Genomic DNA, 115,343 nt, shown 5'->3' with positions numbered 1-115,343 from the left:
TAATCTCTTTTAAAATTTCCTTTGCAATAATATTCTGACGATCGCTAAGGCGCTCATCTACTTTTTCGAACCAGGTGTTCAGGTTGAAAATATCCATTGACGACAGTTCGAAAATATTTTTGCCATCAACTTTAAAGTGTAGACTTTCTTTTTTCAAACGGGCACCATGACACTCAGGACAGGTTTTCAGTTTCCTGAATTCGTCCATATCATCTGATGCAGACTCACTTCTCTTTTCATTCTGCTCTTCGAGCATTTTAATAATACCATCAAAAGTGATATTATAATTTTGAACGTTCCATTTATTGTATTCTACCTCAACCTTGATCAGATCGTGCGTACCGTTTAAGATAATGTTTATTACTTCATCGCTTAACTTTTCGATCGGGGTTGAAAGTGAAAAACTATATTTTTTGGCTAATGCTTTTAACACCTGGAACATCCAGATATCACGGTATTCGCCCAATGGAGCCAAACCACCGTTTAAAATACTCAGCTTTGGGTTCGGAATCACCGATTCTTTATCCACCACGAAGATATAACCTAAACCATCGCAACGTTCGCAGGCACCGTAGGGCGAGTTGAACGAAAAACTGTTCGGTTGAGGTTCGTCGTAAGAAATACCAGTGGTTGGGCACATCAAAAACTTACTGAAATGCGCAACGTTATTATCTTTATCACTGATTTTGATCACGCCTTTACCCATTTTCATGGCAACCTGCAACGAATCTAGCAGGCGTTTTTTATCCTTCACATCAATGATCAACCGGTCGATCACCACTTCGATATCGTGAATTTTGTAACGGTCTACCTGCATTTTAGCAGAAATATCCTTTATTTCTCCATCCACACGAACCTTTACATAGCCTTGTTTACGGATCTGCTCGAAAAGCTCGCGGTAATGCCCCTTTCTACCTTTAACAACAGGTGCTAGAATATTTACTGCAACACCATCAAATTTATTGAAGATATTCTGTAGGATCTGGTCTTCACTCATGCGCTCCATCTTCTCGCCAGTATTGTACGAATAGGCATCAGCAACACGAGCATAAAGCAAACGCATAAAATCGTAAATCTCTGTAATGGTACCTACAGTAGAACGAGGGTTTTTGCTGGTGGTTTTTTGTTCAATGGCAATAACCGGGCTCAATCCCGAAACCTTATCTACATCAGGGCGTTCCATCCCCCCCATAAACTGGCGGCTATAGGCACTAAATGTTTCCATATAGCGCCGCTGTCCTTCCGCGTAAATGGTATCAAAAGCCAATGAAGATTTACCGCTCCCACTTAGCCCTGTTATTACAACAAGTTGGTTACGTGGAAAACTGACATCTATATTCTTTAAATTATGTACCCTCGCACCATATACTTCTACATCTTTTTGCTCGCCGAGGTCGATAGATTTATTGCTCATATTTTATTAAAAGTTGGAGGCAAAATTGAGCCTTTAAAAAGACAAAATTTCAATCCGCAAAAATGCTAAAAATTTTATCAAAATGAAAGTCTAATACAATCTTGATTAAGGATTAATTGTCATAATGTCGACTTCTATTTCGTAGGAAACCAGAGGCAAACAGAAGAGACCGATTAAAAGGTTAAAAAAAGTTTTCGCCATACTCCACAAACGCTGTAAATGATACAATGGTTTTGTATTTTTAGAAAAAATAGCCACTCATCTCATGGTACAAAAACTCAAAAAACTTGGAAGACTAAAGATTACCATTCTTTTAATTGCAATGACATCCTTCTGCGTCGCAATATCGGTAACAAGATCTTTAATTACAGACACAAAAGTATTCCTCTTTTTGAATTGGAATTTGTTTCTGGCTCTTATTCCATTTACAATAAGCACTTTAATGCTGGTTTATAATTTAAACAGAAAACTGCCAGTAATATTACTGACCATTACCTGGATATTATTTTTCCCCAACTCACCATACATCCTTACAGATTTGTTCCATTTACGACTGAATGGCTCGGCACCAATATGGTTCGACCTCGTGCTCATTCTATCATTCGCATGGACAGGATTGGTTTATGGATTAATCAGCTTAATGGATATTGAAAAGCACCTTATAACTTATTTAAATAAAAAGCTGGTGAATAGCTTAATTATCTCATTTCTATTCTTGGCGAGTTTTGGTATCTACCTGGGTCGTTATTTGCGATGGAATAGTTGGGATATCATCAGTAACCCCCTCGGACTAGCTAGCGACATTTTAGGTAGATTTTTAAATCCCTTAAGCCATCCTAGAACATGGGGAATGACTTTATTGATGGGTCTACTATTGAACATGATTTATTTTTCGATAAAATTTATAAAAGCTAAACCAGAATTGGCAAAGATTTAAACAAAACCCATATACACTTATGGAAATTTTGCTACAAAAAACTTACACCTTTTGATTAAGCAAATTTAAAAGATCTCTCGACTCCGTTGCTCTCCGCTCGAGATGACGACTCAACTACGCGCACCAATAAACCAATGACTAATGGCTAATGAACTAAACTACCACTCTATCGTTGTTCCATTCTCTGTCGGGTGCCCCGTACAAACCAAAACCCTGCCTCTTTCCAATTCATCATCGGTTAGTACTTCATTATAATCCATTCTTACGCCACCTTTGGTGCAATTAGCCACACAGGTACTGCATACGCCCCCGCGACAACTATACGGTAGTTTGATTTTATTTTCCAGCGCAACATCTAAAATTCTTTTTGGCCAGGGCACTTCGAGGCTATAAGCTTCCCCTCTAAAATTTAAAATTACCGAGTAAGTATTTTTATCGACAACCTTTTCTGCCGAACCATCATCCTCATCTACCTCATCTTCTGGCAATACAAAGGTTTCTCTTTTAATTTGTTTGATATCGAAACCCATGCCCAGCAATGTGATTCGGCATAAATCCATATAAATTATTGGACCACAGCTGTAAAACAGCGCATTATTCCGATCAAAATGCAAATGTTCTTTAATTAACTTTTCGATATAGAATTTATTCAATCTAGCCGTCATTAAGTTTTTGCTATTGCTAAAAACCCAAACAATCTTTAATCTAGCCGGATATTTCTTTTGCCATTCATTCAGCTCGTCATAAAATAATGCATCCTCCATTGATCGGTTACTATATACTAGTGTAACCAATGATTTTTTCTCACACACTAAGGCCGTTTTCAAAATCGAGAATAATGGAGTGATTCCCACCCCTGCAGCAAACAGAAAAAGATCACGTTCCAGGTTTTCTTCTGGCAAGTAGCTGAACATACCTTGAGGCTCTTGCGCCAAGAGAATATCATTTACCGAAGTTTTATGGTGTAAGAATCTCGAAATCTCTCCATTTTCTACCCTTTTCACTGTAATGGCCAAAGGCTCATCCACGTCTGGTGAGCTATTAAAAGAATACGACCTTCTTATCTCCTTATGTTTCCCCTGAAAAACCAACGAAATAAACTGACCGGCTAAATACTTTGGGTATCGTTGATCTACTTCCTCAAATTGAAAAGTAATGTTATCGCCAGGTTGATTTATGATTTTATTGATGCGCAGTTTGAACATATACAAAGAAAAGGAATTGATTTATTAGTTCAATCGTTCATTAGTCATTAGTTAGTATAACATAGGTTTAGGGTTTAGGGTTTAGGGTTTAGGAGAAACACCGGTCAGCCAAGTTTGTGTTCGATAATATTAAAAAACACACGCACTTAAATGACCTTCTATTTCTTATATGGTAAAATTTTTCCGTGTTAATCTGTGCTTCCGTGCCTGAATGTTCATTGGTTCATTGCCACTAGTTCAGTAGTTTAGCATAACGCAGAAAATAATTCCGTGTTAATCTGTGCCTTCGTGGCTAAAAGTTCATTGGTTCATTTGCCATTTGTTTATTAGTTATCACCACGCAGAAAAAAACCTGAGTCTTTTGCAGATAAATCCTTGTAATCTAACAATCTGCGCAATTACCTTCAAAAAAAAAGCGTCCCGATTTAAAACCGGGACGCCTTACCAAATGCTTGTCTTTATCTTAATTATTATATTATTCGGCGTTGTAGGCCAATAATACTCTCGGTTTTTCGTAACCGTAACGTTTCGGGTGCTCCATAATCTGTTTCATAGAAATCACTTTATAAACATAGCCTCCCGTTTCGCGGTTCAGCTTCATTTTGTAGTAATTATCTTGATTTTGATTATTGATCTGCTTGCGCAGGCGTCCGTCGCCAACATTGTAAGCCGCAGCTACCAATGTCCAGCTTTCTAAACCTTTATACATTTCTTTAATGTATTTGCAGGCAGCAATGGTCGATTTACGCAGATTATAGCGTTCATCAACATTTCCGTTTACTCTTAATCCATAGGTACGGGCTGTGCCAGGCATAAACTGCCAGATTCCGGCTGCACCTTTTGGAGAAACTCCTTCCGCCATTCCAGATTCGACCAGGGCCAAATACTTAAAATCGTTAGGAATTCCGTACGCAGCTAGGATAGGCTCAATTACTGGAAACCATTTTGCCGCTTTTGCATGCAATTTATTGGTTTGTGTGTTCCCGTAAGTGTGTGCTGCAAGGATTTTTTTCATCTTGCGTTCTACCTTTTTATCGCCTAACGGCAGGGTTTCTTCGGCAAAATTTAACTGTGCCATTAAAGATAGCGGCTTTTCCGCGTTTTCAACTTTAAGGCTATCAGATTTGGGTATTGTAGTGTTTAATTTTTCTTCTTTTAAAAGACTTTTTTGTGCTAAGGGCATTTGGTAAGCGAACACTTTTGCCAAGATAAATAGTGTTGCCACTACCGCAAATGGTACGATGTGTTTCTTTAACATTTTCCTCCTTTTTTTGGTGAACTTATATAAAAACGTTGGCAAAGGTAAAAAATAATAAGCACATTATCAAATAGTTACAAAATTAACCCCAAAAAACAGCCCCTAAAGCGCTTTAAACGTGGATTTTAAATTTTGATTTTCATCCAATTTTTTCTATTTTAGAGGCTATTTTTTTATCTAATTTTTCCGCTCTTAAAATTGTTATGTTCATCAATTTTTCATAAATTTGCAACCCGCATTTTTAATGTGGTTAAAAGCGTATCATGATAAATAAAAACAACAGGAACAGTCGGGATGACAAGTCCAAACCAGGCAGTCGGAAAACAGAAGGCAGAAGTAGTTCGGCCGGGTCTGACAGAAGAAGATCAGACGATAAAGACAGCAAATTCAAAAAATCATCCGATTCTAAAGACGGCTTCAAACCTAGAAGCTCAGAGGGTAAAGATTTCAAATCAAAATCTTTCGGAGACAAAAAAGACTTCAGGCCAAGAACAGGAGACCGTAATTTTAAATCGAAAGATGGAGAATCAACAGGATTCAAATTTGGAGACCGCGAGTTTAAATCAAAAGATAACAACTCAAAATCAGAAGACCGCAGTTTCAAACCAAGAGAAGGAGGATCCAGAGATTACAAGCCAAGAACTGGAGATCGTGATTTCAAATCGAGAGAGGGAGGATCAAGAGACTACAAACCGAGAACAGGAGACAGAGATTTTAAACCAAGAGAAGGTGGTGCAAGAGATTATAAGCCAAGAACAGGAGAACGCGATTTCAAATCTAAGGATGGAGATTCGAGAGATTTTAAACCGAGAACTGGCGACCGCGACTTTAAATCGAAAGAAGGCGGATCAAGAGATTACAAGCCAAGAACTGGAGACCGTGATTTCAAGTCGAAAGATGGTGGATCAAGAGATTTCAAACCAAGAGAAGGTGGCTATAAAGATTACAAATCAAGAGGCAAATCTGATGATTTCAAGCCAAGTGCTGGAAGTTCAAGAGATGTAAAACCTAGAGAACCGAGGGAAGGCGACACCCGTCCGTTTAGAAAACGCGAGGATGCTCAGCCAAGAGATACAGAATTTAACCGCCCAGAGCGCACTGTAATTGCCCAAGGCCGCAAAACAAATGAAGAGAAAGGCTTAATTCGCCTTAACAGATATATTTCAAATGCAGGTATCTGCTCCCGCCGTAAAGCTGATGAGCTAATTGCTGCCGGCATTATCACCGTAAACGGAGAAGCCATTACCGAATTAGGACATAAAGTAGATCCAGCGAAAGATTTAGTACGTTATAACGGCGAGCTATTGAAACGCGAGAAAAAAGTTTACGTTTTATTAAACAAACCAAAAGATTACATCACCACTACCGACGATCCACAAGAACGCCGTACCGTAATGCAATTGGTTGACAAGGCGAGCCGCGAGCGTATTTATCCCGTTGGGCGTTTAGACCGTAACACAACAGGTTTATTGCTGATGACAAACGATGGTGATTTAGCAGATAAATTATCGCATCCAAAAAACGGTATCACCAAAATTTACAATATTGAGTTGGATAAAGCTTTATCACAAGGCGATTTAAACAAAATTGCTTTTGGTTTAGAACTGGAAGACGGATTGATTAAACCGGATAACATTTCTTACGTTGCGGGTGGAACCAAAAAAGAAATCGGCATCCAGATCCATAGCGGTAAAAACAGAATTGTTCGTCGTATTTTCGAACACCTGGGTTACAATGTAGAAAAATTAGACCGTGTAGTATATGGTAATCTGACTAAGAAAGATTTACCACGTGGCAGATGGCGCTATCTTGAAGATCATGAATTGATCCAGATTAAACATCTGATAAAATAATATGTAAAAAGGCAACCAATGGTTGCCTTTTTTGTTGCTTTACTAAAAAAGATGTTATCCTGAGCAATCAATTTTTTCAGAAAAATATTGGAGTGGATATGATGGGTGCCAGGTATCGTCATTCCCAACTCGATTGGGAACCACGGAGTACTCATCGAAGATAATCGTAATGCTTTGGAAGAGGCTGTAGGTTGCATTAAGATTCCCGCCTGCGCGGGAAAGACGACCTTTCTCTGGAATCCGTCATTGATTGGCATAGCCCAAGGATAATCTTTTCATATCTATCTCGTAACGTCTTCGACTACGCTGAGACTGACAAATTTGAGTATAGCTTAAGCATACTGCACCTTGTTGCCAATTTATATTTTTAAGATTCTGAAATAAATTAAGAACGACGAAAACGGTTTATCAAATAGAAATTAATTTCCGTGCTCTTCCGTGCCTCCGTGGCTAATTACATTTTAATTCCCCATATTTGTTAAAATCAATATCGTTTTTCATGAAAAAAATTAGTTCAGTATTTATACTTTCTATACTATCAACGCTAACATTTGCGCAAAAAACCAATTACAACCTCATTGTTGGCACCTATACCGCACCTGGAAAAAGCGAAGGAATCTATACTTACAACTTTAATACTTCAACCGCAGCTACAACGGTAAAAAGCATCACAAAAAACACGGCGAACCCGAGTTATCTGGCTGTTTCTCCAGATCAGAAATTTGTTTATGTAGTTAATGAAACCGGAGCCACCAGCACAGTTAGTGCTTTTAAATACAACGCAACAACAGGTGCTTTAACTTTTTTAAATAAGGTAGACAGCCACGGCGCCGATCCTTGTTTTATTACCGTTGATGCCAAAAATGTTATTGTTGCGAATTATAGCGGAGGCAGTTTAGCGGTATTCGCACGCAAGACTGATGGCGCCTTAACAGCAGCTTTGCAAGTGATTAAACATACCGGAAAAAGCATCGATCCTAAAGGCAGACAAGAAAGTGCACATGTGCATATGGTTAAATTTACGCCAGATCACAAATATTTAATTGTTAACGATCTGGGTGAAGATCAAACTTATATCTACAACTACAACCCTTCCTCAAAAGAAAAAATATTAACCGTTAAGTCGGTAATTAAAACCAATGCAGGCACTGGTCCCAGGCACATCACTTTTAGTCCAAATGGGAAATTTGCCTATTTAGCGCACGAATTTAATGGCAGCATAACGGTTTTCGCCTATTCGAATGGAAGTTTAACCAAAATTCAGGAAATTGGTACTACGCCAAAAGATTTTACCGGAAAAATTGATGGTGCCGACATCCATGTTTCGGCTGACGGAAAATTTCTTTACGAAACCAACCGTGGAGATGCCAATAGCATTTCTGCCTTTTCCATTCTACCGACCGGAAAATTGAAATTTATCGAAACAGTCAGTACACTCGGCAAAGGGCCAAGAAACTTTACGATTGATCCGACTGGAAAATTTCTATTGATAGGCCATCAATACACCAATAACATCGTTATTTTTAACCGAAATAAAACCACTGGCAAATTAACCGATAGCGGTAAACGCATTGATGTTGGCGCGCCAGTTTGTTTAGTTTTTAATTAATCACCTAAAATTAAGCCAATGGAAAACTTCGATTGGACCAGATTCACCATCAAGATTGCTGTTAAAGCTAAACTTGAGGATATGTACAATGCCTGGACAAAAGCCAGCGAAATTGAGAAATGGTTTTTAAGTGAGGCGGAATTTTCTGACGAAAACAACGTATTGCTCAACAAAACGCAAAACGCATTGAAAGGCGATAAATACAAATGGATCTGGTATCTGTATGATGATATTGAAAAAGGAAGCATAACTGAAGCCAATGGCAAAAATGAACTTCAATTTACTTTTGCAGGCGAATGTTTGGTCGACATTAAACTCAGAGAAGAGTTTGAGTATGTAGTTGTAGAGTTGACGCAAAAGAATATTCCTTTAGATGAAAATGCGAAAAGAAATATTCGCTTAGGTTGTCATAACGGTTGGAGTTTTTATTTGGTTAATTTAAAATCCGTTTACGAAGGTGGTTTGGACTTAAGAAATAAGGATAACCGCTTTAAACCCATGTTGAATAATTGAGGTGATGGATTTGGTGGTTAAGGAAAAAGAAACTCAGGAATTAGGTTTTTCGGTTGTAGATGATGTATTTACAGACCAGGAAGTTGAAGATATCCTTGCAGCGATTAACAGGACAGATTCTACAAAAGAAACCTTTAGAAAATCGGACGATCTTTTTGCGATACGTCAATTTTTAAAAGAAGTTCCAGAAACAATCCATCTTATTTTCAATCACAAACTCAGACACATCGTAAAAGAGGTTTTTGGTCAAGACTATTTTCTTGTCAAATCGATCTATTTCGACAAACCCGAAACTTCAAATTGGTTTGTTTCCTATCATCAGGATTTAACGATTTCAGTTAACCAGAAAGTAGAAATAGCTGGTTTTGGGCCTTACACTAATAAACATAATCAGTTTGCCGTTCAACCGCCACTTAATATCCTCGAAAACAATTTCACCATCCGCATTCATCTCGACGATACAAAAGAGGAGAACGGTGCATTAAAAGTAATTGCCAATTCGCATAGCAAAGGCATTTACCGCCCCGAAACCGTAAACTGGAACATCGAAAAAGAAATAAGTTGCAACGTAAAAAGAGGTGGTGTGATGATTATGAAACCACTGCTCCTGCACAGTTCGAGCAGAACAACAAACAATCAAAAAAGAAGGGTAATTCATCTTGAATTCAGCAATCAGACTTTGCCCAAAGAATTGCAATGGTCAGAACATCTTGATTTTGATCGCACGTCATCCTGAGCGTTCAGTTTTAGAAAAAAGCAAAGGACCTGGGATGACAGATTAAGATAAATCGTCATTTTGACCGCAGTGTTCCAAAGGAATCCCTTCGGAGGAGAACCCGAAGGCTCTGCGAAGCAAAATCTTTTAAATTAACTGGGTTCAAAGATCTCTCTCCCGAAAGTTCGGGATTGCACTCCAGTCGAGATGACGACCGTTCTACCTAAACCTGTCAATGGTAAGTTAGCTCAGCATCTTTATAGCACCAATCGATAGAAAACTAATATTATCCGCTATTAACGGAATAAAAAAAATGGCCCCGACTTTCATTGGGGCCATTTAATATTATATGGTCGCTTATTATGCAGGTTCTGCAACTCTGGCTACATTGCGATATGGGAATTCATTAAAGATATGTCTGCGGGCAAAACGGCCAGGAGAATCGGCGTTAACCAATTTCACGTAGATTGCTTTTGGTACATCGAAATATTCGTAAGCACTTCCATCAAAAAACTGGATATTTAAAACCTGTTGTTTGTATTCGAAATCCTGAATATTCGATAATGTTGTCGTTTGCGTGTACGTTTCGATATTCTGTTCGCGTGTTTCTGGCGCAATACTTACCAGGAAATGGTAAGCTTCGATAATTTCTTTACTTCTAGCTTCTGCATCTAATTTCTCTTCTTCCTGCTGAAATTTATCAGGGTGACAATCTTTCATCAATGTGCGGTACACAGATTTAAGCTCTTTTAACTCAGCATTTTTATCTACGCTCAAAAGCTTTCTGTAATCAACTATTTTCTTCATTTGGGATAACCTCTTTTTTAATTTTGTCGAAATGATTTAGGGATCTTTATCTGCAAAACCGTTTCAAGCCGCAAAGATACGATTTATAATCATTTGATTTTGAGAAAGTTTACTTTTATTAAATATTGCTGATATGAATCATCAACTAACGAGTTCTCCCGTCTCTTACTTAAGTTTTTTAACAACAGATGCACACGGATTTATCATCTGTGTGCATCCTTTTATCCGTGGTTAAATATAACGTGAGACTTAATTTGTTAATATTTAGGCTGTAATGAGTTTTCGATTACTTCCTTATAATAGTTAACATAAACAGGAAGGATCTTTTTAAGGTCAAAATCTTGTGCCCTTGCAAAAGCATTTTCTTTGAAACGATTCAGCGTTTCATCATCCTTTAATATTTCAATGGCATGGGCCGCCATTGCATCTACATCTCCAACATTGCTCATGTAGCCACAAAATCCGTCAACGTTCAGCTCAGGCAAACCACCCGCATTTGTAGTAATTGCCGGCACTTTACAAGCCATTGCCTCTAATGCAGCTAAACCGAAGCTTTCAGATTCTGACGGCATTAAGAAAAGATCTGAAACCGATAAGATTTCTTCAACCGCATCTTGCTTACCTAAAAACCTTACATTCTCGCAAATATTCAACGATCTGCAAAGCTGCTCATCGTAAGCACGCTCAGGCCCATCGCCTACCATTAATAGTTTCGACGGAATAACCGCCTGTACTTTTTCGAAAATCCTAATCACATCAGCCGTACGTTTTACTTTCCTGAAATTACTGGTGTGGATTAAAATCCTTTCATTATTTGGTGCGATTGCTTTTTTGAAGTGACCTTTTGCCTGTAAACTGAAGCGCGAAAAATCTATAAAATTTGGGATTACCTTAATTTCTTTTGTAATCTCGAAATGGTTATAAGTATCTTCTTTTAAATCTTCTGATACTGTAGTTACACCATCGCTTTGATTAATAGAAAAGGTAACCACAGGTTTATAAGTTGGGTCTTTGCCCACCAAAGTAATATCGGTACCGTGCAAAGTAGTTACCACCGGAATATGAATACCATAACTTGCCAAAATCTGTTTCGCCATAAAAGCAGCAGAAGCATGTGGAATGGCATAATGAACGTGTAATACATCCAATTGTTCAAAACGGACAACATCTACCAGTTTGCTGGCCAGAGCAGATTCGTAAGGAGCATAATCAAAAAGTGGATAATCCCTTACCGAAACCTCATGATAAAACAGGTTGGCAGAAAAGAAATCGAGCCTGGCAGGCTGACTATAAGTAATAAAGTGAACCTGATGTCCCTCGTTAGCAAGTGCTTTACCAAGTTCTGTTGCAACTACTCCACTACCGCCAAAAGTGGGGTAGCAAACAATTCCTATCTTCATTGTACATGTATTGTTGTTATCGCAAATGTACCCGATTTTAATGTATAATGCGTGTCGGCTTATTGCAATAAAAAAGACGAGATATTGAGTAGAGATTTTATAAGAGACTGGAGGAAAATTATTGCACTCAAATTATGATTTGAGATTTCGCATTTCTTCTTTTATTACAAGGAAAAGTTCGTTAGGCCTTTGGGTACCAATAAAATATTCCAAGCCATCGCGATCGGTTAAAACAACCGCATCTTTACCTGATGAATAAAAACGGATCGTACCTTTTGTGTGCAGGTTGTAAACCGGATTATTGAAAAAATAACGGCTATAAGTTGCCTTACGAACATCAACAATACTGTTCAGATCAATCTTAACACGTTTGGTTGTCCAAAGACCATCCAAAATCATACTGCCATTATCTACCACAATTTTGTACTGGATAAGGAAAAGTAAAAGCATCGAAACACCGATGATCCCGAAGCCTACAACAAGGAACAAATCTTGTGTATTGTCACGATCGCGCTCATAAACGTAGGCTGCAAAACAGAACGCAGCCATAATAAGCCTAATGAAAATACGAACATAATCACGGCCGATGTACTGTTTTTCGATATAGGCGTATTTGCTTTCCACTTATTTAATTTTGAGTTCGAATATAGCAACTTTTTTTGTTGCTGTAGTTAATTTATATCGGTTATCCTGCCGCATACCAGCAATCCAAACAATTTCACCATTGCCGTTAACCAAAATCGGCGTAACGCTTTTCAAATGTAGGGGAACTTTCTCGTCGATAAAATAATCGCTTACTTTTTTGGGATTACGCATACCCAATGGAATAAATTTATCTCCATTTTGCCAATTCCTTAACACTAAAGGAAAAATTAATTTATCAGCATTTACAAACGCTTTATTCGAGTTAATTTCGAATTTCACTTCATCTGTAAACCTCAACGAAATTTCATCATTAGCAAAAACAATGTTTTCAGTTGTTGGGTGGATAAACTGATTAGCAGTAACCGATGTGTTTTTTTCAACAATAACCAGATCATTTCTATTGATAATGGCCTGATGCGTGGCGCTAAAAAAATGTGTACCGCTTAAAGCCCTTAAACTGTCTAAAATTTCCTGCACTACATTTTCACCAAAATTAAATGGCTTAAGTAACTCGTAAAGCAAGAGCTTTTGCGGGTTCAATTTCGAAACCTCCTCCAAAGGAATATAAATGCCATCATTCCTTTTATTTAGGATTTTATTTGCAAGTTTCTGAACCTGGCTATTTAAAAAAGTCTCCAATTCAGCAAAGCGTGAGCTATTTTCGGCAAATGTTTTTTCGAGATTAGGGTTAATCTCCCGCAGATGCGGTACTACCTGTAATCTGATTTTATTCCGTGTATAATTTGTACTTGCGTTTGAGCTATCTTCTACAAAATCGATGTTATTAGTCCTTACAATTTCATCAATCTGCTGTCGGTTTAAAAAGAGCAAGGGTCTGATCAGTAAATCACGTTTAGGTAAAATACCATGCAATCCGCTTATGCCTGTGCCACGGGTAAGGTTAATGAGTACGGTTTCTATCGCATCGTTTTGATGTTGGGCCAGGGCTACATAATCGTAACCTTCTTTACGCCTAATTTCTTCAAACCAGTTATAGCGGAGATCGCGTGCTGCCATCTGGGTAGAAATTTTATTTTCGGCTGCATATTTTTTGGTATCAAAATGCGTTATATAAAAAGGTAATCCTAAACTTTTGGCCAGTAGCGCAACAAAACTTTCATCACGTTGTGCCTCATCAGCCCGTAAATTAAAATTACAATGTGCCACACCAATATCAACGCCTATTGTTTTAAACAAATGCAACATTAATACTGAGTCTTTTCCCCCACTTACGGCCAAAAGGATTTTGTTAGCCCGAACAAACAGCTGGTGCTGTTCAATAAAATCCTGAAATTGTTTTACGGGTAACATCCATCAAAAATATTTAATTTTAACTGGTATTCCGAACGTTCGGAACAAAAAACTAACTTTGTAGTGTGCAAAAACTATTTGTCTTTTTATTTCTTTTAATCAGTCCAGTATTTTTATTCGGTCAGCGACCCGCTTCGAAGATTAAAATCGTATCGTTCACAAAAATAACAGGCGATCTTAAGAATAAGGTAAACTACCTACGAAACCCTGTTTTCCAACAAGATAATGCAACTTTGACCTGCGATAGCGCTGTATTTTATAGCGAGCGGAACTATTTCGAAGCTTTTAAAAATGTACATATCAACCAGCTTACCACTGATATTTATTCAGATCAATTGGAGTATGATGGAAATAAAAAACATGCGCATTTAACCGGAAATGTGGTGATGAAAGACCCAACATCCACCTTAACCACCAATATTTTAGATTACAATACCCTCAGCAAGATAGGCACTTATACCAGTGGAGGAAAAATTGTAAATCAAGAGGTGACAGTAACGAGTAAAAATGGCTATTATTTTAGTCAAAGGAACGTAGCCTACTTTAAATATGATGTGGTAGTAGTTACGCCTCAATCGGTCATAAAATCGGATACGATGAGCTATAATACTCAGGATAAATGGACCTACTTTTATGGCCCTACAAATATCAAAGGAAAAGACGATAATCTTTACACCGAAAATGGTCAGTATAATACGATGACTGAGGATGCTTTTTTTGGAAAGAAAAACCTTTATACCCAGGGTACGAGATCGTTAAAAGGTGATAGTTTGTATTATTTCGGGAAGAAAGGCATTGGTAAAGCAGTAAAAAACATTATTTTTTCCGATACGAAAGATAAGATGAAAATGTTCGGTGATTTGGGCTATTATTATAAACTGGATCAAAGGACATTGGTTACACGAAATGCATATCTTGGCATTGGCACGGAAGATTCTATAATGGTGAAGAATAAAAAAAGGCCAGATAGTTTATGGATGGGTGCCGATACTTTAGAAACGCAGATGGTGCTGCAAAAAACATTAAAGCTGATCCCTAAAATTTCGATTAAAGCCGACAATCAGGTTGGAGAAGATGATGAAGATACCGGTGAGAAAAAGGGAACCACAGAACCCAAGGAGAAACCTGAAACACAAAGCACACTAAAAGACGACCGAAATAAACGCAATACTGCAAAAATAAGTAGGGCTGATAGGAAGAAAAAGAATAAGGGTGAGGCGATAACAGAAGATCCGCTTAACCTGAAAGACAAAAGTATCGATAGCCTAAAATCGAAAGTAGATTCGCTTGGCAAAGATCTGCCCAAGCTTAACCTTGATAGTTTGCAGAAAAACAATCTTTTAAAGAACAAGGCTGATTCCATTATCAAAAACCTGCCTAAACTTAAAACCGATAGCCTGAAAAAGCTGGCTGATAAAGCCAATTCGATAGTAAAAGATGTACCGAAAACAAAAATCGATAGCTTACAAAAAAAGATCACCGATAAGGCTTCTCCAATTGTAAAGGATCTTTCAAAAACGAAAATTGATAGCCTGCAAAAAAAGATTACAAAAGCTGGCGCTAAAGATAGTTTAACAAAAGCGCTGGGAAACTTAAAAGCTGGTGCATTAAAGACTGATACGGCCAAATTTAACCCGGCTGATACCGTTCAAACCCGTATCATTAAGGCTTACCACGGTGTTAAGATTTTTAAAACTAATATACAGGCTAAAACCGACAGCCTTTTTTATACCAGTGCCGATTCTACGCTACGCTGCTACAGTAATCCGATTATCTGGTCAGAAGGTTCTCAACAGGTTGGCGATACCATCTTTGTTCAGTTCAAGAATAAAAAGCTAAATAATTTACAGGCATTTAGAAATGCATTTTTAGTCAATACACCAAAAGATTCGCTAAGGTTTAACCAAATAAAAGGAAGGTTAATGACTGGTTTCTTTACCAACGGAAAATTTAAGAACCTATATGTAGATGGCAATGCCGAAAGTATTTATTACACCCAGGATGACAGTACAAAGGTGTATAAAGAAATGAATCAAACCCTAAGCAGCAGGATAAAATTCATCTTCAAGGATAATGAAAATGCCATTGAGGAAATTGTTTATATCAAGGGAATAGAGGGAGCTTTGAATCCGGAAAACACCATTGCAAAAGATCATGTTTTAAAAGGGTTTTCATGGAAACCTACCGAACGCCCAAAATCAAAAAAAGATGCCATTGGCTCATCTGGAAAACCTAAACCCAAAGCAAAGGCCAAAACAGTTGCGGGCAAAACTGTGGCTGGTGCTAAAACAACAGCCCCTACAAATAAACCAGCAACAGCGGCACCTGCGGTTAAAACAAAAATCACATTGGGAAAAGACAGCTTAAATGTGGAGAAGAAATTGCCACAAACTAAACCAGCAGACACGGCCAATTTTGGCATTAAACCCATCCTACCGAAAAAGGATTCGGTGCAAGTTAAAAAGGTGGTTGGTAAAATGTAGTTTTTGCTATTGATCAAATTAATGGTTAAATTTATTTTATGGATTTACAATCAGAAAAACTAAGTGTACTTCAACAGATCATTAATTCGGATGATGAAAGTTTAATCAGAGATATTAAATCACTAATTACTGCGAGGGATTTTGACTGGTTTGATGGATTAAATAGCAACGAACAAAACGATATTCTGGAAGGCATAAACCAACTTGATCATGGCGAAAGTTTTAGCCACGAAGAGGCGAAAAAAAGGTTTAGCGCGTAATGGATATTATTTGGTCTAAAAAGGCTGGTGAAACTTTCCAAAAAAATATAGATTATCTAAAAGAAAACTGGACAGAAGTAGAAGTAAAAAAATTTATAGTAAGGGTTTTTAGTTATCTCGAAACACTATCTGAAGAACCATTAATCTCAAGAAAAACTTATAAAACAAAGAATACGCATATGGGTATGATCATACCGCACATTTCAGTTGTATACCGGATTAAACCAAAAAGCAACACTTTAGAGATCGTAACATTTATAGACAATCGACAAAGTGGCAAAAAGAAAAAAAGATTTTTATAGCTCAACCCCTTTCAAAAAATCCAACATCTTTTTTAGTGCAATAGCCCTGTGGCTAATTTTATTCTTCTCTGTCATATCCATTTCAGCAAAAGTGATATCATAGCCGTTCGGCTGAAAAATAGGATCATAACCAAAGCCCTTCGAACCTGATAATTCTTTCCTGATGGTTCCCTCAATTAAACCTTCAAATATATGGTTCTTACCATCCTGCATTAAGGAGATTACCGTTTTAAACCTTGCTTTTCTGTTGAGGTTCCCTTCAAGCTTAGCTAAAACCAATTGAATATTTTCTAAACTATCCCTGCTTCCAGAATATCGGGCAGAGTAAACTCCTGGTTCGTTATTCAAAGCATCTACCTCTAAACCGCTATCGTCGGCAAAACAATCTAAATTAAAATGTTCAACTACATAACTGCTTTTTAAAGTAGCATTTCCTTCAAAGGTATCTGCAGTTTCAGGAATATCAACCAAACAACCAATATCTTCCAGATTCAGCACCTCATATTTACCTTCAAGTGCAGCACGTATTTCTTCTGTTTTATGTTGATTATTGGTCGCAAATACAAGTTTTTTCATTTTAAGGAAGGTAAAAGGTGTAGGGTTTAGGGTGTGAAAGATTAACCGTTTCTTTATTACCGGCTTATTTAATTTTCTGAAGATGCGCCCAAAGTGTTTTCTTAGCAGTTAAATCGCTATCCAGATGATGGAGGTTAGGGGCAAATATAATCCTGGTGGTTTCGTGAACGATGATTTCATTCTGCCAGGTAAGGTTCAGTCTCAAGTCGGCAATCTCTACTCCAAAAGACAACATAATGGCAGGTTTAAAAAACCGGTGCAGTTCTGCATAGTCAGTTCCGCTATAATTTGCATAATTTAAAATGGCAAAATCGGGTGTGCCCAAATCTACTGCCTTCACAATTTTCCGCAGCAGCTCCCTACCCTGCTCGGTGCTTACATCGTTCTGATTATCGTTTACTAAAATCAGCACCGATTTTTTATTTCCACCTAAAAATTTAAACGTTTTTTCAGGTGCTGGTTCGGCCACAATATGCGGAATTTCAGGACCTTGTGTATAAAATTTAGGTGCATTTGTAGGATTAATCCCAGGAATTTGCGTTATTTCTGGTTTTAAAACAGGTTCTTTTTCTTCAATAACAGAAACATTTCCGACAGCCAAAACTGGCTCTGGATTACGTAAAGGCAGAATTTCTACGCTTTCATCCTTTACCAAAAAAACCTCTTCAGTAAAAAATAAACGTAAAGCATTCGCATTGTTGGTAACCTGGTTTTCCATTCGTATTTTTGCTGGATAATAATTTCTGTTAAAATTAGTTAAATATCTTATAATAGCGTCGCTAATTGTTACTTTTATCCCTTAAAATTTATAGAGTGCTCTGTGTGAGGAAAGCTTACTGCTTATTTGTTTTTAGCTTTATTTATAGCATTTCGTTTGCACAAAACGTGGCTGTGGTAAACGGAAAATCAATAAGTACCAAAGAATTTATGTGGGCATACAAAAAAAGCCATAACGGAAACGTTAGTGCAGCATACGATACCTTACAAGCATACTTAAACTTGTATATAAATTTTAAGCTTAAAGTTTTAGATGCCCGGGAAATGGGATTGGACAAAAATGCCAGTTACCAGGAAGAAATCAAAACTTATGAAGACGCATTAACCACACATAAAAAAATTGGGGTAAGTAACAAAGACCGCGATTTTTTATTGAATGAATACCGCGAAGGTGTTTTAATGTTCAATGTTTCGGAACAAAAAATATGGAACAAAGCACAGGAAGATGAGCAAGCGATAAATGATTTTTATAGTAAAAACCAACAAAAGTATAATAAACCCTTAAGCGAGGTTAGAGGAGAGGTAATTGCCGATTATCAACTAAGTTTAGAAGAAAATTGGCTAAAAAGCCTCAAACAAAAATATCAGATCAAAATTAACGAAAACGAGTTAAAAAAGCTTGCCAAGTTATAACCAACCTGATTTTTTTGACCATAAGTATTAAATTTGCAAAATATAACAAATAGAATGAAGAAAGTTTTTTTAGTAGCAACCGCTTTAATTTGCCTGTTTTTAAACAGTTTCGCTCAAAAGCATACTGTAGATAAAGTTGCTGCTGTTGTAGGAAATAATATTATCCTGCTATCAGATTTAAACCAACAATACACACAATATCTTTATCAGGGAAACCAGCCCAATGCTGAAATTAAATGTAAAATTTTACAACAAACCTTAACGCAAAAGCTGCTTAAACAACAGGCTGAGATCGATTCGGTAATGGTTGAAGATGGTGCGGTTGATGATGAGGTAAACAAACGTATGCGTTATAGCATGCAGCGTGCAGGTGGTCAGGAGCGTTTAGAGCAATTTTTAAATAAATCTGTTCTGCAGTATAAAGATGAGATCAGACCATCGGTAAAAGATGAGTTGATCGCACAAAAAATGCAACAAAAAATCACCGAGAACATTAACGTTACACCAATGGAGGTTGAAAAATACTTCAAAACTTTGGGCGATAGTGTTCCTCAGTTTAATACAGAGGTAGAAGTTGGTGAAGTGATTTTAAACCCACAGTTAACCAGAGCAGAAAAACAAAAATTCCGTGATAAAATTGAAGCCCTTCGTTTAAGGGTTAAAAGTGGCGAAGATATGGGTGTGTTAGCTAAAACCTATTCTGAAGATCCAGGTTCTGCTGCCGATGGTGGTGATTATGGTTTTATCGACAGAAATACTATGGTTAAAGAATTTACTGCCTGGGCATTTAAACTGAAAGCCGGAGAAATCTCACCAGTGTTCGAAACAGATTATGGTTTCCACTTTTTACAGGTTTTAGAGCGGAGAGGTGAGCAGGTACACGTTAGACATATTTTAATTATGCCTAAAACTACACCAGAAAGTTTAACGCGTTTAAAATTGCATGCAGATAGCATTTACAACAATATTATCGGTAAAAAATTAAGTTTCGCTGCTGCTGCAAACCTTTATTCAGATAATAAAGAGAGTAAATATAATGGTGGTATGATGCTTAATGCCGAAAATGTTCAGGCAAGAAGTACCTTTATTCCTGTTGATAAATTAGATCCGTCGGTGTTTTTGGTAATTGATAGCATGAAAATTGGTGGTATTTCTAAACCAGATTTATTTACAGCAGCTGATGGAAAACAAGGTTACCGCATTTTATATTTAAAATCTAAAATCCCACCGCACAAAGCAAACTTAACTCAAGATTTTCCAAAAATCAGAGATGCCGCACAAAGTGATAAAATTAATCGTACTTTAAGCGAATGGTTTGAAAAACGTCGCGAAAGCACTTACATTAAAATCGACGATGAATTTAACACCTGTGATGAATTAAAAATTTGGACTAAAACCACAGCCGCAAAATAACACCAATGCAGTATAAGAACGAAGTAGAAGCTGTTGATGCACTTCATCAATCTTTCAACAACATTAAAGCCGAAATAAGCAAAGTAGTAGTTGGACAAGATGACATCATAAAATCTGTTTTAATCGCCATATTTAGTAACGGACATTGTCTGTTGGTTGGCGTACCAGGATTAGCAAAAACTTTACTTGTACAAACGGTGGCTTCTGTTTTAGACCTCGATTTTAACCGCATTCAGTTTACCCCCGATTTAATGCCAAGCGATATTATTGGCGCAGAGATTTTAGGAGAAGACAGGCACTTTAAATTTATAAAAGGCCCTGTTTTTTCTAATATTATCCTCGCTGATGAGATTAACCGTACACCGCCAAAAACCCAGGCTGCTTTATTAGAAGCCATGCAGGAAAAATCGGTTACCGCAGCTGGACAAACCCATATTTTACCAAAACCGTTTTTCGTTTTGGCCACACAAAATCCTATTGAGCAGGAAGGAACTTACCCCCTACCCGAAGCTCAGTTAGATCGTTTCATGTTCAATATTCAATTAAACTACCCTGCCTTTGCAGATGAATTGAACATTGTAAAAAACACGACCAGCAATAAAACCGTTCAACTGCAGAAAATTATCCATGCAGATGATATTCAATATTTCCAGAAACTAATCCGCGATATTCCGATTACCGATAATGTTTTGGAATATGCCGTAAAACTGGCTGCCAAAACCCGTCCTAATAGCGAGTTTGCTACTGATGCAGTTAATAAATACATCAGTTGGGGTGCTGGTCCACGCGCCTCGCAGTTTTTAGTGTTGGGTGCAAAATGCCATGCCGCCGTAACGGGGAAATACTCGCCAGACATTGAAGATGTTAAAGCAGTTGCTGAGCCTATTTTACGTCACCGCATTGTGCGCAATTACCGTGCTGAAGCTGAAGGCTTATCAATCGAGAAAATCATTAAAGATTTATTGTAGTAGCATTAAGCTAGTCGGGATTTGCAGTCCCGCCTGATGAGCCAGAATTTTAACTTCTATTAGTGGATTACAAATCCACAATACAACTGGAAAAGTCATCTCCAATCCCTATCTTGTGTACCGATACTATTCGCAAAATCTCGTGCTAAAAGATACATTCATTAATCTCTTAACAAATTATACGGATAGTGACCGAATAATAGCCGAATTTTGGGCTGAGATTGAGAAAAACTACACTCATAAAAAAAGACATTATCATACACTTTCACATCTTGATAACTTGTTGACACAACTTAATGAAGTAAAAGTTAACATTGAAAGCTGGGATAGTATTCTATTTACGATGTTCTATCATGATATTATTTATAATGCGTTAAAATCGGATAATGAAGAGAAAAGTGCTGAACTTGCCCAGAAGAGAATGGCGCAGATTTCAGTTCCCAATCACATTATCAATAGCTGCAAAACTCAAATAATAGCCACTAAGAACCATTTTGCTTATCCTGAATCAGATACCAATTATTTTACTGATGCAGATCTTTCTATATTAGGCCAAAGCTTAGAAAACTATACTACTTATTCGCAAAACGTAAGAAAAGAATATTCAGTTTATCCAGATCTCATTTATAATCCAGGACGAAAAAAGGTTCTGGAACATTTTATAAAAATGGAACGGATTTTTAAAACAGATTATTTTAATCACAAATTTGAAAACCAAGCAAAATCGAATCTACAATTTGAACTAGAACAGCTCGGCTAGCCGGGATTGTAATCCCTTCTTATGAACTAAGGGTTTTTAATCCTTACATTGTGCATTGCAAATCCACAATAACGAAAAATATTATTATTTTTTTAATATCCTACAATAAATACGCACTCAAATGGAAGAAAAATACCCAAGTCTGGTAGAAAGATTACAATCTACATTTATAGACACCATAATTATCATCATTCTTATGGTATGTTTTTCAAACGTATTAGACAGCTTTAACAATGTACCAGAATGGGGACGGATCTTATTATTTGCATTTTTATTTGTGATTTACGAACCCCTCTTCATGACATTCGGCTGCACCATCGGTAACTACATTAAAAGGATCAGAGTAAGGAAACATGAGGACATTAACCAAAAACTCAATATCGGACAATCCATAATCAGGTACCCGATAAAGCTTGCTTTAGGCTGGATTTCGTTCCTAACCATCAATTCAAATCTACAGAAAAGGGCAATCCACGATCTGGCCTCCGGTAGTGTGATGATAAAGCTTTAATCCCTCATTTTAGCTTCCGCTAATCGTGGTTTACAATCCCAACTAACGAAAATAGGTTACCTTTTATAAAACAATGTATTAAGGTTTGTAAACTCGTACGTACAGACAAACATGATATTGGATTTTATCAAAAGGCGTTATATCGCACTTATTTCATTATTACCTTATTTTGCTCTTTGGGGTTTTTGCTTTAACTTTTTCCACATGGTTGCAGAGAGCCCAAAAAGCAGTTGTGGTGCTGCCAATGGTGGAATGCTAGTTATGATGTTGTTTGCCATGGCATCTACGACTGTAATATTCCTTATCTTTAGTCTTATCAGTAAAGGACAGAAACGTAGAGATTTTATAACAATACTTTTCATCACGTATTTACCTTTATTGATTGCTGTTATAGACCTAGCAACCTAAAAGTACAGGCCAATATAAATCCAGCAGAAACAATTATATTTGTTTTATGATGGGTGCCAATAAACTTACCGGTGCTATAGCCGCACTTATAGATGAATATAAAAAGGCGATTGACGAACTTATTGCGGTAATCGAACCAATTAGCCCACATCAACTGATTAAAACCATTGAGCCAGAAAGTTCAAATCCAGATTGCATTTCCATTCAAACCATCTTAACGCATGTAACTGCTTCGATGTTCAGTTATGCGGTGTATATCGAAAATTCTATTGGATTGCAAACAGTCAGGCCGGAACGATTGCACTTTGACCACATCACACCTTATATCTCAAGACTCCGCGAAGCAATTAAATATAACGAGGACTTTTTCACCAGAAATCCCGACATCACCATGGAAGAGTTCGACGAATCGAAAAAGATAAATACAGGGTGGGGGCAGCAATACGATGTAGAACAAATGTTAGAGCATGCCATCGTTCATATTTTAAGGCATAGACGGCAGATTAAAAATGCTTTAATTCAATTTAATTCTTAAAACTAAAAAATTGAGCGCTCAAACCAATTTTTATAACCGGTTTTCATTTTTATATCCACTGGTTGATGTTTTTCTTAAACCTCAAAAGAAAAAATTTTTCGATGAGATTAATCAACTGCCCTATGGAAACCTACTCGAAATCGGTGTTGGTAACGGATCTCATTTCGCGCTTTACAAAAACCACAAAATTACCGGGATAGAAATTTCTTCTTCGATGTTAAATGTGGCTAAAAAAAATGCAACAAATGAAATCGAATTATTCAAAATGAATGGCGAGCAACTCGAATTTGCAGAAAATAGTTTCGATTATGTCGTATTATCGCATGTTATTGCTGTTGCAGATCAACCTGAAAAATTACTGATGCAATGCCATAATGTTTTAAAACCAGGTGGAAAACTCCTAATTCTAAACCACTTTACACCAAATAATTGGCTAAAACACCTGGATAGGCTATTTAATTTTTGTTCTGGATGGTTCCATTTAAAATCTTTATTTTACATAGCGCATATTAAAGCGATCAATCAGTTTAAACTTGAAAAAGAAATCGCTTTAAAGCCATTCTCCTATTTTAAAATTCTAATTTTCACCAAACCTTGAAAAAGCACTATTGGTATATTTTCTTTGCCTTGATAATCAGCTTGTTCATATATGTATTTTACAGGACTGATAAAACCCTGGTGAATCAGATTATCATTCAGTTGATCTCTTTCAAAACCTACCAAAGCTTGAAACAGGCTGTCACAGCAAGCTTGCCACTAAACGAATACCTGATCTATTCACTTCCTGAGGGTTTATGGGTTTTCTGCATCACCTTAACCTCAAAAGAATTTTATTTTGATCTTTTCAAAAAACGCCTCAATTGTGTTTTCATTCCACTTTTATTCGTTATAGTACTCGAATTATTTCAATTATTCCATATCACCAATGGCCATTTCGACTTTTTCGATATTGGCGTCTCCTTGTTTTTTTGGTTTATAGCGGCTAAAATTATCGATACGCAGCAACGGTTAAAAAATCTGTTCCATTCGTTAAATTATAATAGTGCATTTTGTTTACTGAGTTATTGCATCATCTATCTCGCACACGTAATCCATTAGAAAACTTTATTTTAAAATTTGCAATTCACTGAAAATAAATATCTTTGCATCAAAATTTACAGAAATGCTACGTCAACTACATATCCAACAATTAAGCTTTAGCCCGTCTTGTGGCATAAAGGGCTTGGGTATTGGTTTAAATTTCCTTCCCAACCCTTAACGCGGTTTTAAGTTTCAACAAACAAAACCCACATTTAAAAATCAATTTATTACGCATTTGCTAAGCATTTAACCGCTTATCAAAATTAATTATATCCGTTATGGACATTTATACCACTGTAGAAGAAAAGTATCTACAGGCCATTGAAGAACTGCACTGGGGCGAATTACCTAAGGCACTTCAGTATTTTAATGAAATTATTGTTTTCGACCCTGATTATGCAAGAGCTTATTTTCAGTTGGGCGACATTTATCAGCATCATTTTAAAGATTATAAAACTGCAGGTTATTATTACAAACGATGCATTGAGCTAGATGCCGATTTCCCAGAGGTTTATAAACCCTATCTGGAACTTGTGATTACGCTTAAAATGCACAAATTGGTGAAACAGGTTGCAGAAAAGGCTTTACTTGTACCTGGTGTTTGCGAAGCACACATTTACGAATGTTTGGGCCTACATGCCGAGCAACAGCAAAATTTCGCAGAAGCGGCAAATTATTTCAAAAAAGCAGAACTGTTTAATGCCGTTCAGGATGAGCAAAGCACTTTACAGGAGCACCAAAACCGCATTAAAAGCAAAATGAACAGCACAAAAGCAATGATTTACGATTTACAAGGATAAAAGGCATTGCCTTTTATCCTTTTTAACTGGCCGATTAATCTTATAATACAATTCACCGAATTGCCCTTGTTATTTTAATTTTGTTACTATCTTTACCGCACAATTACAAAGCATAAATCTTTAAATCAAAAATATTCGATATGTCAGCTCACGATTCACACGCACCGGTTCAGCAAACAAAAGGCATTTGGGCTTTACCATTAACGGCATGGATTCTGGTTTTATTATTGGTTGTTTATTTCACCAGACCAATCTTTAACCACGAAGAAGCACCTGCTCATCATGAAAAAACTGAAGCAGCGCACGAAAAACCAGAAGCACACCACTAGGATTTTCCAGTTATAAAAGCATAAAAAAAGCGTTCGGATTTAAAATCTGAACGCTTTTTTTATGCCCATCTATTTTCTTGCTATTTATGTTAAATCTACTGGTTGGTGTCACACCAACCAGCTTGTTCCTATGTTCATTTCGGTCGGTGAGACACCAACCGATAGGTTAAAGCATAAAAAAGCGTACCCATTACATTAGGATGCTTTTTTATGCCGCTGATATTAATTATTTGAGCTGGCCCATAATGTTTGGAAAATCGGTAATGATGCCGTCTACCCCAAGGCTCATAAAATAATTCACTTCCTTTACCGTATTCACCGTCCAAGGGATAATTTTAATACCCATTTCATGGCAACGGTCTACCAAACCTTTACCAACCAAAACCGAGTAGGGGCTGTAAATAGTCGGTTTAAACCCTAATTTCTCGATATAATCTTCAAAGGGTTCCTTTTCATCAATCAATAATGAGGTTTGTACTTTTGGATATTTCTCGTGCAGGTATTGCAGCGTACGCATATCAAAAGATTCGATAATGACTCTTTTGGCAAGTTTTTTCGAATTAATTACATCCATAATCAGCTCTACAAATTCTGCAGGTTCGGGATGAAATTCGTTATCTCCTTTTTTAATCGTTTTCGTTTCGATGCTATATACAGGTTTGGCGAGCTTGTGTGCTTTAACATAAGCCTCAACCGCATCTATTGTTTCAGAAAGCAGCGGTTTGTAAGCTTTAAACTTCATCTGCCCGGGAAAGCGGTTATGGACTTTGCTGCCTACATCAAACTTTTTAACCTCCTCATAATCCATCTTGTAGATGTTATAATTCTTTTGGTCTTTTAGTGTAATCGGCTTACCGTTGGGTTGTAAAGAAATCTCGTTGTTAAAGTAAGGCTCTTGCGAAAGCACCACTTGTTTATCTTTCGAAATCACGGCATCCATTTCTAAAGTGGTAACGCCTAAATCGATCGCTTTTAACATCCCTTCAATGGTATTTTCGGGCATAATACCACGTGCACCGGCTTTGCCCTGTACATCGAATTTCTTCTTTTGGGCAGAAACGTTTAAGAAAAATAAAATGAGCGTGGAGAGTAAAAGTAATTTTTTATGCATGAATTTTAAACGTAAAATGGGTAGTTTTATTTGTGCGTTGACAACTTTAATAAACAACTTGAAAAGGAAAGTTATCAATGTTCTACCGAAGTATAAGCATTGAGCCAACCTAACTGCAGGTAAAGGCAAAATTATAGAATAAAAAAAGGGCTTCTTTTTATCGATAGCCCTCTTTAATTCACATTTTTTATTTATCTTTCTGCTGGTACAAAGGCCTGTACAATTAAATTCCAGCTTGCATCAGCTCCCTTTTCGTAAACGAAAACATAGTTAAAACTTTCACGTAAATCGGCTTTGTAATCGATAGTAGCAACACCATAGGTATAAGCCAAATCACTACCGATTGCTTTATCTACGCCTGTTGTTTTCAAGTTAATTTTGCTGATCATTCCGTTATAGAACGCAATAATCTTTCCTTTTCCATCAATGGCTTCGTTGCCTGGGAAAAGCAAACGTGCATCGCTGGTCAAAAAACCTCCAAATGCCGCAATTCCATGCGTTTTTAACAAAGTATTTAAAGTTTTCTCGGTGGTTAAGATAATTTCTTTCCCAGCCTTGATTTCTTTTTCGTTTAAGAACTTTGGTGCAACATGATCTTTAGGTTCAATAAACTGTGGCGTAACTTTGGCCAAAGGTTTATTGCTTTCCGTTCCTAAATCAATAGCTAATTTCCATCTGCCATTTTCTGGTTTCCAGATCGATAAGTATTGACCGTATTTTTTCTCTGAAGTACCAACTTCATATGGTCCTGTAGTAAAACCTAAATCACCACTGCGCGATACTTTCGCCAGGTTTGGAGTCCAGGTTACATCGTTTTCAGCATTTGCCTTACCCGCGTAAAAAGTTTTGGCATTAACCGGATTTGGTCTGAACACTAAAGTACTTGTGGTTGAATAGTCTATAAAAGCTTCTTTATCTCCATTTTTGGCAATCGACTTAGCAAAATCCTTCTCAGCATTTACTAAAGATTTGGTTGTTCCGTCGCTTTTTTGGGCAAAAGCACCTATGGCTAAAAGCGAAGCTATTGCAGTTGAAAATAATTGTTTCATTATTAATTAAGATAATATTGTTTGGCGAATATAAAATTTTCTTTAATGTATGGCCTTAAAAGTAATTAACAATTACACATTAAGGCCACTTATTTTTCTCTGTAAATGGTCTCTAAAACAGTTTGCCCGGTGGCCTTCAACGTATTTTTATCAATATTGGCCAAGTTATCCAATTGCGTGTGCCAATTGATATAAAAACCACTGTTATCATTATAATGGATAATATCGATAGAAGGAATGCCTGCCTTGTTCATCCAAAAATGATCATCAACCAGTTTTCCGCTCGGAATTTTCGTAAAGTAAGAAGCATAACCAATTTCATTACCAATGCCCCAAACCTTGTTTACTACGTTTGGAGCAGCTTGACGAGAGATTTCATCCTGCGTAAACTGTGCGCTACCGCCACCAACCATATCGAGATTAATGCCATACAAAGCTTTATATCCTGTTGCCATTGCTTTTTTAGCCCAGTATTGAGAGCCTAAACACCATGTAGTTTCATCGGGTGTTTCATCATTGGCCTTGCCATAATCTTCCAAATCCCACAATACAAAGTCAACCCCAACATCTGGCTGTTTCTGCTGAATCTGACGTGCCATTTCCAAAATCACTGCCACCCCGCTCGCACCATCATTTGCCGCATCGAAAGGTTTCGCATGATTGGCGGGATCGGTATCCTGATCAGAAAACGGCCGGGCATCCCAGTGTGCCGTAATTAAAACCCGCTTTTTTTGACCTGGGTTAAAAGCGGCAACAATATTTTTCAGCTGAAAGCTTTTGCCATCATAAGTTTGTGTTTTCTCGCCCTGAACAGTTACATCAGCGCCGAACGATTTGAGTTTAGCCACTAAATAATCGGCACATTTTTGATGAGCCATGGTACCCGGAATCCTCGGGCCAAAATCTACCTGAGCTTTGGTATAGGCATAAGCACTATCGGCATTAAAATCAGGAGAAATTAAAGTAGCAGCTGTCTTTTCTCCATTTTCATCAGCATTTTGGTTTGTTTTATTCCTACAAGCCTGAAGTGCAACTAAAGCGAATAAAGGCAGTATTAAAAGTTTTTTATTCATTGTTTAATGTAACGGAAAATAGTTTGAAGTAGTGTAATTATCTCTCTCATCCCCCTGCCCCCTTCAAAGGGGGACGGACTCCTTGATAAATTCAAAATGCATTGGATTTATTTTTTCACGATTAACTCATCCCCTTTTTAAGGGGGCAGGGGGATGACCCTGCGAAAAATCTTTCCTTTCAAAGGATCCGGGGATGATCTTGCTCCCATTCTACAATATAATGCTGAATTGTCCTATCTACATTCTCGATATCGTTCATTACCTCATCATCGCTAAATCTCAGAATATGAAAACCCAATGCTTTTAAAATATCTTCTCGTGCTTTGTCTTTTTCAAATTGTCCCTCCCACTCATGGCTAAGGCCGTCAACCTCGATAACCAACTTTAAATCCTTTGAGAAAAAATCCGCAATATAATTCGCGATCGGTCGCTGTCTTAAGAAAGAATATCCGAGCATTTTTTTATTCCTCAACAATTCACACCACATTCTTATCTCTGCTTTTGTACTATCATTTCGATGGCCTCTAGCAAAAGTTTTTAATTTAGAATTATAGTGGTTGTTATCCATGATATCTTAAACCTTTTGTTAACAGTTAAAAGTCGAAAAATGAATATAGCAAACAATTTTCTGCTTTTATTCATCTTAAAATTAATATGATCGTCTTCATCCCCCTGCCCCCTTCAAAGGGGGACGGATTTCTTGATGAGCCTAAAAATCTATGAGACTTATTTTCCTACACTTAACTCTTTCCCTTTCAAAGACGACTGATTCCTTGATGAACTCAAAATGCAAAGGGTTTATTTTTTCACGATTAATTCCTCCCCCTTTGAAGGGGGCAGGGGGATGACCCTGCAAAAAATCTTTCATTTCAAAGGATCTGGGGATGATCTTGCTCCCATTCTACAATATAATGCTGAATTGTCCTATCTACATTCTCGATATCATTCATTACCTCATTATCGCTAAACCTCAGAATATGAAAACCCAATACTTTGTTAGTTACGAAAGCATATAGTCCACAATCGCCTGGCAATGAATTTTGGTAGTATCAAAAACGGGAATCTCAAAATCATCCTGACTGATCAGCATGGGAATTTCGGTACACCCCAGAATTATCCCCTCAGCTCCTTCCTTAATCAGATCATTAATTATCTGGATATATTGTGTCCTGGTTTCTTCCAATATCACACCCCTACCTAATTCTTCTTTAAGGGTAAACTGTATATAATCGCGGGTTTCTTTCTTTGATGGTACTAAAACACGTAACCCATGGTCTTCGAGCTTTTTTATATAAAAGTCTTTTTCCATGGTAAATACGGTCCCTAGGAGTCCTATATTTTTAATTCCATTAGCAGTTATGGCTTTAGCGGTTTCGGTACCGATATGGATAATTGGCAAAGCTGTTTTTTCTTGTAACTGATCGGCAAAAAGATGCGCGGTATTGGCGCAGAGTACAATTGCTTCTGCTCCACTTCGTTTTAAACTTTCGCAAGCATTGAGCAAAAGATCAAACGATCCTTCCCAGGTTTTATTCTGAACATCGCCAAAATTAAGGGAGTAAATTAAACATTCAGCGAAATTTAACCCACCCAAACGCTCATTTACACCCTCATTTATAAAACGGTAGTAATCTATAGTAGATACCCAGCTAATGCCGCCTACTAAACCAATTTTTCTCATTGTTAAAATCGACTTGTGACTTTAGACTGCAGACTCAGGACTAACTACGCTTTACTCCAAGTCGTTCCCTCTTTGCCGTCTTTAAGCTGGATTCCCAACTCTTGCAAGCCAATACGGATACGATCGGAAGTGGCATAATCTTTATTCGCTTTCGCTTCTGTTCTTAAGTTAATCACCATATCCAGAACGCCATTTAAGTCGTTACCTCCGGCATCTTCATCTTTCAGTCCTAATATATCGAATACGAAATCGTTAACCAGTTGTTTTAACTTTTCTAATGCTTCTGCAGAGATTTTGCCCTTACCATCGTAAACGGTATTGATAATCCTTACCGCTTCAAACAGTTCGGCAATCAAAATCGGACTGTTAAAATCGTCATTCATCGCGTGGATGCATTTCTCTTTCAATGCATCGATATCGAAATCGTTCTGTTCAGAAACCGTTAACTTATCTAACAAACCAATAGCAGCCATTAAGCGGCGGAATCCTTTTTCCGAAGCATCTAAAGCTTCATTCGAGAAATCTAAGGTACTGCGGTAGTGTGCCTGCAACATAAAAAACTTAACCGTCATCGGGCTAAAGCCTTTTTTCAATAAAGCGTGATCACCTGTAAATAACTCTAAAGGAAGAAAACCATTGCCGGCCGATTTAGACATCCGCGTACCATTTACGGTAAGCATATTGGTGTGCATCCAATAACGTGCAGGTTGTTTATGACTGCAAGCCTCAGATTGTGCAATTTCATTGGTATGGTGTGTTGCTGCCAAATCCATTCCACCACCATGAATATCAAACTCAGCGCCCAAATATTTAGCACTCATAGCCGAACATTCGATATGCCAGCCCGGAAAACCCATGCCCCATGGCGATTGCCATTGCATCAGGGTTTCTGGTTTCGCTTTTATCCAAAGCGCAAAGTCTAACCTTCCACGTTTCTCATCCTGTCCACCCAGTTCGCGGGTATTGTTCAGCATATCTTCCAGATTGCGGTTGGTTAAAATGGTATAATTATATTCCTTGCTATATTTTTCTACATCAAAGTACACATTGCCATCAATCTCATAACCGTAACCGTTGGCAATAATTACTTTAATCATTTCGATCTGCTCAATAATGTGCCCTGTAGCGGTAGGTTCAATACTTGGCGGCAGCGTGTTGAACATGCGCATTACATCATGGAAACCTAAAGTGTACTTCTGTACAATTTCCATTGGCTCAAGCTGCTCTAATTTTGCACGTTTTGCAAACTTATCGTCGCCCTCGTCCCTATCGCCCTCTAAGTGGCCTGCATCGGTAATATTACGTACATAACGCACCTTATAACCAGCATATTTAAGGTACCTGAAAATTAAATCGAAAGATATAAACGTGCGGCAATTACCCAAGTGCACATCACTATAAACAGTAGGACCGCAAACATACATCCCAACATTGGGTGCATTTAAGGGTTGGAAAAGTTCTTTTTTGCGCGAAAGCGTATTATAAAGCTGTAAGCCAGTATTCATATTGCAAATGTAAGATTAAGTTAGAAAGTTAAAACGTTAAAAGTTGCAATGTTAAGGTTATGATTTTTAAGTAACATTTATCAACAGGTTCAGTGCAGCATCTGTGCTGTCAGATGTTACCATCTGAAAGTAAAACAAAATTTATTTATAGTGTTGATTTTTCTCAAACACTAGAAAAAGGTGCATTACTGCTTATCGGGTACAGCAGTCCCTCTTTCTGCTGTAGCTTCGTCGAAGGGGCTCAGGCTGCCGCTTCAATAGGGTTTAATTTGGTTATTCATCTGCTTTTGGCTTAAAAAAACCGACACTAACTTGTGAAGTCTATCCAGCCTCTGGCCTTGTGAGACTTCGCAAATTGGCCTGGCACGCGGTGTGCTGTCAGATGTTACCATCTGGCGGTAAAAACAAAATCTAATCTTTAATTTTAGCTTCATCTATCAAAACATCAATAAATGGTTCAGATCAGAGAAATTTCGGAAAAAGATGCCGAAAGCGTAGCCACACTTTCTACTCAATTGGGTTACGAAAGTGACATCAAGCAAACGTCAGCCAGAATTAAACGCATTAATAACAGTAATGAAAACTGCGCATTTGTTGCTTTAGTTGATGGCAAAGTAGTAGGCTGGATTCACGGTTTTTATACTTTAAGGTTAGAATCTGATCCATTTATCGAAATTGGGGGCCTAATAGTAGACGAAAATTACCGAAACCTAAAAATCGGGAAGCAGTTGATCGAAAATGTAAACCTTTGGGCGAAAAAGCATCAAGTAAAAAAACTAAAAGTAAGGTGTAACATCAAACGCACTGAAAGCCACAAATTTTACGAGCGGCTTGGCTTTAAGGAAAATAAACGACAGATCGCGTTTGAAATGAATGTGATTTAATTATTTCAATAATGTCAGATAGAAATATCTGACAACCACAGGCAGTCCTTGCTAAACTTGCGAAGTCTAGCTCCGGCCCTGCCCAGCCAGACTTCGCAAGTTAGCCAACCCGCAATTAACAATCACCACAATTATTACAACCTTCAAACATTTCTGCATTGTAACATTTCAATCCTATTCATTAACTTTGTACCATGATTGATTTACCGGTAGTACCTGCTGTAACTGAAGTAAAACGTAAACCAGATTGGTTGCGTGTAAAATTACCCGTTGGTAAAGAATATGCACAAGTTCGCAGTTTAGTAGACACGCACAAGCTCCATACCATCTGCGAAAGCGGAAATTGTCCTAATATGGGCGAATGTTGGGGTGCAGGCACGGCAACCTTCATGATTTTGGGTAACATCTGTACCCGTAGCTGTTCTTTCTGTGCTGTAGCCACAGGCCGCCCTTTAGCCGTTGATGTTGACGAGCCTAACCGCATTGCCGATTCGGTAAGATTAATGGGTGTTAAACATTGTGTAATTACTTCGGTAGATCGTGATGATTTAAAAGATGGCGGCTCAATCATCTGGGCAGAAACCTTACAGGCTATACGCAGAGAAAGTCCAGTTACTACTTTAGAAACCTTAATCCCCGATTTTAAGGGTCAGTGGGATAATTTATACCGCGTATTGGAAGAAAGGCCAGAGGTGGTTTCGCACAATATGGAAACGGTTAAGCGTTTAACCAAACAAGTGCGCATTCAGGCTAAATACGACAGAAGTTTAGAAGCTTTAAAAAGAATTTCTGAATTTGGTTTAAGAACAAAAACAGGCATTATGCTCGGCTTAGGCGAAACCGAAGAAGATATTTTCGAAGCCATGGACGATTTAGTTGCAAATGGTGTGCATATCTTAACTTTAGGGCAATACTTACAACCTACACGCAACCACCATCCTGTTGTAGACTGGATCCATCCGGATACTTTCGCGATGTATAAAGAGGCTGGTTTAGCAAAAGGTTTAAAGTATGTAGAAAGCGGCCCGCTGGTACGCTCATCTTATCATGCAGAAAAACACCTTTTTCCAATTGAGGGGATTGCATAATTCACTTATATAAGTAGGGATTTAAAATATTTTATAATCGTACTCCCTGGCGGAATGCATTTACAAAACATTTTTTTGCTTTTACTGTTCTGTATTGTATCTTAGTAACCAATAGTGACTGCATTAAAAAAATTAACCCTAACTGAGCCTGAACTTGTTCAAGCACTGCAATCGAAAGATCCCGCGGTTCTAAAAACACTGTACAGCATGTATTCGTCAGCGCTTTATGGCGTTATTTCGCGCATTATTACCCACACAGAGCTTGCTGAGGATGTACTACAAGAAACTTTTGTAAAAATCTGGCAGTCTGCTGCACACTATGACAATACCAAAGGACGTTTGTTTACGTGGATGATGAACATTGCCCGCAATTTATCAATCGACAAACTACGTTCTAAAGACTTTAAGAATTCACTCAAAAACCAAGATATAGAAAATAACGTAAGTTTCGTTGATGAACAAAACAAGGTAACGTTTAATCCTGATATTCTTGGAGTTAAGCAACTTGTGGAGAACCTTAAACCGGATCTACAAGCAGTTCTTGATTTAGTTTATTACAAGGGTTTCACTCATGTGGAAGCCGCAGAAAAGTTAGATCTGCCATTAGGTACGGTGAAAACCCGGATCCGGTTGGCTATTATTGAATTGAGAAGGAATTTTAATTGAGCGTGGAAAATTTAAAAGCATATATCGAATCTGGAGTACTTGAGCTGTACGTTTTAGGTGATTTATCACCTGAAGAAGCGTTGCAGGTTGAGGAAATGGCATCTCAACACCCTGAGGTAAGAGATGAAATAGCTGCCATTGAGCAAGCTATGGAGCAATATGCTATGCAAAATGCTGTAGAACCATCTGCAGATGTAGAAACAAGATTATTCGAAAAGTTGGGGTTAAGTGAAGTTGAAGAGCATGTGAATGTTCAACCCGAACCAATTTATACAGAAGAACCAAGAATTATACGTTTAGATGGAAGCGATGCCAAAGTAAGAACTTTGCGTTATGCCTTAGTTGCTTGTATAGCTTTATTGGTAGTAAGTACAGCGGCATTGTTTATTACCTATAACAAGCTAAATGCTGCACACGACCAAATTGCAAGTTTGAATCTGGATAAACAAAAATTTGCTGGCGTAGTAAGCAAATTAGAGTTCGAAAACCAGGGTTTAGATAATATGGCTGCAATGGCCGACAGCAAAGAATGGGCAACCATCAGAATGGCTGGCCAAGCTTTTAGCCCGAGCTCGAAAATGAAAGTTTACTGGAACAAAAAAGATAAAAGTGTGCTAATTAACTATGTAGCAATGGATTTACCAAAAACCGATGCAGCACATCAATATCAGTTATGGGCTTTGGTAAACGGGAAACCGGTAAGTTTAGGCGTATTCGGCAAAACGGATTCAACTAATAACGAAGCATTGGTAAAAATGCAGACCATTCAGGAAGCACAGGCTTTTGCGGTAACTATAGAGCCTATGGGCGGAAGTGTTAATCCAACAATGGATAAATTAACCGTAATGGGCGGTGTTTAAAAAGAGATTATTTAGTTAAAATATTAAATCCCAGCATTTTATCAATGCTGGGATTTTTAGTTTTTTTACAAGCATTACGCCGTCATTCCCGCGCAGGCGGGAATCTTAAAGCCTATTTCATTACGATTATTCATAGGCTTTCTTCTTTTCAAAGGCATTCATGAGCACTGCGTGGTTCCCAATCAAGTTGGGAATGACGATGCTACTATATTAAGATTTCACTACGTATTTCACCTCTTCATAAGGCTGTACCAATACCCTCTTGCAAATAAGAGAATAGCCTATTAAGCCATAGGTTTTGCTCTATGCAACCTTAAATATGATGAATGGCCGCGCCGCCTAAACCTGACAACAGCGAACACCAAACGCAGAGCGGTAAAGCGAATGGCAGGACTATCGTTGCCTAAATGCTTCTGCATGTGCTTTCCAAAAAAGTGGATAAATATTTCTGCTAAACGAAGCTCAACACCTGATTAACACATGCAGAGAGACCTTGTCTTAAAGATCTCTCCTCTAAAGGAGTTCCTTTGGAACACTGCGGTCGAGATGACGATTCGATGATTAAGATTTCGCTGCGTATTTCACCTCTTCGTAGGGCTGTACCAAAACCCATCCCTCGCCAAAAAATTCTAATTGGAAAGATTCGCCACTTCCTCTTCCGATAAAAGACCCGAAAGTTAAATTGGTTTTAATATTTGGTGTTAAGTTTTCAGACCAGGCTACTGTAGCATTAGGATCAGTGTACACAGGCTGATTGCTGGTAACCCTTAATAGATTCGGTTCGCCATGTGTGGTAATGGCAATATAGCCACTGCCCGATAACTTAACCTGAAATAAACCACCGCTCATCATCCCTGCAATGCTTTTTAGCATTTTTATTTCGTTTTTAATATTGTCTTCTAAAGCCAATACATCATTACCATTTACAAAAACCGCTTCATTTTGAAGTTTGATGATCTTTACTTTCTTGCCCTCATCGGCCAGATATAATTTACCTGTTCCAGTGGCGTGCATCAGCGAAGTACCTTCGCCAGATATGGCTTTCTTTAACAAACCACCCAAACCTTTGCTCAATAGTCCTTCTCTTTTAAAATCGATATTCCCAATGTAAGCAACCATCGAACCTGCTTTTGCCAATATTTTTTGATTTTTTAGATTTACCTCCAGCATGGCAGGTTTCTCTAATTCGAAAAAATCGTTTTCATTTGGATTCTCTGCCGATTCCTGAATTAATTCATTCAGCGTGTACTCTTTTTGTGCCATAATAATTTGTTTTCCGTAAGATATCTGTTATTTTAAATACTCCCTTAAACTATAAATTATAAACTAGAAGCATAGTAGATTAATACCAGTTTTTCTCCACAATTGTGGCTAACTACACGCAACGAACAAACTAATTGGATATGAGCACTTTAATTTCATTAGACACCCTCGTTGCAACCTGAGAGGCGGTAACCACAAAGTGTTCGTGCGCTAAAGCATCGCCTGCTTTTCCATGAATGTAACACGCTAAAATAGCGGCATCTGCTGCCGAATATTGCTGTGCGACAAAGCCTGCAATAATACCGGTAAGAATATCCCCCATTCCCCCTTGCGCCATTGCCGCATTGCCCGTAGGATTGATGAGTACCTTACCTGTAGGCAGGCAGATAAAAGTATACTGGTTTTTAAGCACGATAACGATCTTCTTTTGCATGGCCTGTTCTATAGCCTTTTGCACCCTGTCCCACCAGTTATCATGTTCGTCGAATAACCGATCGAATTCCTTCATGTGTGGGGTAAGAATGGTATTTGCGGCAAGTTTATTGATTAGATCGGGTCTTTCGCCCAGAATATTTAAAGCATCGGCATCAATAATCATTGCCTGGTTGGCCATAATCAAGCTTTCGAGCAGTTTTTCATTCTCAGCCTCAGTACCTAAACCTGGGCCAATAGCAATTGCCTGATATTTCTTGGGATTCTCTATCCTCGTGTATTCGTCCCTTGGTAGCGCCATTGCTTCTGGTAAGGTTATATTTAAGGCGGTTAATCCGCTCTGTGGGATACAGGCTGTGGTTAATCCCGCCCCTGTGTGTAAACAGGCCATCGAAGACAATAAAGCCGCACCCATGGTATTGCTATTTCCCGCGATTATCAGTGCGTGGCCGTAAGTACCTTTATGGCTGAACAATTTTCGGGGCTTCAGGATCTTTTCAATATCACTTTCTTCCACCAAATAAAAATCTGCCTCTTGTTTTTGGATAAAAGCCTCATCCAGATCAATATCAACCACCTCATATTTTTCAGTTGCCATGGCCGACTCTGGGAAGAAAAAGTTAATCTTCGGCCGTTGAAAACAAACTGTTTTATAGGCTTTTATACCGTTGTAATCTTTAGGCAGCTTGCCTTCCGCAAAAAAACCAGTGGGTACATCAACTGCATACACTTTTTTATTCAGCTTGTTAATGACCTGAACCAGCTGTTCATATTCTCCGCTTAAAGGTTTATTTAAACCGGAGCCTAAAATGGCGTCGATAATTAAATCGGCTTTCAGGTTCTTTAAGTCATAAACCTGGTTGATGATCGTTTTTTTGCATCTCGTTTCTTCAATCCGCTGTAGGTTGATGGCAAAATCGTCGCTTTGTTTTTTACTGAAATTGATGATGTAAACTTTTATATTCTCGTATCCGTTAGCGATAAGCAAATGGGCAATGGCTAATCCATCTCCCCCGTTATTTCCCTTACCACAGCATATAGCAACGCTTTTATTGGTATCAAACTCGTCTCTTAAAAAAGTTTGAACAAAAGCCCTTGCAGCCTTTTCCATCAGATCGATTGATGCTATTGGTTTATTCGCAATCGTAAACTGATCGGCATTACGCATTTGGGCAGAAGTAAGCAATGTTCGCATATAACTAAGATAAGGTTATACAGCTATAATGCAAAAGATGGGATTTTGTTTGATTTTTTATCCCCAAGGTGCTGATATTCCAAAATAATTTAAGGTACTGTCTTTTAATTTTTATACCTTTTGCCAATCTTTAGCGTTGTCTATTGAATTAAATTAAATCTCAAAACAATGAATCAAAAACCATCGAATGCGTTCGTGGCAGCTGCCTGGATTGCATTAGGTATCGGAATGATCGGCTTTATTGTAGGCCTATGGCGTTCTGATATGCTTCTTAATGAAAAAGGATATTATTTTACCGTATTGATGTTTGGCCTTTTCGCCGTAATCTCTTTACAAAAAGCTGTTCGCGATAAATTGGAAGGAATTCCGGTTACTGAAATTTATTACGGTATCAGTTGGTTTTCTACGCTCTTAACCATTACTTTATTGGTAATCGGTTTATGGAATGCTACTTTGCTGCCCAGCGAAAAAGGGTTTTATGCCTTTGCCTTTTTACTCTCGCTATTTGGCGCCATTACAGTGCAGAAAAATACGAGAGACAGCCAGATCGTGAATAAAAACCGTGATTTGGAATAGCCAAAACAGCTTATCTTAACGAATTTTATTGAAACCAATGCTTAAGCATTGGTTTTTTATTTTTAACCAAAAACAAATATATTATCTCCTTAACTAAAAAATAATTACTACTTTAAACACCAGATACCGAGGTTAATAGTTTATCATTTCCGGGCAATTAATATAAACCTATTTAAATCTTATCATCCTGTCAATGGAACAAAAAGATAGTTTAAAGAAAACCCTTACGCCCTTTATGCTGTGGGGGCTTGGTGTAGGATATGTGATTTCGGGGATGTATTTCGGTTGGAACTTAGGTCTTGAAAAAGGCGGCACACTGGGTATGGCCATCGCTACGGTTGCCATTATGGTAATGTATGTTACCTTTAGTTTCAGCTATGCCGAACTGGCCTGTGCGATACCAAAAGCCGGTGGTGTTTTCGATTATGCCAATACCGCACTGGGTAAAAACATCGGTTTTATTGCAGGTATTGCCCAAATGGTCGAATTTATATTTGCACCACCTGCCATTGCCTTTGCCATTGGTGCTTATTTTAATGCTTTCTTTCCACAGGTCCCCATCCTCACCAGTGCAATTGCAGTTTATTTTATTTTCACCGCCCTAAATGTATATGGCGTAAAAGCCGCGGCTTCGTTCGAAGTGATTATTACCGTTTTGGCCGTTGGCGAACTGTTATTGTTCTCAGGCATTACATTGCCTAAATTTCATGCAGAAAACCTGGTCCATAACAATTTCCCAAATGGTTGGAGCGGTGTTTTTGCTGCTATCCCTTTTGCCATCTGGTTTTTCCTGGGTATTGAAGGCGTTGCAAATGTAGCCGAAGAAACCAAGAACCCACAGCGAGATATCGGCAAGGGCTTTGGCTGGGGCATATTTACATTGGTTGTTTTATGTGTGCTTGTTTTTATCTCCACCATTGGCATTGGCGGCTGGGAAGCCATTGTGTATAAAAACGGAAAATCGGGCGAAACCTCTGATTCGCCTTTACCACTCGCCCTTTCGATGATCACAGGCGATAACCACCTGATGTATCATTTACTCATCACGGTTGGGTTATTTGGCCTGGTAGCCTCCTTTCATGGATTAGTTTTGGCAGCCGGCCGTTCTACTTACGAGATGGGCCGTGTAAAAAGTATCCCGGCTATCCTCGGAAAAATTTCTCCTAAATTCCAAACACCCGCAAATGCATTAATTGGCAATATGGTGATTGGTATCATCGCACTTTTATCAGGTAAAACTGCCGAAATTATTATCATTTCTGTATTTGGCGCATTAACTTTATATATCATCTCGATGATTTCGGTAATGGTACTGAGGAAAAACAAACCAGAAATGGTAAGACCTTTCAAAACACCAATTTATCCGTTATTTCCCATTATTGCATTAATTATTTCCTGCGTTTCTTTCATCGCAATGCTGATTTATAATCTTAAATTGGGTTTAATTTATTCGGGTATTATTTTGGGCATATTTCTTCTATATAAAATATTTAAAAAGGCAGATTAATGAATACGAGCAAGGAAATTCTGGATTATGTTAAAAATCATCCCTCTGGAAAAGTAAAATTAGCCGTTGCCGATATCGACGGTATTTTAAGGGGGAAATATGTAGCTGCCGAAAAATTCGCATCCCTGGTTGAAGGCCGATTGGGTTTCTGTGATGTTACCTTTGGTTGGGATGCAGGTGATGTGGCTTATGAAAATGGAAAATATACAGGTTGGCATACCGGCTATCCCGATGCACAAGTTAAAATCGACTTGAGTACCTTTCGGAAAATTCCCTGGGAAAATGACGTGCCGTTCTTTTTGGGCGATTTTATTGACGATCAGGATCAGGCAAGTTTTGTCTGTCCGAGGCAGTTGCTAAAGAAAGTGATTGCAGAATGTGAAAGTGAAGGATTTTCGCCGCTCTTTGCACAGGAATTTGAATGGTTCAATTTTTCAGAAACGCCAGAGACGATACAAGAGAAAGGTTTCGTTAATTTAAAACCTTTAAGTCCAGGCATGTTTGGTTATTCCATTTTGAGGAGCACTTACCGAAATGAGTTTATGAGCGATCTGTTCGAACTGCTAAATAAATTCGATATCCCGATTGAAGGTTTGCATACCGAAACCGGACCAGGGGTTTACGAAGCGGCCATCAAATATGCTCCTGCTTTGCAAGCTGCCGACCAGGCCATATTATTTAAAACAGCCGTAAAGGAAATCGCCTATAAACATGGTATCCTCGCCACATTTATGGCCAAAATAAGCGAAAACTTACCGGGATGCAGTGGCCATGTGCACCAAAGCCTCTGGGACGCAGACAAGAAGATCAATTTGTTCTACGATGAAAAAGATGCAGCTAAAATGAGCGAAATAATGAAAAGTTATATCGCTGGTCAGTTGTATTGCCTTCCATACCTTTTACCATTGATTGCCCCTACCATAAACAGTTACAAACGTTTAGTTGAAGGCGCATGGGCGCCAACTACGGTAACCTGGGGAATCGATAACCGTACAACTGCATTGCGCGCATTACCTGGAAGCAAAAAGGCTTCGCGTTTAGAAACCCGCATAGTGGGTTCGGATACCAATCCTTATTTAGCACTTTCGGCCTGTTTGGCAGCAGGAATGTACGGTGTTAAAAATAAATTAAAACTCGAACAACCGGCCACCAAAGGAAACGGATATACCGATTTATCGAACGGCATACTATCGCGTAATCTATTTGAAGCAACACAAAAGATGAAAAATTCTGATCTGGCCAAAACATTATTGGGCGGAGATTTCGTTGATCATTTTACCATGACCCGCGAATGGGAATGCAAGCAATATGCTAAAGTAGTAACCGATTGGGAATTGAAAAGGTATTTAGAAATTATTTAGCCTAAAGTGTTCATGCTAAAAATCAAATTTTTAAAAAAACAATGACTAAATATGAGAGAATACGGGTCATCGTCATTCCCAACTTGATTGGGAACCACGGAGTGCTCATGAATGCCGTTGAATTAACGAAAACTTATGAATAATCCTAATGCCTTGGCAGGGTTTATAGGTTGCATTAAGATTCCCGCCTGCGCGGGAATGACGACCGTTTTTTTAAAATCTGTGATTGGTAACTTGGTTCAGAATCTTGATATTAACACCCAACCTTATGTGACCTCAGGTGCCTAAGGTGGTAAAAAAATAAAAACAAAGTAAAATGTTGACCATCTAAGTCACCTTAGAACACCTTAGCTAACTGTATATTAGTTAGGTTTTTAATAAACAGTAAAATAACAACTCATCCTTAGTTGCACTCAAACACCTAAGGTGGTTAAATAAAAGAAAAATTAGTTGTCATGATATTTGATAAAATCCATCAGTTTAATTTCCCTACAACCATTCGTTTTGGTGCTGGCGCAGTAAAAGAGTTGCCCGCCTACTTAAGCAAAAACAATTTAAAGGCCCCATTAATTGTAACCGACCCCACCATTGCGCAACTTCACTTTTTTAAAACCATTGTTGAAGATTTAAAAGCAAAGGGTATTGCTGTCGAGGTTTTTAGCGACGTCCACAAAAACCCGGTAAAAAGTGATGTTTATAAAGGTACTGATGTTTGGGATGCTACAAATCGCGACAGTATAGTTGGTATTGGTGGTGGTGCAGCTTTAGATGTTGCCCGTGCAATTGTACTCCGTGTTAATCACCGCGAGGATTTATTCAAGTATGATGATTTAATCGGCGGCGATGTCTACGTAACGAACGATGTTCCACATTTTATCACCATCCCAACCACATCAGGTACAGGAAGTGAGGTTGGCCGCAGCGCAATTATTGCCGACGATGAAACCCACCAGAAAAAAATCCTGTTCTCGCCAAAATTAATGGCGCAGATCGTATTTGCAGACCCCGAGTTAACCATGGATTTGCCGCCCTTTATCACTGCCGCAACAGGTATGGACGCATTGACACATAATATGGAAGCTTATCTGGCTAAAAATTTCCACCCGATGTGTGATGGAATCGCGCTGGAGGGAATTTCATTGATCAAAGATGCACTGGAACGGGCAACCAACAATCCCGATTTAGAAAGCCGTAGCAAAATGTTAATGGCTTCGATGATGGGCGCAATTGCTTTTCAAAAAGGCTTGGGTGTAGTGCATTCACTTGCGCATCCGCTTTCTTCTTTGTTAGATACCCATCACGGATTGGCTAATGCAGTGAATATTCCTTACGGTATGCAGTTCAATGTTGCTGGCTTTGAAGATCGTTTTAAAAAAATTGCCCGTACGCTGGATCTCAAAGATGAAAATGGTGAGGCTGTTGTAAAATATCTGTTCGATTTAAATACGAAAGTGAATATTCCGCATAAATTGAGTGATATTGGTGTTAAAAATGAACATATAGAAACACTTGCCGATTTAGCCTTTGCAGATTTTGCACATCCAAACAATCCTAAACCGGTAAGCAGGGAAGATTTTAAACAATTGTACTTAAATGCGTTATAGATTAGAATTAAAAGATTACGTGATTTTAGGATTACTAAACCATTAAAATCAGTGTAATCTAAAAATCGGTGTAATCATCCCCGAAGGAAAAATAGGTGTAATCATCCCGAAGGAAAAAAGATAAATCAGTGGAATTAATTAATATGTCTGATAAAATAATAATTGGTGTTACCGACTGTAGCAAATTCAACATCTATCGGGATTGGGTTTTATCCTACAACAAAAATGTGGAGGTAATCCAGCTCGGGTACAAGCTCAACAATTTCGACGAGATCAGAAAATGTGATGGGATCGTTTTAACTGGAGGAGAAGACGTTCATCCCCGTTTTTATAATCAGCCCGAATACTATCCTTACTGTTATGATGATGATATTGACGAAAAACGTGACGAGTTTGAATTTAAGGTTTTAACCTATACCGAAGCCAATTCTGTCCCTGTTTTGGGCATTTGTAGAGGCATGCAGGTGGGTAACGTATTTTTTGGCGGAACTTTGATTCCTGATATCCCAACCTGGGGAAAATTCGATCATTCAAAAATGCACGATAAATCTGACCGATATCACGAAATTATCATCAATCCTTCCTCGTGGCTGAACCAGATTGTGAATACCGATAAAGGCCTAGTGAACAGTAACCATCACCAAAGCACCGATAAAACAGGGAAAAGTTTGGTGGTGAGTGCAATATCACCAGATGGCGTTACAGAAGCCATGGAGCGGGTGGAACCGGAAGGAAAATCCTTTTTGTTATTTGTACAATGGCACCCTGAACGATTAAAAGACCAGCAAGGCCCTTTTAGCAAAAACTTACACGAGGCTTTTATTAATGCGATAAAATTAAATATCAACCACAGATAAAAAGGATAAACACAGATTGTAAGTATTAAGCTAATTTAGGATGTTAGTCCTAAACCCTTTTTAAAAATCTGTGCTCATCTGTGAAAAATCCGTGGTAAAAAAATGAATAACATGCAGATCATCAACCCGGCAACAGCAGAAATTATTACAAGTTTAGCGGAAGATAACTCATCTACGCTCCAAACTAAATTAGATACTTTAAAAAAAGCTCAACCACAATGGACCAACAAAACCCTTAGCGAAAGGATTTCGGTTATTGCTCGGTTTAGTGATTTAATGGAGGCTGAAATAGAAGAATTGTCATCGGTATTAACCAGCGAAGTAGGCAAACCACTCCAACAATCGCGCAACGAAATTAATGGTGCAAGAGCCCGCATCAAATGGATGTTGATCAATGCCGAAAAATACCTGGCCAATGAAATAATGACCGATGAACCAGGACTCAAAGAAATCATTAAATACGAACCCCTGGGTGTAGTTTGTAATATCTCCGCCTGGAATTACCCTTATCTTGTTGGGGTAAATGTATTTATCCCAGCTTTATTGAGTGGCAATGCCATAATGTACAAACCCTCAGAATATGCCACCTTAACCGGAATCGAGATTGAAAAAATGTTAAAAAAAGCTGGGGTACCTGATGATGTTTTCCATATCGCTATTGGCGCAAAAGAAACGGGAGCGGCATTATTAGAGATGGGTTTTGATGGTTATTTTTTTACTGGCTCCTATAAAACGGGGAAATTCATCTACGAAAAAGTAGCAGCAAAAATGGTTCCCTGCCAATTGGAATTAGGCGGAAAAGATCCGTTGTATATTGCCGAAGATGTAACCGATGTTGCTTCTGCTGCGGTTGGTACCGCTGATGGTGCTTTTTACAATAACGGACAAAGTTGTTGTTCAGTTGAGCGCATTTATGTGCATGAGAAAAATTACGAAAATTACTTAAATGCCTTTGTTACCGAAGTTAAAAGCTGGAAAATGGGCCAACCAACAACCGATGGCGTATATATTGGTGCTTTAACACGGAAAGAGCAGATTTTGGTATTGGAAAACCAAATTAAGGATGCCTTAAGTAAAGGTGCAACATTATTAACTGGCGGAAAGGCCATTGAGGGAAAGGGCTATTATTTTGAACCAACAGTGCTAACAGATGTTACCAATAATATGCTGGTAATGCAGGAAGAAAGTTTTGGACCGATTATCGGAATTATGAAGGTGAAAGACGATGCAGAGGCCTTAAATATGATGAAAGATACAGATTATGGCTTAACGGCATCGGTTTATACGGCCGATCAGGCAAGGGCTGAAAAAATACTATCTCAGCTTGACGCGGGTTCGGGTTATTGGAATTGCTGCGACAGAGTGAGTGCAGCATTGCCATGGAGTGGAAGAAAATATTCGGGCATTGGGGCTACATTATCGCATCAGGGATTAAGAGCTTTTACTAAACCAAAAGGCTATCATTTAAGGGGATAATAAATGGAAAACGATAGCGACAAACAACTTATTGAAGGCGAAATTGCCGATTATTTGTTAACAGATGATGGAATACTCATTTCGTACAGTAAAAGCATTTTACGTACAGTAGAAAATATTGCGGCCAATGTTGAACTGGTGAAGAAAATTACGGGGAATAAGAAAGTTCCATTGTTGATTTACTTAAAAAGCTCTCCTGTTCCAGACAAAGAAACACGAAAGTTTTCTACGGAGCAATTGCCTCAAATTTATACGGCGATGGCGATGGTTTCGAAACCCGGTTTAGCCCAATTGATTATGAAAATCCTGTTTAAGTTTCAAACCCCTCCTATTCCAATTAAATCATTTACCGATGATGAGAAAGCTATGGAATGGTTGAAAAGGTTTTTGTAGTTTACGAGAAATCGTCATTGCGAGAAGGCTTTTTCAGCCGACGAAGCAATCTTACGATCGCTTCCAGCGTGCGCTTTAGATTGCTTCGTGCCTCGCAATGACGACCGATCTTTAAAATCCGTCATTGGTAATGAAATGAAGTTTCCTGAGTAGACAGATTTTGCCATTAAGTCTTCGACTCTGCTCAGGCTGACAAATCTCTAATAATGCCATAAATTCAATAACGATTTTATCCAAACCAAACGTTATGTGCTCCGCGCTTTGCTTCTTGAACATTTCCTTCCACACAAATACCTCCGATTAAAATCTTTTTTAATAAATTGCGGATTATACTTATTCGGTTAACCCGCTTTAATTATTTTAATGAAAAAATTATTCCTGATTATCTCCTGCTGTTTTTTTGCAGCCAATACCTTCGCTCAGTCTATAGTTACAGAAACTGAAATCGGCGATTCCGAAAGCGCAGTTGTGCAAACACCAATTGCCATCATCCCCGAACCTGTATCCTTAATGAAAAAGGCAGGTACTTTTACGTTGCCAGAAAATGTAACCATCCAGACTGTTAAAAGTGGAGAATTAAAACAATCTATCGCTTACCTTTCTGACCGGATTACTACTGCTACAGGCAAATTTGTAAGCACAGTAAGTAATTCAAGTCACCCGACTATTAAACTGATCTTAAACACCCAGGAAGATACTCAACTCGGTAAAGAGGGCTACAAATTAAATGTTAACCCTACCCAGGTGGTCATCACAGCAAATCAGCCTGCAGGTATTTTTTATGGAGTCCAATCGCTTCTTCAACTTTTTCCGGCCGAAATAGAAAGCAAGGAACTAGTAAATAATATCAAATGGAAGGCGCCTTGTGTTGATGTGGTAGATTATCCGAAATTAGGATGGAGAGGTTTAATGTTCGATGTAGCCCGTCACTTTTTCACCAAACAGGAGGTAAAGCAGTTTATTGATGACATGGTAAGCTATAAATTTAATCTGTTGCATTTGCACCTCGTAGATGATGAAGGTTGGAGAATTGAAATTAAAGGCTTGCCTAAATTAACTGAAATAGGTGCCTGGAGTGTTAAAAAAACTGGAACTTTCGGCGATTTCATCCCACCTACCGCTGATGAACCTCGCACCTACGGCGGTTTTTATACACAGGATGATATTAAAGAGCTTGTTCAGTATGCACAAGAACGTTTTGTAAACATATTACCAGAAATCGATGTTCCGGGGCATAGTTTAGCTGCCATTGCCTCATACCCAGATTTATCATGCACACCAGATGCAGTTAATTATAAAGTTCGCTCAGGCGAGAAAATAATGGATTGGAGCCGTGGTGCCCCACCAACAGCTTTGGTTGATAATACGCTTTGCCCGGCAAACGAAAAAGTTTATGTGTTCTTAGATTCGGTACTTACCCAGGTAGCTAAACTTTTTCCTTTCGAGTACATCCACATGGGTGGAGACGAAGCCCCCCATAATTTCTGGGAAAAGAACGATCAGGTTAAAGCCTTAATGCTTCGCGAAGGTTTAAAAACCATTCCTCAGGTTCAGGCATATTTTGAAAAACGTGTAGAACAGATCGTGATTTCGAAAGGCAAAAAATTTATGGGCTGGGACGAAATTCTTGAAGGTGGTGTATCGCCAACAGCAGCCGTAATGAGCTGGAGAGGAATGAAATATGGTATCCAGGCAGCGAACGAAAAACACAATGTGGTAATGAGTCCGACAGATTTTGCATATCTGGATTATATGCAGGCGGATCCGATTACCGAACCAAAAGTTTATGCCTCGTTAAGGTTAAATAAAGCCTATCAGTTTAACCCTGTTCCAGCGGGCGTAAATGCACAATATGTGATTGGTGCACAGGCCAACCTTTGGACAGAACAGGTATTTACTTTTCGCCAGGTAGAGTATATGGTTTGGCCACGCGCATTTGCCATTGCCGAATCGATCTGGAGTCCGATTGAAAAGAAAAACTGGACAAATTTCGTTGATCGTACACAACAGCATTTCAAACGATTAGATTTCGCAGAGATTAAATACTCACCTGCTATTTACGATCCGATTTTTACGGTGAAACGCAGTGCAGATAAACAATTAATTATCGAATTAACGCCAGAAATAGATGGTCTGGATATCTATTATAGCTTCGACAACTCTACTCCCGATCGCTTTTACCCGAAATACACGGCCGCGTTACAGGTACCAAAAGATGCCAGTATGTTACGTGTAATTACCTATCGTGGTAAACAACCCATTGGAAGATTGATCAGTATGCCCATTGCTGACCTGCAGAAAAGAGCAAGATAAAATGGCAGGGGAAAAAAGTTTGGCAAAACTGCTAAAAACAATGAAACCAGTGCATAATCCTGGCGAATTTGTATTTTGTAGGGTTGAACATCCAAACACAATAGATATTAACCTGGCGATTTGTTTATTCAAAGAGCAGGAGGCAACCACGGTGGTCTTAAAAAAAGAAATTGCAGATCATTTGCGGCTTGAATATACTTTTACCGCTTCCTGGATCACATTAACCGTACACTCTTCTTTAGAAGCAGTAGGTTTAACAGCAGCATTTTCAGCTGCACTAGCTGAAAAAGGTATAAGCTGCAACGTAATCGCGGGCTATTATCACGACCATATATTTGTGAATGTGAAAGATAAGGAGGCAGCGATGAATATTTTAGAACAACTCTCCAAATAATGGGAAAAGAAATAGAACGGAAATTTTTAATCGATCTGCAGAAGTGGGCTAATCTGAGCAAACCAGAGGGAAAGCTTTTTAGGCAAGGCTATCTGCTTACGGATAAAGATAAAACCATACGTGTAAGGGTAACAGAAACCAAAGGCTTTTTAACGATAAAAGGTCAAACAATAGGGGCCACACGGATGGAATATGAATATGAGATCCCAGTTGCCGAAGCCACAGAATTATTGGATAATTTCTCTTTATCTGAGCTTTCGAAAATCCGTTACGAAATCCCTTTTAGCGGCAAACTATGGGAAGTAGATGTATTTTTAGGCGATAATAAAGGCCTGATTGTTGCTGAAATTGAACTTGACAGTGAAGACGAAATATTTACCTTGCCAGATTGGGTAAGCAGAGAAGTTACCGAAGAAGAAAAATATTATAATTCCAATTTAACCTTAAAGCCATTTAAAGATTGGTTTTAATACACCTTACAAGTTTGAAAACCTGTGAGGTCTTTTTATATACAGCGTTTTTTTTTATAAATAATTAATAGATTTCACTTTCTAGTTAAACGCATTTCATATATTAGCTTTATCGAAGTCATCCCACCGATTAAAAAGGAAATTACTTTAATTTCTAAGCATTGTATTGTCAAATAATATCAATATAAAACCAAAAGGATGAAAACAACTAAATTATTAATGAGCATGGTTATTGCAACTACACTATTTTTTGTAGGCTGTAAACCAAATGATGCGGCCATCCAAGCTGCAATTCAAGCCAAAGAAGCAGCAGGTATTACGGTGGCCGTTGCCAAAGGCGAAGTAACTTTAACTGGTGAAGTTGATGATGAAGCCACAAAGGCCAAAGCAGAAGAAATTGCAAAGGCAGAAAAAGGAGTGAAAGCTGTAATCAACAATTTAACAGTTAAACCAGCAGATGTACCAGTGGTAATTGCCGAAGACTCCGCTTTAATTAAAAATGTTGCTGATGCAACCAAAGATTTTCCAACGGTGAAAGCTGAGGTTAAAGACGGTGTAATTCTCTTAACCGGGGAGATTAAAAAAGCCTCTCTAATAACTTTAATGCAACATTTGAGTGCATTAAAACCTAAAAAAATCGACAATAAATTAACCATTAAATAACCCCACCATGGCATTAGCAGATAAATATAAAGCACTAACTGACGCAGCAACTACGGCAGGCATAGCAGATTTAGCAGTAAGGGAGCAGGATGGGATTTTATACATAGATGGAACCGCTGCCGATGGCGCGACTAAAGACCACCTTTGGGAAGTTTACAATCAGATTGATCCAAATTTTACTTCAGGTGATCTGGTTCTGAATGTAAACGTGGCCATTGATGCAGCCGTTACGCACGCAAAAGTTATCACAGAGAGCAGTAATCTAAATATCCGTAAAGGTCCGGGAACCGATCAACCAATTGTAGGTAAGGCTGCGCATGGCGAAGTAATTACCCTTGTAAACAGAAGCAACGATTTATGGTGGCTGGTAAGAACTAACGATGGAGAAGAAGGCTATTGTTATGCGCAATATTTAGAAGCGCAGGCTTAAAAATGCGAACAGAACTCACAGGTTCTGAAACCTGTGGGTTCTGTTTTAAAATTAAATCAGCTGATGCTCATGCGCAAAATTCAGCAAACCAACAATCGATTTAACGCCAGTTTTACGCCATATATTTTTACGATGGGTTTCTACTGTATGTTCCGAAATAAATAACATCCTGCCAATATCTGCAGACGTATATTCTTTGGCAATCAACCTAATAATTTCAACTTCTCGGGGTGACAAAACATTCGCTTCTTCTGTATGGTTTTCACGCTGGTAACCATTAATAAATTTAGCCGTAATGGAATTTTGTATATAGGTTTCGCCGAGCATAACCTTATTAATTGCTTTATGCAGTTCGTGAAACTTTACATTTTTTAAAAGATAGCCATTTGCTCCAGACTTGATCATTTTCGAGATATTGATAAAATCATCCTGCATAGAAAGTACAATAACTTTAATTTTGGGGAATTCTCTTTTAATCAATTTAGTTAAATCAGCTCCAACCTTCTCGCTAACACTAACATCGGCAAGCACAATATCTGGCATTTTAGTCCTGATCAATTGTACGGCAAGTGCAGCAGAATTGGCCTCGCCAACAACAACAATACTTTCTGAATCACTTAGCATGGATTCAACATTATCCATTAATGCATCATAATCGTGAATTAAAAAGACCTTGATCTTCTCCATAAAGTTTAGTTTAAACGTTAACCACTTTCACCAGAAGATCAGGCAAACAGGTTGAAAAGGATTTTTAAACAAAAAGTTTAACTTCTTTAAAACTTACCAAATATTCTATCAACAGCTTTAAATCTTATGTTTTTAACTAAGGTAGATAGCAACTTCTTTTGGATAGCCTCAAATAAATTATTAACCTGCCTTTCCATGGTGGTTAAATAAGGCCATTGGGAAATAGTGTGGTTATTTTTACATGTTGGATAACGATAGGAAACGGTTACATGCCTGCAATATCCATCCTTTATAAGGAGATTGAAAAATATGCTAAACAGCATCAATTTTAGGCCCAGAAACGTAACAGTCCTGTTTGAGCACATAATGAAAAAAAGAATAAAAATTTGTTTTGTTAATCTAATTTAAACAAAAATTTTATTTTGTCGCCATAATTATCAATTTCTTAACACAAAAAAGCGCAAAGCCAGTATTAAATTTTACTGATCCTTGCGCTTTTATATTATGCTAATTATTTTACTTGCTTAGTGGTGTTGCTGCATTTGGTTTAATAATACCTTTCAGTTCTACATCGAATACCAATGGCGTAAACGGATTAATTGGTCCGCCACCATTTTCTCCGAAACCCAATCTCGATGGCAAAATCATTTTGATCTTACCGCCCACACCAATAAGTTGAATACCCTGAATAACGCCTTGCGGCAATTGTCCTAATGGTAGGCTGCGCGGCACATATTGTACACTTTCTGAGAAGATTCCAGCTTCTTTTGCGATTTTAGCATTCGAAGTATCAAAAACATTTAATGTTCCATTCGATTTTTTATTGGTAAACTGACCTGTGTAGTCCATTAATACCGTATCGGTTAAAGTTGCTCTTTCAGAATTACCCGGAGCAGAAATTACATATTGTAATCCAGATGGCGCAGTAGTTACCTTTAAATCATTCTCAGCCACGTATTTTGCAATTTTAGCAGGCTCTACCACTTTATTTTTTTCATTTAGCGCTTTGTATTCCGATTCAAAGAAAAGTCGTTTCTTCGCTTCGAAAATAGAATCGGGATCTTTTCCTTTATGCAATACTTTCTCAATTTTAATGGTGAAAGAAGCAATGTTCGATTTTAGTCCTTTTGGCTTAGGCTGGCCTGAATATTTCTCCATAGAATCTAGGTTCAATTTAAAAACTGCACTGTCTCCTTCACCAAGCAGTTTCAATCCTGAAGCTAAATCGCCTTTAAACATCGATTTGCTAATGGCAAAGAAAGCCGGACGCTCATTATCGTAAGTATTTACCATTACCGAATCGGGATTGGTATTGGTTTCTACCGTTTGAACACCATTTAACTTTACATAATCGCCATCCTGAATTTTCGGCTTACCGTCACTTTTATAGATCTTGTAAGTCATATCTCCTTCACCTTTTTCGAATTTGTTACATGCAGACAGGCCTAGGGCCGCCGCCAAGAGAATAATAATTCCGTTCCTCATTTAAATTTTATTTATTAAAAAACAGTAGTTATATCTTTTTCAAAATGCCCACTATTTTATTAGATCACTACAAAGATAGGTTATAATAAGTTTTTATAAATCTTTGAAACGTTTTATTTCTTGGCTCAGTATTAAAAAATAATAAACAAAAAAAATCCTGCTTAAATAATAAGCAGGATTTTAAAATATTTTTAAGAAATTATTTTTTAACTACTGGAGCAGGCATTTGAACTGGAGCTGCTGCAGCTGGTTTTCCTTTGATAATATCTTTGATTTCTAAATCGAAAGCAATTGGGCTGAAAGGCATGATGCCTACCTGAGGTGCACCTTGCTCGCCATAACCTAAGTTAGAAGGGATGATCACTTTAATTTTACCACCTTTACCAATTAACTGTAAAGCTTCAGTAAATCCTGGGATTGTACCGCCAACTGGCATTTTTTGAGGACCGTAAGGTTTACCTGGTTTAAATTCGTTTTCTGCTTTAGCCAATTTCTCATCACTTGTATCGAAGATTTTGTATTTACCATCTTTACCTTTTTTAGTTACTCTACCAGTATAATCAATTAATACAGTATCGCCTAAAGCTGGTTTTTCTGCACTGCCTGGTTTTTCTATAATGTAGTGTAATCCACTTGCGGTAGTTTTGGTTTCTAATTTAGTATCTTCTAAATAGCTTTTTAATTTAGCAGGTTCAGCAGCTTTCTTTTTTTCTGAAGTAGCCTTGTAATCAGCCTGGAAAAACTCCTGTGCCCTTTTGTTAAAAGTAGAATCAGCTTCGCCAGTTTTTTTCTTGAATACTTTTTCGATTTTCACCGTAAAAGTGATGTACTTATCATTTTTGAACTGCTCTGGTTTAGGTTGTTTACTATGAAGTGCCATAGTATCTAAGTTTACTTTAAAAGTAGCGCTATCGCCTTCTCCAAACAATGTTAAAACATCGTTCATATCACCAGCGTACATTTTTTTCTGTGCAGGAAATACTGCAGGAGTTTCGCTATCGAAAGTGCTTGATAAAACTGAATCTTTATCATTTTTCTGAATAAAATTCATTTTAACGATATCGCCTTCTTTGATTTTCTCGTTACCTGCCGAGTGGTGAATGGTATACAATAACCCACCGGCTCCCTTTTTCTCTTTGTTACATGCCGCTAAACCTAAGGTGGCTGCTGCTAGAATAATAATTCCTTTTTTCATTTATTTAATTTGACTTTTTTAAGTTTATTGTTTTATTTCTTGTGTTTAAGCAATCAATTGTTCTTTATATTCTGCTAATATCGTTTTAAATTCGTTTACTACATCAGCTAAAGGTTTTTCTGCTGCGCCACCTGCCGCATTTCTATGCCCACCACCGTTAAAATACTTTTTACAGATTTCGTTGGCCGGAAAATCGCCTGTAGACCTAACAGATAGTTTAACTTTATCCGGACGCTCAATAATTAATGCGGCTAAACGGATGCCGTTAATCGATAATGCATAGTTTACCACGCCCTCCGTATCGCCAGTTGCGCTATGGTATTGTGCCAGTTCTTCTTTTGTAACCGAAATAATGGCGGTATTGTATTCCCTTATAACTTCTAACTTGTTTGACAGGCAATAACCCAAAAAGCGCAAACGGTTTTCGCTCGCATTATCGTATACCAATTGATGAATTTTCCAATGCTCTGCACCAAGATCTATCAGATCAGCTGCGATACGGTAAACATCGGCTGTAGCTGATGGGAAACGGAAAGATCCAGAATCGGTCATGATACCAGTGTACAAACAGGCGGCAACATCTTTATTGATGCCAGCTTTATCCTCCAATTGGTTAACAATAAAATCGTAAACCAACTGGGCAGCAGCACAGGCGTTAATATCCCAATGGCGGTAATCATCAAAATCCTCAGGTTCGAGGTGATGATCGATCATGATTTTTTTTGCTCCTGCTGCTCTAACCAATTCGCCCAATTCATTAATCCGGCTTAGGGTGTTAAAATCTAGGCAAAATATGAGTGAAGCTTCATCCACTAACTTGGCCGCCTTTTCTTGCTCTTCTGTAAAAATAATTACATCGCCATTATTTGGCATCCAATGCAGAAAGGTAGGATAATCTGTTGGTGTGATTACCTTAACATGATGGCCTTTTTGAATTAAATATCCATATAACCCCAGAGATGAACCCATCGCATCGCCATCGGGTTTGTGATGCGTGGTGATCACAATTCGTTGTGGCGTAGCCAATAATGTTTTTAATTCAGTTAGTGTAAGCATATATTTTTTGCGCTGCAAAGCTAAGTAAATTTAGATTAGGATTAAAGGATTTTAGGATTAGTAGGATCATAGTTTTAAAAGAGATGGGGATTAACAGGATTATACAACTTAAAAAAAGCTCAGTTAGCCATTTGAAGCCTAATTACCCACTACTAATCTCGATTCGCGACCGAAAAACAATGTTTATTGATTATTCATCAATTAAAACGTATTTTTGCAAAAAAATTGATATCAAAAGCACAATGAGCACTAACAGAACTTTTACCATGATCAAGCCTGATGCAGTAGCAAACGGCCATATCGGATCGATCATTAACGACATTACAAATGCTGGTTTTAAAATCATCGCATTAAAATATACTAAACTTACAGCCGAAACTGCTGGTCAGTTCTATGCTGTTCACGCTGAGCGTCCTTTTTACAAAGATCTAGTAAGCTTTATGTCTTCAGGACCTATTGTTGCTGCTATTTTAGAAAAAGACAACGCCATTGAAGATTTCAGAAAATTGATCGGTGCTACCAACCCAGCTGAGGCTGCAGAAGGAACTATCCGTCAGAAATATGCAAAATCAATCGATGCTAACGCGGTTCACGGTTCAGATTCTGATGAGAATGCAGAAATTGAAGGTAACTTCTTCTTCAAAGCAGACGAACGTTTCTAGTTTCCAACACAAAAAACTTACAATAAAACCCCGAACATTCGGGGTTTTATTGTTTTATCTATTTTGTATCTTTCGGCCTTAAAATACAATCCACCATTTTAAACCTGTTGGAATTAATTACACATAAAATAATCAATGAAAAGAATTTTTTTAGCGGTATGTCTATCCGGTATCGCTGCAGCATCTTATGCACAAACCAAAACAGCAGCAAAGAAACCTGGTGCCAAAAAACCAACCACAGCCGCAAGTAAAACATCAACCTTTACAGCTGGTTTAAAATCTACTTTAGATTCTACCAGTTATGCTTTCGGTACTTCTATCGGCGCGGGATTAAAAACAACTGGCCTTTCTACCTTAAATTACGAAGTACTGTTAAAAGGACTAAAAGATGCTTTTACAGGAGGCAAGGTTATTTTAACTCAGCAGCAGGCACAACAATGTATTAATGAGGCATTAGCCAAGGCATCATCAGTAAAAAACAAAGCTGAAGAAGCAGCAAATAAAATTAAATATGCACCAATTATGAAAGAAGGACAAGATTTCTTAGAACAGAACAAAAAACGTGCAGGTGTACAAACAACTGCAAGCGGCTTACAATACGAAGTTTTAACTGCTGGTACCGGCGTTAAACCACAGGCTACCGATTCGGTACTGGTTCATTATAAAGGAACATTATTGAACGGAAAACAATTTGACAGCTCTTATGATAGAGGCGAACCAATTTCTTTCCCATTAAACCGGGTAATTAAAGGCTGGACAGAAGGTGTACAATTGATGCCTGCCGGTTCGAAATACAAATTTTTCATTCCATATGATTTAGCTTACGGAGCGCGTGGTGCAGGACAGGATATCCCTCCTTATAGCACTTTAATCTTCGAGGTTGAATTGTTAAAAGTGAACGGGAAATAAAAATTTCTATTTGTGCAGTCGGATGTTACCATCTGACTGGTAATGAAATTAAATGACGATTTTTAAAGAAAAATATGCAGCCAGATGTTATCACCTGGCTGTTTTTTTTGAACTGAAATTGAAACAGTTCTTTCAAAAAGCATGTTGAATACCGTGTCAGATGGTAACATCTGACACCACAAAAAAGCAGATTTGGCTATTGTGAAAGATGGTAACATCTTACACGGCGACCAGAACGATTCCAGGCAAATAAGTCGTTTACTAAAACTTTCTCCCGTATTCAATGTTAGCTATTACAAATAACATGAATATGAAAAAAGCATTCCCTTTAGTACTAATCGCATTTTTATGCACTACCTTAAGCAGTTGTGAACTAGTAGAAGGTATATTTAAAGCCGGCGTTTGGGTGGGCGTAATTGTAGTTGTAGTAGTGGTTGCACTGCTGATCTGGATTTTATCGAAGATATTTGGAGGAAGGGGCTAGTTTTTCAGTCCAAAGTCTTGAGTCCTGAGTCTAAAGTCGGGAGTCTTAATCCTAATTAAAATATTAAGGGTATAAGTGAAAACCTTAAGCCCTTTTATTACGTCTATAAAAAGATCATATCGGTAATTACCTCGGCGCCAGCGTGTTCATTCAGTTTTTGGATAATGCCCTGGCGTACCATAACCAATTCATTTTTGATTACCGAAGATTCGATGCGTAGGAACAATTTCTTATCGTGAATGTAGATCTGCTTGGTCCTGTTGGCTATGGCAGTGCCCATAATCTCTGGCCAGATAGACAAGATCGAAGTTTCGTCGAATTTACGGCGCAAACGGTATACATCCAGCATTTTGCTGATGGCATCTTTTACTGTAACATCATTGGGTTTACGCATTTTGTATAGTTCCGTTATCTACTTCGAACAAAGTTACATCAACTTCTATTTTTTCAAAAATTGATTTTACCCTTTCTCTTCCTGTATCTGTAATAAATATCTGCCCAAAATCATGGTGGGAAACCATTTGCATCAATTTTTGAACGCGGTTATCATCCAGCTTATCAAAAATATCATCCAGCAAAAGCAAAGGCTTAAATCCTTTATTTTTGGCGAGGTAAGCATACTGGGCTATTTTTAGGGCTATTAAAAAAGATTTCTGCTGACCTTGGGAGCCAAACTTCTTTAAAGGCATTCCGCTGATCACAAAAGCCAGTTCATCTTTATGTATACCAGTTGTGGTACGCTCCAGTACACGGTCTTTCTCTACCGATTTCCTTAACAGCTCTTCGAAAGTAGCCTCATTCAATTGCGATTGATAATTCAGTTCTACAATTTCTCTGTTTTCGGTAAGGTAGGTATAATATTGGTTAAACAGCGGAATAAACTCATCCATAAATGCCTTACGGATAGTGAATATCTTATTGCCGGCTATAATCAATTGCTCATCCAAAATTTCGAGCAGCGTAGGATCGTACTTTCTGGTAATCGCAATTTGTTTTAGCAAAGCATTCCGGTTTAGCAGAATGCGGTTATAGGTAATCAGTTGATCCAGATAATATGCGTCTGTTTGCGAAATAACATTATCAATAAACTTTCTCCGCTCCTCGCTGCCTTCCATAATCAGGTTTACATCATAAGGCGAAACCATAACCACCGGAAAAAGGCCAACATGATCAGCCAGTTTATCGTATTCTTTTTTATTGCGTTTAAACTGTTTTTTTTGGTTGCGTTTTACCCCGCAGGAAATTTTTTCGTTTTTTTCGTTACGATCAAAATCGCCCTGGATCATGAAAACCTCTTCATTGGTTTTGATCTGCTGGCTATCGATGGGATTAAAGTAACTTTTACATAGACAGAGGTAGTGAATGGCATCGAGCATATTCGTTTTGCCAGAGCCATTATTACCCGTAAAAACGTTTACCGTTTCCGAGAAATGGAGATCTGCATCGGTATAGTTCTTGAAATTTAGAAGGATAATATTTTTTAACCACATAAATATGTCACAAATTTACCGTTTTTTAGCCTCTTAACACCCATTGTTTAAAATAAACGTTAATAACACTTAAAAAAATTGTACTTTCATAGCAAGGAAAATTAGATGGTTGCACAAAAAATGTTAGAAGGGAATGTTCTATGGTCTTACGATCATGAACTAACCAATGAAGAAAGTTCGAGCTGGGTTAAAAAAATCGCAGGCTTATTTTCGTTTTTAAAGCCAATTCACAATCACGAAGGCAATATCCTATTGGCCTCGAATGGTCTTTTCATCACCGGAGATGAACAATTGGAACTCCCATTGTCACATATAGAAGAAGTTTACATGGGCTTCGACGATTTATTTCCAGCTTCATCGGCAAAAAACTTCGGCGCATTCTGGCAACCCATCAGAATTAGATCTACGGTGAGCCGCTCTGAAAGTCAAACGGTGTACCTGGTGATTAACCACACTGGTATTTTTAGCGACAACCAAACCTGGTTTAACACACTGATTAGCTTGTTACGCTAATTATCGCGATGATTTTATAATCTGTATGCCTAAATAACTAATGTTTAATCAAATACTTCAAAATAAAGATTGATACTTTGATTGAAAAATGTATTTTTGCAATCTTAAATTTTTTAAACAAACATGTCTACAACAGATAACCAGACAATTCAACCAACTAAAAAAGGTTCATTTTTACAAGAGAATAATAAGAGCTTACTGTTTATTGCAGGTGCTGTAGTTTTATTAGTTTTAATATATCTTTGGTATCAAGGCGTGTATTTAAAAGGTCGTGCTGAAGAAGCCGCTAGCAAAATGTACAAAGCAGAACAATTTGTTGGTGTAGATTCATTATCAAACAAAGCTGTTAAAGGCGAAGGTGGTTACCCGGGCTTAGAGCAGATTGCTAAAGAATATGATAACACAAAATCGGCAAACTTAGCTAACCTTTACTTAGGTGGGATTTACTTGCGTAAAGGCGAATACAAACAAGCTATAGAGGCATTAAGCAAATATAGCGCTACCGGCAGCCCAGTTGCAGATCCATTGGCTTTAGGCTTATTAGGTGATGCTTACAGCGAACTGAAAGACTTTAAACAAGCGGCTACTTACTATAAAAAAGCGGCAGATAAAGCAAGCAAATTTACTTCACCAATGTTTTTGAAGAAATTAGGATTGGTTAACGAAAACCAAAATGATTTTAAAGGTGCTGTTGATGCTTATACTAAAGTAAAAACACAATACCCTGAGAGTGCAGAAGCGCAATTAATTGATGCTTACATTGCAAGAGCTCAAGAAAAAGTTAAATAATCATTAACTAAAACATATTTATGAAAAGATCATCGAAAGATGGTCTTTTTTTTTGTTTAAAAGTTTTTCGTAATTGCGATCGTTGGTCCTTCGACCAAGTTATTAATAACAGATGCCTATAGAAAGATCGTCATTGCGAGGAGGAACGACGAAGCAATCTTTCATGCTAGCAATCCTTGCTATAAAGATTGCTTCGTCGGCTGAAAAAGCCTTCTCGCAATGACGATAATCTTAGGGGATTTATTTCCCTTAAATTCTTCTGTCATTTATATTGATTTTTATAGAATAAATTAGCCATCAGGATGACACTCACCTATTCCGTGTTTGGTGGCCCACCAAACAATAGACATCCTCATCCACTAAATCATTATTTTTTTTCTGGAAATCAGGTGCAGAGGCTTTTAGGCTTGTGCAATCCCGCTCTATGTTTTTTCCGATGCGATTTAGTTTTAAAACCAATTTGTTGGTAAAGCATCGGAACCACTTCGATCGGGTTTAGGTGGCACAGCCAGCAATACTATTTGGGGTTGCATGGCGCAGAAAAAGCAATTGCCTTTATCGACCTGTTTCACATCAGAGGGTACGTGAGGACACACGCTGGACTAGGAAAAGAAAATTTATATAAAACTACGCTATTCTACCCTCAATAGCAGCATAGACACTGCCTTTTAGACCTGATTGAAATGGAAAGCCCGCAAGCGAGGTACGAGTGCGGACTTGCAATGAAAAGCAGGACGAACATTAAAAAGAACTACTGCAATTGCTCTTCAAATGATCTTTTTTGGACTATATTACCTTGAGATTTAAATTATAAAAGATCCTTCGCTGCGCTCAGGATGACAGCATGGGCAGCTAACCAATTAACTACCTATTTATTAAAAGCCGTCATGGTGTGTGCCGGCCCAACCGTTACATAACTTTTAATCAGCTCTACGCTTTTATCAATCAACGCAGGGAGTTCTAATTGCTCATTTTTATCAAATAAACCCAAAACAAAATCAACTTGCCTACCTTTCGGATAATCGCTGCCGATACCGAAGCGCAAGCGTGCATAATTTTGTCCGCCACAAACCTCTTCGATGCTTTTTAAGCCGTTATGACCAGCGCTAGAGCCCTGTAGCTTTAACCTTAACTTACCGAGAGGCAGTGCAAGGTCGTCAACAATCACCAAAACATTTTCTGGTGCTATTTTTAACTCCTTCATCCAATAGTTTACGGCTTTACCACTTAAATTCATAAAAGTAGTTGGTTTAATTACATGGAGTTTACGTCCTTTAAAACTTACTTCCGAATAATAAGCCAAGCGGATATTCTCGAAACTTCCATCTAAATTTTTAACCAGTTCATCGGCGATATCAAAACCAATGTTATGCCTGGTGTGTGCATAATCTGGTCCGATATTCCCTAAGCCAACTATAAGATATTTCATGGGAGCAAAGGTAGAAGCTTAAAGCGAAAAGACCAAAGACTAAAGCGAAAAGTCGGGAGTCCATGCCGCAAATTTAACTCCATTCATTTTCAAACAGTTTTTTAATGAATGGATGGGCGGTTAGCGTTGGCGATTAGCGGATTAATCTTGATGTAAATAAAAAAAGCGTTCCGACCTAAATCGAAACGCTTCATCTTGAAATCAAGAAATCCTAAGAATCCTGATTATTTTTTACCTTTAGCAGCTTCAGTTTCTGCTTGTTTTAATGCTCTAGACATTGCAACAGAAACGATAGTATCTTCAGGAGTGTTAGTGATTACGTATTTCTCGCCTTTAAGATCGCGAACACGGAATAAACTACCTACTTCTAATTTCTCTAAGCTTACTTCTACGTTTTGTGGCATATCAGCTGGTAATGCTTTAACACGTAGTTTACGTAATTTCTGGATTAATTTACCCCCCATTTTAACACCTGGAGAAGTTCCTGTTAATTTAACCGGGATCTCCATAACGATTTCTTTCTCGTCAAACAACTGAAGAAAATCGATGTGCATTAATACGTCGGTAAGTGGGTGAAATTGAGTGTCTTTTACGATAGCTTTAGTTTTAGTACCGTTAACATCAATCTCCACAAAGTTTACATCCGGGGTATAAATAACATCTCTTAAGTCAGCAATAACTACAGCAAAGTGTTGTTGCTCTTTTCCACCATACAATACCGCCGGAACTTTACCTTCGTAACGAAGTTCCTTGGCATCGCGTTTCCCTACGTTCTCTCTTGGAGAACCGCTAATTGCGATTGTTTTCATTTTATTTTTATTTTATATTTATTAGTAGCAAGTATTAAGTATCGAGTATCAAGACCTTAAGCCTTCAACCCGCTACCTTCAACCTTATTTAAACTCTTTTTTATTGTTTGGCGATCTGCGGCTGGCGTTTTAAGCGCTCATCGCAATACGCTCAACGTTATACTCTAAACAGATCACTAATTGAGCCGTGCTCGTTTACATTGGCAATTGCCCTTGCAAATAAACTGGCTGTGCTTAGTACCCTAATTTTCGGACTTTCCTGTTTCAACGGGATGGTGTCCGTAACGATTAACTCGGTTAATACCGAATTTTCTACCGTTTCTATTGCTTTGCCTGATAATACTGCGTGTGTACAAACCGCTCTAACACTTGCGGCACCGTTTTCCATAATCAAAGCCGCAGCTTTTGATAAGGTTCCTGCAGTATCGCAAATATCATCTATCAATACTACATCCTGTCCGGTCACATCACCAATGATCGACATCGATTCGATTTCGTTGGCACGTTTACGGCGTTTATCGCAAATAATTACTTCAGCATTAAAAAACTTGGCAAAAGTACGTGCCCTGTACGAACCGCCCATATCTGGCGATGCGATAGTTAAGTTTTTTAAGCCTAAGCTTTTGATATAAGGCACAAAGATTACCGATCCATCTAAGTGATCAACCGGGATATCGAAGAAACCCTGTATCTGTGCAGCATGCAAATCCATCGTCATGATGCGGTGGATACCTGCTGATTTTAATAAGTTAGCCACCAATTTGGCACCGATTGCTACACGAGGTTTATCTTTTCTATCCTGACGGGCCAAACCATAATAAGGAACAACTGCGGTAATATAATGTGCCGATGCTCTTTTAGCCGCATCAACCATCAGCAAAAGTTCCATTAAATTATCACTTGGCTGATAAGTAGACTGAATTAGAAAAACATCACTACCACGGATTGACTCATCAAAAGAAGGTTGAAACTCTCCATCACTGAATTTGTGAATGGTTACGCTACCAAGTGGCTTGCCGTAATGTTCGGCAATCTTAAGTGATAATCCCTTAGAACCTGTTCCGGAAAAAAGCTTTACCGGGTTAAACTGCAATGGCATGGGTTCGTGTAGTTTACGGTTAAAAAAAATCGGATCATGTCCATTTAAAACATGATCCGACATTAAATTTTAGTTGTCCGACCTGGATTCGAACCAAGACAAACGGTACCAAAAACCGTTGTACTACCCTTATACTATCGGACAAAAACTTATCAAGGATATTCTCCTCGAAAGGGAATGCAAATGTAGGAACCTTATTTTAAATATGCAAGAGTGATTTTAAAATATTTTTAATTTCTTTCCTGCTGTTCCTGTTTGCGATGCAAAGATAAAAAAATCATCATATAGCGTGCAACATTTTCTTTTTTTATGCGACTTTTTTTACTACGAACCACTTAAATCATTTATTATCAAAGACTAAAATTAAACTATGAATTACTCAAGGATCAACACCATTGGAGGCTGGCTCTGTTTTATCGTTGCCGCGCTCACCTATATCTTAACTTTAGATCAATCTGTAAGTTTCTGGGATTGTGGCGAATTTATTTCTTCGGCTTTCCGAATGGAGGTCGTTCACCAGCCCGGTGCTCCAATAGTTTCCATGATCCAAAGATTGTTTTCGGCACTCGCTTTTGGTGATAAAACCAAAGTAGCTTATTTTATGAATGTGGCTTCGGCTCTGGCAAGTGCAGGTACCATCCTCTTTTTGTTTTGGACAATTACCGCGCTGGCCAAGAAAACGGTCATTAAAAAAGGTGAAGAAATCACCAACCAAAAAATCATCGGCATTATGGGTGCAGGTTTTGTTGGGGCTTTGGCTTATGCCTTTTCTGATAGTTTTTGGTTTTCGGCGGTGGAAGCAGAGGTTTACGCCATGTCGTCGCTTTGTAGCGCTATTGTATTTTGGGGCATATTAAAATGGGAATCGCAGGCTGATGAACCAAAATCAGACCGGTGGCTGCTTTTTGTGGCATACATCATGGGCATCTCTATCGGTGTACACATCTTAAACTTGCTAACCATCCCTGCATTGATATTTGTTTATTATTTTAAAAAGAACCCCTCGCCCAATTGGCAAAGCGTGTTAAAAGTATTTCTTATTTCAATCGCTGTATTGGCAGTGGTACAGTTCGGCATCATTCAGTACGTGGTATCTTTTGCGGCAAATTTCGATTACTTTTTCGTGAATACAATGGGCCTGGGTTTTGGAACGGGCATATTATTTTTTGCCATTTTAGTGATTGGAAGCCTGACTTATGGCATCCGCTATTCCATCCTCAAACATAAAAGGGTATTAAACCTGGCCATGTTGTTCACTGTTTTGCTTCTATTTGGATACAGTTCTTTCGCCTTACTCATTATCAGGGCACAGGCCAAACCAAATTTAAACAATACCGATCCAGAGAATGCTTTTAATTTTCTGAGTTATGTAAACCGTTCGCAATACGGAGACAGGCCTTTGTTATATGGCGAAAATTATAATTCAGAAAAGATCGACATTAAAGAAAGCGGAAAACTTTACAGAAAAGGAGAAACAAAATATGAATCAGCAGGAACAAAATCTGACTATGTTTTTGGAGATAAAACTTTAGCTCCACGCATGTACAGTGACAAACCCGAACACATTAGGTTTTACAAAAGTTACATGGGTTTTGATGATGAGCATAAACCAACCTTGATGGACAACTTAAAATATATGCTCTCTTTCCAAACGGGACAGATGTACATGCGTTATTTTATGTGGAATTTTGTGGGCAGGCAAGACAATGAAGACGGGCAATTTGGCGGGAAAGATGGCAATTGGCTCAGCGGCATTAAACCTTTGGATGCAATCAGGCTTGGTGATCAGAAAAACCTTCCGCCATCCATTGTAGAAAACAAAGCGTATAACAGGTTTTTCTTTTTGCCGCTGATTATCGGTTTGATCGGCGCGGTTTGGCACTTTAAACGTAACCAGAAGGATGCGGGCGTTATCGGTTTATTATTCGTTTTCACTGGAATTGCCATTGTAGTTTATCTGAACTCAGTTCCGATTGAGCCACGCGAAAGGGATTACGCCTATGTGGGTTCGTTTTATGCTTTTGCGATCTGGATCGGTTTAGGTGTATTTGGATTAAAAGACTTTATCTTCAAAAAACTAACGCCCGTGCGGGCGAGTATTTTTGCTTCGATTATTGCCTTATTCGGTGCTCCGATTATTATGGCCAACCAGGGATGGGACGATCACGACCGTTCTGATAGCCATGTAGCTAGAGATATGTCTGTCAATTACCTAAAATCGTGTGCGCCCAATGCCATTTTGTTCACTTATGGCGACAATGATACCTACCCGGTTTGGTACGCGCAGGAAGTAGAAAACATCCGTCCGGATGTGCGTGTGGTAAACCTAAGTTTATTTACTGCCGATTGGTACATAGACGGTATGAAAAGAAAGCAAAATCAATCAGCGCCGCTTCCTTTAACGATTAATCGCAATCAATATGTTGCTGGTACACGCGATATTATGTATTATCAGGATTATAAAATTGCCCAGCATATCGAATTACAGGAAATTTTAGACGTACTTCTATCCGATCATGATGAAGATAAAGTAACCATGAACGATGGTTCTAAATACAATGTGCTACCAACCAAAAACCTTAAACTGGCGGTAAGTCCGCAACAGGTTTTAGATACCGGAACCGTGCCCAAAGAAGATGCAGGCAAAATTGCTAGCAGTATGGAATGGACTTTTACTCAAAATTATGTTACAAAAGGGACATTGGCCTTATTTGATATTTTAGTGCACAATAATTGGGAGCGACCGATTTATTTTACTGGGGCAATGCCAGATGAGCAATACGTTGGGCTAAACAAATACCTGTATGTGGAAGGATTGAATAAAAGGTTATTGCCTTTGAAACCAGATACTGCAATTACACAAGATTTTGACCGCGTAAACCTGAAACCGATGTACAACAATATGATGAATGTATATGGTTTTGGCAATATTAAATACGCCAACCATTTAGATAGGCAATCTGCTGATGATGTAACCATGTTCTCGAACATGTTTAACGGTTTATTAACCGGCTTGATAAACGAAGGTAAAATTACTGAAAGCAAAAAAGTGGCTAATAAATATTTTGAGGTAATTCCTGCTAAATTCTACAGTATGCGCCAGGTAATGAGCACTTATTATTTCACTGAAAACCTTTATCGTTTAAATGATTTAAACCGTGCAAATGCGATGATCAAAAAAACTGCCGATTACGTGAACAGGGAATTAACCCATTTTGCTGATGTTTCAGAAAGCAAAAACCAGCTATCATCTGAGCAGGATGTACGTTTCTACCTTGGCTATTTAGGACAAATGGTAAAATTAACCGAGGTTTTTAAACAAGCTGGGCTAAGCAAAAGCCTTGAAAAAAAATATAATGATCTGATTGTAAGGTTTACCCCATTTGCAGCGGGTTAAGCTAAAAACATTCTAAATTTTAACCCATAAGCAGATTTCACCTTTCTGCTTATGGGTTTTTGTTTCTCAAATAAATTAAAATCCTTTATGTTAAAGGCCTTAAGCCGTTAAAAATTGTTAAATCAATCCAAAAATTTACCTGTTTTATCGACTAGAATAGTTAATTTCGGCAGCATTTTTATGTGAAAACAATTTTTAATATCATTAAACAAACCAATGAATTATTCAAAAGTTAATAATATAGTAGGCTGGATCTGCTTTTTAATTGCTACACTAACTTACGTTTTAACCTTAGAGCCTTCTGCCAGTTTTTGGGATTGCGGTGAATTTATCGCATCGGCATTTAGAATGCAGGTTGTTCACCAACCTGGTGCGCCTTTGTTCTTAATGATCCAACGTTTCTTCTCTATTTTTGCAGCTGGAGATTTAACCAAAATCGCTTACTGGATGAATGTTGGTTCGGCTGTATCGAGCGGGGCAACTATCTTATTCTTATTTTGGACCATCACCGCATTGGCTAAAAAAACGGTATTAAAAGCCGGTGAAGAACTAACAACTGGTAAATTGATCAGCATTATGGGTGCAGGTGCCGTTGGTGCTTTGGCTTATACTTTCTCTGATAGCTTTTGGTTTTCGGCAGTAGAATCAGAAGTTTATGCACAATCATCGTTATTCACAGCAATTGTATTCTGGGCTATCCTTAAATGGGAAGCGCATGCCGATGAGCCACGTGCCGATCGTTGGTTATTGTTTATTGCCTATATTATGGGTTTATCAATCGGTATCCACTTGTTAAACCTGTTAACCATCCCAGCACTTGCTTTTATTTATTATTTCAAAAGAACAGATAAAGCAACAACATCGGGAATTATTAAAACCCTTATTGTTGGTATTTTAATCTTAGCGGTAATCCAATATGGTATTATCCAATACCTGGTTTCGTTCGGTGCTTATTTCGATTTATTCTTTGTTAACACATTAGGTCTGGGTTTTGGAACAGGCGTTTTATTCTTCGCTATTTTATTAATCGGCGCCCTGGTTTGGGGAATTCGTTATTCTATCCAACACCAAAAGAAATTATTAAACCTAGGCTTAATCTCTACCGTATTAATCATTTTCGGTTATGCATCATTCTCGATGATTATCATCAGGGCAAAGGCAGATCCGAACTTAAATAACAGTGCGCCGAAAGATGCTTTCTCTTTCTTAAGTTACCTAAACCGTGAGCAATATGGCGACAGGCCATTGGGTTATGGCCCTAACTATAACTCTGAAAGAGTTGGTGTAACCGAAGGAAAAACCATCTGGAGAAAAGGAAAAGAAAAATATGAGGTAGCGGGTAAAAAAACCGATTACGAATATAACAACAACACCTTATTGCCACGTATGTATAGCGATGACCCTAAACATGCGGCTTTTTATAAAGAATGGATGCGCTTAGATGATACTAAAAACCCTACTTTGGTAGATAACGTTGGTTTCTTGTTCAGCTATCAGATTGGCTATATGTACATGCGTTATTTCATGTGGAATTTTGCTGGCCGCCAGAATGACGAGCAAGGTCAGGGTAGCGGACATGAAGGTACCTGGATTAGCGGCATTAAACCAATTGATGCTATGTTGAGAGGCAATCAAAGCAATCTGCCACCATCAACCGTTGATAATAAAGCGTATAACCGTTTCTTCTTTTTACCATTAATTTTAGGCGTTATTGGTGCACTTTGGCATTTTAAACGTAACCAAAAAGATGCGGGCGTTGTCGCATTACTATTCTTCTTTACCGGTATTGCCATTGTATTATACTTAAATCAAAAACCATTAGAACCCCGCGAAAGGGATTATGCTTATGTAGGATCGTTCTATGCCTTTGCAATATGGATCGGGCTCGGGGCACTCGCCATTAAAGAGTGGTTGTTTAAAAAACTAACGCCAACTGCCGGTGCCATTGGTGCAACCGTGATTGGATTACTGGCTGCACCGGTAATTATGGCCGAGCAGGGATGGGATGATCATGACCGTTCTACGAAAATGGTTCCGCATGATATTGCCTTGGATTACCTACAATCCTGTGCGCCAAATGCCATCTTATTTACTTATGGCGATAATGATACCTACCCACTTTGGTATATCCAGGAGGTAGAAAATGTTCGTCCTGATGTGCGTATTGTAAACTTAAGTTTATTCGATACAGATTGGTACATTAACGGTTTAAGACAAAAACAAAACGAATCAGCGCCTTTGCCAATCACGATGAAACCTGAGCAATATGTACAGGGAGAAAGAGATGTAATGCCATACGATGATTACAAAATTGCAGGTAGTATTGAGCTTAAAAACGTAGTTGATTTATTGCTATCAAACGATGAGAGCGATAAAGTACCAATGCAGGATGGATCAAAATCTAACTTTTTACCAACTAAAAACCTTAAAATCACGGTAGACCCGCAGCAAGTAATCAGTACAGGAACAGTACCTGCAGCCGATGCTGCAAAAATTACTACTACAATGGATTGGAAGTTTAATAAAGGTTATGTTACTAAAGGAACTTTGGCCATGTTCGATATCCTGGCACATAACAACTGGAAACGTCCGATTTATTTCGCTTCTACCGTGCCTTCTGAGCAATATAACGGCTTAGATAAGTATTTATACAGCGAAGGTTTAGCCATGCGTTTATTACCGCTTAAAGCTGATACGACAGCATCTGAAGATAGGCCAGAGCAATTAAATACGCCTGTATTGTACAATAATGTGATGACTAAATTTAAGTGGGGAAATATGAAAACCGCTAAATATTTAGATCCACAGTCATCAGATGATACTTTCATTTTCACCAATCTCTTCAGTAGCTTAACCAACAGCTTAATTAAAGAAGGTAAAACTGCTGATGCCAAAAAAGTAGTAGATAAATATTTTGCAGTAATGCCTGATAAATTCTTCGGCATCCGTACGGTTGTTGTGAAATTCTACATGGCTGAAAACTTATATAAATTAGGTGAAACGGCCAAAGCGAATGATATTTTAGACAAATCAGGCGATTATATCAGTAAAGAATTAAACTACCTTGCTGATATTTCACAATCAAAAGGTTTAACCGGATCGCAGAACATTCAAACAGGATTATATTACCTGGACAGAATGATTAAAACGAGTAAAGCTGCAGGTCAGGACAAATTGAGCGATAAGCTGCAGAAAACGTTTAACAGTTTAGAAGGCCGTTTATCGATGTTTTTCCCACAACAGGGGCCACAACAGTAAACGGATCTGAAAATAGCTTACAAAGCAGCTGCATTAATTTGTAGCTGCTTTTTTTGTTACCGCTTGCGCTCGTTTTTAACGAGTGCAAAATTGCTTTACGATTCCATCGTAAAGGATGATATAAATCTAAATTTCTGATAGGTCGTAAACACGACCAGCTATCTACACACTCGTTGGAAACGAGCGTGAGCAATCACGAAATGCTTGCGCTCGTTTCTAACCAGTGCAAAATGGCTTTACGATTCCATCGTAAAGAATGATATAAGTCTAGATTTCGGATAGGTCGTAAACACGACCAGCTATCTACACGCTCGTTAGAAACGAGCGTGAGCAATTATGATTTTTCTGAATTAATAAATATTTTTATTAAATGTCAGATCAATATCAAGCCAGAGATCCGGAAGGCATCTATTTTTTAACTTTTACGATTGTAGATTGGGTCGATATATTCACTCGTTCAACTTATAAAGAAATTATTGTAGATTCATTAAAGTATTGCCAGTCTAACAAGGGCCTTATTCTGTACGCTTATTGCCTGATGACCAACCATTTACACCTCATTACATCTGCGAATGGATGTGTAAAGCTTTTTGAAATAATTAGAGATTTTAAGAAGTTTACAAATAGGGCTATTATTGAAGAGATTAATTCAGGAAATGAAAGCAGGAAAAACTGGTTGCTGAATAAATTTGAATTTGCAGGAAAATACCTTACAAGAATTGAGAATTACAAGGTTTGGCAAGATGGCTACCATGCTGTTGAATTAATCAGTTCAGATTTTACATTTCAAAAGCTAAATTACATCCATCAAAATCCAGTTAGAGCTGGAATTGTATCAGAGCCTGAACATTATATTTACAGTTCCGCAACTAATTATCATGGGCTTAGCGGACTAATAGAAATTGAGTTACTAGACATTGATTAATATTTATTGAACGCTTGCGCTCGTTTCTAACGAGTGCAGCAGTAGCTTACGATTATATCGTAAAAATCAAACCAAATATATAAATAACTAACACCGTAAAATACGGTAACCTATTTACACGCTCGTTAGAAACGAGCGTGAGCACAATTTATCCACAAAAAAATCCTGTTCAGCATTGCCAAACAGGATTCAAATTTATTTTTTTAAAGATTATTCGTTTACAACACCCATCGCACAGAATTTATCAATTCTTTGTTCGATCAGTTTATCGGTTTTTAGTTTACCTAAAGCAGCTAAATCTTTAACGATGTAATCTTTTAAAGTTCTGCCCATCAACTCTGGATCCTGATGTGCACCTCCAAGTGGTTCTGGAATAATACCATCGATTAATTTGTTGCCAAACATATCATCAGAAGTCAATTTTAAACATTCAGCTGCTTTCTCTTTAAAATCCCAGCTTCTCCATAAAATAGATGAGCAGGATTCAGGAGAGATTACCGAATACCAGGTGTGCTCTAACATGTAAACTTTATCGCCAATGCCAATACCCAAAGCACCTCCTGATGCACCTTCACCTACAACAATGCAGATAATCGGCACACGAAGAATAGACATTTCCAATAAGTTTCTGGCAATGGCCTCGCCTTGCCCGCGTTCCTCGGCCTCTAAACCAGGGTAAGCACCCATAGTATCGATAAAAGAAACAACCGGTTTATTAAATTTTTCAGCCAAACGCATTAAACGCAAAGCTTTACGGTAACCTTCAGGGTTAGCCATACCGAAATTACGGAACTGACGTTCTTTGGTGTTTTTACCTTTCTGGTGACCAATAACCATTACCGTTTGGCCATTTATGGTAGCAAAACCGCCAATAATCGCTTTATCATCTTTAACGGTTCTATCGCCGTGCATTTCAATAAAATCATCGCAGATCATATTGATGTAATCGAGTGTTTGCGGGCGATCGGGATGACGGCTCATCTGAACCTTGTTCCAACCGGTTAAATTTTTATATAAGTTATTGGTAGTTTCATCTAATTTACCATCAAGCTCGTCTAAAGTGGCAGACATATCTACCTTAGTTTTTTCGGCAACTTGCTTAACCTTTTCTATCTGCTGAACTAAATCGGCAATAGGTTTTTCAAAATCGAATGATGTTTTTATTTGCTGCATAATTGAACCACAAAAATAAGTAATTATTTTTAGTTTGCAGTGAACAGTTTTTTGTTTGCGTTTTTGAGGAGATAAATCTGTTTAAGAGTTGACAACTTTATCATCATTGTGCCCATGAAAGTTGTCAACTCTAGAATCTCAAATTAGAATTTATTGATGTTTTATTATCAGTCTTTATAATTTGAAAAGCAATTGCAGTAATTCTTTTTTAAAAGCAGTCCTGCCATTTGCTTTAGCCCAGATGAAACCTGTGAAATAAGCAAGCACACCATAAAAACAAAATAGACAGTGCTTAAATCTGGGGCTATCGCGGCTGTCAGGTTTAGATTACACCTGCCAGTGCTATTATGAGGGGTTTCCCTGCCACCGCCCTAACCTACCTAGCCCTGATTGGAGCGACATACATTTTTACAGCACTACCTTCAAATTGCTGTCATGCTGAGGCACGAAGCATCTCACCACAATGAAACAGATGCTTCGTGCCTCAGCATGACATGAACAATAAAAAAGATATAGCGTAAAGCAGGACGAACGATAATTATTATACCGCACCTGCGCTCCAAATAAAACCCGAAGAATTATTTTTTATAAGAGTTGACAAACCATCCCTTGCCCCTTCAAGAGAGGAAACATACACTTTATTCTTAAAATCCTTAAATCCTCTAAATCCTGGCTAGAACTTAGCAGCCTCGCCTGCTTTTGGTAATGCTTTTTTAATAAACTCACGGATATGGTTATTGGCCGTTTTCAGATCGTCTTTACGTAAATACATCATGTGTCCGCTCCGGTAACCTTCCCAGCTCATGCGGTCTTGCAGTTTACCTGCAGCATCTAACTGCCACATGCTGTATTTCGCATTGAAATAATCGCAGGCACCATCGTAATAACCTGATTGTACCAATAAATGCAGGTATGGATTCTGTGCCATAGCCTGGCGGAGGTTATCGCCAGTTTGGTCGCCAGTTTTATCCCATGGGTAAACGGAACCGAACATATTGTACTTTAAATCGGTTTTATAATTCAGCTCGTTGCGGATGTACATATTGATGGCTGGTGTAAAAGAATGCAACCAAGAGGTTAGCTCTGCATTATAATCGGGTCCTTCGCCGGCACTCATTTTATCGATACCACGATAGCGCGAATCTAATCTACCAACAGTAAAACCTTTATCTCTCAGCAGTTCTTTCCAAAAGAAATCAGTAGGTACATTGAGGTTGTAATCTAATATCACTTTTTCTGAAAGGCCGGAATAACGCGCCATTTTTGTGGCAATGGCTTTCTTTTTATCAGCACTTAACATCCCACCCTGCGAAATAGCTGGGATTAATTCATTAATGGTAAAATTTTCAACCTCAGGAAGCATGGCTGTTAAATCTTTGCCCTGTAAATCGGCCGCAAGCGCCTTATGATACCAGGCGGTAGCTGCAAAATAGGGTAAACGCAAAGCCGCATCAACAGGACCACTACGCTCAATACCAAGTTCTGTTGGCGAAACCAAAACCACACCGTTTAAATACATCCATTGACTGTTTTGCAGCTCTAAAGCCAAACCCGAAACGCGTGTGGTACCATAACTCTCGCCAATTAAAAATTTTGGAGAGGCCCATCGGTTATTGCGGGTTACAAAAGTATTGATCCACTCGGCCAGGTATTTGATATCGGCACGTACTCCAAAGAACTTATTTGTTGGAATATCTTTACTCACCGCTCTCGAATAGCCAGTATTGACCGGATCGACGTAAATAATATCGGCAACATCTAAAATAGAATATGAATTCTCTTTATAACCATAAGGCTGCACAGGATAACCTTCGTCATCAATATTTAAAACCACAGGACCTGTATAGGCGATGTGCATCCAAACTGAAGCTGAACCCGGACCGCCGTTAAAAGAGATTACTAAAGGTCGTTTATCGCGATTTTGCACATCACTGCGTTCGTAATAAGTATAAAACAAACCTGCAATTGGTTTTCCGTCTTCATCCCAAACCGGCAAGGTACCTGTTGTGGCCTTATAAGGAACCGATTTACCATCGATATTTACAGTGTGATTGGTAACAACAGAACTTTCTACCTTAATGGCCCTTTCGTTTGCTGAAGATTTAGGTTCATCTTTAACGGTAACCTGGGTAGTGGTTACGGTTTCTTTAGATTGGCTTTTTCTTGGTTCTTGTTGTGCATATGCAAAAATGCCCATGCTTAAAAATGTAGCGAGTATAAATCTGAATTTCATTGTTTTGGTTTGGTTTCTAAATATCAAACTATTGTAGCGTTAATCAAAAAGCGCATTAGAAATGTTACCATAAAAAAACCAGCATTGCTTTTGGCAATGCCGGTTCTGCAAAAAACTGCTGCAATGAAGCAGTAGACTCTTTATTTAGGCTGGCAATTTAAATCACCACCGCTTCGGCGCTTGTATCTGAAATTTGCCAGCCAATAGTCGGGTTTCCAGTTACCAATACATCTACAAAATATTCATAATAAGATCCGGCCTTATAACCTTCAAAAGTATCGGCGTAAATTGGGCCTGAGGAATGGGACACCGAAGTCAGCGGAACGTTGCCCTCTCCTTCTATGCTTACTGTAATGCTCGAATAAACCTGCCCGGTGGTATACTGTAGTGTTGCCACCGCAGCCAGGCCATTACTGGTCGTGAAATTTTTTGTAACCGTAACTACCCCACGGCGCATAACCTTTTTAGGGGAAAGGGCAACTTTTTCGGGCGTAAAACTACTAAACAGACAAACTGTAAAAGCTAAAGAAGCTACGAGTAAAGCAATTGTTTTTTTCATTTTCTTTGGTTTAATGGGTTAAATTTTAAAATATTAATTAAAAATCATTTGTGTACAGCGCCAGAAAATACAGCTACAATCTTACGCAATAGTAAAAGTGAATAACCATTAAATTACAGGTGAGATTACAATAGCTTGTTGATTAAATATAGTGCTTTATTGAGGAGATATTTTCCCAAAATAACGCACAAACGTTTGATTAACAATCTAATACTAAATCATAAAAAACAATCAAATCAAAGCGCTACGCCTGTTTAATATTACAGCTTAAATCTACTTTAAGCATTAGAAAACAAAGTCTAAAACCGACACAGCACAAACGTTTGCTTAAAATATTATCAAAATACGGGAGACAAAAAAGCCGATACCACATTTGCGGTATCGGCTGGTAAAAACTGATTTAATCGAGACGGGTTATTGTTTAATCCTTTTTTATCACTTTAAGGCCAGAATCTCTTCGTCTGACAATACCTTGTTCCAAACTTGTAATTCATCTAACTTTCCTTTAAATCCACCAACTGTTTGAAGTGGGAAAAACAAAGTTTCTGATTTACGCACTTTCGTTTTGTCTTTATCTGTAAATGTAATCCAGTTATCGTACAATCGTTTTTCAAGTTTACCATTCACATAAAGATTGGTGCCTTTATTGGTTCCGGTTATGATCACGTGTGTCCAGCTATTTTCGGGCACAGCATATCCAAAATCGATATCATAACCTTCCCTTGAAAACCCAAGTTTGCCCGTACCTGTCTGTTTTAGTTTTACAGTAGCGTTAGGCGATTTGAATAACAGCGCACCGTCCAAATTGTTATTGGCAGGGTTTACCCAAAAAGAAACCGTATAATTATAACCTATTTCAGCGTATGGTAACCTGGCATAACTATCTTTTCCTGAAAATGATAAAGCGTTCTTTAAATATCCTTCTGTATAAGTTGCACCAGTAGTTTTAATTTGTTTGTCCTTTTTATCGAAATTAAACTGGGCTGTAAATGGCGCATCGTTTTTAGATAGCTTTCCATTTATGTTTAATGACGGGCCTTCTCCTATCTTCTTGCTCAAAACGTTAAAATCTTCGAACTTTAAAGTTGTATTATTTCCTCCCCACATCTTTTGTCCTAATACCTGCATAGCGGGAAATACCCTATCATGTACATCTTTTTCTGTAATTCCGTTGCCTACAATATCATTCCACACGGCAAAAGAGCCACCTAATATAGTAGGATCGCCAGGTGTAAACTGAACATTCCCAATCATAGAAGGGGTCCATTTGTTATAAAGATTTTTAATGTTCAGGTAATCATAATAGTAGCCTGCTGCAGGTACAATATATAGCCATCCATCGGGCGTACTGATTTGCTTATAGCCCAGTTTCTTCATTTCAACAGGGTTGGCATAACCATTGTACCAAGTGTTCATCACCACATTTTCTACTTTTACAGGAGTGGTACCTTTTGCGTGTGTTAATGCTCCCCATAGCCTAACATCTTTTCCAAAACCTTCTACATATTTAATCATATGATCGGTAAAAGCCCTAAAAACTTCTGCATCTTTTTTAGCATATTCATCTGTACCAATGTGAACCGCTTTACCCGAAAACACGGGTGTGCTACCAGAAATATATTCTTTAAATACATTTTCCATAACTGTATAACTAAGTGGATTATGGAGATCAAGGTGATCCATACCATATGCTTTACTGCCAATTTCGGGAACTACCTTGGTAAAAGCCAGCGCATGTGCCGGTGCATCAATTTCTGGAATAATACGGACCGCATAATTATCGGCTAACTGTTGTAGCGCCATAAATTCCTTTTTGGTATAAGAACCATCTTTTGCTGTCAGCCCAGGGTAGGTTGTATTTTCTAAGCGGAAAGACGAATAGGTATCAGCCCAATTATCATTGAAGTATTTTTTAAAGCCATTGTCATTTAAGTGGATCTGAAAATCGTTCAATTTGTAATAAGACATGAATTTCACATAATCTCTTAAAAACTGTAGACTAAAGAACTTACGGCCAACATCGAGCACAAATCCGCGAACTTTAAACGCTGGATAATCTCTTGCCAATCCTTTTGGAATGGAATTTTTCTGTTCCAGTAGCTGCAATAAAGTTCTTGTTCCCCAGAATAGCCCCTGATATTTTACTGCGCTAATGGTAATATGTTCATCTGCATTAAAGTAGTATCCTTCTTCGCCGATGCTTTTATCTATTGCACTTAAGGATAAAAAAATATCGCCTTTTTTAGCCTTACCTTTCACAATTAAAAGGTTAAAACCCAACTGATGTTTCAACTCTTGTTTTAAAATACTTGCAACGTTCTGCAGCTGTTTCTCATTCGCTGCATTTAAAACAATTCTGCTGGTGGCAGTTAAAGAGAAATTGCCTTTACCACCATGCCATTCTCGTAAAGCGGGGATTACAAAAGGCTGTGGGTTAATACCACCGTCTGAAAATTTCCCTGGGACAACGATCTGTTTAGATACATCATACTTTATCGAATCGCTTACCTGACTAATCAGTTCGAAATACAAGTTGACATTTGTTGCAACCAGTGGCGTGGTAATATCGCCAGATGAATTTACTATTGGTTCGCGATTACTTCCCTTGAATACCAGAGAATAACCTTTTGGGCTTTCGGGAAAAATAATTTCCTTGTCGCCAGCCTTTATTTCTTTAATGTTGGGTACTGATTGAATAACCGTGCTGTCGGTTTGACCGAATAAAAGACCTTGAGTGACAATAACGAAACCAAGAGTAAATAGAATGCTTTTCATGTGTAAATGATGAATTATTATAATTAGCGTTTAGCGTATTCCGTTAAACACATTACCGTTTTAATACTGAAAATGATGTACTTATGAGTTAAAGATAGACTAAACTTCTTTATACGCTCAAGTAAGTTTTGCGCAAACGTTTGATGAAAATGCAATGGAAAACACTAGAATAAAAAAGCCGACACTGCATGAGCAATGTCGGCTAGTAAAAAACCGGGATGATATAAATTATTTATCCCACCAAACTTTTCCTACCAGCTTATCGCCTCCTGGAACAGCAGCAGATGCAGCTTTATAATTTACCGCATTAGTAACGCCTTCAAAAAGTGGATAAGGGAACCGACGTGGAATTGAACCACCTGTATTGGTATTTGGATATACAATAGGCACTAGCGCAGGAATACCTGTTCTTCTCCAGTTCGACCAAGCTTCGTAAAAATCGAGCATGGTAATGGTGTGTGCCCAATATTGGATGCCAATCATCTCTAAACCATTGGCCGCTACATATGGATGGGCGCTTAAATAAGCCGCAGCATCCGTTCCGTTTACAGCCATTGATGGATCATATTGAGAAAGATAAGTCATTGCAGAAATTACACCGGCATTGTAATGCGTAGCAGCAGAACCCCCAATACCATAACGCTGTGCTGCCTCTGCCCAAAGCAATTCCGTTTCGGCATAGGTAAGGATAAAAGTATTACCATCTCTTTTTAACATACCCGGATTTGGAGATGAATAATCGGTAAAATCAGTATAAGAGGGGTCCTGACGAACATCTCTTCCTGCAATACCACTTAGATCTTTACCATTTGGCATCCCTTTTTGTACTGCAGGATTAGTCACGAAAGCAGGATTTTGATCTTTGGTTCCATCCGTTAAATATAATTTGGTTACTGCTACCTTGCCCAAACGAGGGTCGTTATTCGTTTTTAAATAATTGATGAAGGTACTGCTCCACCTGGTGTAAAAATTCTCCTGACCGCCATCACCTAACAAAACCTGTGCATTTCTGTTCTGCGTTACACGGGCGCCGTTGGTATCGTGTTTAAAGAACGCATTGTCCGAATCGCCTGTCATGGTTTTACCAACTGCCTTGTTAATGTAAGTCTGAGCTAAAGTGGCATCAGCTTTGGTTAACCTCATGGCCATTCGCAACATTAAACTATTTCCAAAACGTTTCCATTTTGCAATGTCGCCAGCAAAAACAAGATCGCCGGTTACTTTATCGCCACTTGCATTTAAGGCAGTGCTCGCTTCATCAACCTCTTTTAACAAATCGGTATAAATAGCCTGCTGTGCATCATATTTGGGATATAAATTTGCAGTATAATAACCTCTTCCAGCATCAAAATAGGGTATATCGCCATATAAATCTGTTAATCGCTCAAAAATCAGGGCTTTCCAAATTCTACCCATCTGATAAACGTTATTATACTGGCTTTTCCCTTTGGTAAACTCAACTAAATCGGCAGCGTACTTAACCTGATCGGGATAAGCTTTTTCCCAATAAGCTGCTGTATAACCTTCATTAAGCATGTATTTATCACCTGCCCAATAACCAATTACGGATGACATGCCCTGCATCATGGTAGAAGCATAGATTAAATTACCCCTCCAGGTCTCGTAGGCAAAGTCGATGCTTCCGGTATAATTTAACTGGGCGGTAGATAAAAGAAAGTTTGGGTTATATTGCTCTTGTCCAACTGATGTTGGATCTGTATTAATTTTTTCAAAGTCTTTTGTACAACCAGCTATCAGGGCTAATCCAGATAATAAAAGTGGTACGTATAATTTTATGATCGTTTTCATTTTCAATTCGTTTAAAGGATTATAACTTAACACTTAAATTTAAACCGTAGGTACGCACTGGCGGCACTCCGCCGAGCTCCATACCCGGAATGGTTGCATTATAGCTCGACTCGGGATCGATGTTGTCTGTTTTCTTCATCAGGATGAATAAATTACGCCCAACAAAACTCACATTTAAACCTTTAATCTTATTATTGAACATTTTTCCAGGGAAGTTATAACCCAGAATAACTTGTCTGAATTTGATAAAACTTGCATCCTGCACAAACTGCTTTGATACGTTATTGGCAAAAGTGCTGTAATAATTTGCTGCATTTATGCCTAACGCATCACGGTTTTCTAAAGTAGCCTGATGCAAACCAAACACATAACCATAATAATCAGTGGCAGAGAAAATTTTGCCGCCCCATTTACCATCAATCAGGAATGAAAAGTTAACACCTTTGTAGTTAAACTCGTTGTTCCAACCAGCAGTCCACTTATTGTAGGCTGAACCATAAGGTTTCAGCTCTCCTCTTTCTGGAATACCATTGGTATCTTTTATAATATTACCATTAGCATCGTATTTATAATCGTAAGCCATTACCTGTGCAATAGCCAATCCTTCTAGATTCTGTAAAAAGCCCACATTACTCCTTGACGTTGCCAAAGGTTGCGAAGCTGTACCAGGTGCAAGCGTTAATACTTTGTTATCATTATACGATCCGTTTAAAGTTGATGTCCAGCTGAAATCTTTATTTTTTAAAACAACGCCCGATACTAAAGCTTCAACACCGCGGTTTTGCAACTTGCCAATATTTAAAAATGCCCCGTTATAGCCAGTTGTGGTTGAAGTAGGAACAGCAAGGATCTCATCTTTCGATTTTTTGTTGTACCAGGTAAAATCAACACTAAGGCGATCGCCAAAGAACCTCATTTCTGTACCAACTTCAAGTTCACTTGCGCTAGACGCCTTTAATGTAGCATTCGGGATTGCAGCATTTACAATATTTCCAAGCGAACTGCCATTAATGGTTTCACTACGTAAATTATAATAAAGCTGTGTTTGGAAAGGCGTGGTTGCCTGACCAACATTGGCAAAACCCGCTCTTAATTTACCAAAACTCAAGAAAGATGGCTTCCATAATTCTGTAAAAACAAATGAACCGCTGATAGATGGATAAATGGTATTTAATTTATTATCTCTGCCGGGCGTGGCCAAGGTAGAAAACCAATCGTTACGTGCACTTCCTGTTAAATATAAAATATCTTTATAAGTTACTTCTAACGTTCCATAAACAGATTGGGTTTCCTGATCAGTCTGGTAAACGGCTACCGCCTTCCCTCCTGTATTGGATAAATTATAAACACCAAAAATCTGGAAAGATCCGCCTGTATTTGTGGTTCCGGCACCTTTGGTACGGCGGTAACTTGCACCAAAATTTGGGGTAATTGAAAAATCGTCTATTTTAAAAGATTTACCAATCAACGCATCCACATTAATATCAGAGAATTTACTGATCTGTTCGGTGTAACCTCCGTCGGCATCATAAGCCGTACCGGATGGGGTAACCGCAACGTAATTGTCGTTATAGGAATCTCTACCTGCACGTGCCTGTAAAAACAATCCGTTATCAAAGGTATATTTTGCACTAATAGAACTTAATAAACGTTCTCTTTTGGTATTGTGAATAAAATCATAAGCAGCAAACCAAGGGTTAGTAGCATAGGTATTACCTGTATTATACGAAAGCTCAGTTTCATCAGGTTTTTTACCAGGCTTTAGCGTTTCAATATTTACACTGGTTGGTAAAAATGCTGCATTATAATTGGCGTTACCTGCACCATCAGAAACCATTGGCCTATTTTTGGCTTGTTCTAAAATATAGTTAAAACGTGCATCAATCACTAGGTTCTTTATTGGATCGAAAGTACCGGAAAGGGTAAAATTTTGTCTGTTTAAACCAGAGTTAGGTACAACCGATCTATTGGTTAAATCGCTTGCAGATAAGCGCATTACGCCACCGGTAAAAGATTTGTTTAATGCCAGGGTATTAGTAAACGTTCCTCCTGTTCTGTAAAAATCTTCAATATTATTCTCCTGAGCAGAATAAGGCCTGCTCACACCATCAAACTGAACTACGTTAGAACCATCTAATCTGGCCCCCCAGCTCGAGCTTCCTGTAGAAGCTGCTGCCAATTGCGTAGCGGGTTTCTGACCATTTACACCTTGTCCGTATATATATTGCCAGTTGGTTCTATCCATCACCTGCTCGGCAACATAATTACTGCTAAACTCAATATTGTTCCCCTTGCCACTTTTAGTAGTGATCAGGATTACGCCTGCTTTAGCTCTGTTACCATACAGTGCTGAAGCTGCAGCACCTTTCAAAACAGAAATGCTTTCAATATCATCAGGGTTTAAGTTGCTGATCGCATCTCCTAAATCTGGTGCATTATCATATTGACCGCCATTATTACCAATACCAATAGTGCTCCCAAAACCAACCGGTGCACTTTCCATTGGAATACCATTAACAACATACAGTGGCTGACTTGACGGACCTAAGCTAGATACACCACGGATGGTAACGTTGGTGGCCGCACCAGCACCTCCGGATGTACCGGCAATATCTAAACCTGCTACTTTACCCACTAAAGAGTTGGTAATATTATTTTCACGAGCCTGGGTTAGCGTTTCGCCGCCAACCTGCGTAACCGAGTAACCTAAGGCCCTTCTTTCTTTTTTGATACCCAAAGCAGTAACCACCACATCGGTAAGCTGTTTGGTATCTTCTGATAGTACGATATCAATATTGGCCTGCGAACCGATGGCAATTTCCCTGGTTTGAAAACCAGCATAAGAAATTACCAGAATAGCATTTTCAGGCGCATTTAATGCAAATTTACCGTTCACATCGGTAGAAGTACCAATGCCTGTTCCTTTAACCCTAACACTTGCACCAGGCAAAACCCCTCCAAGGGCATCTTTAACGGTTCCCGAAATCGGGACTTCTTTATTTTTGCTAATTACAATCAAGCCACCATCCGAAACAGAATATTTCAGGTTGGTTCTGTTTAAAATGGCTGCCAATACATCAGTAACCAAAGTATTGGTTACAGTAATGCTTACATCCTTGTTTACCGGAACGTAAGAAGAGCTGTAAACAAAATGGTAACTGCTTTGCTGCTCAATAATCTGTAATACCCTGGCCAGCTTTGTTTTCTTAACATCCAAAGAAATTTTTTCCTGAGAAAAAACCGATGCCGAAACATTAAGACAGGTAATGAAAACCATAATACAGGCTAGTTTCATTAGCATAATGAATTTTAGAAGCGCTTTATATTTTGGGCGCCCTTGCAGTAAGTAATAATAAATCATATTTTTGTTTTTTTGGTTGCATAAAGTTCTTGGCAGCAATCTGTTTGCGCATAAACTGCCATTAATTAATCAAAAGAGAAATTACAAGGGCGGTGCTCCAACACCGTCCTTTTTTCTTTCTATTTCGAGATGGTTACCTGTTTTCCTTTTATCTCATATTTAAAATTATTTTCAGTGTCTTTTAAAGCTTGTAAAACCTGTTCGATACTTTCGTTTGTTATGGTGGCTGTGAAGCGGTATTTTTCTATTGAAGGATCTGTAAATCTGATCTCTACGTTGTACCATTTTTCTAAAACATTTCTAATCTCATCAAAATCCTGATCGTATATTTCGATCCGGTTCTGCGTCCAGGCGGTTTCTACAATGGTGCTGTCTTTAATCTTTGTGTAATGGTTAATGGTAATTTCGGGCTGTAAAGCAGTAGGTTTAAGCAATTTGCTTTTTTGTTGCGGCGCAACGCTCTTATAAAAAGTAACTTTCTGACTTGGTTTTAAAGTAATGGTTCCGCCATTTCCATTTACGGCTTCCATGGTAATTAACCCGCGGATTAAAGTTGCTTCTGAAGTTGTTTCATCAGGATATGCTTTCACATTAAAAGCAGTACCCAGTACATTGATGTTAAAATCGGCTGTGTGCACTTTAAAAGGTTTATTTTTATCGTGAGCCACATCAAAAAAAGCTTCGCCTGTTAGGGTAACCTCTCTGAATTGATCGTTAAAACCTTTGGTTACAGATAAAGAACTTTTTGCGTTTAATAGCACCGATGTTCCATCCTGAAGTTTAATTTTTTTACGCTCACCACTTTTTGTGGTAAAGGTGTAAACCTCCGCTACAGCATTTTTTGTATTGTTATACTTAAAGTATGTGTTATAAACCAATACTGCGCCAAGCACTAAAACTAATGCTGCAGCCATTTTAAGCCATAAATAATGGTTTAGTTTAACTACTTTTTCTGCGGGAAACATACTTTCCTTCAGGCTCTCTGTCTGTTTATTTAATGGGCGTTTATTCCCGCTCAAGATCACATAAAGTTTTTTTGCTTCTGCAATTACTGCAGCCTGCTCAGGGTGGGCATTAATGTACTTCTCCCAATATCCAACGCAAAGCTTATCGGTTCCAGCACAATACTGCTGAAAAGTACTATCGACAAGAAAATCTTCTGCATTGAATTTACTTCTATCAACCATTCTAATTTGCCTTTTATATATCAGTGCCCGAAAGCTTTACTTTTTCCTAAGGAAATTTTAACTTTTTTTTAACATAGCGGAATATGTGCTCTGAATGTAGGCAGGATGAAGAAATTTAATTTGCAGGAATGCTACTTTTAAAGTTTATAAAGGGTCTGGTAAATATTTATTGTTTAAATAATCTCTTTTTTCTGGGAAAGCCATTATTGAAGTTCTTCGGTAAATATTTGCCCTGCCATCCGCTTTACCTCTCTGCGTTCGGTGCCCGCTCCTGTTAGGTTTAGGTGGCTCAGGCTGTTTTACTATTGAAGGCTGCATGGAGCAGAAGGATTAAACACCCAAGAACCACATACTTCATTGCCTAAACCCGGTAGCAACGGAAATCCTTTTTATTGCTTAACGACAATATTTAACTATAACGTTTATTTGCAATAAAAAGATTGAAGTGCATAACGGGGCTACAGCACCCACGGAGACAGTAATGTTCGTTTTCAAAACATGAAACTCACAACTATCCAAAGCTGGCAGACCATGGAAATAGAATGACTCCAAAGGTTTTAAGTTTAGATTAAGTGTTGTTTATTTTTTGGCGTTTTAACACGCTATCCGCTGTATCTTTTGGCTTTCCTTCGACGGACTCAGGATGACACCAAAAGGATGCCGCTCCTATCGTTAACGCATGTTTTCTGCCCAAATGAGAAGTTTATAAAGAATTGAGCGCCGGAGAAACTTCGAAAGTTTTAAGATGAATTGAACTAACTGCAAAAGATCTCTCTATTCCGCTGCGCTGCAATCGAGATGACGAAATGCGGAGATTTACGCGTTAAATTCTTTCCTTAGGATTTTAAGGGCGTCGTAAATGGTATTATAGGCTGTTTTTATGGTTTGGTTGCTCTGCTCGGCAATCTGCTCGTAACTTAATCCATCAAAAAACTTCAGATGGATGAGCTGTTTTTGGCGGAAGGTCAGTTTTTCTAATGCATTTTTGAGCTGATGCTGCACCAGTTCGTCGCTTTGTACCTTAACAATAAACTCTTCGTAGCTCATTTCCATCCAATCGCCATCGGCCCCTGCATTAAAAAGTGCATCGTTAATTTTACGCTTTCTTTCTAATATTCTGAGCAGTTTGCGTTTAAGGAAGGTACGCAGATAGGCTTCAACATGATCAACACGGGTTAGGCTTTCGTGTTTCTCCCAAATGGTGGTAAAAACAAGGTCGGTAGCTTCACTAGCAGTATCGGCATCGGCACAAACCCTGATCCCGAAATTTACGAGCGGGTAATAAAGTGCTGAATAAAGGTCAAAAAACGCATCTTTATCGCCAACCCGTAACCGTTCCCATAATAAGTGATGCGCTAGTTTACTGTTCATTAACCTGTTAGTTGTTATCGCAATATTAACTAAAAACAACAAGATTATTACTTAGAGATTGGGAATAAATCTATTAATGTGCCTGAGATTTGCGAAACACCAGAAGCCTTTAGCCAATTTTTAAACCGCTAAAAAGAACTACCGGCAGAGATGAAAAGTTAAGTCTAGACCTCGCAGGTTTTAAAAACCTCCGAGGTCTGTAATTAGATTACTTTAAAGCTGTTTTACTAAAAATGTGATATTCTCCCGGTGCTAAAGTTCTGTTATAGCTATCTGATGAAAGGTTTATGCTGCTTCCAACCGCATCGACCCAGGTTCCTGATGAACCAAAATCAATATTGGCCGTCTGGGTCACTACATCAAAATTCCCGACCACTACAACCGTATTTGCACCCTCGGTTAACTTAATGTATTTAATTCCTCCATTCAGGTTATAAGTTGAGTTGGTTGAATTAAAAATGCTATTGTTCTTTTTCAATCTGATAAATTTAGCGTAAGCATCATATAGTGCTTTACGGTTTGGATCGGCATAATAATCCCATTTAATCGGTTTTTCGCCTGTTCTTCCATTAAAATCGATACTTACATCGTAGCCCAATTCTCCAAACTGCCAGATCATTTTTGGCCCGGGGATACTAAACAAAAATGCAGCTGCTAACTCTTCTCTTTTTAATGATGTAGCCAGATTCCCCTTAATCATATAATTACCTGATCCATTGCCATAACTGATGTTTTTAAAATTCAACCTTTCCTCGTCATGACTTTCGCCATAGCCAACCAAATTCTCTGATTTGGTAAAACCATGATTGGCATAAAAACCCCATTGAAAATCAGAGCCTCCCAACCAACCCATGGTCGCTTCGTTCATATCGTGGTTCAAGTTATTCCAAAGCATCATTCCATCATCGGCCAAAACTTTTTCTTCAGATTCTTCAGCAAAATGTTCCAAGATCACGTAAAAATTCGGATCTATAGTTTCGATATAGCCATTATAATCTTTCCAAGTAGCAATCCGTCCGGCATCGTATAACCTAAACTGTGCATCATCGGTTGACGATTTTTGTGTAAATCCTTTCGACAGATCGAAACGGAAACCATCAATTTTATACTGCTGCATCCAAAATTTCATCACATCTTTCGAAAATTTCTTGGTGGCCTGGCTTTCGTGGTTAAAATCATAACCTACGTTAAATGGATGTTTGGCATCAACATTAAACCAAGGGCTATTTGTTGTTGGCTTTGTGCCATCAAAATACAATTGAACCATAGGCGATTGACCGAAGGAATGATTCAACACCATATCCACAATCACGGCTATTCCACGGCCATGGCATTCATCGATAAAGTTTTGTAAAGCCGTTTTTGTACCGTAATATTTATCAGGTGCAAAATAAAATGACGGATTGTAGCCCCAGCTTAAATTCCCCTCAAATTCGTTTACCGGCATTAACTCAATTGCGTTTATGCCCAAACCAATTAAATAATCAAGTTTGGCCAATGTTGATGCATAATTATGATCAGTAGTAAAATCGCGGACCAGCAATTCGCAAATTACGAGGTTATCTTTAGCCGGGCGGGAAAAAGTGGTGTTTTTCCAGGTATAAGTTGGCTGATTAGCCTGCATTACACTTACAATGCCTGTTGTTTTACCGGTTGGATAGGCTTTTAAATTTGGATACGTGGCTGCAGTAATGTATTGATCATTATCCGGATCGAGTATTTTCTCGCAATAAGGATCGGCAACTTTTAAGTTTCCATCTACAAAAAACTGGTAGGCATATTCTGTATTGGGGTTTAAATTATCTACCTGAATCCACCAATAATTTCCATCTGGTGTATTTTTCATGGCTAGCGCTGTGGTAGACCAATCGTTAAACTCGCCAATTAGCGAAACTGATTTTTTACCTGGTGCATAAAGCGCTACAATAGCCGATGTTCCGTTGTTGATAAATACTATGCCATCTGTGGCCCCGGCAGGTAAAGCTGCTGTTTGATTTGTTGTCGTTGGCTCTATGATACCATCTGTTGATGCTTTTTTACAGGCACTATTAAGCGCTGTTATCAATAGAAACAGATAGAGGATGTTTTTTGCTTTTTTCGTTTCGTGCAGACACGAACCGAGGCGGTAAATAATATTTTTCATTTGGTTAGCTTATTATTGATTTTACCACAGAGAACGCCGAGTTTTCCACCCAGAAGATAATATCTCATGCCACTCTGTGCCCTCTGTGCATTTTCTATCGGTCTGTGTCTCACAGACCGATATTCTTGCTGGTGGTCTGTGGGGACACAGACCATGGAATAAACCATGGATTTATTACACCGATCTATTTTCTTCTAACCCAAGTTTAGAAGCCAAGACTTCGTCAGTTTTCTTTGGTTCGCGGATAAACACATAACAGATTATAGCAGCGAGAATCATCAAACCACCACCCAATTGAACAGCTAAAAGTCTATCGTTATTTAACACATTCCGCATTAGCCAACCGAAGCCTAGGGAGGCAATAATTTCTGGTAAAACAATAAAAAAGTTGAAAATACCCATGTAAATCCCGATTTTATCTTTGGGTAAAGAGCCACTCAACATGGCATAAGGCATTGAGAGAATACTTGCCCAGGCAATCCCCACACCAGTCATGCATAAATAAAGCATATTTTTATCGTGCACCCAGGCTACGCTGATTAAACCAATGGCTCCACAGATCAAACAAAGGGCATGTGTAGTTTTACGGCCCAGTGCATCGGCAATTTTTGGAAGCACCAGTGCGAAAAGAAAAGTAATAACGCTGTAATAAGCGAGTGTTAAACTTCCAAAATCTGCACCATGCGCATAAACCGGATCGGCAGCATCTTTTCCACCAAAAACATTCACGGCAACGGCTGTGGTATAATAAAACCACATTAAAAACAAACCTGGCCAGGTAAAAAACTGCACCAAAGAAACAATTTGCATCCTTTTAGGCATATTCTTTAAGGCATGAAAAATTTCTCTTGCACCACCACCAAAACCTTTATTGCTTTCTTTTACTTTTTCTTTAAAATCTACATCCTGAGGTGGGTATTCTTTGGTGGTAAAAACCGTCCACAATACAGCAGCAAAAAAGAAAAAAGCACCGATATAAAAAGAGAATTTTACATTTTCTGGAATACTGCCCTGTTCTGCAGTATTGGTTAGGTGGAATACATTGTTCATAAGCCACGGCAATGCTGATGCTACACTACCTCCTAAACCGATCATCATGCTCTGCATAATGAACCCGCGGTTAACCTGACTATCGGGTAATTTATCGGTAACAAAAGCACGGAAAGGTTCCATTGCAATGTTTCCAAAAACATCCAGAATCCAAAGTAAACCAGCGGCCATCCACAGCACACTGCTGTGCGGCATAAAAATTAATGCAATACTGCTTACAATAGCTCCGATCAAAAAATAAGGTCTTCTTCTACCCCATTTTGGGTGCCAGGTACGGTCGCTCAGGTAACCAATAATAGGTTGTACCAATAAGCCGGTTAAGGGCGCGGCCAAAAACAATAATGGAACCTGATCGGGATTGGCTCCAAGGTTTTCGTAAATACGGCCCATGTTTGCACGCTGTAAATCCCAACCGAACTGAATCCCAAAAAAACCAACGCTCATGTTGATGATCTGTACAAGTGTTAATTTCGGGTTCTCGAATACTGTTTTTAAGCTCATTTTGCTTTATTTAAGCGCTAAGCGCAGGGCGCATGGCGTTATATATTTTGATTATACAATTAGTTCAATCGCTAACCGCACGCCGCTTGACGCACCGCTAGTGGTTAAAATGCTATCACCTGTGCGCTAACAGGCGTAAGGGTTACGGGTATGCTTGTTCCTGCCGGGATATTTAATTTTCTGTCTGTTAACAGATCTGTAACCGGAGATGAATGTTTAACTTTTAAAATCTGATCAGGAATTTCGATATTGGCGGTTAAGGTTTGTGTCCGATCGAAATTGGCCACTATCAATAAACGCTGTTTGCCCGAGTAACGGATAAAAGCATACATGCGGTTATTCATGTTACCAGTAACAGGCACCTCATAAATCTCACCATTTATTACAGCATCGCTGGTTGAAGTAACTTTTAATAACTGTTGGTAGTAAGCGCGTAATTTCTGCTCGTTTTCACTTAATTGTTTACCATCAAAAGCGCCATTATTCATCCATTTCTGGTGGCTTGGAACCCCCCAATAATCGAAAATAGTGGTCCGGTTATCGTCGCCGCCAAATCCTTCCTGCCCTTTTCCGAGTTCACCAACTTCCTGACCGAAATAAAGCATCACAGGGCCCGAGCCTAATGTTGCCGAAACAACCATTGCAGGTAAAGCGAGTTCGGCTTTCCCTGCAAATCCTGCTGATGCAATGCGTTCTTCATCGTGGTTTTCTAAAAAGCGCAACATGTGTTTGCCAAAACCAGCACTTTCTACCTGCCATACGTGTTTAATCGCAGCAACATCTGCAGTTGGTTCATTTCTGATCAGTTTTTTAAGTCCATCGTACAAACCCACTTTATCATACAGGTAGTCGAATTTACCTTCGTCTAAATATTGTTTGTAAACTTTTGGATTGTAGGCTTCTCCGAGAAAAATCAAATCAGGATTCACTTTTTTAACCTGTGGAATTACCCAGTTCCAGAAAGCAATAGGCACCATTTCGGCCATATCGCACCTAAAACCATCCACCCCTTTATTGGTCCAATAAGTTAAAATATCACGCATTTTTAGCCAAACCGGCGGAATGGGGTCGAAATACTGCTTTTCGTCGTTCTGATAATCTACGCCGTAATTCAGTTTAATGGTTTCGTACCAATCGTCGTATTTAGGCTGTGCAGAAAATACATTGTTACCGGTAGCTTTTGCAGGGTTTTCATCAAACTTACCATCCTGTAAATTAGAAATAGGTGTTTGCTTTGCACCACTTGTTGGCACTGCAAATGGCTGACCTGGGTTATAATAAAAATCGTTTCTGGCACTAAATGCTTTGGTTACATCATCCTGGGCACCAAAATCGATTACATTTTTTGGTTTTGCATATGAGTGGTAACTTCTTGCTACGTGATTGGGCACAAAATCGATCAGCACTTTTAAGTTTTTGGCGTGTGTTCTTTTCACCAGCGCTTCAAACTCCTTCATTCTATTTTTAACATCAACAGCCAGATCGGGATCTACATCGTAATAATCGCGGATGGCATAAGGCGAGCCCGCTCTACCCTTTACCACATCGGCATCATCAGGTTTAATCCCATAGGCAGCATAATCGGTTAAACTTGCATGGGCAAGTACACCGGTATACCAAACATAATTTACGCTGAGTTCTTTTATACCATCTAAGGCTTTATCAGTAATATCGTTAAACTTACCTGAACCATTTTCCTCGATGGTTCCATAAGGCGTATTGGTAGTGTTTTTATTCCCAAATAAGCGGGGCAATAATTGATAAATAACGATCTGTTTATCGTTCATTTTTGTACGCTGTTTTTGTGCAAAGGATAGTGTAGCGGGTATTATAAAGATAGAAAAAAGCGTCAACATCCTCCCCCTGCCCCCTCCAAAGGGGGACAAGAATAGGGCGATAAAATTTCTCTTATGAATTGAAGGCTGTGGGTTTTCGCCTCTTCCTTCAACCTTTAAGCCCTCTATCTTTCTCATACCAACGCTGCGTTATTTACTTCAATTTCGGTATTTCCGGCCAATTTATAAAACTGGTTTCTGATACCGATTTCTAAATCAACGGCTGCATTGTTTTTGATGCTGATACCATTCTCGGTAATATTGATCTTTAAGGTAGCCCCTCTAAAGCCGATGGTAAACGAAAAAGATTTCCATTTGCCTGGCAAGAAAGGATTAAACTGCAATTTACCATCACGCACACGCATGCCTGCAAAACCTTCTACCACACTCATCCAGGTTCCTGCCATCGAAGTGATGTGCAAACCATCTTCGGTATCGTTGTTATAATCATCCAGATCTAAACGGGCGGTACGCAAGTAGAATTCGTATGCACGTGATTCGTCGTTTAATTTTGCCGCTAAAATACTGTGCACACAAGGCGACAATGAGCTTTCGTGTACGGTACGTGGCTCATAAAAATCGAAGTTGTGTTTCAATGTATCCAGATCGTAATCTTCTTCAAAGAAATATAATCCCTGTAAAACGTCGGCTTGTTTAATGAAACACGAGCGTAAAATCCTGTCCCAGCTCCACTTTTGATTAATTGGACGTTCGCTGGCAGGAAGATCTTTCACCAAAGTTTGCTCTTTATCTAAATATCCATCCTGTTGTAAGAAAATGCCCAATTTTTCATCTTGTGGATAATACATTTTCTCGATGATATCGGCCCAATCGGTAAATTCCTTTTGATCGAAATTTAAGCTTTTTAACAGACTGTTGTATTTTTCAGGCTGCTGTGTTTTCACGATTTCGGCAGCTTCGGTGGCATATTTCATACACCAGGTAGCCAAAACATTGGTGTACCAGTTGTTATTTACATTGTTTTCATATTCGTTTGGTCCGGTTACCCCAAGCATTACATATTGCTGTTTATCATTGCTCCAGTTAACGCGTTGTTTCCAGAAACGGGCAATACCGATCAGTACTTCTAAACCAAAATCAGACAGGTAGCTTTCATCACCAGTATAGCGGATGTAATTGAAAATGGCAAAAGCGATGGCACCATTACGGTGAATTTCTTCGAAGGTAATTTCCCATTCGTTGTGGCATTCCTCGCCGTTCATCGTTACCATAGGATACAATGCTGCACCGTCTTTAAAACCTAATTTTGCTGCATTTTCAATCGCTTTACCCAATTGTTTATGGCGATACACCAACAGGTTTTTGCTCACTTCCTGTGGAGCGGTTGCCAGATAAAACGGCACACAATAAGCCTCTGTGTCCCAATAGGTTGAACCTCCATATTTTTCGCCTGTAAAACCCTTCGGACCAATGTTCAACCGGTCATCTTTACCGGTATAAGTTTGAAAAAGCTGAAAAATATTGAAACGAATGGCCTGTTGAGCCGAAACATCGCCTTCGATAATAATGTCGCTTTCTTCCCACTTATTTGCCCAGGCTTCGGTTTGTTCTTTTAACAAGGTATCGAATCCTTTAGCGGATGCTTTGGCAATTACCGATTTTGTTTCCTTTAAAAGTGATTCTTTTGGATAATTTTCTGAAGATAAATTCGCCGCAATTTTAACCAAAGTGATCTCTTCATTTGCTTTAACATCAAGAGAGATAGTTTGTCCCACAAATTTCTCTTTGCGAACAGCCTCAGGGTTGATATCTAATTTCTCTGCATTTTTATACAGTTCGATATTACTCCCGGTACAAACCTCAAATTCAGTTTTCTTAGTTCTTAATTTAATGTAAGCTTCTGTTCCAGAAATTTCGTCAGCTACCTTATCCCAGAATTTTTCGTCATAGTTGCTGTCCTGATTTTTAACGTCGCCATCAATAAAAGGCATTAGTGTTAATTTACCATCGAAATTTAATGCCGTAATGCTATAACGGATGGCGCCAACTTCATCATCGGCAATGCTGCAAAAACGGGTCGATTTAACTTTTAAGGTTTTACCGCTTTTTAATTTTGCCGTGAAGGTGCGCTCCAGATATCCCGCATGCATGTTTAGCACACGTTTAAAATCGCTTACCTCAGCTGTTGCCAGATTAAGGATTTCATCATCTATTTTTACTTCAATACCTACCCAGTTAGCCGCGTTCAATACTTTTGCAAAATATTCCGGATATCCGTTTTTCCACCATCCCACACGGGTTTTATCTGGATAATAAACACCTGCAACATAATTCCCAGGTAAAGTATCTCCGGTATAAGTTTCTTCAAAGTTGGCGCGCTGGCCCATACGGCCATTACCCAAACTGAAAATACTTTCCGAAATTTTATTTAAATGTGGATCAAAGCCTTCTTCGATAATATTCCACTCATCTGCTTTAATGTAATTTTTCATAATCTAGTATCAAGTAGCGAGTAACTAGTATCAAGTAATTAGTATCGTGTATCAAGATAAATTCACTACTTGATACTCACTACTTAATACTTGCTACTCCCTTTACAACGCCTCTAAATCTTTAACTGTTAATTTGTCTAATCCGCTTACTACCACATCTGCCTGGCTAAGCACGCTTTTTTCGCCGATACCGATGGCTTTCATTCCGCCTCTTTTTGCGGCTTCTACACCCGCAACGGCATCTTCAAAAACCACACATTCATCAGGTGCAAAACCTAAAAGTTCGGCTCCTTTTAAAAATACTTCCGGATCAGGTTTTGATTTGGTGACCATGTTTCCATCAACTATTTCATCGAAGAAATGAGCAAGGTCTGTTTTCTCTAAAATAATTCCTGAGTTTTTACTTGCCGAGCCCAAGGCTAATTTGTAACCGGCTTTGTGAATCGCTGTTAAGAAATCAACCGTTCCGGGCAAAACTTCGGCCGGTGTCATTTTAGTAATCATATCTACATACCAGCTGTTTTTTAAACTGGCGAGTTCTTCTTTTTCGGTATCGGTTTTATCTACACCACCCCAAACGAGAATCTTATTTAAACTTTCTACGCGGCTTACGCCTTTCAACTGTTCGTTCTGCTCTTCTGTAAAATCGAAACCCATGGTATTAGCCAAACGTTTCCAGGCTTTATAATGGTAAACTGCAGTATCTACAAGTACGCCATCAAGATCAAAAAGACAAGCCTTGATTTTAGTCGGAAGTCCGGAGTCCGAAGTCGGGAGTATTTCTAGCATATTTTTTATCTGTAGCCGTCGACTTAAGTCGACGGAAATTAATTTAATACTAAAACCAATGTTGTTTTAGCGGGCACTTTTATATTTTGAAAATTGATGTTTTCGCCGGTGATTACATTTTTGGCAGTTGTAATTCCTGCTGTTCTTTCGGCAAAGCGATCGGTATTTAAAGTTTTTTCTTTTTCAGTGTTGTTTACAATAACCATTACTGTCCCTTTTGGTTCTGCATTGTAGCGGAAATAAACATAAATATCATCTTGCGGAACAAACTGCATCAATTTACCGGTTTGTAGTGCTGCGCTGTTTTTGCGGAAATTGGCCAATGTTTTAACAAAATTGAAAGCTTCATTTTCTTTGCCTGTACGGCCATCGGCTATAAATTTGTCCTTTTTATCACCTTCCCAGCCGCCAGGAAAATCGGAACGGATCAGTCCATCGGGATTGGAAAAGTTTTTCATTAAAATTTCTGTTCCGTAATACATCTCGGGAATGCCCCGCATGGTTAAGAGAATGCTCATTCCCATTTTGTATTTATCGAAATCTTCGCCAACCATCGAATAGAAGCGGCTCATATCGTGATTATCTAAAAAGATGCAGTTGGTATTTGGGTTTTTATAAAGAAAATCGTGTGCTAAGGTGGCATACAAACGGTTAATCCCGTCTACCCAACCGTTTTTGCCGTTTATTCCTTCGTAAATTGCATCTTTTAAAGTGGCATCGGTAATGCCTTGCAAATGGGTATCAAAACCGCGGTTAACCGTATTGCCGCCAGTAAAAAAGGCCTGGTTCGCCACAGCAGTTACCAGTGTTTCGCCAAAAACAGATAAATGCGGGAATTCTACCTGAACTTTTAAAGCCCAATCGGCCATATAAACGGGATCATTATATCCATAAGTATCCAAACGTAAACCATCAACACCAGCATATTCGATCCACCAGATGTGGTTTTGAGTCAGGTAATTCTGTACATAAGGATTGGTCTGGTTTAAATCGGGCATTGAAGGTACAAACCAACCATCTAACATCTGTTTACGATCTGCGGCAGAGGCGTGTACATCCATCACAGTTTGATCGCGGTAACTCGTTTGCGTATACTTTGGCCATTGGTTTAACCAGCTTTTCATCGGTAAATCTTTATAAAACCAATGTTGGGTGCCAATGTGGTTATGTACAATATCTTTAATCACTTTTAATCCTTTGGCATGCGCAATCTCTACATACTTTTTGTAAAGTGCATTTGTTCCATAACGTGGATCTATTTTATAATGATCGGTTACTGCGTAGCCGTGGTAAGAAGCTTGTGGCATATCGTTTTCTACCTCTGGTGTCATCCAAACGGTAGTTACACCTAAATCTTTCAGGTAATCGAGGTGGTTGATTACCCCTTGTATATCGCCGCCATGGCGGTAGTACATGCTATCGCGGTTTAATGCAGTTTCGGTTAAAACCTGAATCACATCGTTGCTTTTATCGCCGTTCGAAAAACGATCGGGCATAAGCAGGTAAATAAAATCTTTGTTGGTTACACCCTGAATCCTTCCCGCACTTTTATCGCGGTTTTTTAATTCGTAGGTGTAAGTAAATATTTTCTTTCCGTTAATGGCAAAGTTAATCGGGAATTTGCCGGCTTTGGCCGATGGAGCAATTGTTAAATCGAGAAATAAATAATTCGGGTTTTCTACTTTATTTACCTTTACGAGCTTAACCCCTGGATAGGTTAAGGACACGGTGGTGTTGGCAATATTATCGCCGTGCACCAGCAGTTGTAATTTAGGGTTGTGCATGCCTGTAAACCAGAACATTGGTTCTACCCGTTCCAGCTTTTGGGCAAATAGATTGTTTGTTAGAAAAACAACCAGTAGGATAAAAATGGTTGTTATCCTTTTAAAAAAGGAAGTATTAGTATGAGTATGAATTGGAAACGGATAATTTGGATGGGTATGAAATCTGTTCATGCTAAAACTTTAAAGATTTTAAAAAAGCCCCGCAGTTTGTTACTGCAGGGCAGATAATAAGGATTAGTTTTTAACCATTGTAGCTTTTTTAGCAGCTACATCTAAAGTAATGGTATAAGTTCCGGGAATGGTTACGGCAATGTTATCGCCTCCATTGGTCAAAGCAGTTAGGCTACCACCGAGATTAACTGTCCAATCGTGTTTGAACCTGAATTTCAATGCACCAGCGGTTAAGGTTGTTTTAACGGAGTAATTATTTGATTTTCCATCATTTACAACCTTCATGTCGGTATCATTGTTCCAGCCACCCAAAGTTGCGTCTCCAATAATCGACCATTCGTTCGGTGTTGAAAAAACTATGGTTTTGGCATTTAAATCAACTGTTACCTGTTTCACCACGGCATCTGGCGATTTTAAGTTATCGCCTGCACTACTGCTGATTTTACCCGAACCGGCATCGCCATAGGCAACATCCCATTTTTTAGCAGGTGTGATTTTAAACTCCAGATTTCCGGCAGTATAGGCTATCATTCCAGTATAAATACCGTTGCTTGATAGCGAAATTAAACTGTCAGCAGTAGTAGGATCCCATCCTTGATAAGCCCCTGGAACATAAATCCATGCTGAAGCCAAATAAGGTGTAGCGGTTAAAGTGATCACGTTTGAGTAAGTTAAATCGTTTACGGCCGCTCCCGATTTCAACCTCACTTCAACCTGGGCGGCAACGCCAACTTTTCCACCTAAAGCTAAAATCATGTTGTTGATTTCGGTTACGGTTGGTGCATAAGTTTTTGCGGTAACCACTACTTCTTTTGGAGCAGCAAAGTTAGTGCCCTTTAACGCGAACTGTAAGGTTGAGTTTACCGGCACCACATAACCTGATGACATAGCCAGTGGATAGCTTAATGTTAATGCGGCCTGCGCACCATTTGACTGTACCAAACTCAATGTAGTGGTAGAAGCGGTAAGTGTGCCTGCTGCTCCAACAATTGAAACCGTTTGCGTTTCATCTTTTTTACACGACCAAAGCGATAGAGCTACAAAGCACAAGGCCAAGGTTTTGAAAAATATTGATTTCATATCTTATTAAAATATTAAGATTAATAACCTGTGTTTTGAACCAGATTCGGATTGGCAATTAAATCTGCCGCTGGAATCGGATAAATGTTGCGGTAGGCAGGAATAGATGTTCCGGCTTTAACTCCGCCTTTAAATGGCCATAAGTAAGTACCACCGGTAAATTTACCATAGCGCACTAAATCGGTACGGCGGTGACCTTCCCAATATAATTCGCGGGCACGCTCATCCAAATAAAAATCAACTGTTAATGTTGCCGGAAGCACATTACCTGATGCGTTGCCATAAGCACGTTGACGTAATGCATTAACATAGTCGAGCGCTTTACCAGCATCGCCACCTGCACCGCCGCGGGCAATTGCTTCTCCATAAATTAAATACTGTTCGGCCAAGCGGAAAATTGCAAAATCCAAAGAGCTGAATGTTCCGTTTAATGATGGAGGTATGGTGCTTGTACCAATGATATTTTTAAACTTTGTAACCCGCAATCCATCTGTAAATACGCCAATTTCATCAACTGTATTTTTTGCACCGAAGAAAGTACCGCGTTTATCTAAAGTTCCATTTGCATCTGGAAATAATGCGGGCAAATTCTGACGGGTCCTGTTACCGCCCCAACCACCATTAGGTACGCCGTAAGACGCTGTACCCATATCGGCATTAATACCTGCATTGATCAAAAATGTGGTGCCTCCGTAATTGGTACCTGTTACTCCATCGTAATTAATGGTTAAAATATTCTCGGTATTGTTAATGTTATTATCCGCTTTAAAAAGATCCATATAATTGGATTTTAAGCTATAACCAGCAGCAATCACCTTGCTCGAGTAAGTAATGGCTTCTGTATATTTTGCAGTTCCGGTATACACCTGTGCATTTAAATATAACCTGGCCAATAAAGCCCAATCAGCACCTTTATCTGCACGGCCATATTCGTTGCTACGCGCATTGGCTAAATCGCCCTCAATTGCTTTCAGTTCTGATTCGATATAGCTAAAAAGAGCCGCTCTCTGAATTTGTTTTGGGGCTACTTTACCAATTTCATCATTTTCGGTAACAAAAGGAGGGTTACCAAAGGCATCCAAAAGCACCCAATATTGATAAGCACGTAAAAAACGGGCTTCTGCACGGTATCTGGTAATATCTGCAGCGTCGGCACCTGTAATGTTGCGTGAAGCCAATTTATCGGCTGTACTTTCGCGAAGAAATTCGTTACAAACCGTAATCTGTAAAATACTTCTCGAGTATAATCCCCTTAAAAATTGGTTATCCACACTTGGTGTACCATAATCTAATTCCGGAATACCGGTATCTCCCCAGGCACAGATCGCCTCATCGGTTACCAGCTCTTGTGAAGTCCAGAATAAACGCAGGAAATCTGCAAAACCCGAGTTCAATCCACCGATATCACTATTATCCGATCCTGTAGAACTGGTTAATGCATAAGCCGCATATAATTTAACCAAACCTTGTTTATAACCTGCCGGAGTAGCATAAACGGTTGCCGCAGTAACATCATTGGTGGGCAATACGTTTAAATCTCCTTTTTTGCATGAATTTAATGACAACAATAAAACACCTGATGCCAATATTATTTTAAATGAGTTTTTCATTTTTTGTCTCCTTATTAAAAACCAACATTAAAACCTAAAGTATACGTGCGCGGACGCGGATATAGGTTATAATCAATACCACCGCTCAACTCAGGATCTATACCATTGTACTTGGTTACGGTAAAAACATTTTGGCAGTTTGCCGATATCCTTAACGAGGCTGTTCCGGTTTTAGATAACTTGCCGGCGTTGTAAGAAATACCCGCATTATCCATTTTCAGGAATGAAGCGTTTTTAATATAGTAATCGCTCAAGAACTGGTTGTTCTGGAAATTGGTTGCCAGAAAATCTGTTGATGCATTGTTGATTACACCTGCCGGACTTAAGATATTCGCTCTGACACCAAAGTTTGATGAAACGTTATCATATATATAGTTACCAAAGTTAGCCCTAAGCGAGGTAGTAAAACTCCATTTCTTGTACGAAAAGGAAGTATTGAAACCCAGGGTAATATTTGGATCAGGTGATTTATAAAAATACTGATCGCTGGTATTGATCACGCCATCTTTGTTCAGGTCTTCATAAACACCTTCTAAAGGTTTTCCATCTGCGTTATATACTTGTTTGTACACGAAAAAAGATCCGGGGATTTGGTTAACGGCATTGTATTTTAAGGTAACACCGGTACCACCTGTAATATCGCCTGCACCAACTTTCGAAGCGGGATCGGGATTTAAGGTTAAATTGGTTACTTTTCTTTTGTTGTATGCAATGTTTACTCCAAAATCCCAGCTGGTGTTTTCGGTTTTGATTGCCGAGAAGTTTAAACTTCCCTCAACACCTTTAACATCCATATTACCCACATTCGTTGTTAACTCGTTGTTAAAGTTCGTACCTACTGGAATATTGATTTTGCTTAAAAGATCAGAAGTCTTTTTGTAATACACATCGATACTTCCGTATAAACGGCCTTTCATAAAACCATAATCCAAGCCTGCATTATAGGTGGTAGTAGTTTCCCATTTCAGATCAGGATCGTAAGCTGCCGGAGTATAATAGTTGTAAAAAGTATTACCAATCTGGTATTGGCCGGTATTGCTATTGGCATAATATTTAGATAGGTAGTCGTAATAGCCAATACCATCTTTATTACCTGTTTGACCGTAACTTAAACGGAGTTTTAAATCAGAAACCGATGAGCTGTTTTTCAAGAAATTCTCGTTTGAAATTCTCCAGGTAAAAGCAGCTGAAGGAAAATAGCCCCAACGGTTTTGCGCTGCAAATTTGGAAGAAGCATCAGCCCTTAATGTTCCGGATAAAATATATTTATCAGCCAAAGTATAAATGAACCTTCCGTAGTAAGAAAGCAATTTATCGCGATCGGTAGAAAAAGGGAAAACAGGCGTTACCAATGCTTCGCCAGTACCTTTGTAAGAAGTAAAGTTGAAACCGGTTTTTGAGTTATCGTAATATCCGTAACCTGCAGTTACATCAAAACGGCTTTTAATACTCTCTACAGTGTGTGCGTAGTTTAAGTAAAACTCAGAAAGTTTGTTGGTTTCTGTATTCAAAGAATGGGTATATGATCCTGAAGTTGAAATGCTTTGTGCAGCATAAACCGGAATACGAACATCACCATAACCTTTAGACAGATCGTAACCTAAATTTAAATTAGCGTGCAATTCTGGTAAAAAGTGGAAAGAGTAATCGAAACGTGCGTTACCAAAACTTCTTTCGGCATTACCATTGTTATCGTTCAATCTGATTAAACCTACCGGGTTGCGCGGTGCATTCGGATTTACCGTACCATCGCTTCTTAACCATTCGAAATAGTTACCAAAGCTATTTTTTGCGTTTACTGATTGTGTTGGATCGAACTGGATAGCAGCCCCAACAGCACCGGCATTAGCAAAATGCGACTGGGTTAACGCACCTTTTAAGTTTAAATCGATTTTTAAATGATCCTGGAATAATTTTGGCGAAATACTGATTGCACCGGTCCCACGAGAAAAATGATCGGTAATCAAAAGGCCTTGCTGATCTAAATAACCAGCAGAAACACGGTAAGGAACCCCTTTAAAAGAACCTGCAATGCTTAAACTATTGTCGGTAGAAAATGCGTTCTGATAAATTTCATCCTGCCAATCGGTATTTGAACTGCCCAGTAACGAAGTAAATTTTTTACCATCGTCATAACTTGCATTGGGGTTCGCATTTACAAAATCGCGGATCTGGCCTGAAGAAAGGATATCCACCTTTTTAGCAACCGTAGCGATAGAATTGTTGGTGCTAAAATTAAACACCGGTGCACCTGATGCACCTTTTTTGGTCGTAATTAAAATTACCCCGTTCGATGCCCTCGAACCATAAATGGCTGTTGCATTTGCATCCTTTAAAACAGTAAAGGTTTCAATATCGTTCGGGTTGACCAATGATAATGGGCTTGGCGCATTACCGATAGCGTTACCACTGAAGGGAACCCCGTCAATTACGATAAGAGGATCGTTACTTGCATTTAATGATGCCCCACCACGGATACGGATCTGGCTACCTACTCCAGGTTGACCACTATTAGAGATAATGTTCACCCCTGCTACCTTACCCTGAATTAATTGTTCAGGGGTAGTAATGGTACCTTTCTGAAAATCTTTCGAGTTTACTGTAGTAATAGATCCGGTTAGGTTTTTCTTTTCTGCAGTACCATAACCGATTACCACAACTTCATTCAGTTTTTGTGCATCGGGTGCCAATTGAAAATTAACAGTAGCATTTGCTGAAATGCTTACAGCTTTATCAAGGGTTTGATAACCGATAAAACTTGCAGATAGCGTTACCGAACCATTCGATAAACCTGCTAGTTTATAATTACCATTGGCATCTGTTGATGTACTTCTTGTTGTTCCTTTTACAACTACAGAAGCGCCAGGTAATGGCAGACCGGTTTCATCAAGCACTTTACCAGATACCGATCCGGTTTGTGCTTTTACCATTAATGCTGAAAAAACTAACAGCACCAAAAGCCCCTGTTTTAACAGGTAAAATACTCTCATATTTGAAGCTCGTTTAAGTATAAAAATTTGGTTAAATATTATAGTGATTTACACATAGGCCTAATTTACAGCAGTTAATGATATTTCAAAATTTATTTAAAAAATATATTTCGCGCCAAAATATCAACAAGAAAATCAGCGCAAAAATTAGCTTTTCGCTACAATAAAAAATTCACATTAAATAATTTTTAAATTTTCAACACATTGATAACCAACAAATTAAAAATGTTAACTTTTAATTTAAAGTGTAACTATTACACTAAGTCATTTTTGATACTTTTTTCGGGAACGTTCCCGAAAAAATTGAATCAAAATTCGGTCATCTTTCGGGAACGTTCCCGAAAATTGATCAGAATTCTGCGTATTTTACACTAAGTGACAAAAATTTTTGGAAATTTTAAGCTGAAAATCACCCCGTTTTTAAGGGCTTTTTTTTACCCGTTTACGGTCGAATTCCGTTTGACAATTTTAGACTCTAAAACCACCTCGTTTGGCAGGTTCTTATCGGCATGATCATCTAAAATAGTAAACAGTAATTTAGCCGCTTCCTCTCCTATTTCGGTAGCGGGTTGAGTGATTGTAGTGAGTGAGGGATTTAACAAAGGAGCAATTTCCAAACTGGAGAAACTGATCACCTTTAAATCTTTGGGAATGTTGATATTGAGATCGTAACAAGCATAGTAAGTAGCAAAGGCCAAACGTTCTACTGAGGTAAAAACACCATCGGGTTTCAATTGCGTTAAAGCCTGTTTAATGATAATGCTATTTTCTTCGTAACTGTTACTGCAATCAACGATCAGATTTTCTTCGAAAGGAATCTGATGTTTAGCCAATGCATCGAGATAGCCCTGCATACGTGTTTTACCTATCGATAAACTTTTATTCACCACCAGGTAGGCAATTCTACTGCAGCCCTGCTCTATTAAATGCTCAGTTGCCAGAAAGCTGCTATTATAATCATTTGTAATTACCCTCGGGGTATCAATATCTTCGTAAATCCGATCGAAAAACACCAAAGGCAGCCTTTTACTTCCAAATTTATTGAGGTAATTATGATCGTTAGCTTCTCCCGAAACCGACATTACAATACCATCGGCCCTACCATTGTGCAAATGGCGGATAAAAGTTACTTCTTTTTTATAATCATCATCAGTTACATAAATCAGAATATGGTAGCCATTTTCTCTGGCTACACGTTCAATACCGTGAATGGCCTGTGAGAAATAATTATTGGCCAATTCGGGTACAATAACGGCAATGGTTTTACTTTTTTGCTCCCTTAAATTACTGGCGTAGTGGTTGGGCTGATAGTTTAATTCTTTTGCTTTGGCTAATATACGCGCTTTGGTAGCCGCATTAATGTCACTATTATCCCTAAAAGCCCTCGAAATTGTAGAAGTAGATAAATTTAAAGCTTCTGCTAACTTCTTAATATTAATACTATCCATTTTTGGCCATTGAACCCAATTAATTTGAATTAATGCTGTAAATATAAACTTTAAATATCCGAAATATTTTATAAGCTTTAAAATTATACATTTTGTGTTCAATTTATATGGCCAGATAATCGGCTGTGAAATTCAGCTTCGAAAATGTTCGGTCGGCCAATTCAAAATTCTTTAAATAAATATTCATTTTTTTTAAAACAAAAAGCATCTTTACCGCTTTAATAATTATGCGCTTTTAATCATCATCTCATTTACCGGTTGCAAAACAAAACGATATGAAATAAAATTACAAAATGGGAAATAAGAAAATACTCATTGCCGATGACGATGAAGGAATTGTTGATGCTGTGACGATGATTTTAGAAGTGATGGGTTATGATGTTGAATTTACATATGATGGCGGGGCGGTAATAGAGGCGGCAAAAAATAAGCCAGATCTGATTATGCTTGATATCTGGATGAGCGGACATGATGGCAGGGATATATGCAAACAGCTTAAAAACGACCCTCAGTTTAAGGAAATCCCGATTTTAATGATCTCGGCCAGTAGAGACATCAGACAATCTGCACTCGATGCCGGTGCAAATGATTTTATGGAAAAACCATTTGAGATGGACTCGCTACTGAATAAAGTAGAGGTTTTGTTGGATTAGCTTGATACTAGCCAGAACCACCGTCACCCTGACCTGTAGCGAAGCGGAAAGCTACGGAGTAAACCGAGCTCACAGAAGGTAATTTATTTCAGGGTATTTTGCACGATGATCCTATTTGGAAAATTAATTATGATGAATCAATATTAAAAGAATTGCAGTTAAATGGATCCTGAAACAAGTTCAGGATGACGAACGCAATGATAAAAATCCAATATCCTTATTTCTTAATGATCACACTTAATTAATCTCCTTAAAATAAATCCGTTCAGGCAATTGCTTAAAAACAAATTCCGTTACCTGGCAAAGCCAAAGTTTATGGTTCTTAAATTCTCCTTTAAATTTTTCTAACAGATAGTCGCCACCACCGCCCAAATTCTCTTCGCGGACATAAACAAGATCTAAAATTTCGGCATTTTCAATAGGCGCATCAGCCATCAGTAATTTGCATTCATCCCCGGCAATCGCTATCCAGTTCAATAATTCATCGGCACCCTCTACCATTTGCAGATCGACTATATCTCCGCCCCATTCCGGTATATCGGCATACCATTCGTGCTTTGCATTTTTATAAAAACGAATTGCTCTCTCCATATTTTGTAAAGAAAAAAAATCTAGATCAATAATCCTGATAAAAATCACGAAATTTAGATCATTGCATGTCTGATTCAACTCTACCGGTTTTAAGAAAAATAATTCATATCGATATGGATGCTTTTTATGCATCTGTAGAGCAACGCGATTTTCCTGAATACCGGGGAAAGCCCTTAGTAGTTGGTGGCAAGCCCGATAGCCGAGGCGTAGTTTCTACAGCCAGTTACGAAGCGCGGCAATATGGAATCCGCTCTGCAATGTCGAGCAGTAAAGCTTACCAGCTTTGCCCGACAGCAATTTTCGTATACCCCCGTTTTGATGCCTATACCGCGGTTTCGAAAGCGCTTAGGGAAATTTTTAGTCGGTACACTGATAGTATAGAACCCCTTTCGCTGGATGAAGCTTACCTTGATGTAACGGAAGACAAGCTCGGAATCGGATCGGCTATTGATATTGCTCAATCCATTAAAGATGCGATTAAAAATGAGTTAAACTTAACCGCTTCGGCAGGCGTATCGATCAATAAATTTGTGGCCAAAGTAGCTTCAGATATGAACAAACCAGATGGTTTAACTTTTATTGGTCCATCGAAGATTGAGGCTTTTATGGAAAAACTCCCGGTTGAAAAATTCTTTGGGGTAGGCAAAGTTACCGGCGCCAAAATGAAAGCCATGCAGATTAATACAGGTGCAGATTTAAAAAAATTAACTGAAGCCCAGCTTGTTGCCCAATTTGGGAAATCGGGAAGATTTTATTATAAAATTGTTCGTGGTATTGATGAACGCCCCGTTCAGTCGAATCGCGAAACCAAATCAGTTGGTGCAGAAGATACCTTTTCGGAAGATACCAATGAAGATTCGGTGATGCACGATCTGTTAAAACAGATCAGTGAAACCGTGGCCAAACGTTTGGAAAAATATCAACTAAGCGGAAAAACGGTAACCCTAAAAATCAAGTTCGCCGATTTTAAACTGATTACGCGCAGCCGGTCTTTTGCTCAACCGATAAACAAAGCAGAGGTAATTTATGCTGAAGCGATTAAACTTTTGGAGGAGGCCGCTATCGGCCTAACACAGGTGAGGCTTTTGGGCATTACCTTATCGCGTTTTTATGATGATGTAGAAATCGAAAAGCCAGAAAGTAATCAGCTGGAGTTTGAGTTTTGATCAGATAAATCATCATTGCGATGAGCTATTTCAGCCGAAGAAGTAACCTTACAACAAACGCAATGATTTTATTTCGGCCGGTGAGACACCAACCGATAGGATAATTTCCTAGTTTAAAAACACCAATTTTCATTTGGAGCGCAAGGCTGGTACAAACCAATAAATTCCTTCCCGTTTTACACTTATACGCTTCGCTTCCTCGTACCTCGTTGCTGCAGGGTAACGCTGCAACCGGGGCTATTGGGCCAAAACAGCATTTCATTTTCGGGGTTGTTGGGTGCAGAAACCCTTGTTTTTAAACCCGACAGCAGCGGCAGTCCCGATTTTCTTCATCGGGGCTACAGCAAATGGCGGGGCTGAAAACCTCCAAGAACCACAAGCCACTCATTTCCTAATTCTAATAGCTACTCAAATAGTATACATAAGCTGTTTATTCGGTTTGTGAGAACACAGACTAAGGAATAGATTGCCATGGCCAACCCTACATTAAGTTTATGCATTTTTCCATTCGTGCCGTCACCCTGAATTCATTTCAGGGTCTTTATAGCGGGAAAGATGCTGAAATAAATTCAGCATGACGATCGCGCTCTTATCAAACATAAAAAAGGCCCTACAAAAATGCAGAGCCTTTAATTGTTATTTTAAGGGGTAAAATTTATTTGCCAGCTAATTTATCGGCAAGCATTTTCATGTAAAAACCGCCTACTACACTCCGGGCTTTAAAATTATCGCGGATACCGGTATTTGAATCATAAAAATCGTTCAAGGGTACTCTCGACTCGGTTTCGATAGCGTGTTTGTAAACCGGGTGAACCAAAGCTTCGAATTCTCTTTGTGTTGGTGCAAAAGTAGCGGTCCACAAGATCCAGTCATTTTTAGTATAGGCCTTTCTGCTGTCCAATGGAATACCGTATCTATTTTGTTTAGTCAGGTAATATTTGGTTTCGGTTTCGTATATCTTTTGCGGAAACAGGTTTAACTTCAGCACCTTATCCCAAACCAGGTTATACTTCTGGCTCCATGTATTTTTATTATCAAAAGTTAAGGCGTAGTGATCGCCAGCATCGGCCATTTCTATCCATTTTGGCACCATACTTTCGGCAATAGCCCTATATTTTTGGGCTACATCATCATAACCTAATGTTTGGGCCATCTGCGCATAACAGGCTATACCTACAATCGCTTTTACCGATAAGTTGGCATTACGGGCCAGGTGACCGGCAAAATCATCGGTACATAACTGCGTTTTCGGATCTAAGCCCTCTTTGGTTAAATAATCAACCCAGGTGGTTAAGGTTTTCCAATGCGCTTTGGCATAATTGGCATTCCCCTGTGCTTTGACAATTGCTGCAGTTAAAATAATCATGTTGCCCGATTCTTCTACAGGCATTGGCTCCCCATAAGTTTGTCCGTTTGCTAACGGATAGGTTCCCAGATCGTGAGCTGCCCAAGGGTGAGGATATTTTCCGCTTTCGCTGAAATAGAAAATACCATTCAACATGCCCTGTAACAGTTCAGGATTATAAATCAGGTACAATGGTGCCGACGGGTAAGTTACATCAACCGTATTGATAAAACCACCACTGTTGTTTTCCTTAGATAACCATAAAATTTCACCTTGCGGACTCTTTACCAAAGTATGTGCAGCAATGCTCTGTCGATAACCTAAAACACATAAATCGGCATACTCTTTACCACCTGATTTTAAGGCATCAGCATACAAAGTTTTGTTAAAAGTTTCACACTTCTGAATCACGTTTTTGTACTCATCAGCCGCAGCGGTTAGTTGTGCTTCGATGGTTTCTTTACCTGAGGTATTCCACCACGGCCTTAAATTTTTATTGAAGTATTGAACAGCATAAATTTCATCATAGCCCAGTTCAACATATTTTTCTACCGGAGCCTTACCTACTGGTCCAAAAGGGATAATGGTATTCAATGCAAGCATTTTGCCTTGTTTAGCAGTAGAAGCGGAATTACCTTTTCTAAAAGCATCGGCAGCATCTTTTTCGGCCGTTACAAACTGGATGGCGTTGCTGGTTTTTGGTGCCGCTACGTAAAAGTAACCCCAATCGATCCGCATATCGTCACTTGCTTTTTGAAGAATTGGCTGCTCAACCGTTCCCGTTTTTAATACCGATAATTTAGCGGTGCTGTATTTGCTTGCTGTAACTTCTTGCGTAGGACGATAAACCGCAATGTTTGACGATGCACTGAGGTATACTTTTACCTGGTGGGTTTTACCATCATTTGCTTTTACCTGATAGGAAACATAAGAAACCGGACGGGCAAATAAACCTAAATCGTTCATTAACAATGGCGAGGTAAAAGTTAATTTTAAATCGATCTTACCACAGGTAAAGTTATAGATGGTTTGTGTAGCATTGATATCGACACTTTTTTGTTTAGCCAGCTGCACTTTTTCGGCATTGTCTTTTAGCTTTTCTACTAAACCAAAATCGAGAAAACGGCCACCAGCAGTATTAATGAGGTGGATAGCAATTACATTCGATCCCGATTTTAAAGCACTTTTATCACTATTACTTAAGGCAATGTATTGGAAATTATTGGTCCAGCCTTCTTTGGTATAGATTTTCTTCCCATTTAGGTAAACCTCAATATTATCATCATGGTTTATCTTTAAAAACAGTTCGTTTATTGATGCAGGATTAGCTACGTTAAAGGTTCTTCTTACCCAGATATCATGCGATTTCCATAATGTTTTCACATTTTTAGCATCATCTCCTATTGGTGCATTACCGGTTTGCCAGTTGCCTGCAGCATAGTTTGCTGCTTTCCAATCGCCCTGAGGCTCGGTTTCTGTATATTTTACGTCGTAACCTTTTTCATCTGAAGCAGGTACAACTGTTTTATAACTGGTACCCTCTTTACCTAAAAAACGATAGATACCACCATCAACATTAATCAAACCCAGTAGCGAATGGTCGGCACCCGTCCAATGTTGGGTAGCAGATTCGTTTAATTTATCGGTGTTAGACCAGATGCTAAAATAGGTATTGTGCGTAATTAAGGGATAAGCCGGGGCTTTCCGCTCCTGTGCCTTTAGCAATCCGCCTACAAACATGCAGCCGAGTACGCTTAAAAATTTTAAAATCTTGGTTTTGTTCATAATTGTGTGTATTGAAATCTGATACTATATTTCTGGTTAGATCTAACGTTAGTTAAACGTTTTACTAAAGTATAAAATATAATTTACTTTTTGCAAGGAAGCCGGTTTTTAATTGTCCAACTGACATTTAAAATCAATTCTCAAAAAAATACATGGAGTTTTTAAGCTCCATGTATTTTTCAAATTGTGCATAAACCTATATTAAATTAAGGCTGTTTTTTGTTGATGGTCCACTCGGCCAATTGAAACACACGGCTTCCCCTGTTCGATTTGATGTAAAGGCGATAGAACTTATAAGCAATGTAATTATCAAAGTGAAAAAGTTTAGTCTGTTTTCTGCTGCTGTCATTATTCTCCCATGGGCATACCGTAACCGTATGCAAATCGGTATACTGGATACCATCTAACGAACCCTGCAAAATCCAGAATCTTGGATCGCGGTCTGGAGCATCATTTCCCGATGTTAGCGTATAAGCGCCCACCACCTGCGGCGTCTTTAGTTCGAAAGTACATTTTTGCGTACCATCAAAACCTGCCTGTAAGAATTTCGTATTTATATCCTGATCAACCAATTTTTTGGAACCTTCGCCAGAATCGGGCCCAGCACCTGCTTCAAGGTTAACCGAAAATATACCCCCAATAGTTTTCATGTAATTCTCGCCATATTTGGTTGGGTCAAAATTCGGATCGACTACTTTTAAGTTAATCTCTTTTGTTGCCGAATAACCTTGTCCGTTCCTAATGGTTAAAACCACGCGGTATGTTCCCGGGAAACGGTAAACATGTTTTGGCGAAACTTCTACGGAGGTACTATCGTCTCCAAACTGCCACAATAATGATTTATAATTTTGTGGGGTAGCTGTAAACTGAACTTCCTGGTATTTTAACGGATTTGGAATGGCATAGTCAAATGTAACCAATGGTTTTGGTTCTTCCACTTCGGGAATAATCTCTACGGTTTCGTCCTTTTTACATTTTACCGTTAACACAACGATAAGTAGTAAAAGCGAGCATACACCTAATAATCTTTTCATGTTACTTTTCATATCTATTCATGTTTAAGGAGTTGGAAATAATTGTGTTCTTGGTACGGCACGTTTACCTGTTATACCTGCCGATGGAACTTCATATTCGAGATAGGCCTGCTGTCCACCAACATTTTCACGGTGATGTGCTTCAATTTTATATCGGATACCGCGTTCTAAACGAATGGTTGCTTTTCGCTCTGGTTTATCCCACTGTGTGGTATAATCATCTATAATGGCTTTTCCATTAATAAATAGTCTTGATCCATCATCCCAACGGGTTTGATAGAAAATGTAATCACCCCTTACTGGCGCCAAAAATTCTCCAACCCATTTGGTAGCGAAATTATCTCTGCTCAAAGAAGTACCAGCGGTATTTTTTACATTATCTGGCCAACCATCGCCCGAGAATTCGATCGTACCATCTACACGGGTTGCAAAAGGCTCACGGCCGTCGTCTGGCGACAATTGCGTATTGGTATAATATTTGGCAATTAAACCTGTTCCTTTTCCAATAATTGGAGAGTTGTTATCTAAGTTTACATTGGGATCAATCACTACGATTACTTTTCCTTTAGTAGGATGGATAACGTGATTGGTATTATCGCTCAAGCTTAAGGCAAAGGCAAATTTTTTGTTGGCCATAATATTTGCATCGAACACCGGCCATGGAATCGATAACCTTACTGTAGCACTGGTCGCGCCAGTATTAAACCTGACCAAGGTATCGATGGTAAAATCTTTTGCAGCGAGATGGATCGCATTAGTGAGCGTTCCTGCCGACAATAAAGTTGCAATGGTATCTATATTATCCTTAATTTTTACGTTGAAGGCTGTAGAAGGAGCATTATCCAGGCTGATAATCAATGGAATGGTAACCCCAGCAGGCCCTACCTGGTAAGTAGACCCCTGAGTTACGCTATAGATGCCTCCGCCCTGAAAACTTAAAAAATGGATGTCGGTAGATTTTAACAATTCTTCGGTATTGATAATAACCAGGATATTCGATTTGCCATTGGCAATTTTATTTCCTTTACCAGGCGCTGAAAGTTTTAAGGCAAAAACCACCTTCTTACCAAAATAACGTTCCAATACCGACCGGCGAACGATTGCTATTCCTTCTGCATTGTCTGTTCCATAAGCAACATTAATTACGTTAGGATACTCTACAGCAGCTGAGGGCATGAGTATAGCATTGGTTAAACCACCATTATTAATTAATTGCGCTACCGTATCGTTATTTAGGGTTAATCCTACCTGAAAAGCCTCTTCAGCTGCCCCCGAGAGCGAAATTTTGAAAGGAACTTTAACAAACTGATTATCTATTGATACATTTCCCACAACAATGCCTTCGCCAGTAATACTTCTGCTTGCCGAAGGTGGTAGATCCAAATCGTCTATTTGAGATTCTTTACAAGAATAGGCAACAATCATGATTGTTAAGCCCATTAATACTGTATATATAATTTTTTTCATTTTCGATATTTAAATTATCAATATTCTTGTTTATTGGTCTAACCAAACCCTGCCATCAAGCGCCCACTGCTGGTTATTGGCAATTTTTAACCAGTTAACCATTTGCGCCGGTATATCAGTTGTTTGCGGAACAAGGAGCGCTAAGGAACTGGTTGAAGGCGGACAGATTAAATCGTTGAAATTTTCCCAAACGTATGGCCCCTGTAATTTAAAATCGCGGGCCTGTGAAGAAAGATCGATCATCTTATCGCCATTTCCATCGGTAGCTGGCCAGTAACCCACTAAAAAGTTGTAAGATGGGTGGCTCTGATCGATGGATGTTTCGCAAGAATAGTCTTCAATTACACCATCTGGTACGGCTAGTTTAAAGAAACGGATATCGGTTACGTAATAATCTGGTTCTCCATGCCCCTGACCATTTAAATAACCCAGTTTCAGTGCATTAGAATTGGCTAAAGAACCAGACCCCGTGATTTCTAACTCGCTGTTAAATTTTCCGTTGGTATAAGTTCTGATAAACCTTTGGTTACCGCGTTGTTCTAATTTAACCGAAAGGTTTTCCCATCTACCCTGAACAATATCGCCGCCCCTGCATTGGCGGTAATCACCATCTTTTGTACCTCTCCATTCAAAATACCAGTAACGGTCTTCTAAATAAATAACCCAGCCTACACTAGGGTGACCGCTTGACCATTCGTTCCGCTTACCTAAAACACTTGGATAAAAAAGCTTTTCCTGGTTCTTTTTAACTTTAAGCTCGATAGTCATTTTAGTGGTATCGTCTATGTTGTAAACGCCTGCATCTTCGCCAGCCACTTCAGCCCTTATTTGGGTACCAGTCATTTTAACGGTTTTACCTAAATACCTGTTACCTGTAAAAGGCTTTACCAGGATCCGTTTATTATAAGCAGCACTATAGTAAATAACAAAAGCATTGTTTGCCGGTTTACTAAAAATGGTTTGATCATCGGTATTGGGCGGGAGGGTAAATGCACCACCATCACTCGAAGCGATAATAACCAGCCAATCTTCGTTAATATAATTAGGGCGTTTCTTTAATGCAGCCATAATCTCACCTACGCCAGTATCGAATTTTTCTATTGCCGATTTATAGTTCGGGAATGAATTATCGTAACCATATTGTGCGCCGGCTTTATCTACATCGGTAAAGTGGCCTAAAATTACGGAGGCAGTATCGGTATTTAAATCGTTAATTACCGCAGCTTTAACCAGATCATCGCTGCTTACCAGTGTGCTAATATCTGCACCTGTTGTTAGCGATTTAAAAACTGTAGACGAGGTATGTGCTACAATTTTGGTCTGTGGCCTGCTCTCTTTAATCCTTTTAAATATTACAGGGTAATTCTGCAGGTTGTTATTGGTCAGGTTATCATCATTTACAAGGTGTTTTGCCTTTTTTACGCCAGTTAACATGCTTGCCCAGTTACTGGCATTCTGTGTAGCTTCGGGTTCATTTAAGCTCACCCAACTATAAACTGAATGTGGTAAAAGGGCCGTAATATTTGGAATATTAGCTGCCGCTACCGATTGCCCTCTTGCACCATCAACCACCAGGTATAAGATCTTACGGCTTCCGTATCTTACTTTTGTGGTATCGGTACCATCTTTATCTGTAAGTTTTCTATCGAAATCTTTATTGCAGGAAAATATGGTTGTTGTAATTACGGTGGCCATTAAACCCAGCAGTAATTTATATTTTTTCGTCATGCTCATCTTAGTTTATATTTAATTGGCTTCTGGTTATTATTATTCGATAGTTACCCTAACGATGTTATAGAAAGGCTGGTTATCAAAGCGGTTGAAACCTCCGATTAATAACAGTGCTTTTTTACCGTCTGCAGATTTTGTCTCAATCACATCAGAAAGGCCGCCCGAAAAAGGTCCGGTTGCATTATAGCCAGGAGCTAGCAGTCCTGCTGGAGTAAGTACCATAAAACCGTTTCTGGTTACGTTATTGTACTTTTTAAAGCCACCGCTCACTACAATCAACCCATTCGAAAGCTGGCGTGCAAAATAAGGATAACCGCCCTCAAAGAATTTAGCTGTAAAAGATTCATCCAGGCTGCCATCTTCATTAATTAATGCCATCCCGTATACAGGTTTACCGTTGTATTTTGTAAATGCTCCTGTAATCAGGTATTTTCTGGTAGTGGCATTGTAGGTAAGTGATGTTATTCCATTATCTACCCCACTGCCCGGGTTAAAACTTGGATCTTTAGTGCCATCGGCATTTAACCTTAAAATACGTACCGCAGGCTGGTCATCGAAGGTGCTGAAGTTCCCAAATACCATTAATTTTTCGAGGTTCGCCGCATCGGTATGCATATAGGTATCAATAGGCCCATTTGCACTTACATTACCTTTATTGGTTGCAGTATTAAAACGATAGGTTTTATCTAAAGAACCATCTAAATTGAACCTTAAAATCTGGCGGATTTCGGTACTATCCAGAATTACCGTATCTCTGGTAAAATCGTAATTGTCTTTATCGTAAGTTCTTTTTACGTAATACCTAAAATTACCAGTTGCTAGTATTTTACCCTGGTGTGGGTAAATGCGGTTAATGTATTCGTTGGTACCGCCATTAAATTTAGGAAACCATTTTTGGGTAACCGTATCGGTTAAAGTTGGCTTCCGCTTGGTTTGGATTTTAATGGTATCAATAGCGCCATTAGGATATAAACTGGTTATATTGCTGATATTTTCTGTACGCTGGTTGTAGCCGCTAAACCCACCGGCGATGATAAAACGCCCGCCAATTTCAATTACTCTCGATAGTGAGCCATTTGCGCCTCTACCCGTTCTAAAAGTACGGTCGTAATCGCCATCTAAAGAAGTTCTTACAATTCTATTATTCGGTGTAATGAATCCATTATTATTGTAATTGTTAAAACCGCCGAGTACAAGTGCCCTTCCATCAATCATTTCGTAGAACTGACTTACGTAGCCATTTGTTCCGGCTGTTGCCTTAAAAGTGATATCGTTTTTGATCAGGCCCGACACAATAAACTGCGGACCTAAAATCAGCTGATCGCCAATAGCAATCGAGGTGATTCCTGTACTTCCGGCTTCGGGCACCTTAACTACAATAGTAGATTCGGTAACGCTAAGCACTTCTGCTTTTTCGCCGTTAAACAAAAAGGTTAACTTATCTTTAAAGGGCATTAAGCCTTTGGCCTGTACGGTTACAGTAGTACCTACAATCCCTTCTGATGGAACAGGTGGTAAAGTTTGGCTGATGGTTATGCCTAGTGGTGCTTTACCGTCTGCATATGGGTCTTCGCCTAATTCTTCTTCCTTCTTACATCCCTGTATAACTAAGGAGCATAGAAAAAACACGATTAGCATGTATTTTATTTTTTTCATGATTCTATTCTTTAAAATTATAACAGGCTAATTATTTATTACTTGGTGTTAAACCAGTGTTATATACATCATTAAAAAACTCATATAAATTGAACCCCAGGTATGCACCCTGGTACCTTAACGAGTGCACCATTCCGTTGGTTGGCTTAATATCAGATGATGCGACATAACTTGGGTACCAGTTATCGTTCGGTTTTGATACATCGGGGATATAAGAGAGCACAAGCTGCCTGTAACCGATATATTTAATTCCGTTAGCATCGTAAAAAACGACCCCAATATTGGCTACATCGTTGTTATAATCGTAGTGAAGGGCGCCGGGATAAATACTTCTGAGGTTAAGATCGATCTGCGGATAATCTTTTAACATGTTTACACCTTTAAACATATAACGTTGCAGGTATTTCCGCCAAATGGCCGGACTGATCTGATCGAGGGTTTTTACCGTATCTCTTCCCGCTTCATAAAGTAATTGATTTAAGGATTCGAATTTTGGGTTTCTATCTTTTTCGTTGGTGTGAATATTGCCGATCGTTTTCCGCACCACATCATCATCAAAAGCAAAAAAGGTGAAATTCTCTGAACTGAACTGTTGCTCCATACCGGCCAGTTTTACAATTTGCGCAACGGTGTCAAAAGGAACCTTTTTGGCTTGTAGGTACTGCATCATATTCCCATCATACTCTGCCTTTACCTTACCTCCATCTATATAGTACTCATCACGCTTACAGGCATTTAAAACAAGTAAAAGTGCCGCACATGCAATAATTAGCTTTTTCATATCTTGTATAATTTCTATTTAAAATTAATTACCACCATTAACCCAATAATCGTTTAACCGCATAAACGGATTGTTATTTAAGGCATTACCACTTATTGGCCAGGTCCATGCGCCACGGCTAAATTTATCTGAAGTAAGTACATTGTACGACCATTGGCTGCTTAAAATCCTCTTGGTGCGCACCAAATCGAAATAATGGTGTCCTTCGCCTATTAATTCTCTGGATCTTTCGTAAAAAATAAAATCCTTCAGGGTAGAGCCTCCGCCACCAG

Annotated in this window: 97 protein-coding genes (2 of these 97 cut by a window edge); 44 read left to right on the top strand and 53 right to left on the bottom strand. The window is 38.7% G+C overall.

What is annotated here, in order from left to right:
- On the bottom strand, nucleotides 1-1,414 hold the 5' portion of the coding sequence (gene uvrA, locus LQ201_RS22355) for an excinuclease ABC subunit UvrA (RefSeq protein ID WP_230145900.1). 1,484 nt of this gene lie to the left of the window's left edge; 1,414 of the gene's 2,898 nt are visible here — the first part of the coding sequence; its start codon is at nucleotides 1,412-1,414; its stop codon lies beyond the left edge, outside the window.
- A 265-nt stretch (nucleotides 1,415-1,679) separates the two neighbouring features.
- On the opposite strand from uvrA, the gene LQ201_RS22350 reads away from it, so the two are divergent.
- Entirely contained in the window at nucleotides 1,680-2,351 is a 672-nt protein-coding gene (locus LQ201_RS22350; protein WP_230145898.1) for a DUF1361 domain-containing protein, read from the top strand.
- Nucleotides 2,352-2,509: 158 nt separating this feature from the next.
- Here LQ201_RS22350 and LQ201_RS22345 read toward each other — a convergent pair whose 3' ends face one another.
- On the bottom strand, nucleotides 2,510-3,556 hold the full coding sequence (locus LQ201_RS22345) for a flavin reductase family protein (RefSeq protein ID WP_230145896.1): 1,047 nt from the start codon (nucleotides 3,554-3,556) through the stop codon (nucleotides 2,510-2,512).
- A 475-nt stretch (nucleotides 3,557-4,031) separates the two neighbouring features.
- Nucleotides 4,032-4,814 (bottom strand): lytic transglycosylase domain-containing protein, encoded by a 783-nt coding sequence (locus LQ201_RS22340; RefSeq protein ID WP_230145895.1) that lies wholly within the window; start codon nucleotides 4,812-4,814, stop codon nucleotides 4,032-4,034.
- A gap of 263 nt (nucleotides 4,815-5,077) precedes the next feature.
- Here LQ201_RS22340 and LQ201_RS22335 point away from each other — a divergent pair, with 263 nt between their 5' ends.
- The 4 genes from LQ201_RS22335 (at nucleotide 5,078) to LQ201_RS22320 (ending at nucleotide 9,525) form a co-directional block, all read left to right on the top strand.
- The gene (locus tag LQ201_RS22335) at nucleotides 5,078-6,667 is read left to right on the top strand and encodes a pseudouridine synthase (protein WP_230145893.1); all 1,590 of its coding nucleotides are present in this window, start codon (nucleotides 5,078-5,080) and stop codon (nucleotides 6,665-6,667) included.
- A 499-nt stretch (nucleotides 6,668-7,166) separates the two neighbouring features.
- Nucleotides 7,167-8,276, top strand: a complete 1,110-nt coding sequence (locus tag LQ201_RS22330; protein WP_230145891.1) for a lactonase family protein — start codon at nucleotides 7,167-7,169, stop codon at nucleotides 8,274-8,276.
- An 18-nt stretch (nucleotides 8,277-8,294) separates the two neighbouring features.
- Nucleotides 8,295-8,789 carry an SRPBCC domain-containing protein gene (locus LQ201_RS22325; protein ID WP_230145889.1) on the top strand — a complete coding sequence of 165 codons (495 nt, stop codon included), beginning with the start codon at nucleotides 8,295-8,297 and terminating at the stop codon, nucleotides 8,787-8,789.
- A 4-nt stretch (nucleotides 8,790-8,793) separates the two neighbouring features.
- Nucleotides 8,794-9,525, top strand: coding sequence for a phytanoyl-CoA dioxygenase family protein (locus LQ201_RS22320; RefSeq protein ID WP_230145887.1), 732 nt, complete (start codon nucleotides 8,794-8,796; stop codon nucleotides 9,523-9,525).
- Nucleotides 9,526-9,864: 339 nt separating this feature from the next.
- Here LQ201_RS22320 and LQ201_RS22315 read toward each other — a convergent pair whose 3' ends face one another.
- The 4 genes from LQ201_RS22315 to tilS form a co-directional block, all read right to left on the bottom strand.
- Nucleotides 9,865-10,311: a KTSC domain-containing protein gene (locus LQ201_RS22315; RefSeq protein ID WP_029279950.1), complete on the bottom strand. Its 447-nt coding sequence runs from the start codon at nucleotides 10,309-10,311 to the stop codon at nucleotides 9,865-9,867.
- Nucleotides 10,312-10,568: 257 nt separating this feature from the next.
- Nucleotides 10,569-11,711: an N-acetyl-alpha-D-glucosaminyl L-malate synthase BshA gene (gene bshA, locus LQ201_RS22310; protein ID WP_131027844.1), complete on the bottom strand. Its 1,143-nt coding sequence runs from the start codon at nucleotides 11,709-11,711 to the stop codon at nucleotides 10,569-10,571.
- A 132-nt stretch (nucleotides 11,712-11,843) separates the two neighbouring features.
- Nucleotides 11,844-12,335, bottom strand: a complete 492-nt coding sequence (locus LQ201_RS22305; protein WP_230145886.1) for a hypothetical protein — start codon at nucleotides 12,333-12,335, stop codon at nucleotides 11,844-11,846.
- Nucleotides 12,336-13,667, bottom strand: a complete 1,332-nt coding sequence (gene tilS / locus LQ201_RS22300) for a tRNA lysidine(34) synthetase TilS (protein WP_230145885.1) — start codon at nucleotides 13,665-13,667, stop codon at nucleotides 12,336-12,338.
- Nucleotides 13,668-13,732: 65 nt separating this feature from the next.
- On the opposite strand from tilS, the gene LQ201_RS22295 reads away from it, so the two are divergent.
- The 3 genes from LQ201_RS22295 to LQ201_RS22285 are packed head-to-tail and all read left to right on the top strand — an operon-like array spanning nucleotide 13,733 to nucleotide 16,712.
- Nucleotides 13,733-16,150 carry an OstA-like protein gene (locus LQ201_RS22295; RefSeq protein WP_230145884.1) on the top strand — a complete coding sequence of 806 codons (2,418 nt, stop codon included), beginning with the start codon at nucleotides 13,733-13,735 and terminating at the stop codon, nucleotides 16,148-16,150.
- Between the two features lie 38 nt (nucleotides 16,151-16,188).
- A complete protein-coding gene (locus LQ201_RS22290; RefSeq protein WP_230145882.1) occupies nucleotides 16,189-16,410 on the top strand; it encodes a hypothetical protein in 222 nt (73 codons plus the stop codon).
- On the top strand, nucleotides 16,410-16,712 hold the full coding sequence (locus tag LQ201_RS22285) for a type II toxin-antitoxin system RelE/ParE family toxin (RefSeq protein ID WP_230145880.1): 303 nt from the start codon (nucleotides 16,410-16,412) through the stop codon (nucleotides 16,710-16,712). Before LQ201_RS22290 ends, LQ201_RS22285 begins: the two co-directional genes overlap by 1 nt.
- On the opposite strand, the gene LQ201_RS22280 is transcribed toward LQ201_RS22285, so the two are convergent.
- Together LQ201_RS22280 and LQ201_RS22275 are read right to left on the bottom strand one after the other, a co-directional pair.
- Nucleotides 16,707-17,288, bottom strand: coding sequence for a non-canonical purine NTP diphosphatase (locus tag LQ201_RS22280; RefSeq protein ID WP_230145879.1), 582 nt, complete (start codon nucleotides 17,286-17,288; stop codon nucleotides 16,707-16,709). The genes LQ201_RS22285 and LQ201_RS22280 overlap by 6 nt on opposite strands.
- Before the next feature lie 64 nt (nucleotides 17,289-17,352).
- Nucleotides 17,353-18,006 (bottom strand): hypothetical protein, encoded by a 654-nt coding sequence (locus LQ201_RS22275; protein WP_230145878.1) that lies wholly within the window; start codon nucleotides 18,004-18,006, stop codon nucleotides 17,353-17,355.
- 167 nt (nucleotides 18,007-18,173) lie between these two features.
- Here LQ201_RS22275 and LQ201_RS22270 point away from each other — a divergent pair, with 167 nt between their 5' ends.
- From LQ201_RS22270 to LQ201_RS22225, 10 genes are all read left to right on the top strand, one after another.
- The gene (locus tag LQ201_RS22270) at nucleotides 18,174-18,698 is read left to right on the top strand and encodes a hypothetical protein (protein ID WP_230146697.1); all 525 of its coding nucleotides are present in this window, start codon (nucleotides 18,174-18,176) and stop codon (nucleotides 18,696-18,698) included.
- A 54-nt stretch (nucleotides 18,699-18,752) separates the two neighbouring features.
- Nucleotides 18,753-20,111 (top strand): peptidylprolyl isomerase, encoded by a 1,359-nt coding sequence (locus LQ201_RS22265; RefSeq protein WP_230145876.1) that lies wholly within the window; start codon nucleotides 18,753-18,755, stop codon nucleotides 20,109-20,111.
- Between the two features lie 5 nt (nucleotides 20,112-20,116).
- Nucleotides 20,117-21,079 carry a MoxR family ATPase gene (locus LQ201_RS22260; RefSeq protein WP_029279992.1) on the top strand — a complete coding sequence of 321 codons (963 nt, stop codon included), beginning with the start codon at nucleotides 20,117-20,119 and terminating at the stop codon, nucleotides 21,077-21,079.
- Between the two features lie 142 nt (nucleotides 21,080-21,221).
- Complete coding sequence (locus LQ201_RS22255; protein ID WP_230145875.1) at nucleotides 21,222-21,839, top strand: hypothetical protein; 618 nt, start codon at nucleotides 21,222-21,224, stop codon at nucleotides 21,837-21,839.
- 121 nt (nucleotides 21,840-21,960) lie between these two features.
- Nucleotides 21,961-22,350 (top strand): RDD family protein, encoded by a 390-nt coding sequence (locus tag LQ201_RS22250; protein ID WP_230145873.1) that lies wholly within the window; start codon nucleotides 21,961-21,963, stop codon nucleotides 22,348-22,350.
- A gap of 454 nt (nucleotides 22,351-22,804) precedes the next feature.
- Entirely contained in the window at nucleotides 22,805-23,293 is a 489-nt protein-coding gene (locus LQ201_RS22245; protein WP_230145871.1) for a DinB family protein, read from the top strand.
- 10 nt (nucleotides 23,294-23,303) lie between these two features.
- A complete protein-coding gene (locus LQ201_RS22240) occupies nucleotides 23,304-23,891 on the top strand; it encodes a class I SAM-dependent methyltransferase (RefSeq protein ID WP_230145870.1) in 588 nt (195 codons plus the stop codon).
- The gene (locus LQ201_RS22235; protein ID WP_230145869.1) at nucleotides 23,888-24,391 is read left to right on the top strand and encodes a hypothetical protein; all 504 of its coding nucleotides are present in this window, start codon (nucleotides 23,888-23,890) and stop codon (nucleotides 24,389-24,391) included. Before LQ201_RS22240 ends, LQ201_RS22235 begins: the two co-directional genes overlap by 4 nt.
- A 260-nt stretch (nucleotides 24,392-24,651) precedes the next feature.
- Nucleotides 24,652-25,173: a hypothetical protein gene (locus tag LQ201_RS22230; RefSeq protein WP_230145868.1), complete on the top strand. Its 522-nt coding sequence runs from the start codon at nucleotides 24,652-24,654 to the stop codon at nucleotides 25,171-25,173.
- A gap of 140 nt (nucleotides 25,174-25,313) precedes the next feature.
- The gene (locus LQ201_RS22225) at nucleotides 25,314-25,502 is read left to right on the top strand and encodes a hypothetical protein (protein WP_029280597.1); all 189 of its coding nucleotides are present in this window, start codon (nucleotides 25,314-25,316) and stop codon (nucleotides 25,500-25,502) included.
- Between the two features lie 226 nt (nucleotides 25,503-25,728).
- Here LQ201_RS22225 and LQ201_RS22220 read toward each other — a convergent pair whose 3' ends face one another.
- The 6 genes from LQ201_RS22220 to cysS all read right to left on the bottom strand — a co-directional run bounded on the left by LQ201_RS22220 (nucleotide 25,729) and on the right by cysS (nucleotide 31,921).
- A complete protein-coding gene (locus LQ201_RS22220) occupies nucleotides 25,729-26,613 on the bottom strand; it encodes a glycerophosphodiester phosphodiesterase family protein (protein ID WP_230145867.1) in 885 nt (294 codons plus the stop codon).
- Nucleotides 26,614-26,804: 191 nt separating this feature from the next.
- Nucleotides 26,805-27,662, bottom strand: a complete 858-nt coding sequence (locus LQ201_RS22215; protein WP_230145866.1) for a nuclear transport factor 2 family protein — start codon at nucleotides 27,660-27,662, stop codon at nucleotides 26,805-26,807.
- 89 nt (nucleotides 27,663-27,751) lie between these two features.
- The gene (locus LQ201_RS22210; RefSeq protein ID WP_230145865.1) at nucleotides 27,752-28,735 is read right to left on the bottom strand and encodes a M28 family peptidase; all 984 of its coding nucleotides are present in this window, start codon (nucleotides 28,733-28,735) and stop codon (nucleotides 27,752-27,754) included.
- Nucleotides 28,736-28,913: 178 nt separating this feature from the next.
- Complete coding sequence (locus tag LQ201_RS22205) at nucleotides 28,914-29,303, bottom strand: endonuclease domain-containing protein (protein ID WP_230145863.1); 390 nt, start codon at nucleotides 29,301-29,303, stop codon at nucleotides 28,914-28,916.
- Between the two features lie 432 nt (nucleotides 29,304-29,735).
- Nucleotides 29,736-30,416, bottom strand: coding sequence for an aspartate/glutamate racemase family protein (locus LQ201_RS22200; RefSeq protein WP_230145861.1), 681 nt, complete (start codon nucleotides 30,414-30,416; stop codon nucleotides 29,736-29,738).
- Nucleotides 30,417-30,460: 44 nt separating this feature from the next.
- Complete coding sequence (cysS, locus tag LQ201_RS22195) at nucleotides 30,461-31,921, bottom strand: cysteine--tRNA ligase (RefSeq protein ID WP_029278504.1); 1,461 nt, start codon at nucleotides 31,919-31,921, stop codon at nucleotides 30,461-30,463.
- A gap of 452 nt (nucleotides 31,922-32,373) precedes the next feature.
- On the opposite strand from cysS, the gene LQ201_RS22190 reads away from it, so the two are divergent.
- The 4 genes from LQ201_RS22190 to LQ201_RS22175 all read left to right on the top strand — a co-directional run bounded on the left by LQ201_RS22190 (nucleotide 32,374) and on the right by LQ201_RS22175 (nucleotide 35,419).
- A complete protein-coding gene (locus tag LQ201_RS22190) occupies nucleotides 32,374-32,805 on the top strand; it encodes a GNAT family N-acetyltransferase (protein WP_230145860.1) in 432 nt (143 codons plus the stop codon).
- A 194-nt stretch (nucleotides 32,806-32,999) separates the two neighbouring features.
- Nucleotides 33,000-33,893 (top strand): lipoyl synthase, encoded by an 894-nt coding sequence (lipA, locus tag LQ201_RS22185; RefSeq protein ID WP_230145858.1) that lies wholly within the window; start codon nucleotides 33,000-33,002, stop codon nucleotides 33,891-33,893.
- A 114-nt stretch (nucleotides 33,894-34,007) separates the two neighbouring features.
- A complete protein-coding gene (locus LQ201_RS22180) occupies nucleotides 34,008-34,559 on the top strand; it encodes an RNA polymerase sigma factor (RefSeq protein WP_131027860.1) in 552 nt (183 codons plus the stop codon).
- A gap of 2 nt (nucleotides 34,560-34,561) precedes the next feature.
- Nucleotides 34,562-35,419 (top strand): anti-sigma factor domain-containing protein, encoded by an 858-nt coding sequence (locus tag LQ201_RS22175; RefSeq protein ID WP_230145857.1) that lies wholly within the window; start codon nucleotides 34,562-34,564, stop codon nucleotides 35,417-35,419.
- Nucleotides 35,420-35,980: 561 nt separating this feature from the next.
- Here the strand turns inward: LQ201_RS22175 and LQ201_RS22170 are convergent.
- Together LQ201_RS22170 and LQ201_RS22165 are read right to left on the bottom strand one after the other, a co-directional pair.
- Nucleotides 35,981-36,682 carry an AIM24 family protein gene (locus LQ201_RS22170; protein ID WP_230145856.1) on the bottom strand — a complete coding sequence of 234 codons (702 nt, stop codon included), beginning with the start codon at nucleotides 36,680-36,682 and terminating at the stop codon, nucleotides 35,981-35,983.
- 130 nt (nucleotides 36,683-36,812) lie between these two features.
- Nucleotides 36,813-38,309 (bottom strand): NAD(P)H-hydrate dehydratase, encoded by a 1,497-nt coding sequence (locus tag LQ201_RS22165; RefSeq protein ID WP_230145855.1) that lies wholly within the window; start codon nucleotides 38,307-38,309, stop codon nucleotides 36,813-36,815.
- 168 nt (nucleotides 38,310-38,477) lie between these two features.
- Between LQ201_RS22165 and yiaA the strand changes: the two genes are divergently transcribed.
- The 12 genes from yiaA (at nucleotide 38,478) to LQ201_RS22105 (ending at nucleotide 50,353) form a co-directional block, all read left to right on the top strand.
- Nucleotides 38,478-38,885 (top strand): inner membrane protein YiaA, encoded by a 408-nt coding sequence (yiaA, locus tag LQ201_RS22160; RefSeq protein WP_116252319.1) that lies wholly within the window; start codon nucleotides 38,478-38,480, stop codon nucleotides 38,883-38,885.
- Between the two features lie 193 nt (nucleotides 38,886-39,078).
- Complete coding sequence (gene eat / locus LQ201_RS22155) at nucleotides 39,079-40,392, top strand: ethanolamine permease (protein ID WP_230145854.1); 1,314 nt, start codon at nucleotides 39,079-39,081, stop codon at nucleotides 40,390-40,392.
- Nucleotides 40,392-41,753: a glutamine synthetase family protein gene (locus LQ201_RS22150; protein ID WP_230145853.1), complete on the top strand. Its 1,362-nt coding sequence runs from the start codon at nucleotides 40,392-40,394 to the stop codon at nucleotides 41,751-41,753. The genes eat and LQ201_RS22150 overlap by 1 nt, the downstream gene beginning before the upstream one ends.
- 455 nt (nucleotides 41,754-42,208) lie before the next feature.
- The gene (locus tag LQ201_RS22145; protein WP_230145851.1) at nucleotides 42,209-43,357 is read left to right on the top strand and encodes an iron-containing alcohol dehydrogenase; all 1,149 of its coding nucleotides are present in this window, start codon (nucleotides 42,209-42,211) and stop codon (nucleotides 43,355-43,357) included.
- A gap of 143 nt (nucleotides 43,358-43,500) precedes the next feature.
- A complete protein-coding gene (locus LQ201_RS22140; RefSeq protein WP_230145849.1) occupies nucleotides 43,501-44,214 on the top strand; it encodes a gamma-glutamyl-gamma-aminobutyrate hydrolase family protein in 714 nt (237 codons plus the stop codon).
- Between the two features lie 111 nt (nucleotides 44,215-44,325).
- Nucleotides 44,326-45,690, top strand: a complete 1,365-nt coding sequence (locus tag LQ201_RS22135) for an aldehyde dehydrogenase family protein (protein WP_230145847.1) — start codon at nucleotides 44,326-44,328, stop codon at nucleotides 45,688-45,690.
- A 3-nt stretch (nucleotides 45,691-45,693) separates the two neighbouring features.
- Complete coding sequence (locus LQ201_RS22130; RefSeq protein WP_230145846.1) at nucleotides 45,694-46,083, top strand: STAS/SEC14 domain-containing protein; 390 nt, start codon at nucleotides 45,694-45,696, stop codon at nucleotides 46,081-46,083.
- Nucleotides 46,084-46,446: 363 nt separating this feature from the next.
- Nucleotides 46,447-48,396 carry a beta-N-acetylhexosaminidase gene (locus tag LQ201_RS22125; protein ID WP_230145844.1) on the top strand — a complete coding sequence of 650 codons (1,950 nt, stop codon included), beginning with the start codon at nucleotides 46,447-46,449 and terminating at the stop codon, nucleotides 48,394-48,396.
- 1 nt (nucleotide 48,397) lies between these two features.
- The gene (locus LQ201_RS22120) at nucleotides 48,398-48,790 is read left to right on the top strand and encodes an ACT domain-containing protein (RefSeq protein ID WP_230145843.1); all 393 of its coding nucleotides are present in this window, start codon (nucleotides 48,398-48,400) and stop codon (nucleotides 48,788-48,790) included.
- Nucleotides 48,790-49,260: a CYTH domain-containing protein gene (locus LQ201_RS22115; protein WP_230145842.1), complete on the top strand. Its 471-nt coding sequence runs from the start codon at nucleotides 48,790-48,792 to the stop codon at nucleotides 49,258-49,260. The genes LQ201_RS22120 and LQ201_RS22115 overlap by 1 nt, the downstream gene beginning before the upstream one ends.
- 198 nt (nucleotides 49,261-49,458) lie before the next feature.
- A complete protein-coding gene (locus LQ201_RS22110) occupies nucleotides 49,459-49,923 on the top strand; it encodes a BON domain-containing protein (RefSeq protein WP_230145841.1) in 465 nt (154 codons plus the stop codon).
- Between the two features lie 7 nt (nucleotides 49,924-49,930).
- The gene (locus LQ201_RS22105; RefSeq protein ID WP_230145840.1) at nucleotides 49,931-50,353 is read left to right on the top strand and encodes an SH3 domain-containing protein; all 423 of its coding nucleotides are present in this window, start codon (nucleotides 49,931-49,933) and stop codon (nucleotides 50,351-50,353) included.
- A 51-nt stretch (nucleotides 50,354-50,404) separates the two neighbouring features.
- Here the strand turns inward: LQ201_RS22105 and LQ201_RS22100 are convergent, their stop codons facing one another.
- The 4 genes from LQ201_RS22100 to LQ201_RS22085 all read right to left on the bottom strand — a co-directional run bounded on the left by LQ201_RS22100 (nucleotide 50,405) and on the right by LQ201_RS22085 (nucleotide 54,776).
- A complete protein-coding gene (locus LQ201_RS22100) occupies nucleotides 50,405-51,040 on the bottom strand; it encodes a response regulator transcription factor (protein WP_230145839.1) in 636 nt (211 codons plus the stop codon).
- Nucleotides 51,041-51,556: 516 nt separating this feature from the next.
- Nucleotides 51,557-52,525, bottom strand: a complete 969-nt coding sequence (locus tag LQ201_RS22095; protein ID WP_230145838.1) for an FKBP-type peptidyl-prolyl cis-trans isomerase — start codon at nucleotides 52,523-52,525, stop codon at nucleotides 51,557-51,559.
- A gap of 199 nt (nucleotides 52,526-52,724) precedes the next feature.
- Entirely contained in the window at nucleotides 52,725-53,720 is a 996-nt protein-coding gene (locus LQ201_RS22090) for an FKBP-type peptidyl-prolyl cis-trans isomerase (protein WP_215125285.1), read from the bottom strand.
- A gap of 45 nt (nucleotides 53,721-53,765) precedes the next feature.
- A complete protein-coding gene (locus LQ201_RS22085) occupies nucleotides 53,766-54,776 on the bottom strand; it encodes a bifunctional oligoribonuclease/PAP phosphatase NrnA (RefSeq protein ID WP_131027875.1) in 1,011 nt (336 codons plus the stop codon).
- A 242-nt stretch (nucleotides 54,777-55,018) separates the two neighbouring features.
- On the opposite strand from LQ201_RS22085, the gene LQ201_RS22080 reads away from it, so the two are divergent.
- The 3 genes from LQ201_RS22080 (at nucleotide 55,019) to LQ201_RS22070 (ending at nucleotide 56,831) form a co-directional block, all read left to right on the top strand.
- Entirely contained in the window at nucleotides 55,019-55,438 is a 420-nt protein-coding gene (locus LQ201_RS22080; RefSeq protein ID WP_116252393.1) for a nucleoside-diphosphate kinase, read from the top strand.
- Nucleotides 55,439-55,573: 135 nt separating this feature from the next.
- Nucleotides 55,574-56,347: an FKBP-type peptidyl-prolyl cis-trans isomerase gene (locus LQ201_RS22075; protein WP_230145837.1), complete on the top strand. Its 774-nt coding sequence runs from the start codon at nucleotides 55,574-55,576 to the stop codon at nucleotides 56,345-56,347.
- A 310-nt stretch (nucleotides 56,348-56,657) separates the two neighbouring features.
- The gene (locus LQ201_RS22070; RefSeq protein WP_230145836.1) at nucleotides 56,658-56,831 is read left to right on the top strand and encodes a hypothetical protein; all 174 of its coding nucleotides are present in this window, start codon (nucleotides 56,658-56,660) and stop codon (nucleotides 56,829-56,831) included.
- Between the two features lie 103 nt (nucleotides 56,832-56,934).
- Here LQ201_RS22070 and LQ201_RS22065 read toward each other — a convergent pair whose 3' ends face one another.
- Complete coding sequence (locus LQ201_RS22065; RefSeq protein WP_230145835.1) at nucleotides 56,935-57,225, bottom strand: DUF721 domain-containing protein; 291 nt, start codon at nucleotides 57,223-57,225, stop codon at nucleotides 56,935-56,937.
- Entirely contained in the window at nucleotides 57,218-58,321 is a 1,104-nt protein-coding gene (locus LQ201_RS22060; RefSeq protein ID WP_230145834.1) for a DNA replication/repair protein RecF, read from the bottom strand. Before LQ201_RS22060 ends, LQ201_RS22065 begins: the two co-directional genes overlap by 8 nt.
- Before the next feature lie 120 nt (nucleotides 58,322-58,441).
- On the opposite strand from LQ201_RS22060, the gene LQ201_RS22055 reads away from it, so the two are divergent.
- Together LQ201_RS22055 and LQ201_RS22050 are read left to right on the top strand one after the other, a co-directional pair.
- Nucleotides 58,442-58,834 (top strand): hypothetical protein, encoded by a 393-nt coding sequence (locus tag LQ201_RS22055; RefSeq protein WP_230146696.1) that lies wholly within the window; start codon nucleotides 58,442-58,444, stop codon nucleotides 58,832-58,834.
- 123 nt (nucleotides 58,835-58,957) lie between these two features.
- The gene (locus tag LQ201_RS22050; RefSeq protein WP_230145832.1) at nucleotides 58,958-59,623 is read left to right on the top strand and encodes a tetratricopeptide repeat protein; all 666 of its coding nucleotides are present in this window, start codon (nucleotides 58,958-58,960) and stop codon (nucleotides 59,621-59,623) included.
- A gap of 868 nt (nucleotides 59,624-60,491) precedes the next feature.
- Here the strand turns inward: LQ201_RS22050 and pth are convergent.
- The 3 genes from pth to LQ201_RS22035 all read right to left on the bottom strand — a co-directional run bounded on the left by pth (nucleotide 60,492) and on the right by LQ201_RS22035 (nucleotide 62,960).
- On the bottom strand, nucleotides 60,492-61,052 hold the full coding sequence (gene pth, locus LQ201_RS22045) for an aminoacyl-tRNA hydrolase (RefSeq protein WP_029278331.1): 561 nt from the start codon (nucleotides 61,050-61,052) through the stop codon (nucleotides 60,492-60,494).
- A gap of 224 nt (nucleotides 61,053-61,276) precedes the next feature.
- The gene (locus LQ201_RS22040) at nucleotides 61,277-61,861 is read right to left on the bottom strand and encodes a 50S ribosomal protein L25/general stress protein Ctc (RefSeq protein ID WP_131027883.1); all 585 of its coding nucleotides are present in this window, start codon (nucleotides 61,859-61,861) and stop codon (nucleotides 61,277-61,279) included.
- Between the two features lie 157 nt (nucleotides 61,862-62,018).
- On the bottom strand, nucleotides 62,019-62,960 hold the full coding sequence (locus LQ201_RS22035) for a ribose-phosphate pyrophosphokinase (RefSeq protein WP_029278327.1): 942 nt from the start codon (nucleotides 62,958-62,960) through the stop codon (nucleotides 62,019-62,021).
- Between the two features lie 370 nt (nucleotides 62,961-63,330).
- Between LQ201_RS22035 and LQ201_RS22030 the strand changes: the two genes are divergently transcribed.
- The 3 genes from LQ201_RS22030 to LQ201_RS22020 all read left to right on the top strand — a co-directional run bounded on the left by LQ201_RS22030 (nucleotide 63,331) and on the right by LQ201_RS22020 (nucleotide 70,540).
- Nucleotides 63,331-66,357, top strand: a complete 3,027-nt coding sequence (locus LQ201_RS22030) for a DUF2723 domain-containing protein (protein WP_230145831.1) — start codon at nucleotides 63,331-63,333, stop codon at nucleotides 66,355-66,357.
- 216 nt (nucleotides 66,358-66,573) lie between these two features.
- Nucleotides 66,574-69,615: a DUF2723 domain-containing protein gene (locus LQ201_RS22025; protein ID WP_230145830.1), complete on the top strand. Its 3,042-nt coding sequence runs from the start codon at nucleotides 66,574-66,576 to the stop codon at nucleotides 69,613-69,615.
- 370 nt (nucleotides 69,616-69,985) lie between these two features.
- Nucleotides 69,986-70,540: a transposase gene (locus tag LQ201_RS22020; protein WP_230145829.1), complete on the top strand. Its 555-nt coding sequence runs from the start codon at nucleotides 69,986-69,988 to the stop codon at nucleotides 70,538-70,540.
- Nucleotides 70,541-70,750: 210 nt separating this feature from the next.
- On the opposite strand, the gene LQ201_RS22015 is transcribed toward LQ201_RS22020, so the two are convergent.
- From LQ201_RS22015 to LQ201_RS21925, 19 genes are all read right to left on the bottom strand, one after another.
- Nucleotides 70,751-71,713 carry an acetyl-CoA carboxylase carboxyltransferase subunit alpha gene (locus LQ201_RS22015; RefSeq protein ID WP_131028302.1) on the bottom strand — a complete coding sequence of 321 codons (963 nt, stop codon included), beginning with the start codon at nucleotides 71,711-71,713 and terminating at the stop codon, nucleotides 70,751-70,753.
- Nucleotides 71,714-72,386: 673 nt separating this feature from the next.
- On the bottom strand, nucleotides 72,387-73,946 hold the full coding sequence (locus LQ201_RS22010; RefSeq protein ID WP_230145828.1) for a S10 family peptidase: 1,560 nt from the start codon (nucleotides 73,944-73,946) through the stop codon (nucleotides 72,387-72,389).
- A 157-nt stretch (nucleotides 73,947-74,103) separates the two neighbouring features.
- Nucleotides 74,104-74,505 (bottom strand): hypothetical protein, encoded by a 402-nt coding sequence (locus tag LQ201_RS22005; protein WP_230145827.1) that lies wholly within the window; start codon nucleotides 74,503-74,505, stop codon nucleotides 74,104-74,106.
- Between the two features lie 435 nt (nucleotides 74,506-74,940).
- Entirely contained in the window at nucleotides 74,941-77,280 is a 2,340-nt protein-coding gene (locus LQ201_RS22000; RefSeq protein WP_230145826.1) for a family 20 glycosylhydrolase, read from the bottom strand.
- A gap of 228 nt (nucleotides 77,281-77,508) precedes the next feature.
- Complete coding sequence (locus LQ201_RS21995; RefSeq protein WP_230145825.1) at nucleotides 77,509-79,089, bottom strand: SusD/RagB family nutrient-binding outer membrane lipoprotein; 1,581 nt, start codon at nucleotides 79,087-79,089, stop codon at nucleotides 77,509-77,511.
- Between the two features lie 19 nt (nucleotides 79,090-79,108).
- A complete protein-coding gene (locus tag LQ201_RS21990; RefSeq protein ID WP_230146695.1) occupies nucleotides 79,109-82,384 on the bottom strand; it encodes a SusC/RagA family TonB-linked outer membrane protein in 3,276 nt (1,091 codons plus the stop codon).
- 185 nt (nucleotides 82,385-82,569) lie between these two features.
- Nucleotides 82,570-83,637, bottom strand: coding sequence for a FecR family protein (locus tag LQ201_RS21985; protein ID WP_230145823.1), 1,068 nt, complete (start codon nucleotides 83,635-83,637; stop codon nucleotides 82,570-82,572).
- 144 nt (nucleotides 83,638-83,781) lie between these two features.
- Nucleotides 83,782-83,955, bottom strand: a complete 174-nt coding sequence (locus LQ201_RS21980; RefSeq protein ID WP_230146694.1) for a hypothetical protein — start codon at nucleotides 83,953-83,955, stop codon at nucleotides 83,782-83,784.
- Nucleotides 83,956-84,453: 498 nt separating this feature from the next.
- Nucleotides 84,454-85,008: an RNA polymerase sigma factor gene (locus LQ201_RS21975; protein WP_230145822.1), complete on the bottom strand. Its 555-nt coding sequence runs from the start codon at nucleotides 85,006-85,008 to the stop codon at nucleotides 84,454-84,456.
- Between the two features lie 208 nt (nucleotides 85,009-85,216).
- Nucleotides 85,217-87,151, bottom strand: coding sequence for an alpha-amylase family glycosyl hydrolase (locus LQ201_RS21970; RefSeq protein WP_230145821.1), 1,935 nt, complete (start codon nucleotides 87,149-87,151; stop codon nucleotides 85,217-85,219).
- Nucleotides 87,152-87,325: 174 nt separating this feature from the next.
- Nucleotides 87,326-88,702, bottom strand: a complete 1,377-nt coding sequence (locus tag LQ201_RS21965; protein ID WP_230145820.1) for an MFS transporter — start codon at nucleotides 88,700-88,702, stop codon at nucleotides 87,326-87,328.
- A gap of 104 nt (nucleotides 88,703-88,806) precedes the next feature.
- Nucleotides 88,807-90,675, bottom strand: a complete 1,869-nt coding sequence (locus tag LQ201_RS21960) for an alpha-amylase family protein (protein ID WP_230145819.1) — start codon at nucleotides 90,673-90,675, stop codon at nucleotides 88,807-88,809.
- Nucleotides 90,672-92,990 carry a glycoside hydrolase family 65 protein gene (locus LQ201_RS21955; protein ID WP_230145818.1) on the bottom strand — a complete coding sequence of 773 codons (2,319 nt, stop codon included), beginning with the start codon at nucleotides 92,988-92,990 and terminating at the stop codon, nucleotides 90,672-90,674. The genes LQ201_RS21960 and LQ201_RS21955 overlap by 4 nt, the downstream gene beginning before the upstream one ends.
- Before the next feature lie 102 nt (nucleotides 92,991-93,092).
- The gene (gene pgmB, locus LQ201_RS21950; protein ID WP_230145817.1) at nucleotides 93,093-93,779 is read right to left on the bottom strand and encodes a beta-phosphoglucomutase; all 687 of its coding nucleotides are present in this window, start codon (nucleotides 93,777-93,779) and stop codon (nucleotides 93,093-93,095) included.
- A gap of 38 nt (nucleotides 93,780-93,817) precedes the next feature.
- On the bottom strand, nucleotides 93,818-95,734 hold the full coding sequence (locus LQ201_RS21945) for a glycoside hydrolase family 13 protein (RefSeq protein ID WP_230145816.1): 1,917 nt from the start codon (nucleotides 95,732-95,734) through the stop codon (nucleotides 93,818-93,820).
- A gap of 63 nt (nucleotides 95,735-95,797) precedes the next feature.
- Complete coding sequence (locus tag LQ201_RS21940; protein WP_230145815.1) at nucleotides 95,798-96,814, bottom strand: SusE domain-containing protein; 1,017 nt, start codon at nucleotides 96,812-96,814, stop codon at nucleotides 95,798-95,800.
- Nucleotides 96,815-96,834: 20 nt separating this feature from the next.
- Nucleotides 96,835-98,424: a RagB/SusD family nutrient uptake outer membrane protein gene (locus LQ201_RS21935; RefSeq protein WP_230145814.1), complete on the bottom strand. Its 1,590-nt coding sequence runs from the start codon at nucleotides 98,422-98,424 to the stop codon at nucleotides 96,835-96,837.
- A gap of 14 nt (nucleotides 98,425-98,438) precedes the next feature.
- A complete protein-coding gene (locus tag LQ201_RS21930) occupies nucleotides 98,439-101,414 on the bottom strand; it encodes a TonB-dependent receptor (protein WP_230145813.1) in 2,976 nt (991 codons plus the stop codon).
- Between the two features lie 434 nt (nucleotides 101,415-101,848).
- A complete protein-coding gene (locus tag LQ201_RS21925) occupies nucleotides 101,849-102,862 on the bottom strand; it encodes a LacI family DNA-binding transcriptional regulator (protein ID WP_230145812.1) in 1,014 nt (337 codons plus the stop codon).
- A 293-nt stretch (nucleotides 102,863-103,155) separates the two neighbouring features.
- Here LQ201_RS21925 and LQ201_RS21920 point away from each other — a divergent pair, with 293 nt between their 5' ends.
- The gene (locus tag LQ201_RS21920; protein ID WP_230145811.1) at nucleotides 103,156-103,515 is read left to right on the top strand and encodes a PleD family two-component system response regulator; all 360 of its coding nucleotides are present in this window, start codon (nucleotides 103,156-103,158) and stop codon (nucleotides 103,513-103,515) included.
- Nucleotides 103,516-103,752: 237 nt separating this feature from the next.
- On the opposite strand, the gene LQ201_RS21915 is transcribed toward LQ201_RS21920, so the two are convergent.
- Nucleotides 103,753-104,106: a DUF6717 family protein gene (locus LQ201_RS21915; RefSeq protein ID WP_230145810.1), complete on the bottom strand. Its 354-nt coding sequence runs from the start codon at nucleotides 104,104-104,106 to the stop codon at nucleotides 103,753-103,755.
- 65 nt (nucleotides 104,107-104,171) lie between these two features.
- On the opposite strand from LQ201_RS21915, the gene dinB reads away from it, so the two are divergent.
- The gene (dinB, locus tag LQ201_RS21910; RefSeq protein WP_230145809.1) at nucleotides 104,172-105,272 is read left to right on the top strand and encodes a DNA polymerase IV; all 1,101 of its coding nucleotides are present in this window, start codon (nucleotides 104,172-104,174) and stop codon (nucleotides 105,270-105,272) included.
- A 655-nt stretch (nucleotides 105,273-105,927) separates the two neighbouring features.
- On the opposite strand, the gene LQ201_RS21905 is transcribed toward dinB, so the two are convergent.
- From LQ201_RS21905 to LQ201_RS21875, 7 genes are all read right to left on the bottom strand, one after another.
- Nucleotides 105,928-108,402: a glutaminase family protein gene (locus LQ201_RS21905; protein WP_230145808.1), complete on the bottom strand. Its 2,475-nt coding sequence runs from the start codon at nucleotides 108,400-108,402 to the stop codon at nucleotides 105,928-105,930.
- A 206-nt stretch (nucleotides 108,403-108,608) separates the two neighbouring features.
- Nucleotides 108,609-109,436: a PKD domain-containing protein gene (locus LQ201_RS21900; protein ID WP_230145807.1), complete on the bottom strand. Its 828-nt coding sequence runs from the start codon at nucleotides 109,434-109,436 to the stop codon at nucleotides 108,609-108,611.
- 24 nt (nucleotides 109,437-109,460) lie between these two features.
- Entirely contained in the window at nucleotides 109,461-110,903 is a 1,443-nt protein-coding gene (locus tag LQ201_RS21895) for a PA14 domain-containing protein (RefSeq protein WP_230145806.1), read from the bottom strand.
- Between the two features lie 30 nt (nucleotides 110,904-110,933).
- Nucleotides 110,934-112,631, bottom strand: coding sequence for an alkaline phosphatase family protein (locus tag LQ201_RS21890; protein WP_230146693.1), 1,698 nt, complete (start codon nucleotides 112,629-112,631; stop codon nucleotides 110,934-110,936).
- A gap of 39 nt (nucleotides 112,632-112,670) precedes the next feature.
- Nucleotides 112,671-114,290 carry a DUF5008 domain-containing protein gene (locus LQ201_RS21885; RefSeq protein WP_230145804.1) on the bottom strand — a complete coding sequence of 540 codons (1,620 nt, stop codon included), beginning with the start codon at nucleotides 114,288-114,290 and terminating at the stop codon, nucleotides 112,671-112,673.
- A 31-nt stretch (nucleotides 114,291-114,321) separates the two neighbouring features.
- Nucleotides 114,322-115,071 carry a hypothetical protein gene (locus tag LQ201_RS21880; protein ID WP_230145803.1) on the bottom strand — a complete coding sequence of 250 codons (750 nt, stop codon included), beginning with the start codon at nucleotides 115,069-115,071 and terminating at the stop codon, nucleotides 114,322-114,324.
- A gap of 24 nt (nucleotides 115,072-115,095) precedes the next feature.
- On the bottom strand, nucleotides 115,096-115,343 hold the end of the coding sequence (locus LQ201_RS21875; protein ID WP_230145802.1) for a RagB/SusD family nutrient uptake outer membrane protein. It continues 1,276 nt past the right edge of the window; the window shows 248 of its 1,524 coding nt (coding positions 1,277-1,524); the start codon falls outside the window, past its right edge; the stop codon is at nucleotides 115,096-115,098.

This window comes from Pedobacter sp. Bi126 (assembly GCF_918698245.1).
Lineage (GTDB): Bacteria > Bacteroidota > Bacteroidia > Sphingobacteriales > Sphingobacteriaceae > Pedobacter.
The sequence above is the reverse complement of the archived record's forward strand: the minus strand, read 5'-3'. Positions and strand labels throughout refer to the sequence as shown.

What these genes read in the sequence shown, in the direction of transcription:
- pth (WP_029278331.1), bottom strand. Translation starts at nt 61,052, where the DNA reads ATGAAATATCTTATAGTTGGCTTAGGGAATATCGGACCAGATTATGCA.
- LQ201_RS22060 (WP_230145834.1), bottom strand. Translation starts at nt 58,321, where the DNA reads ATGTGGTTAAAAAATATTATCCTTCTAAATTTCAAGAACTATACCGAT.
- LQ201_RS21915 (WP_230145810.1), bottom strand. Translation starts at nt 104,106, where the DNA reads ATGGAGAGAGCAATTCGTTTTTATAAAAATGCAAAGCACGAATGGTAT.
- LQ201_RS22320 (WP_230145887.1), top strand. Translation starts at nt 8,794, where the DNA reads ATGGATTTGGTGGTTAAGGAAAAAGAAACTCAGGAATTAGGTTTTTCG.
- LQ201_RS22225 (WP_029280597.1), top strand. Translation starts at nt 25,314, where the DNA reads ATGTCAGCTCACGATTCACACGCACCGGTTCAGCAAACAAAAGGCATT.
- LQ201_RS21990 (WP_230146695.1), bottom strand. Translation starts at nt 82,384, where the DNA reads ATGAAACTAGCCTGTATTATGGTTTTCATTACCTGTCTTAATGTTTCG.
- LQ201_RS22190 (WP_230145860.1), top strand. Translation starts at nt 32,374, where the DNA reads ATGGTTCAGATCAGAGAAATTTCGGAAAAAGATGCCGAAAGCGTAGCC.
- LQ201_RS21890 (WP_230146693.1), bottom strand. Translation starts at nt 112,631, where the DNA reads ATGACGAAAAAATATAAATTACTGCTGGGTTTAATGGCCACCGTAATT.
- LQ201_RS22085 (WP_131027875.1), bottom strand. Translation starts at nt 54,776, where the DNA reads ATGCTTACACTAACTGAATTAAAAACATTATTGGCTACGCCACAACGA.
- LQ201_RS22040 (WP_131027883.1), bottom strand. Translation starts at nt 61,861, where the DNA reads ATGAAAACAATCGCAATTAGCGGTTCTCCAAGAGAGAACGTAGGGAAA.
- LQ201_RS21900 (WP_230145807.1), bottom strand. Translation starts at nt 109,436, where the DNA reads ATGAAAAGATTATTAGGTGTATGCTCGCTTTTACTACTTATCGTTGTG.
- LQ201_RS22265 (WP_230145876.1), top strand. Translation starts at nt 18,753, where the DNA reads ATGAAGAAAGTTTTTTTAGTAGCAACCGCTTTAATTTGCCTGTTTTTA.
- LQ201_RS21985 (WP_230145823.1), bottom strand. Translation starts at nt 83,637, where the DNA reads ATGGTTGATAGAAGTAAATTCAATGCAGAAGATTTTCTTGTCGATAGT.
- LQ201_RS22070 (WP_230145836.1), top strand. Translation starts at nt 56,658, where the DNA reads ATGAAAAAAGCATTCCCTTTAGTACTAATCGCATTTTTATGCACTACC.
- LQ201_RS21935 (WP_230145814.1), bottom strand. Translation starts at nt 98,424, where the DNA reads ATGAAAAACTCATTTAAAATAATATTGGCATCAGGTGTTTTATTGTTG.
- LQ201_RS22325 (WP_230145889.1), top strand. Translation starts at nt 8,295, where the DNA reads ATGGAAAACTTCGATTGGACCAGATTCACCATCAAGATTGCTGTTAAA.
- LQ201_RS22280 (WP_230145879.1), bottom strand. Translation starts at nt 17,288, where the DNA reads ATGAAAAAACTTGTATTTGCGACCAATAATCAACATAAAACAGAAGAA.
- LQ201_RS21905 (WP_230145808.1), bottom strand. Translation starts at nt 108,402, where the DNA reads ATGAACAAAACCAAGATTTTAAAATTTTTAAGCGTACTCGGCTGCATG.
- LQ201_RS22330 (WP_230145891.1), top strand. Translation starts at nt 7,167, where the DNA reads ATGAAAAAAATTAGTTCAGTATTTATACTTTCTATACTATCAACGCTA.
- LQ201_RS22335 (WP_230145893.1), top strand. Translation starts at nt 5,078, where the DNA reads ATGATAAATAAAAACAACAGGAACAGTCGGGATGACAAGTCCAAACCA.
- LQ201_RS21975 (WP_230145822.1), bottom strand. Translation starts at nt 85,008, where the DNA reads ATGAACAGTAAACTAGCGCATCACTTATTATGGGAACGGTTACGGGTT.
- LQ201_RS21980 (WP_230146694.1), bottom strand. Translation starts at nt 83,955, where the DNA reads ATGCAGCCTTCAATAGTAAAACAGCCTGAGCCACCTAAACCTAACAGG.
- LQ201_RS21940 (WP_230145815.1), bottom strand. Translation starts at nt 96,814, where the DNA reads ATGAAATCAATATTTTTCAAAACCTTGGCCTTGTGCTTTGTAGCTCTA.
- LQ201_RS21880 (WP_230145803.1), bottom strand. Translation starts at nt 115,071, where the DNA reads ATGAAAAAGCTAATTATTGCATGTGCGGCACTTTTACTTGTTTTAAAT.
- LQ201_RS22005 (WP_230145827.1), bottom strand. Translation starts at nt 74,505, where the DNA reads ATGAAAAAAACAATTGCTTTACTCGTAGCTTCTTTAGCTTTTACAGTT.
- LQ201_RS22260 (WP_029279992.1), top strand. Translation starts at nt 20,117, where the DNA reads ATGCAGTATAAGAACGAAGTAGAAGCTGTTGATGCACTTCATCAATCT.
- LQ201_RS22105 (WP_230145840.1), top strand. Translation starts at nt 49,931, where the DNA reads ATGGCATTAGCAGATAAATATAAAGCACTAACTGACGCAGCAACTACG.
- LQ201_RS22125 (WP_230145844.1), top strand. Translation starts at nt 46,447, where the DNA reads ATGAAAAAATTATTCCTGATTATCTCCTGCTGTTTTTTTGCAGCCAAT.
- LQ201_RS21895 (WP_230145806.1), bottom strand. Translation starts at nt 110,903, where the DNA reads ATGAAAAAAATTATATATACAGTATTAATGGGCTTAACAATCATGATT.
- LQ201_RS22140 (WP_230145849.1), top strand. Translation starts at nt 43,501, where the DNA reads ATGTCTGATAAAATAATAATTGGTGTTACCGACTGTAGCAAATTCAAC.
- LQ201_RS22115 (WP_230145842.1), top strand. Translation starts at nt 48,790, where the DNA reads ATGGGAAAAGAAATAGAACGGAAATTTTTAATCGATCTGCAGAAGTGG.
- LQ201_RS22165 (WP_230145855.1), bottom strand. Translation starts at nt 38,309, where the DNA reads ATGCGAACATTGCTTACTTCTGCCCAAATGCGTAATGCCGATCAGTTT.
- LQ201_RS22340 (WP_230145895.1), bottom strand. Translation starts at nt 4,814, where the DNA reads ATGTTAAAGAAACACATCGTACCATTTGCGGTAGTGGCAACACTATTT.
- LQ201_RS22030 (WP_230145831.1), top strand. Translation starts at nt 63,331, where the DNA reads ATGAATTACTCAAGGATCAACACCATTGGAGGCTGGCTCTGTTTTATC.
- LQ201_RS21965 (WP_230145820.1), bottom strand. Translation starts at nt 88,702, where the DNA reads ATGAGCTTAAAAACAGTATTCGAGAACCCGAAATTAACACTTGTACAG.
- LQ201_RS21885 (WP_230145804.1), bottom strand. Translation starts at nt 114,290, where the DNA reads ATGAAAAAAATAAAATACATGCTAATCGTGTTTTTTCTATGCTCCTTA.
- LQ201_RS21970 (WP_230145821.1), bottom strand. Translation starts at nt 87,151, where the DNA reads ATGAAAAATATTATTTACCGCCTCGGTTCGTGTCTGCACGAAACGAAA.
- LQ201_RS21945 (WP_230145816.1), bottom strand. Translation starts at nt 95,734, where the DNA reads ATGAACAGATTTCATACCCATCCAAATTATCCGTTTCCAATTCATACT.
- LQ201_RS22250 (WP_230145873.1), top strand. Translation starts at nt 21,961, where the DNA reads ATGGAAGAAAAATACCCAAGTCTGGTAGAAAGATTACAATCTACATTT.
- LQ201_RS22210 (WP_230145865.1), bottom strand. Translation starts at nt 28,735, where the DNA reads ATGAATAAAAAACTTTTAATACTGCCTTTATTCGCTTTAGTTGCACTT.
- LQ201_RS22290 (WP_230145882.1), top strand. Translation starts at nt 16,189, where the DNA reads ATGGATTTACAATCAGAAAAACTAAGTGTACTTCAACAGATCATTAAT.
- LQ201_RS22220 (WP_230145867.1), bottom strand. Translation starts at nt 26,613, where the DNA reads ATGCATAAAAAATTACTTTTACTCTCCACGCTCATTTTATTTTTCTTA.
- LQ201_RS22315 (WP_029279950.1), bottom strand. Translation starts at nt 10,311, where the DNA reads ATGAAGAAAATAGTTGATTACAGAAAGCTTTTGAGCGTAGATAAAAAT.
- LQ201_RS22050 (WP_230145832.1), top strand. Translation starts at nt 58,958, where the DNA reads ATGTCTACAACAGATAACCAGACAATTCAACCAACTAAAAAAGGTTCA.
- dinB (WP_230145809.1), top strand. Translation starts at nt 104,172, where the DNA reads ATGTCTGATTCAACTCTACCGGTTTTAAGAAAAATAATTCATATCGAT.
- LQ201_RS22055 (WP_230146696.1), top strand. Translation starts at nt 58,442, where the DNA reads ATGTTAGAAGGGAATGTTCTATGGTCTTACGATCATGAACTAACCAAT.
- LQ201_RS21925 (WP_230145812.1), bottom strand. Translation starts at nt 102,862, where the DNA reads ATGGATAGTATTAATATTAAGAAGTTAGCAGAAGCTTTAAATTTATCT.
- yiaA (WP_116252319.1), top strand. Translation starts at nt 38,478, where the DNA reads ATGAATCAAAAACCATCGAATGCGTTCGTGGCAGCTGCCTGGATTGCA.
- LQ201_RS22000 (WP_230145826.1), bottom strand. Translation starts at nt 77,280, where the DNA reads ATGAAAAGCATTCTATTTACTCTTGGTTTCGTTATTGTCACTCAAGGT.
- LQ201_RS22080 (WP_116252393.1), top strand. Translation starts at nt 55,019, where the DNA reads ATGAGCACTAACAGAACTTTTACCATGATCAAGCCTGATGCAGTAGCA.
- tilS (WP_230145885.1), bottom strand. Translation starts at nt 13,667, where the DNA reads ATGTTACCCGTAAAACAATTTCAGGATTTTATTGAACAGCACCAGCTG.
- LQ201_RS21995 (WP_230145825.1), bottom strand. Translation starts at nt 79,089, where the DNA reads ATGAAAACGATCATAAAATTATACGTACCACTTTTATTATCTGGATTA.
- LQ201_RS21930 (WP_230145813.1), bottom strand. Translation starts at nt 101,414, where the DNA reads ATGAGAGTATTTTACCTGTTAAAACAGGGGCTTTTGGTGCTGTTAGTT.
- LQ201_RS22110 (WP_230145841.1), top strand. Translation starts at nt 49,459, where the DNA reads ATGAAAACAACTAAATTATTAATGAGCATGGTTATTGCAACTACACTA.
- bshA (WP_131027844.1), bottom strand. Translation starts at nt 11,711, where the DNA reads ATGAAGATAGGAATTGTTTGCTACCCCACTTTTGGCGGTAGTGGAGTA.
- LQ201_RS22095 (WP_230145838.1), bottom strand. Translation starts at nt 52,525, where the DNA reads ATGAGGAACGGAATTATTATTCTCTTGGCGGCGGCCCTAGGCCTGTCT.
- LQ201_RS22145 (WP_230145851.1), top strand. Translation starts at nt 42,209, where the DNA reads ATGATATTTGATAAAATCCATCAGTTTAATTTCCCTACAACCATTCGT.
- LQ201_RS21920 (WP_230145811.1), top strand. Translation starts at nt 103,156, where the DNA reads ATGGGAAATAAGAAAATACTCATTGCCGATGACGATGAAGGAATTGTT.
- LQ201_RS22025 (WP_230145830.1), top strand. Translation starts at nt 66,574, where the DNA reads ATGAATTATTCAAAAGTTAATAATATAGTAGGCTGGATCTGCTTTTTA.
- LQ201_RS22100 (WP_230145839.1), bottom strand. Translation starts at nt 51,040, where the DNA reads ATGGAGAAGATCAAGGTCTTTTTAATTCACGATTATGATGCATTAATG.
- LQ201_RS22130 (WP_230145846.1), top strand. Translation starts at nt 45,694, where the DNA reads ATGGAAAACGATAGCGACAAACAACTTATTGAAGGCGAAATTGCCGAT.
- LQ201_RS22205 (WP_230145863.1), bottom strand. Translation starts at nt 29,303, where the DNA reads ATGGATAACAACCACTATAATTCTAAATTAAAAACTTTTGCTAGAGGC.
- LQ201_RS22215 (WP_230145866.1), bottom strand. Translation starts at nt 27,662, where the DNA reads ATGAAACAATTATTTTCAACTGCAATAGCTTCGCTTTTAGCCATAGGT.
- pgmB (WP_230145817.1), bottom strand. Translation starts at nt 93,779, where the DNA reads ATGCTAGAAATACTCCCGACTTCGGACTCCGGACTTCCGACTAAAATC.
- LQ201_RS22350 (WP_230145898.1), top strand. Translation starts at nt 1,680, where the DNA reads ATGGTACAAAAACTCAAAAAACTTGGAAGACTAAAGATTACCATTCTT.
- LQ201_RS22120 (WP_230145843.1), top strand. Translation starts at nt 48,398, where the DNA reads ATGGCAGGGGAAAAAAGTTTGGCAAAACTGCTAAAAACAATGAAACCA.
- LQ201_RS22150 (WP_230145853.1), top strand. Translation starts at nt 40,392, where the DNA reads ATGAATACGAGCAAGGAAATTCTGGATTATGTTAAAAATCATCCCTCT.
- LQ201_RS22285 (WP_230145880.1), top strand. Translation starts at nt 16,410, where the DNA reads ATGGATATTATTTGGTCTAAAAAGGCTGGTGAAACTTTCCAAAAAAAT.
- LQ201_RS22020 (WP_230145829.1), top strand. Translation starts at nt 69,986, where the DNA reads ATGTCAGATCAATATCAAGCCAGAGATCCGGAAGGCATCTATTTTTTA.
- LQ201_RS22135 (WP_230145847.1), top strand. Translation starts at nt 44,326, where the DNA reads ATGCAGATCATCAACCCGGCAACAGCAGAAATTATTACAAGTTTAGCG.
- LQ201_RS22200 (WP_230145861.1), bottom strand. Translation starts at nt 30,416, where the DNA reads ATGAGAAAAATTGGTTTAGTAGGCGGCATTAGCTGGGTATCTACTATA.
- LQ201_RS22170 (WP_230145856.1), bottom strand. Translation starts at nt 36,682, where the DNA reads ATGGCACAAAAAGAGTACACGCTGAATGAATTAATTCAGGAATCGGCA.
- lipA (WP_230145858.1), top strand. Translation starts at nt 33,000, where the DNA reads ATGATTGATTTACCGGTAGTACCTGCTGTAACTGAAGTAAAACGTAAA.
- LQ201_RS22075 (WP_230145837.1), top strand. Translation starts at nt 55,574, where the DNA reads ATGAAAAGAATTTTTTTAGCGGTATGTCTATCCGGTATCGCTGCAGCA.
- eat (WP_230145854.1), top strand. Translation starts at nt 39,079, where the DNA reads ATGGAACAAAAAGATAGTTTAAAGAAAACCCTTACGCCCTTTATGCTG.
- LQ201_RS22035 (WP_029278327.1), bottom strand. Translation starts at nt 62,960, where the DNA reads ATGCCATTGCAGTTTAACCCGGTAAAGCTTTTTTCCGGAACAGGTTCT.
- LQ201_RS22015 (WP_131028302.1), bottom strand. Translation starts at nt 71,713, where the DNA reads ATGCAGCAAATAAAAACATCATTCGATTTTGAAAAACCTATTGCCGAT.
- LQ201_RS22090 (WP_215125285.1), bottom strand. Translation starts at nt 53,720, where the DNA reads ATGAAAAAAGGAATTATTATTCTAGCAGCAGCCACCTTAGGTTTAGCG.
- LQ201_RS22230 (WP_230145868.1), top strand. Translation starts at nt 24,652, where the DNA reads ATGGACATTTATACCACTGTAGAAGAAAAGTATCTACAGGCCATTGAA.
- LQ201_RS22010 (WP_230145828.1), bottom strand. Translation starts at nt 73,946, where the DNA reads ATGAAATTCAGATTTATACTCGCTACATTTTTAAGCATGGGCATTTTT.
- LQ201_RS21960 (WP_230145819.1), bottom strand. Translation starts at nt 90,675, where the DNA reads ATGAGAAAGATAGAGGGCTTAAAGGTTGAAGGAAGAGGCGAAAACCCA.
- LQ201_RS22275 (WP_230145878.1), bottom strand. Translation starts at nt 18,006, where the DNA reads ATGGAAAACCAGGTTACCAACAATGCGAATGCTTTACGTTTATTTTTT.
- LQ201_RS22065 (WP_230145835.1), bottom strand. Translation starts at nt 57,225, where the DNA reads ATGCGTAAACCCAATGATGTTACAGTAAAAGATGCCATCAGCAAAATG.
- LQ201_RS22345 (WP_230145896.1), bottom strand. Translation starts at nt 3,556, where the DNA reads ATGTTCAAACTGCGCATCAATAAAATCATAAATCAACCTGGCGATAAC.
- LQ201_RS21955 (WP_230145818.1), bottom strand. Translation starts at nt 92,990, where the DNA reads ATGAAAAATTACATTAAAGCAGATGAGTGGAATATTATCGAAGAAGGC.
- cysS (WP_029278504.1), bottom strand. Translation starts at nt 31,921, where the DNA reads ATGAATACTGGCTTACAGCTTTATAATACGCTTTCGCGCAAAAAAGAA.
- LQ201_RS22245 (WP_230145871.1), top strand. Translation starts at nt 22,805, where the DNA reads ATGATGGGTGCCAATAAACTTACCGGTGCTATAGCCGCACTTATAGAT.